This is a genomic window from Bacteroidota bacterium, from assembly GCA_016713925.1.
Lineage (GTDB): Bacteria > Bacteroidota > Bacteroidia > AKYH767-A > OLB10 > JAJTFW01.
Genome location: JADJOH010000002.1, coordinates 173015 through 288357, shown reverse-complemented (window position 1 = coordinate 288357; position 115343 = coordinate 173015). Strand labels below are relative to the sequence as shown.

Below are 115343 nucleotides of genomic sequence, written 5' to 3'. Positions count from 1 at the left end.
TCGGTTTCGAGAGCAGAAATTTCAGTGTTATAATGGAAAGTGGCGCCTTTTTCTTTCAGGAGCTTTACTATAGCTTCTGTTATCTTATACATCCCACCTTCAACATTCCAATAGCCATCATGCTTTAATTCTGTATAATTAAGTAAGCTATAAACTGCAGGTGTCTGAAAAGGCGTTGAACCCAGGAAGAAAGAAACTAGAGAAAATATCACTTTAACTTCCTGTGAGTCAAAATTACTTTCAAGTTCTGACCACATTGACTTGAACATCTTCGGTCCATGTTTGATGGGAACTTTAGTAAGCTGTAAAAGGTAGTCGAGTTTTGAATTGAAGTTCCTTCTGATTACAATATCCTCTGTATCATGAAAAAGTTTTCCTGCATTCGACAAATATTTTTCAGTTTTTTCTACTAAATTGTCTTCTATTCCATTAAATTCGGTTGCAAGCTTTTGGAGGTCTTTGTAAATGAGAAAGGGGTTTGCTCTATTTTCAAAATAGACTGCATAAAGAGGATTCAATTCTTGTAAAACAAGAGGATTCGGAACCCCACAATATTCAAAGAACTCTTTAAATTCATAACTCATACTAAAAAAGGATGGACCTATATCGAAACTAAATCCATCTTTTTCAAGAATATTTAAACGTCCGCCGGGTAAGTGGTACTTTTCGACGAACTCCACCTGAAAGCCTTTGGAAGCCAAACGAAGACCAGTGGCAAGTCCACCGAGCCCGGTTCCGATAATAAGTGCTTTTTTGGCAGATTTCATTTTTACGAAACAGTTAAGTTCAAGATTTGTTTTACAATTATTTGGATTTCGGTGTAAAGTTGTATTTTTACATCGAGTTTAGATAACTTTGTTTGTAAATCTAAAGATTACTTTAATTATGAATACTAGTTGAAGATAGTAATAGAATGTCTTGGCACACATATTTAATCGTGCTAGATTTTAATTCTTTCAGTTTTGAAAGAACAAATTTGTTAAAAACACTTTAATACATAATTTACTATGCCTAGAAAAATATTTAACTTTCAACCCGGAGGGATCTTTCACATATCGAACATTGGAAATAACGGTGAAGAGATCTTTAGCAGTCGGGAGAATTACGAGTTTTTTCTTCAAAAATTTTCGGATTCTACGTGCAATATATTCGAGATCATCGGGTATTGCCTCATTCCAAACCAATACCACTTGTTGGTAGCAGTGAAGTCGATTGAGAGTATTTATACTGCGTATTCACTGCGAAAGCGGATTCCCATTAAAATGGTTGCTTTGGATGAAGATGAGATTTCAATTTTTCTTTCACAAGAAGTAGCGAATGTTCTCAATTCATATGCAAAAGCCTATAATAGGTGCTATGGAAGGAAAGGAAGTTTATTTCGGGAAAATTTTCGTAAGCAGCCCATCCGGGAAGAGGAGTTGGAGTGTATCATAGCTCAATTTGAGTATATGCCTGTTAATCAAGGAATTGTTGATATAGGGGAGGATTGGGACTATGTTTCGGCTAAGGAGAAGATCGATCGGAAAATGGGGGTTATTGATTGGGTGAAATATGGAAGGTTTTATGCTGATTTTAAGAGTGTTGAGTCGAAAGATGATATAAAAACAAATTCCGTTAAGATTGCTATAAACTAAGTTCGCGAAGTTTAAATCCTCGCGTGTGTTAGACCTCGCGTGTGTTAGACCTCGCGTGTGTTAGACCTCGCGTGTGTTAGACCTCGCGTGTGTTAGACCTCGCGTGTAGGTTTTATAATATTGAATATCAATTATATAATTTTATCCCCAATGAACTTTCTTCATCTTTCTCGAATTTTGCTCAATTTTCCCCGTGATTGATGTCAATACATTTCATTCCGGTATTAATAATCAAAAGACTAATTTTGCAGCGTTCTTGACTTCAAAACAATATCTAAATTCGTTTGTTTAGGCAATATGTTGAAAATGATTATATTAAGTACACCTTCCGATTACCTTCCAATTGCCATGATGTTTGTCGTAGCAATAGGCTTTGTTCTGTTTACTATGGTTGTGACGCATTTATTGGGGCCCAGACGTATTTCAAAAGTAAAACTGGAAGCTTTTGAGTGTGGAATCGAATCTCAAGGGAATTCTCGGCTTCCCTTTTCTATAAAATATTTCCTCATCGCCATTCTTTTTGTCTTATTCGATGTAGAGGTCATTTTCATGTATCCATGGGCAGTGAATTTTGCCGAATGGAGTAAAGTGAGTACAGCTGCTTTCTTTGAAATGTTTATCTTTCTTGGAGTGCTTATCCTCGGATTGGTGTATATTATTCGTAAAGGTGCCCTTAAATGGGAATAAATTAATCATTACAAACTTGTATTAAATAGCTATTAAATTAATATTCTCATAAAACAATGTCACAGGAAATCCAGAAATTAGAAGGGTATGAAGGACCGGGATTTCTCGCGACTTCCCTCGATAAGGCAGTAGGGATGGCACGAAAGAATTCCATTTGGCCATTGCCTTTTGCTACCTCTTGCTGTGGCATCGAGTTCATGGCAACCATGGCCTCCACTTACGACCTGGGTCGGTTTGGCGCAGAACGCCTAAGCTTCTCGCCTCGCCAGGCCGATCTGCTTATGGTGATGGGTACTATAGCTAAAAAAATGGGCCCCGTCCTTCGTCAGGTGTATGAGCAAATGGCAGAGCCAAGATGGGTAATCGCGGTGGGTGCATGTGCCTCAACCGGTGGGATTTTCGATACCTATAGCGTCCTTCAGGGAATTGATCGCATTATCCCAGTCGACGTGTATGTGCCCGGATGTCCGCCGCGTCCCGAGCAAATTCTTGACGGCGTACTCAAAATTCAGGAACTAGTAGCCAATGAATCTCTACGTCGTAGAAACTCTCAGGAATATAAAGATCTTCTCGCTTCTTACGGTATCGAATGATGATGATGCAACAATTAACACTAGATCAGGTTCAATCCCGCCTCGGCGAATTCCTCGGTGATGCGCTGGTGGAGATGGAAATGCTTTACGATATGCTCACTGTAACTGTCGATAAGGAAAAAGTCTTTGATACCATCCGCTTTTTGAAGGAAGACGTTGATTTGAATTTTCATTTCCTGACTACCCTCTGTGGATTGCATTATCCGGACGCTGAAAAACCGTTCGGCTTGATGATCCAGTTGCATAATATGCCCTCCAACATCCGTATCCGGATAAAAACTTTTACCTCCGACACGGAGCCCGTATTCAAATCACTCACCTCCCTTTGGCCCGCAGCCAATTGGATGGAACGTGAAGCCTACGACTTCTTCGGATTTCGCTTTTCCGGTCACCCCGATATGAGACGAATTCTGAATATGGATTCTTTGGAAGGCTGGCCATTGAGAAAAGAGTATCCCCTCGAAGATCCCTTCAGGAAGGATAAAGACGATAAAATGTTTGGAAGATGATAACGGTAATGACACTACGAAACATGTTTAGAACTTACGATATCTGATATGGCCGCTGATCAGCTTCTCCCCAAAAAGAACTTCATTGCGAGCGTGCAACCGAAGGAATATAGTATCCTTAATCTCGGTCCAACTCATCCCGCTACTCATGGCATCTTTCAAAATGTGATGAAAATGGATGGTGAAATGATTGTCTCCGCTGAACCAACTATCGGATATATCCATCGTGCTTTTGAGAAATTGGCCGAACGCCGTCCTTTCTATCAGGTTACACCCATAACCGATCGCCTGAATTATTGCTCCTCTCCTATAAATAATATGGGGTGGCATATGACAGTCGAAAAACTGGCCGGTATTGAAATTCCTAAGCGGGTGCAGTATCTCCGTGTTATTATCATGGAGCTTGCACGTATCGCTGATCATATTATATGTAATTCCGTCATTGGTGTGGATAGTGGTGCCATGACGGGCTTCCTCTATGTTTTCCAGTGGAGAGAGTTTATATATGAGATTTATGAGGAACTCTGCGGAGCCCGTCTGACTACCAATATTGGTCGCATTGGCGGACTAGAAAGAGATTTTTCGCCGCTGGCCTGGGAAAAAATTCATCGTTTTTTAAAGGACTTCCCAGATGGACTAAGAGAGTTTGAAAACCTTCTCGTCCGTAATCGGATTTTTATGGATCGTACTATTGCCTGTGGTCCTATCGCCGCTGATCGTGCGTTGCAGTATGGCTTTACCGGACCTAATCTCCGTGCAGCCGGTGTCGATTATGATGTACGGGTGATGAATCCGTATTCTTCCTATGAAGAATTCGATTTTGTAATTCCACTCGGAACAAACGGCGATACCTATGACCGCTTCATGGTGCGTCAGAAGGAAATGTGGGAGAGTCTTGGCATTATTAAGCAGGCGATTGATAAATTGGATAAGTTGTCAGATAAAACTTCTATTCATGCCAATGTTCCTGAATTTTATCTCCCTCCAAAGGAAGAAGTGTATTCCAGTATGGAAGCATTGATCTGGCATTTTAAAATTGTAATGGGCGAGACATCAATTCCGAAAGGGGAAGTGTATCATTGCGTGGAAGGTGGAAATGGGGAATTGGGATTTTTCCTGATCAGTGATGGCGGACGTACTCCTTATAGATTACACTTCCGTCGACCTTGTTATATTTATTATCAAGCCTATCCCGAAATGGTGAAAGGCTCGATGTTGAGTGATGCGATATTGACGATGAGTTCGATGAATGTTATTGCAGGAGAACTGGATGCCTGATGTACTTTAATTATTAAACTGACCGAAAGAGAACCTGATGAGTGTGAATAAAGAAATAAAATTTAGCGATGAAGCGCTCGCCCTGATTGAAAGGATGAAGCAACGTTATCCGGCAGGAAAACAAAAATCTGCGCTCTTACCTGTGCTCCATCTCGCTCAGGCGGAGTTTGGTGGATGGCTGAGTTCTCCCGTGATGGATTATGTGGCTTCTATACTTAGTATTCAACCTGTTGAAGTGTATGAGGTAGCTTCGTTCTATACGATGTTTAACCTGAAACCGGTTGGTAAATGTGTTGTGGAAGTATGTCGTACAGGCCCTTGCTGGTTGATGGGTGCGGAGGATGTGGTGAAGTATATTGAAAAGAAATTGAATATCAGAGAAGGGGAAACTACCGCTGATGGAATGTTTACATTGAAGACAGTGGAATGCCTTGCCTCTTGCGGTACAGCACCAATGATGCAAATCGGTGAAAAATACCATGAGCATCTTACATTGAGTAAAGTAGATGAAATTCTGGACAACTATCGCTCTAATACTGTTGACCCCATCTCTCACTGGTCAAAAGATAAAATTTAATCGGGAGTAACTAATCATAGGAGAAATATAGATATTATGGGAAGAAAACTTCTCACACAGCATATAAACGTACCGGGTATACGCAATCTGGAAACTTACCGTCAGCATGGAGGGTACGATACATTGCGCAAAGCTTTTGGCATGAAGCAGGAGGATATCGTGGAGGAAGTAAAGAAATCCGGTCTGCGTGGTCGTGGTGGTGCAGGATTTCCAACAGGTTTGAAATGGAGTTTCCTGGCTAAACCTGAAGGTGTAGCGCGTTATCTCGTTTGTAATGCCGACGAAAGTGAGCCGGGTACCTTTAAGGATCGCTATATGATGGAGCATCTTCCGCATCTGCTGATCGAAGGAATGGCCATTGGTAGTTTTGCACTCGGTTGCCGGACATCCTATATTTATATTCGGGGTGAACTGATGTATGTGTATCATATTCTCCAGAAAGCTATCGATGAAGCGTATGCTGCAGGTTTCCTGGGTAAGAATGTAATGGGTACCGGATGGGATTTTGATCTCTTTTTGCAATGTGGTGGCGGTGCTTATATATGTGGTGAGGAAACCGCATTGATTGAATCGCTCGAAGGAAAACGTGGTAACCCGCGTATTAAACCTCCTTTTCCCGCGATCAAGGGGGTTTGGGATTGTCCAACCGTGGTGAATAATGTGGAAAGTATTATGGCGGTTGTGCCTATCGTTAGAGATGGTGGCGATGCCTATGCTCAAATTGGAATTGGAAAAAGTACCGGTACTAAACTGATCTCCGCTTGCGGTCACCTGAAGAAGCCCGGTGTTTATGAAATAGAATTAGGAGTACCCGTAGAAGAATTTATTTATTCGGATGAATACTGCGGTGGCATTCGTAATGATAAAAAATTGAAGGCCGTTGTGGCCGGGGGCTCTTCAGTGCCTGTTCTTCCGGCAGAATTGATTTTGAAAACGGCAAATGGTGAACCTCGACTGATGTCTTACGAATCATTGGCTGATGGAGGTTTTGCCACCGGTACCATGTTAGGTTCCGGTGGATTTATCGTGATGGATGAAGATACCAGCATCGTTAAAAATCTCTGGACCTTCACGCGCTTTTATCATCATGAAAGTTGTGGTCAGTGTAGCCCCTGTCGTGAAGGTACCGGCTGGATGGAGAAGTTATTGCATAAAATTCTGGATGGTCACGGCACACTCGCCGATGTGGATCTCCTCTGGGAAATACAATCTAAAATAGAAGGAAAAACGATCTGCCCTCTCGGTGATGCTGCCGCCTGGCCCGTTGCCAGTGCTATCCGTCATTTCCGCAGTGAATTCGAAGAATATGTGCGGAACCCGTCTGCCATTCGAAAAGATCATCATTATTACCGGGTGAATAACCTTAACCCGGAACTAGTTTAAGAAAAGCGCTATGCCGAAAGTCACAATCGACGGACATACAATAGAAGTACCTGATGGTACTACAATTCTGCAGGCTGCACGCATGATCGGCGGGGATGTAACTCCTCCGGCTATGTGCTATTATTCAAAACTGAAGACCAGCGGAGGATATTGCAGAACCTGTATTGTTAAAGTTACCAAAGGTTCCGAAAAGGATCCGCGACCAATGCCGAAACCGGTTGCTTCCTGTCGTACCACTGTAATGGACGGTATGGAAGTGCAGAATAAAACAGCACCGGATCTCATCGATGCCAGAAATGGTGTGGTGGAGTTCCTGCTGATTAATCACCCGCTCGATTGTCCTATTTGTGATCAGGCCGGTGAATGTCACTTGCAGGATCTGAGCTATGAAAACGGTTTATCAAAGTCCCGCTATGAATTTAAACGCAGGGAGTTTGAAAAAATAGATATCGGTGATAAGATTAAACTGCACATGACACGTTGTATTCTCTGTTACCGTCGTGTGAAAGTGGCGGAGCAGGTTTGTGATACGCGTGTGCATGGGGTGATGAACAGAGGCGATGTGGCGGAGATAAGTACCTATATCGAGAAAGCAATCGACAATGATTTTAGCGGGAATATGATTGATGTTTGTCCCGTAGGTGCGCTCACTGATCGTACTTTCAGATTTAAAAGCAGAGTCTGGTTTACGAAACCCATGGATGCTCACCGTGATTGTTCGAAGTGCTGTGGAAAAGCAGTGCTCTATATGAGTGGTAACGAAGTGTTGCGCGTTTCGGCCCGCAAGGATATGTGGGGTGAAGTGGAAGATGCGGCTGAAGGTAAGCCGGGCTGGATCTGTAACGAATGCCGGTTTGAGAAGAAGGAAGTGAAGGACTGGACGATTGAAGGTCCTCGTGCTATTGACAGGCATTCTGTGATCGCTCAAAATAAATACCTCGATAAGAAAAATCTGAAAATTGATGTTTCCAACCAGAAACAAATTCAGGAAAAAGCGCATAATTAATTAGAGATAGTTGAATCAGATAATACCGCTCAGAGAAAATGGAGTTTATCATAGTTAAGTTTGTACTTGTTGTTATTGTATTCCTCGTTTCACTGGGGGTAGCAGCCTATAGTACGTATGCTGAACGGAAAATTGCAGCATTCCTGCAGGACAGAGTTGGTCCGGATCGCGCCGGTCCCTTCGGACTCTTGCAACCGATCGCTGATGGTGTAAAGATGTTTATGAAGGAGGAAATTATTCCGACAAATGCCGATAAAGGGCTGTTTATATTAGGTCCCTCAATCATGATGATGACCGCTACTATGACAGGTGTGGTGATCCCATGGGGCAATAGTCTTTTTATAAATGGCACTGAATATCCCGTTCAAATTACCGACGTAAATATCGGCATACTGTACATTTTTGGTGTAGTAAGTATTGGCGTTTATGGAATTATGATTGGCGGTTGGGCATCAAATAATAAATACTCGCTGATGGGGGCCATTCGTGCTTCCTCTCAAATGATCAGTTATGAGTTAGCCATGGGGATGTCCATCATTGCACTGGTGATGACGACAGGTACATTAAGCATTCGGGAAATTGTAGAACAACAGCAGGGTTTTCATTGGAATGTCTTCGCACAGCCACTGGGATTTCTTCTCTTTATCGTTTGTGCATTTGCTGAATGTAATCGAACACCCTTCGATTTGCCGGAATGTGAAACAGAGCTGGTAGGTGGTTACCATACCGAATACAGCTCGATGAAACTCGGATTTTATCTCTTCGCGGAGTATATTAATATGTTTATCTCTGCAGCCATTATTTCTTCATTGTATTTCGGGGGTTATAATTTCCCTTTTATCGATCAACTTGGTCTTTCACATAATATGTTGACGTTGTTGGGTACGTTGATCTTCTTTGGGAAAATATTCTTCTTTATATTCTTTTTCATGTGGATACGCTGGACCATTCCCCGTTTCCGGTATGATCAGTTAATGCACCTCGGCTGGAGAATTATGATTCCGCTGGCCATCTTTAATATTTTCCTTACCGCAGGAATTGTATTATGGAAAAACGGGCAGTTGTTTTGATGGAAATACTAAGAGTAGATTTAAAGTAGAAGTGAAGATGGATAAAAGTTAAAGTGAAATGAAAAAGTGAAGCAAAGTGTAGAGAAGAGAAAAATATAAAGGGAATAGAAAAGGAGTAGAGTACACACATCAAATGTTTACGGTTTCTAATGAAAGGGTTTACTCCGGTTCATGGAAAAAAAAGTAGTTTATGCAACTTACGAATAGATCAGAAATAGTAGTTAATAAGAAGATGACTTTCATGGAGAGATTATATCTCCCTGCAATTCTTAGCGGATTAATGATAACAGTCAAACATCTTTTTAAGAAAAGAGCAACAATAAAGTATCCGGAGGAAACACGTCCCGTCGCAGCGGTTTACCGGGGTTGGCATGTGTTGAAAAGAGACGAACAAGGTCGTGAAAATTGCACGGCTTGTGGACTTTGTGCTGTGGCTTGCCCGGCAGAAGCAATAACCATGACTGCCGCCGAACGAAAAAAAGGGGAGGAGCATCTTTACAGAGAAGAAAAATATGCGGAAGTTTATGAGATAAATATGCTGAGATGTATTTTTTGCGGACTATGTGAAGAGGCTTGTCCAAAGGAAGCCATCTTCCTGACAGACAGGATGGTGCCCTCCAACTATGACCGTGGAGGATTTATATTCGGCAAAGATAAGTTGGTCGAAGGAACCAGTCCTGACACCAGAATTGATATTAGTAAACGTACGAATGCACATCGTAAACCCTGACTTTATTTTGTATAGCCTCAGAATGTATTAATTTCGCAACCCATTCAACCACCAAAACAAATTGAATCCCGCCTTACCCTTTATGATTCTTGCAACACTTTCAGTGTTTAGTGCACTGATGGTGGTCTTGTCGCGTAAGCCGGTTCATAGCGTTTTGTACCTGATCTTCTGCTTTTTTACCATTGGGGGACATTATTTATTGCTCAATGCTCAGTTTTTGTTCGCAGTACATATCATTGTGTATGCTGGAGCAATAATGGTGTTGTTTCTCTTTACCCTGATGTTCATCAATATGAATCAGGATGCGGAGCCGGTGAAGAGTAATTTGCTGAAAGGCGTGGTGACCATTGTCGCAGGATGTTTATTGTTAGTATTGACGACAACAGTTATTGATACGAGGGATAGTTTGCCTGCTCCTTCAACCGATTACCAAATCGGTACAGTTGCAAATTTGGGAAAGTCATTGTATGGTGATTATGTTCTCCCCTTCGAAATAACATCCATCCTTCTCCTTGCCGCAATGGTGGGTGCAGTCATGTTGGGTAAAAAAGTGAAAGAATAATTGAGTAGCATGGAAACGAATCTGAATTACGTACCCATAGAGCATTACCTCGGTCTCGCAGCGATCTTGTTTACGATCGGTGTGCTGGGTGTGTTGATTCGCCGCAATGCAATTATTGTGTTTATGTGTATTGAATTAATGTTGAATGCTGTTAACCTCTTGTTGACGGCTTTTTCAACCATGCATGGAGAAGCCGGTGGTCAGGTGATGGTCTTTTTTATAATGGCGGTAGCCGCTGCTGAAGTGGCTGTAGGATTGGCAATTCTGGTGATGATTTATAATAATATCAGATCCGTTGACATAAACGAGTTAAATAAGTTGAAGTGGTAGTCACTACCTCATTAAGAAAATAATTATGCATCAGTTTGCCTGGCTCATTCCCGCTCTCCCGCTGTTAGGATTTATCCTGATCGGGATTTTGAATAAGCGTCTGCCTGTGCTCATTAGCGGTGGTATTGCCAGTGCAATGGTGTTTCTTTCATTCGTGGTTTCTGTTGCTTTCTTCTTTGAAGTAAAGGATCCTTCTTTTGTTCCTGAAAGAATAGTACTGTTTGACTGGATAACTGTGGGTGATCTGAAGATTGATTTTTCGTTTCTCATTGATCGGCTCTCGGTGATTATGCTGTTGGTGATTACCGGTGTTGGTACGCTCATTCATATCTATTCAATCGGATACATGCATCATGAACCGGATCATTCCCGTTTCTTTTCCTATTTGAATTTGTTTGTGTTTTTTATGTTACTGCTGGTACTGGGATCTAATTATATTGTGATGTTCGCAGGATGGGAAGGCGTTGGATTATGCTCATATCTACTCATAGGCTTTTGGTTTAAGAATATCGATTATAGTAATGCCGCCAAAAAGGCTTTTATAATGAATCGTATTGGTGATCTTGGATTTTTACTGGGCGTCTTTTTAATATTTACAACATTTGGATCAGTGAGTTTTAAAGAAGTGTTTGAAGGGGCTAAAGGATTTGGGCTGAATAACCCATCTATTACGGCCATTTGTCTGCTTCTGTTTGTGGGTGCTATTGGTAAGAGCGCCCAGATCCCCTTGTTTACCTGGCTGCCGGATGCGATGGCCGGACCAACTCCGGTTTCAGCATTGATCCATGCTGCAACGATGGTAACTGCCGGTATCTATATGGTGGTGCGCTCAAATGTATTGTTCGCATTGTCGCCATATGCTTCTCAGATTGTTGCAATCATTGGACTGGCAACTGCATTCTTTGCTGCAACCATCGGATTAAAACAAAACGATATTAAAAAGGTGTTGGCTTATTCAACAGTGAGTCAACTGGGATATATGTTCGTTGCACTGGGCATTGGCGCCTATGATACCGCTTTGTTCCATGTGGTTACACATGCCTTCTTTAAAGCTTTGTTGTTCCTCGGTGCCGGCTCTGTAATTCATGCAATGAGTGGAGAGCAGGATATTCGCCGGATGGGTGGATTGAAAGGGAAGTTGCCTGTTACGCATATGACTTTCCTTATTGGCACACTCGCTATTGCAGGAATACCGCCCTTTGCAGGATTTTTCTCCAAAGATGAAATTCTGGCCGCATCATTTGGGTATTCTATGCCGATGTTTATGCTTTTGTCGTTGACCTCTGTACTAACGGCAGTGTATATGTTCCGGCTTTACTGGCTGGTATTTTATGGTGATTTTCGTGGAACAACGCATCAAAAAACTCACCTGCATGAGTCTCCGGTAAGCATGACATTTCCATTGATTGTGCTCGCGATATTGTCAGCAGTAGGTGGATTCATGGGTATGCCTGAAATTTTTCATGCTCCTCATTTATTCAGTGAATTTCTAGCTCCTGTGATCTGGAGAGATGGAACGGAACATGCCTCACACCTTTTCGAATATATCCTGATCGGAGTTTCTGTCCTTCTGTTGATAATCATCTTCATAGCAACACGAAAGGTGTATGTAGATAGAAAAACTTTACCCGAAGAAGATAATGTATTACCTGCAGGTATTCCCAAACTTCTGAGTAATAAATATTATATCGATGAAATTTATGAAGCAGTGATTACTAAACCACTTGATAGCATTTCCACATTCTCGTATAAGTTTATTGAGATTGGAGTAATTTCCGCAATCATAAACGGGATATCAAAGGCTCTTACCGGCTTTAGCAGTTTGTTACGATTCTCACAATCAGGTCAGATTGGTGGATATATATTAAGTATGGTGGTTGGAATAATTCTGTTAATTGTATTAACCCTTATCGTATAGTTGCCGGTATGCTGATCCTACTCCTGATTTTACTTCCGCTTCTGGCTTCGATAGGAGCAATGGCATTTCGAAATGATGCAGTGAAAGTGTACGCACTTATTGTTTCTCTTGTGCAATTGGGAATTACCTGCTTTGCCTTTACGCAGTTCTCCTCTGATATGGCTGATCAGTTTTTGATTCATTACGATTGGATCCCGGCCTTGGGTATTAATTTTAAGCTGGGAATGGACGGTATCAGTATTCTGCTGGTTGCTCTGACCAATGTGCTGACTCCACTTATTATTTTATCCTCTTATAGAAATAATCATGCGAAACCTGCTGCTTTCTATGGATTGATTTTATTCATGCAATTTGCATTGATTGGTGTGTTTACTGCTTTAGACGGATTTTTATTTTATGTGTTCTGGGAGTTAGCATTGATACCGATATGGTTGATTTGTCTGATGTGGGGTGGTGCTGAAAAAGTTAAAATAACATTGCGGTTTTTTATCTATACCCTCTTCGGTTCACTCCTGATGTTGATCGGATTGATATATTTATATTTAAATACTCCCGCTCCGCATTCTTTTGATATTGCTGCTCTCTATAATGCATCGGTGGATCCCTCTACTCAGGGATGGCTCTTCTGGTGTTTCTTTTTAGCATTTGCCATTAAAATACCAATTTTCCCTCTGCACTCCTGGCAGCCGGATACCTATACCGATGCTCCGGCACAAGGATCAATGTTACTATCAGGTATCATGTTGAAAATGGGTATTTATGGTATAATCCGTTGGATGCTTCCGGTCATTCCTGATGGTATTGCGCAGTGGGGTGAAACCGCCCTCGTACTTTGTACGATCAGTATAGTATATGCATCGGTGTTAGCATTAGTGCAAAAGGATTTTAAACGTCTGATAGCCTATTCTTCAATTGCGCACGTCGGATTGATTAGCGCGGGAGTGTTTTCTTTGAATATTCAGGGATTGCAGGGTAGTATGGTGCAAATGCTGGCACATGGTGTCAATGCAGTGGGCCTCTTCTTTATAGCAGATATTATTCAACGAAGACTGAAGACCAGGAATATGGATGAGCTTGGTGGACTTGCAAATAATTCACCATTGTTTACCATTCTTTTTATGATTGTAATGCTGGGTTCAGTGGCATTGCCTATGACCAATGGATTTGTTGGGGAATTTCTGCTGTTGAGCGGGGTCTACCAGTATAGTGCAACGATGGCGCTTGTATGCGGGTTGACGGTAATATTTGGTGCAGTTTATATGTTGAGGGCCTATCAAAAAGTAATGCTCGGTGAACAACATGCCAGAAGTGTTGAATTTACCGGACTGGCCTCAAGTGAAAAAATTGTATTGATTTCAGTGGCAGCGTTGATCATAATTACCGGCATTTATCCGAAACCTATATTGACAATAGCGCAGCCTGCTCTGGAAGAAGTGCTGTTACAAATTAATAATATCTATTAAAATGAAAGCCCTGATCATTATATCAATTCTTGGAGTTGTGGCTATGATGGCGGAGGTTTTTCGCTTTAAAAAATTATTGCTGCCTGTTGTCGTGATTGGATTATCCGCAGCACTTACCACCTTGGTGATGGGCTGGGGGACGGATATCAGGTATTTTAATGATATGGTGTATTTTGATAATTATGCCATCGCTTTTTCCGGATTAATCATTCTGATCACATTGCTTTGGCTGGTAATGGGAGGAGAGTATTTTACCGGCGACAATAAATTCTCTGAAAATGCGGCGCTTATTTTATTTACGCTTACCGGTGCTATTGCCATGGTCAGTTTCTCCGACCTGACAATGTTTTTCATCGGTCTGGAGATATTATCCATCAGCCTGTATGTCCTTGCCTCTTCCGATAAACAAAACCTGCTTTCCAATGAAGCCGGATTGAAGTATTTCCTGATGGGTGCTTTTGCAACAGGATTCCTTTTGTTTGGAATCGCGCTGATATATGGGGCTTGCGGAAGTTTCAATTTGCAGGTAATTGGTGAAACATTGGCAAAAGGATCAGCAAGTCCGTTGTTTATTCAAGTGGGTGTGTTGATGATCCTCATTGGTTTTCTTTTTAAGATTACTGCTGTACCCTTTCATTTCTGGGCACCCGATGTGTACGAAGGTGCGCCGACCTTAGTAACGACATTTATGGCAACAGTGGTAAAAACTGCAGCATTTGCCGCTTTTTATAGGCTATTTAGTACCTGTTTCATGCCTTTCTTCGAAGTTTGGGGTCCTGCAGTAGCGGTTCTCTCTGCATTAACCATGCTGGCCGGGAATATTCTTGCCGTTTATCAAAAGAGCTTTAAGCGCATGCTTGCTTATTCCTCCATTGCTCATGCCGGCTATATGCTGATGGCCATTGCAACCATGAGTGAAGTTTCCGCCGGTTCAATTCTGTTATATACAGCGGCCTATAGTTTGGGTAGCTTGGGGGCATTCTCCTGTTTGCATGCCATGGGCAAGAAGGACGGTGAGGAAGGAATTGATGCATTTAATGGCCTTGGGAAAAGACAGCCTTTGGTTGCTATCTTCTTGATAATGACTATGTTTTCTTTGGCTGGAATACCCCCGGTAGCCGGTTTCTTTGCGAAATATTATCTCTTTTATGGTGCACTTACCGGTGGATACACCTGGCTCGTTCTTGTCGCTATACTTTCTTCTCTTATCGGAGTTTTCTATTATTTCAGAGTGATTTATGCTGTTTTGAAAGATGATACCGTAGAATCAGAAGGCTTTAAATTGGATGCGGGGCATGTGTTTTTGTTATTGATTGCTGCAGTGATGTCGCTCGTGATCGGAATATTTCCATCATGGATTCAATCTCTCCTTCTTTAGAGTATAATCCACTTAATTTTCTTAATTTTGAAGGATTGTTTTCTCTCAACGAAAAGAAGGAGGAACTATTTCAAAAATGCATAAGAAATTGAATTTAGCTGTTTGGAGGAAAATTGTATTTCTCCTTTTCCTAATTAGCTCTGCGACCAGTTCGAATGCTTTCAGCATTTTATCCTCCGGGAACGAAGCCAGGAAGGCTAATAGTTCTTTTATCATTACACTTACTTTTACCTTGTCAGATTATAATGGGGTTAATGTTTCCTGTAATTCAAGTAGTGATGGTGCAATTGATCTTACTCCCACGGATGGTACTGCTCCTTACACATTTTTATGGTCAACCGGAGCCACAAGTGAAGACCTGAGTGGAATTCCTGCCGGGACATATACTGTAACTGTTACTGATTTTTTAGGTGAAGTAAAAACCGGATCAGTAACTTTAGTGGCACCGGCGCTAATGACAGTAGTTCAGGATAGTGTGAATTCGGCAAGCTGTAACGGTGGGGCAGACGGTGCTGCTTATATTTCTGTTACCGGCGGAGTTCCCGGCTATTCCTATTTATGGTCTGATGCCAGTTCGAATGAAGATATAACGAACGTTATCGCCGGGGCATACAATGTCACCGTAACAGATGTTAATTCGTGCACCAGTCAGTTAAACGTTGATATTTTTGAAGATCCGTTCCTGACCTTGCAGTTGGTTGATACGGATGTCTCTTGTAATGGTGCATCTACAGGGGCTATTAATCTTACCGTAAACGGAGGTACTCCTAATTTTACATTTAATTGGAGTAATGGGAGTACTTCCGAAGACCTGAATGGACTTCCTGCTGCAACTTATACAGTAACTGTTACAGATGCCAACGGCTGTTCAGAATCTTCATTCATTGTAATTTCGCAACCTTCCGCGATTAATCTTTCTGCTGTTGTTGCAGATGTTGATTGTAATGGTGCTGCGACCGGTGCTATCGATCTTACAGTTAGCGGCGGTTTGCCGAATTATACTTTTATCTGGAGTAACGGTAGCATAAGTGAGGATCCTTCCGGACTTCTATCAGCTACCTATACAGTGACAGTAACTGATGCCAATGGTTGTACTGCTACAACAAATGAATTTGTCCCTCAGCCTCCCGTATTAAGTCTGTCAACAATAAGTACCAATGTTGCTTGTAATGGAACATTTACCGGAGCTATTGATCTGACAGTTACCGGAGGAACTTCAGGCTATACTTACAATTGGAGCAATGGAAGTTCTTTTGAAGATCCTAACACACTCTCTGCCGGTACTTATACCGTGACGGTAACGGATGCCAATAATTGTACAGCAACTACCAGCGCAGTAGTCAATGAACCGGCCCTGCTTACCCTTGCGAGAACAGTAACTAATGTTTCCTGTAATGGTGCAGCAACCGGATCAATTAATCTTACCGCTAGCGGAGGAACTCCGGGTTACAATTACAATTGGAGCAATGGCAGTAGCAATGAAGATATTTCAGGACTTATCGCCGGAACCTATACAGTAACTGTGACGGATGCGAACAACTGTACGGCATCCACCAGTGCTATAGTGACTCAATCTTCTGCGATTAATCTTTCAACAATAGTTACCAATGTTGGTTGTAATGGTGCTTCCACCGGAGCGGTTAACCTTTCTGTTAGTGGAGGAACTCCCGGTTATACTTACAACTGGAGCAATGGCAGTAGCAATGAAGATATTTCCGGACTCATTGCCGGAACATTTACCGTAACTGTTACGGATGCGAACAATTGTACGGCAACCACCAGTACTACAGTTACTCAGACTAGTGCTATTAATCTTTCAAGAATAGCTACGAATTTTGCCTGTAATGGTTCTTCCACAAGTGCGATTAACCTTACCGTTAGCGGAGGGGCTCCCGGTTATACTTACAACTGGAGCAATGGCAGTAGTAATGAGGATATCTCCGGACTCATTGCCGGAACATATACCGTAACTGTTACGGATGCGAACAATTGTACGGCAACAACTAGTACTACTGTTACTCAGACCACTGCTATTAGTCTTTCAACAATAGTTACAAATGTTGCTTGCAATGGTGCTTCCACGGGAGCGGTTAACCTTGCCGTTAGTGGAGGAACTCCGGGTTATACTTACAATTGGAGCAACGGAAGTAGCAATGAAGATATCTCCGGACTCATTGCCGGAACATATACTGTAACCATTACAGATGCGAACAGTTGTACGGCAACAACAAGTGTCCTGGTTTCTCAACCATCTCCGATTAACCTTTCAACAGTAGTGACTAATATTGCTTGTAATGGTGGTGCTTCAGGTGCTATTAATCTTACTGTGAGTGGAGGAACCCCCGGTTTTACTTACAACTGGAGCAACGGCAGTAGCAATGAAGATATTTCAGGACTAACTGCTGCAACATACACCGTTACGGTTACGGATGCAAATAACTGTATTGCCTCTGTCAACGCGGTGGTTTCACAAACTTCAGGACTTAATTTATCAACGGTAGTTACGAACGTTGCCTGTAGTGGAGCAGCAACCGGTGCCATCAATCTAACGGTGAGCGGAGGTGTTCCCGGTTATACGTTTAACTGGAGTAATGGTAGTGCTACTGAAGATCTTTCCGGAATTATTGCAGGTACATATACGGTTACAGTTACTGATGTGAATAGTTGTACAGGTACTACAAGTGTAGTAGTTTCTCAACCTGCCGCTCTCAATCTTTCTACAGTTGTCACGAACGTCGTTTGCAATGGAGGAGCAACCGGAGCCATCAATCTAACAGTGAGCGGTGGCACTCCGGGCTATACTTACAATTGGAGCAATGGCAGCAGCAATCAAGATATTACCGGACTTATTGCCGGTACCTATACTGTAACCGTTACGGATGCTAACAACTGTACCGGAACCACCAGTGCGTTGGTCACTCAGTCTGCCGCGATAATCCTTTCTACATTTGTTACAAATGTGGCTTGCAATGGTGCGTCTACAGGTGCCGTTAATCTTACCGTTAGCGGAGGTACACCCGGTTATACTTACAACTGGAGCAGTGGCAGTAGCAATGAAGATCTTATCGCACTTCCTGCAGGTACGTATACAGTAACCGTTACAGATGTAAATAACTGTACAGCTATTACAAATGCAACTGTAACGCAAAGTGCTCCAATTCTTTTAAATTTCATTCCTGTAAATGGAACCTGCAACGCATCTAACGGGTCAATTACAGTTATTCCTTCCGGTGGAACCCCTAATTACACTTTTCAATGGAATACCGGACAAACATCACAGGTAATTACAGGACTTGCGGCTGGTACCTACACCGTAACTGTCACAGATGCCGCCGGGTGTACTGTTTCTTCAAGTACTGCGGTTGGTAATACAGGTAGTCCTCTGGCTACATTGATAACTACTGTAAATGTTTCCTGTAATGGAGGTGCTAATGGAAGTTTGGATATTTCTGTAGCCGGTGGAACTCCTGCATACAACTATCTCTGGAGCACAGGAGCTATTACTCAGGATGTTTCCGGTCTATCCGCTACTACTTATACCGTAACAATAACTGATCAGAATTTCTGTGTGGGTATTTTTAGCTTTCCGATTTCACAGCCACAAACAATAACAGCTTCCGCTAATCTTACTACTATTGCTTGTAATGGTGGAAGTACAGGTGCCATTGACGTCACTGTAAATGGAGGAACACCTTCCTATACTTTTCTCTGGAGCAACGGAGCACTTGTAGAAGATATTTCTGCTTTATCAGCCGGCACGTACACGGTTACAATTACAGATGCGAATGCCTGTACCCATGTACAGTCCTTCTCACTTACACAACCTTCCGCACTTAGTGTAGGTACTTCAGCAACTCAATCCGGCTGTGGTGTTGGAACCGGTACTGCTACTGCGACTCCTGCCGGTGGTACACCCGGTTATTCTTATCTCTGGAGTAACGGCGGTATAACTGCAAACATTTCAGGTCTGGTTCCTGCAACGTATACAGTGACCGTTAGTGATGCTAATAATTGTACCGCTGTTTCAAGTGTTGTGGTCTCCGCGGCTAATGCACCGGTAATCAGCAATACTTCTATAACAGATGTTACCTGCAATGGAGGTAATGATGGCGCAATAGATATTACAGTGAGTGGAGGAACTCCTACGTATACGTATTTATGGAGCAACGGCGCAGTAACAGAAGATCTTTCCGGGCTTCTCGCCGGAACGTATACCGTCACTGTTCAGGATGTAAATAACTGTAGTACTTCTCAATCCTTTTTAGTTGGTCAACCTAATGCGGTAACTTCAACCGGTGTGGTCACTAATGTGAATTGTAATGGTGGTGCGACGGGAAGTATTAATATAACGCCTTCAGGTGGTAATGGTCTTTTTACTTATTTGTGGAGTACCGCTGCTACAACAGAGGATGTGAGCGGTTTAATTGCAGGAGTATATACTGTAACTATTACAGATGGAAATGGATGTACCGGCATATCACCATATACAGTTAGCCAAACCAATCTCATTACTTTCGGACCTGTTGTTACTAACATTTTATGTAACGGCGCCAGTACCGGAAGTATCAATTTGACTATGGCTGGTGGTACCCCTCCTTTTACTTATCAATGGAGTAATGGATTTACCGGAGAAGATCCTGTCAATTTAGCAGTCGGAGCGTATACGGTGACCGTAACTGATTTTAATTCTTGTACGCGATCCAGAGTTTTTAATTTATCCCAACCTTCGGCTATAAATGCTGTTGTAAATACTACTAATGCTTCCTGCGGGGTATCCAATGGAACTGCCACGGTTATTGCAAGTGGAGGAACCGGTGTCCTGACCTATTTATGGAATACAGGTGCAACCGTTTCATCAATTAGTAGTCTTGCGGCGGGAACGTATACAGTAACAGTAACCGATGCTGCATTGTGTACTGCAACAGCAAGCGGACAGGTTGTGACAGCTTCCGGACCTGTAATAAGTTCTGTAGTTATAGATAGTGTTTCTTGTTATGGTGACAGTGACGGAGCAATAAATATTACAACTGCAGGGGGTGCAATTCCTTTAACATTTATCTGGAGTAATGGAGCTTTGACAGAAGATGTGACAGGATTGATTGCAGGAGTCTATACTGTAACAGTAACGGATCAGAATAGTTGTACCACCACCGGAACGTATACTGTTGCTGAACCTGATTCAATTCAGTCCACTTTTTCATCAACACCTGCAAGTTGCGGTTTAGCGAATGGCGCATTGTCAGTCGTGATTACAGGTGGAACATCTCCTTATCTCTACCTTTGGTCAACAGGGGGTACAGGTACCGGTATTTCCGGTGTGATTGCCGGTACATATACAGTAACAGTTACAGATGCGAATAATTGCAGCTCACAATTTTCATCCAGTGTAAATGGAACAGGCGGACCGGTCATTGATAGTAGTACAGTTCAAAATTTATTATGTAATAATGATACCAGTGGTGCGATCACCATTTATTTAAGCGGGGGTGCGTCGCCGTTATCTATCCTCTGGTCGAATGGTGCAACTACTCAGAATATTTCTGATTTGACGGCAGGAAATTATACGGTAACGGTTACTGATTTTGCAGGATGTACAGTTCGGCAGAATTTTTCTGTCACTCAGCCTACCGCATTGTTATCTCCCATGACCTCGCAACCTTCTTTCTGCGGGCAGGCGACCGGACAGGCTCAGTCGAATCCATCGGGCGGCACTCCTCCCTATACCTATCTCTGGAATAACGGACAAACTACCCAGAGTATTACAGCGCTCACTGCAGGAACTTACAATGTGACGGTAACCGATGCGAACGGATGTACAAGACGTCGTAATGTTGCAGTTACGCTCTCAAACGGACCGGTTATTTCGCTGGTTGCTCAACAGGATGTCATTTGTCCCGGAGCGACAACAGGGAGTATTGACATCAATGTGATTGGAGGTATTACTCCTTACGTTTACTCATGGTCACAAGGTGGAACCCAACAAGATGTTTCCGGTCTTGCTGCGGGTACTTATACAGTTATGGTGACAGATAGCGTTGCCTGCTCCGATTCTGCTGTTTTTGTTATCCTTGAGCCGGATACATTTAATGTAGTGCCGGTTATTCAAAACGCCTCTTGTGGATTTTCCAATGGTTCAATCAGCCTTACGGTAAATGGTGCAACGTCGCCCTATACTTTTTTATGGTCAGGTGGTCAAACGACTGCAGCAATTTCGGGTCTTACTGCAGGAACATATACCGTGACAGTATCTGATTTCAATAGTTGCGATACGACACTCAGTTTTCTGGTATCCGCGCAATCGGGTCCTTTAGCTGTATTGGATTCAGTGAGAAATGTCCGTTGCTTTGGTGCAAACTCAGGCAGAATATATATTTCTGTGACTGGCGGTACAGTTCCTTTCACCTATCTGTGGAATGATGGAAATACCAATCAGGATCGGTTCAGTGTTTTTGCCGGAACGTATACCCTTACCGTTAGTGATGGTGGCGGTTGTACAGATACACTGAGTGTAACCATTACTCAAAATGCGCAGATAACAACATCCTTTACTTCAATTCAGGCCACATGTAACCAATCCAATGGAAGCGCTACTGTAACCCCCCGTGGTGGAGTAGGACCATATACCTATCTCTGGGAAACAGGCAGTAGTGCTCAAACGTTAACAGGAATTCCTGCCGGAACCTATTCGGTAACGATAACAGATAATCTGGGTTGTACTTTCCTCGATTCTGTAGCAGTTTCTAATTCAGGTGCACCTGCACTACAATTGCAAAATCAGATTCAACCTTCCTGTTTTGGTGGAACCAACGGGTCATTGACAGTGAGTATTTCAGGTGGCACAACTCCTTATGTGGTTATTTGGTCTAATGGAGACACCGGCAATACAGCGGACTCATTAGCAGCCGGAACATATACCGTAACTGTGACGGATGGTACAGGCTGTACCTCTTCACAACAATTTTCACTTGGTCAGCCTCCAGCAATTGTATTGCAACTTCAGTCTGTTGGGGCAAGTTGTGGTCAGTTAAATGGATTGGCTACAGTAACCGCGACAGTGGGGACCAGGTACTTTTACCTATCTCTGGTCGAACGGTGTTGCGAATGATAGTATTAAAAATGTGGCTGCGGGCTTATTTACCGTGACTGTAACGGATCAGAATTTATGCGTCAGGCAGGATACCATTCGGGTACAAAATCTGAATGGTCCACAGTTGAATGTGAATCAACTGACAAATGTTTCCTGTTTTGGCTTGTCAAATGGTGCGATCAATATTTCCGTTTCCGGAGGCTCAAACCCATTTCAATATATCTGGTCATCCGGCCAGACAACACAGGACTTGAATGCTATTCCTGCTGGAAATTATTCCTTGATTGTTACTGATAATACAGGCTGCAAGGATACTGCATTCGTGACGGTTACCCAACCTACTGATATTATCATTCAGTCAGCAGTAGTAGATGCCAGTTGTGGTAGTGCAAACGGAGCGGCCTTTGTCACTGTGAATGGAGGTGTACCCGGATATACCTACTTATGGTCGAATGGTGGAACAGTTGATTCAATAAATAATGTTGTAGCCGGTTCTTATACCGTAACAGTTACAGACGCGAACGGATGTACTAAAGTAGAGAATGTCGTTATTGGCAATCTGAATGGTCCTGCTGTTACATTAGTGAGCATGACTGCTGTAACTTGTCCGGGCGACAGTACCGGGCAACTTGCGATAGATGTGCTTTTCGGAACTGCACCCTTTAGTTATTTATGGAGCAATGGCAGTGTTAGTCAAAATCTCTCGAATGTTCCTGCAGGTATTTATACTTTAACTGTCACAGATGACAATGGTTGTACGAATTTGTTTGTAGATACTATAGCAGAACCATCAGCACTGCAAGTAAACGCTACTCTTACAGAGCCAAGTTGTAATCTCAGTAATGGAATTATTGTCGCTCAAACAACCGGGGGGACTTCCGGCTATACTTATTTGTGGAACACCGGTAATGCATCGTCAACAATTTCAGGATTGAATTCCGGTACTTATACCGTGACAGTTACTGATGCTGCTTTTTGTAGATTTGATACAAGTTTTACGATTTCAAATACTGGAATACCGGTAATTTCAAGTGTAACTGTAGATAGTGTCAGTTGTTTTGGAACTGCTGACGGCAGTATTGATATTGATATCAATGGAGGAGTGACCCCTTATCTGTATACCTGGGTGAACACAAGTCAGACTACTCAGGATGTTAATAATCTTGCAGCAGGAAATTATTCTGTCATAGTTACAGATAACAGAGGATGTACCGGTTCTCAGGCTTTTAACATAAGTCAGCCGCAGGAGTTGTTGATTTCATTTTCAGGGTTGCAAAATGCTGCTTGTGGCCTCACTAACGGTCAGGTAGTGGTGAACGCAAGTGGAGGAATTCCCGGATATAGTTTTCTATGGTCGAATGGAAGCGTGAATGATTCTCTTGCAAATCTCGCAGCCGGTAGTTACACTGTAACCGTTACTGATTTTAATGGATGTTCAGTTTCAAATATTGCGAATATCAGTAACCTCTCCGGCCCCGTTATTTTGGCTGTTGATTCTTCTAATATTACCTGTAATGGAGGATTAGACGGATTTATCGCTATAACTGCAACCGGTGTATCATTGCCATTGACTTATTCCTGGGCCGGACTTTCGAATACGGATTCAGCCTTAACAAATCTCTCTCAGGGGCTTTATACTGTAACTATTACGGACGCACTCGGATGTGTCGCTATCCGGACAATTACTTTAACAGAACCACAGCCCTATACTATTAACTCCGTTTCCCCTCAAAATAATCCTCCCTATAATATTAGCTGCTTTGGATTGGCGGATGGTGAATTATTCCTGAGTGTAACCGGGGGTACTGCACCCTATAATTTCGTTTGGAGTAATGGTGCTATCACTCAAAATTTGCAAAACCTTACGTCAGATCTTTATACCGTCTTTATTACAGATGATAATAATTGTGGTACTTATCCGACTTTCCTTTTAACGCAACCTCAACAACTGGTTGCCAATGCCGGAACGGATTTAATATTTGCGGTGAGAATAATGTTACACTCTTCGCGGATACACCTGCCCTCGGCATTGGTTACTGTCAGGTGATAAGTTCTTTAAATACAATTTCGTTTTCGGATTCTACTTCTCCTTCAAGTACGATCTCTAACCTTGCCAATGGTGATAACGTGTTGTTATGGACGATCTCAGATGGGATTTGTTCCGATGATGATCAATTAACCATTACGGTAACGTCAGAAATTGAAGCCATTGGAGGAACAGATAGAAGTGTTTGTAATAGTGAGGTGAATCTCAATGCCACTAGACCTGAATTTGGCTATGGGTATTGGACCTCTTTAACGGGCGATGTACAGATTGATGATACTTCTCGCGCCTTCACCAGGGTGATAGGACTGAATTTTGGAAATAATACTTTCTTATGGACAGTCGTTAATGGTACCTGCAGAGATTCTGCTGTAGTGAATATTTTCAGACGAGATAGCCTGGAATGCCTTCCTAAAATTCAATTGCCTACAGCATTCTCTCCCAATTTTGATGGCAGTAATGATTATCTTGTAATTAAGGGTCTCGAGGAGTATCCCGATAATGAGATTGTCGTTTATAATCGATGGGGTCAGAATGTCTACACGCAAAAGAGTTATAGGAATGACTGGTACGGAACCGATAATGAAGGGTATCCTTTAGCGGATGGAACCTATTTCGTTATTGTGAAAGTGAATTTTATTAATAAAGTGTATAATACTTATATTGATTTAAGACGATGAGGAGGATCTACCTGATTTTAGTATTCGCGATGAGTTGTTCATCTGCTTTCGCTCAGCAAAGTCCGTTGATGAGTCATTATATGTTTAATGGCTTGTTGCTGAATCCTGCTTATGCGGGAAGTAAAGAGTATGTAAGTACCACCATGATGTACAGAAAGCAATGGGCCGGAATGGAAGGTGCACCGGTAACGTATTCCGGTACTATTCATGGTCTGCTCAAGAAGAAAAAACTGGGATTGGGAATGCTCCTGCAACAGGATAAAATTGGTGTGACTAAACAAACGGACGTGTATGGTATGCTCGCTTATCATCTACCGCTGGGTGTTGGAAAACTCTCTGTCGGTCTGCAAGCAGGCGTAAGTAATTTTAGCTCTGAAGTAGTGAAATTGACGTATTGGGATCCGGGTGATAAGGTGTTTGATTATAATACCTTCAGTAACTTATTACCGAATGCAGGATTGGGTGCTTATTATTACAGGGATTTATTTTATGCGGGCGTGTCTGCACCATTTCTTCTGAGCTACGACCCCAATGACAATTCTTCCATTGAACCCGGAGAGCCGGTACATAAACAAGTAAGACGTTATTATGTAACGGCTGGAGGTGTGATAGAAACAGAACGTGAGTTGAAGTTTAAACCATCCTTCCTCTTGCGTTATGAAGCCGGTGCAAAAATGCAATATGATTTGAATCTGAATATGCTGATCAATGAAATTTTCTGGCTGGGAACTTCCTATCGTTCCGATGAAGCAATTATAGTCTTATTCGAATACCAGATTAGCCGTAAAATGAGAGTTGGATATTCGTATGATTATACACTCGGTGAATTGGGAAATTATAATTCCGGTTCTCATGAATTTATGATTGGTTACGATTTTGGTTTCCCTGTTACAAAAATGAAATCCCCACGCTACTTCTGATGAGACATTCGCGAATTTTTATTGGATTATTGCTGATTTCGATCGCGGGGATGACCGGAGGATGTCTCAATGTCCATTTGCGTTCAGCTAACGAATATTATCAGCAATTTGCCTACGCCAGTGCCGCAAATGAGTATGAGTACGTGCTGAGTAGAAAAATTATTCCTGAAGCTACAGCGAATATTGCCGATTGTTATTTGCAGATGGGGAATTCGGTGAAGACAGAATATTGGTACCGCAGAGCAATTAAATTACCCGATGCTCGTCCTGAATGGAATTTGTTTCTTGCACAAGCCATGATGAGAAATGGCAATTATAAAGAAGCAAAAGTGCATATTGAAAAGTACCTGGAGTTTAATAAAAGTGATTTTAAAGCGCAAAGAATGTTAAACGCCTGTGATAGTATCGCAGTTTTTTACCGGGACACGACGCTCTATTCGATTTCCTTATTGAAGTTTAATACACCTCATGATAATTTCTTTAGCCCGGCTTTTTTCAGAAGCGGTATTGTCTTTCTTTCGGATCGGAGTGTGAAGGGGCTTTCAAAAGCTGTTTCAGATGGAACGGGTAACAGGTTCCTTGATTTGTTTTACGCGAAGAAAACCGATCGCGGTAACTGGATGGATATCGAACCCTTCGCGGTGATGTGAATGGTAAATTTAATGAGGGGCCTGTCGTCTTTTCCAATGGATACAATACCATGTATTTTACCAGGAATAATTATGTCAGCAACAGAGCAGAGAAAAATAATAAAAATGTTAATGTCCTGAAGATATTCAAAGCCGATAATGAATTGGGCGAATGGAAAATCAAAGGTCCCATGTATTTTAACAGCAATGAGTATTCTGTCGGTCATCCGGCCCTGAATGCAAGCGGAGCGATGATGATATTTTCTTCGGATATGCCCTGGGGTTATGGTGGATCGGATTTGTATATGGTCCGATGGGAAGGAGGAGAACGTTGGAGTAATCCGGTGAATTTGGGAGCCGGAGTGAATACCGAAGGGAATGAGCTTTTTCCTTTTATGGCGAATGATTCCTTGCTCTATTTTGCCTCCGATGGACGTACCGGTATGGGTGGTCTTGATATCTATGAGTCAAAGTTTGTCCAGGGAGAATGGAGTACTGCAGAAAATCTGGGTTATCCCATAAATTCTTCACAGGATGATTTCAGCTTTATTATGGATTCAACAGGAATGGAAGGATATTTTTCCTCTTCCAGAAATGGCAATGTCGATAAAATCTACGGATTCGAGAAACATCCGCCTCAACTGAATATGTTTTTAGCTATCACTGAAGTGCAGGCGGGTACGCCTATCCCAGGTGTCAGAGTGAAGATGATGGTGGATAATGCCAATGAGAAAATTTTTACAACCAATGGACTTGGTGAGTTGAAACTGGATGTTCAACCCGGACATGTGTATAAATTCAGATGTGATCATCCCGAGTATTTTTTAGTCACGACAGAAGAGAGTACGGTTGGATTAAAATTTTCTGATACCCTGAAAGTAAAAGTGGAGTTGAGGAAAGTGCAGTTAAATAAACCCTTCGTTTGGCAAGGTGTTGCATTTAAGAAAAAGGATTATCAGCTTAAGGTGACCTCCGGCGAGACGCTGCAATTTCTTTCTACTTTACTTCTGGATAATTCCAGATTGCAAGTGGAGATTGGTTCCTACACCGATTCCAGAAATAGTGATGCCGATAATATCATCTTAACCCAAAAACGTGCGGAGTTAGTGTTAAGTTATTTGGTTACACAGGGCATTGCTGAATCACGTCTCTCCGCCAAAGGGTATGGTGAAGCGAAGTTGTTGAATAAATGCGTGAATGGTATTCTTTGCATTGAGGAAGAACATGAACGAAACAACCGGATTGAAATAACGGTGAAGGCGATTTCTAAAGACGCCGGCATGCCATGATGAATTCCGGCATCCCTTTAGCGGAAAGGATGCGCCCACATAAACTCGAAGAGGTGGTGGGTCAATCTCATCTCGCCGGACCAAATGGTGTTTTAAGAAATTTATTGCATAGCGGACATTTACCCTCTATCATTTTTTGGGGACCTCCCGGTACAGGTAAAACTACACTGGCTACTATACTGGCTTCCGAAGCAAATTTGCCGATGTTCTCCCTGAGTGCGATCAGTGCCGGGGTGAAGGATGTCAGAGAAGTGATTGCGAAAGCGAAAGAGAGCGGAAGAGCAGTGTTGTTTATCGATGAGATCCATCGCTTTAATAAATCGCAACAGGATTCACTCCTCGCTGCAGTAGAACAGGGCACCTTGTTGCTCATTGGCGCCACGACAGAGAACCCTTCTTTTGAAGTCATTCGTCCCTTGCTCTCCCGTTGTCAGGTGTATATCCTTGAAACGTTGAAAGAGGAGGAATTGGATCTTCTCGTGAAAACGGCTTTGGAGAAAGATGAACAATTGAAGAAACGTGCGGTGGAAGTCCTTGAGAAGAGTGCGCTTTATGGTCTATCGGGTGGGGATGCCCGCAAATTGCTGAATCTACTCGAACTGGTAATTAATTCTACAGAGACTGATCCGGTAAAGATTACCGATGCCGGTGTGATGAAAATTGCGCAACAACGCATTGCTGTCTATGACAAGGGTGGTGAACAACATTACGATATTATTTCTGCCTTTATCAAATCCATCCGTGGCAGTGATCCCAATGCCGCATTGTATTGGCTGGCCAGAATGGTAGAGGGTGGAGAGGATCCTAAATTCATTGCACGTCGTTTGGTAATCCTGGCTTCTGAAGATATCGGCAACGCCAACCCCAATGCGTTATTACTTGCAACAGCTTGCTTCAATGCCGTGGAATTAATCGGCTATCCCGAATGTGCCATCGTGCTTTCACAGGCAGTGACTTATCTGGCTTCCTCAGCGAAGAGCAATGCCAGCTATATCGGACTCAAGAGTGCACAGAAGGCTGTACGAGATTATGGAGATGCACCGGTCCCCTTACATCTCCGCAACGCCCCCACAGGATTAATGAAAGACCTGGATTACGGTAAGGGATACCGTTATGCCCACGATTTCGAAAACAACTTCGCCCAACAGGAATATCTTCCCGACCGCCTCAAAGCCATGAAATTCTACGAACCCGGCGACAACGCCCGCGAAAAAGAACTCCGCAAATTCCTCAAGGAGCGCTGGAAAGACAAATATAATTACTAATCAAATGGGAGTTTTCTTACTGCTCTTAGTGTCCTAAGTGGCCTTAGTGACTTAGTGGTTACTGAGAAAATATTTTGTCTACTGAAATTGCTTCATTTAATTAACTAAATTCGTACTATAAAGATTAAATTATATCATACTGATGCCTGTCGAGAAGAACATATCTCTAAAACCCTACAACACTTTTGGCATTGACGTCAAAGCAAAATATTTATTAAGCATTGACAGCACAGAAAACTTACGCGAAGCACTCACCGACGATCATCTGAAACACCAGGACCGCCTCATCCTTGGCGGAGGAAGCAATATCCTCTTCACCCGCGATGTAGATGGACTGGTATTGCTCAACCGGATTTCCGGAATTGAAATAATACGCCAGGACGATCAACGGGTTTGGGTACGAGCCGGAGCAGGAGAGACCTGGCATGATTTGGTGATGTGGTCTATAGAACAAGGACTGGGAGGAATGGAGAACCTCAGTCTGATTCCCGGTAGTGTAGGAGCGGGGCCCATGCAAAACATCGGCGCGTACGGAGTAGAACTGAAAGATTCTTTTTATGAACTGGATGCCTTGCAACTGGACACGATGGAAATCCGTAAGTTCTCTGCTGCCGATTGTAAATTCGGATACAGGGAGAGTGTTTTTAAGCATGAACTGAAGAATCGCTTTTTTATCACCCATGTCACTTTTTGCCTGAGCAGGAATCCGCAATTAAATACTTCCTATGGAGCCATCGCACAGGAGTTACAGCATATGGGTATAACGGTGCCGGGGGTACGCGATGTCAGCAATGCCGTCATCAACATCAGGCGCAGCAAACTCCCGGATCCAAAAGTATTAGGTAATGCCGGCAGTTTCTTCAAAAATCCGGAAGTAGATCAGCAGGTATTTGATCAACTCAAAGCAGCCCATCCTAACGTTGTTGGCTATCCGACCCTTCCCGGAAAAGTAAAATTAGCAGCAGGCTGGCTCATCGAGCAATGCGGCTGGAAGGGCAAGGTAGTCGGACATACCGGCTCACACAAAGACCAGGCCCTGGTGCTGGTCAACTACGGAGAAGCCACCGGCAAGGAAATCTACGAACTCGCCCTGAAAATCCGCGACAGCGTCATCGAAAAATTCGGCGTCAGAATTGATCCGGAGGTGAATGTGTATTGATTTGACATATTCCATTCGTTATGTAGTGACAGGTCGCGACCTGTCACCAGCGATGTCCCGGGTTGTATATTCTGTATGTAGTGACAGGTCGCGATGTGTCACCCCTTCCGTAATGACAGGTCGCGACCTGTCATTACGGAAAGGGTGACACCGGAAATAGATTCAAATACCACGAAAAATTTTCATTAAGTATAATTTAAAATCGAACTAAACATTTTCTAAGAAGTGTTGAAATTCTCTATTGAAATCAATTATTATTGATTAATCATTTGAAAATCAAATTGTAATATTCTATTTCTCTAAAAGCATTGGATTTGGTTTAGTTATTCTTAACTTTGCACCCCGCTTAAGGATTTTTAGGTTTTTAACATAGCACAGAAAACATACAGTGCGGGGTGGAGCAGAGGTAGCTCGTTGGGCTCATAACCCAAAGGTCATAGGTTCGAGTCCTATCCCCGCTACCAATAATCCCTGGAATTTTCCGGGGATTTTAATTTTATAGGAACCTTCAATAACTCATTATACTCATACCTGCCACCGTGGACATAGGTTCGATCCCGATAGCCATCGGGACTATCCCCGCTACCAATAATCCCTGGAATTTTCCGGGGATTTTAATTTTATAAGAACCTTCAAAAACTCGTTAGTGTTAGAACCTTCAAAACTCGTTACGCTCATACATGCCACCTTGGACATAGGTTCGATCCCGATAGCCATCGGGACTATCCCCGCTACCAATAATCCCTGGAATTTTCCGGGGATTTTAATTTTATAAGAACCTTCAATAACTCATTATACTCATACATGCCACCTTGGACATAGGTTCGATCCCGATAGCCATCGGGACTATCCCCGCTACCAATAATCCCTGGAATTTTCCGGGGATTTTAATTTTATAGGAACATTCAAACCCTAAACCTTAAACCATGAAGCAGAATCGCTAAAAAGCGATACGCTTCATGGTAAACTTTAAACCTTGAACTTTAAACCTTAAACCATGAAGCAGAATCGCTAAAAAGCGATACGCTTCATGGTATACTTTAAACATTAAACTACTACATTTGCACCTCGGTTTTCAACCCCTTGAGCTCCCATACCTCACATCAGAAAATTACGGCCGCCGGATTATTGGTGACTTTGGGTATTATTTATGGTGATATCGGTACTTCGCCGCTTTATGTGATGAAGGCGATAGTGGGGAAAGGACCCATTGAAACTTCAGTGATTTTAGGGGGACTTTCCTGTATTTTCTGGACAATTACCCTGCAAACTACCCTGAAGTATGTCATCCTGACCCTTCGTGCTGATAATAAAGGAGAAGGTGGTATTTTTTCTTTATACGCCCTTGTGCGTCGACGAAAAATTGCCTGGCTTGTTTTTCCGGCGCTGATTGGAGGTAGTATGATGGTATAATCACGCCGCCCATTTCCGTGGCATCAGCAGTGGAAGGGTTGCAGGCGATTCGTCCGGATATTCCAACCATACCCATCGTGATCAGTATTATCACGGCTTTGTTTGTGATCCAGCGCTTCGGGACGAACTTCATAGGGAAGTTCTTTGGTCCGGTGATGTTACTTTGGTTTGGGATGCTGGGGGTGCTGGGTATTTTAAGTATTGGAAAAGATTTTACAGTTTTTAAGGCGATCAATCCCATGTATGCGGCCGATTTGCTGTTCGATCATCCCGGGGGATTTTGGTTGCTGGGGGCGGTCTTCCTTTGTACAACGGGTGCCGAAGCCTTATATAGCGACCTCGGACATTGTGGTAAGAAGAATGTGCGATTGACATGGGGTTTTGTGAAAGCCATGTTGCTGTTGAATTATTTCGGACAAGGTGTCTATTTAATGGAGCATAATGGACAAACACTGGATGGTGGTAATCCTTTTTATCTGATTATGGCGGATTGGTTTTTGCCTATCGGTATTGGCATCGCTACTGCCTCCGCAATTATAGCTTCTCAGGCGATGATCAGCGGTTCCTTTACGTTGATCAACGAAGCCATCCGTTTAAATTTCTGGCCGAAGGTGAAGGTGGTTTACCCTTCTGATTTGCGCGGACAATTGTATATCCCTTCCCTCAACTGGTTGCTTTATGCAGGTTGTATCGCAGTGGTGCTTTATTTTGAAGAGTCTTCGAAGATGGAAGCGGCCTATGGTTTAGCTATAGTCACCACTTTTTTAATGACTACCATCTTATTGACGAATTATCTTATTCTCTACAAGTATCCCAAAATTCTGGCCTATGTATTATTGCCTGTTTATCTCACCATTGATTTTAGCTTTCTGGCAGCGAATCTGGCGAAATTTTCTCATGGCGGATGGGTGACATTTTTGATTGCCAGTGTCTTGATTACGGTAATGATTGTGCTTTATTATTCAAGGAAGATCAGGAACAAACTGGTAGAGTTTGTGAAAGTGGATGAGTTCCTTCCCTTGCTGGAGAAGCTGAGCAGCGACACCACTATTCCAAAGTACGCCACGCATCTTGTCTACCTGACCAGCGCCAATTATGTGAATGAAATCGAGGAGAAAGTAGTTCATTCCATTTTATATAAGCAACCCAAGCGTGCTGATATGTATTGGTTTGTGCATGTGGATGTGTTGGATGAACCCTATACCCTCGAATACAAAGTGACCGAGGTGATGAAGGATAAGCTGATGCGTGTTGATTTTAAAATTGGTTTCCGTATTGATCCAAGGATTAACCTGATGTTCCGTCATGTGGTGGAAGACCTGGTGAAAAATAAGGAAGTAAATATCGTTAGTCGTTACCCTTCTCTGGAGAAACGTCACCTGACCGGCGATTTCAGATTCGTGGTGATGGAGAAGTTCCTGAGCGTAGACAATGATCTCCCCTGGCGCCAGAAAATTATTATGGATCTGTATTTCCTCATCAAGCGCGTCGCCCTCCCTGAAGAAAAAGCTTTCGGACTCGATACAAGTACAGTAGCCGTAGAGAAAGTTCCGCTTATCGTGAGACCCATTATCGGTCTCAAACTCAAAAGAATTGAGCGATAAATCTGCTCACTCTCCAACCACATTTTTCAATCCTTATGTAAGATTAATCATCTTTTGCCCTTTTTCACAGGCCGATCCTTCTTTATATTGATCCTCTCAAATTCTTTGTTTATCGCATTGAGGTAAAGCAGGACACGCTATCACTACACATCTCCCCGCCCTCGCCCTTAATCCCCTAAAATTTTCCAAAAAAGCCAGATCACCCCAAAAAATCCTGACCATTTCCATAAAAAACCTCTTTTTATTAACCATCCCCCCTAAAACAACAGGGGTATGTTGAAAAAAAACACCTTTTTCTTGACACCACCCCCCAAAATCTCATACATTTGCCCCGGATTAATACTAAACTCCCAATCCAACCTCCCCATCTCCCCACAAAGCCATCTCCCCACAAAGGCATTTCGCCTCAAAGGCATCTCCCCAAATAGCAATCTCTAAACAAGCCTTCGCTCAATAAAACACTCAATCAATATAGCATTCATTAAATCATAACATCTTCAAATCTTCAAATTAACCCATCTTCAAACCTGTCTCCCGACAGGGAGATTAACCCATCTCCCCACAGCCATCTCCCATCATAACAATCATTCAACATAGCAATCCCAAATTATAGCATTCATCCAAGCATACATTCATTCACAAAGCATTCACCCTCGCATCTCATTATCAAATCTTCAAATTAACCCATCTTCAAATCTTTAGCGAGGCGTTGCTCGCGATCTCGAGCTAAAGCTCTCGACAAATCATAACATCTTCAAATCTTCAAATTAAAAAATCTTCAAATTAAAAAATGGCTATCCTCCGCTTCCGCGCACTAGAAAAATGTATCAACCGCACTCCCGTTGTGGTGGTTCCTCCTGCAGGAAAAGTTTCTGATTATTACGCAGTAAATGTCTTCGACAAAGAGAAGATGCATAAATATCTCAGCAAAGAGGTGTTTAAGCAGGTGATGGAAGCGACTACCACCGGTCAGCGTATCGATCGCAAAGTAGCAGAACTCGTGGCAGCAGCGATGAAGAACTGGGCCGTGAGCATGGGCGCGACACATTATACACACTGGTTCCAGCCTCTAACGGGTACCACAGCCGAAAAACACGATTCTTTCTTTGAACTCAGTGATGAAGGTCGTGCGATCGAAGCATTCAGCTCCAGCGCGCTTGTGCAGCAGGAACCGGATGCCTCTTCCTTCCCCAGTGGTGGTATTCGCAATACGTTTGAGGCGCGTGGTTATACGGCCTGGGATCCCAGTTCCCCGGCGTTCATCATGGACAGTCCCTCCGGAAAGACGCTCTGCATCCCTACTATTTTCGTTTCCTATACCGGCGAAACCCTTGATTATAAGGCGCCATTATTAAAAGCACTGCATGCCCTTAATCAGGCTGCGGTTCCCGTTTGTCAGTTCTTCGATAAGAATGTCACCAATGTTTGGTCGACGCTTGGTATTGAACAGGAATATTTTCTTGTTGACATCGATATCTACAACGCTCGTCCCGATTTGGAAATGACAGGTCGTACTTTGTTTGGTGCAGAGGCAGCGAAGGGACAACAACTCGAAGACCATTACTTCGGATCTATTCCCGACAGAGTGAATTCGTTCATGGTGGATTTCGAAGTGGAATCATTGAAGCTGGGTATTCCGCTCAAGACACGTCACAATGAAGTAGCCCCATCACAATTCGAGTGTGCGCCGGTGTTTGAAGATATCAATCTCGCCGTGGATCATAATCAGTTATTGATGGATCTGATGGATAAGGTAGCGCGTCGTCATAATTTCAAAGTGTTGTTGCATGAGAAGCCTTATGCGGGCATCAACGGTTCCGGTAAACACAATAACTGGAGCATGACCACCAATACCGGCAAAAATCTGCTCTCACCGGGTAATTCACCGAAAAGCAATCTTTGGTTCCTGACGTTTTTCATCAACACCATCAAAGCGGTACATGAACATGCGGACCTCCTGCGTGCTTCTATAGCTACAGCCAGTAATGATCATCGCCTCGGTGCCAATGAAGCTCCTCCGGCTATCATGTCCATCTTCCTCGGACGACAGCTCTCCTCCGTTTTGGATGAAATTGAGAAATCAGTCAACGAGAAGAAGATGACACCGGAGCAGAAGACTGCGTTAAAATTAAACATCGGTAAAATTCCGGAAATTCTCCTCGATAATACAGATCGTAACCGTACATCACCGTTTGCTTTTACAGGAAATAAATTCGAGTTTCGCGCGGTAGGTTCTTCTGCGAATTCAGCACATCCGATGACGATTTTGAATACCATCGTAGCCGATCAGTTGAAGAAGTTCCACGCGGAAGTAGAGGCCATCGCGAAGAAAGGAATTAAAACCGACGAGGCAGTTCTGAAAGTATTGCGTAAATATATTGTGGATACAAAGGCGATACGTTTTGAAGGCAATGGTTACGGTGAAGAATGGAAGAAGGAAGCGAAGAAGCGTGGCTTGAGCAATGTGACCACAACACCTCCTGCTCTCGATGCTTTTGTGACGAAAAAATCAATGGATCTCTTTGAGCGAAATGGCATCTTCAGTCATCGTGAGAACGAAGCAAGACACGAGATCATGCTCGAGACGTATATCAAGAAAATACAGATCGAATCCCGTGTGATGGGACATCTGGCCAGTAATCATATCATCCCTGCTGCAATTAAGTACCAGCATCTCCTCGTGCAGAATGTGGAAGGTATGAAAGATATCGGTTTACCGAAGGATACTTATACCACCCAATTGGAATTGATTCGTGAGATATCTGCTCATCTCACCATCATTAAAAAGAACGTCGACGAAATGGTAGAGGCCAGAAAGAAAGCGAATGCGATCGAGAATGTGCGTTCAAGAGCCATTGCTTATTGTGATAAGGTCAAAGCCTATTTCGATACGATCCGTTACCATGTCGATAAACTGGAATTGATTGTTGATGACGAATGTTGGCCACTTCCAAAAATTCGTGAGATGGTGACGATACGATAAGATCGTTTAAATTATTGAAAAAGAGTCTCTGTAAAAAGAGGCTCTTTTTTTTACACCAATTTTCTGCAAAAGTAATGTATGCTTATAGTGTAGAGGACTGATGTGATCAGGAGAATCCAAAAGCAGTGTATTGAATTTCCACTCGAAAAAGCGATAACACTACCGGCAATTTGAAGTGGAAGAAGTAATCCATTCATCAGGTCAATGTTTCTACCTTCCCGATACTTTATGAGTAAGTATTCTTTTGGAATATTGTAAAAGGAGAATAGACTAATAAGAAATACAGGTATCATTAATTCCGGTTGCCGATAGAGGTCAGCGTTAGTTGCTGCAAGCAGGAAGTATCCACCACAAGTCCAAATGAAACTAACCAGACTTCCATAGATGGTGAATTTCAAGCTATGACGATTTATTTCGCCATTGTTTAAGAATTGAAATGAATTGATTTTATTTTTCATGAACGGGTAGGAGATTTGAATGCCGGCCATCACCCATAGAAATATCATATAGAATTTTCCAAGTGCAAGCCCCGGTAGCATAAGAATTGCCGGCAAAAGAATGATTTTGTTTTTCAGAAAGGAAACCAGACTGCTGATAAAGTAGGAGGTGTTCTGTTGAATCACTGTGAAATTGACACGGGGTAATAGAGGAAATTTGAAATTTACTCCGGTAATCGTAGAATGAATTAGAAATTTTAATAGTTCTAAACCTGCCAGAATATTGAAAAATATTTCCGCTGTGAATATGCCGGGATATACGATGAGAATTGCCAGTCCGATGAGATGTAGTATCCATTCTATTATTATCCGATGTGGCAAATGAGCATCCCCGCCCGGCATGAAAAAATAACTTAAGTTGTAAAATCTGAAGAGCGACCATAGGAATCCACTTAGCAGAATGATGATCGGGATTTGGAGGAGAAATAAGGTGGAAACGCTGAGGAAGGCAATGGTTGTGCGGGCTCGAATAGCGTTTTCCCATTCTGTAAATAGATCATCATGCTGTCCCGGAGTTGCCGTATTCATGCTGTATGAAAAGTTGAAATGAATCAAATACTGAAGGAAGTAAAATAACATGTAAACCGGTAGTATTTGTCCAAGATACAGCAGTCCGAATCTGTTCGCTATGATGGCGGGTATGCATAAAGTAATCAGCAACACAGCTCCATGAGACAGAAGAGCTGTTCGAAGTGCATCTGAAATAAAGTTGCGGTATTGAGCTGACGAAGACATGCTTTGTAGTGGAAAACATGTTTACGAAAAATAAATCTGAATGTTTCCTGATTAATCTACTGCTTAATCCGATACAGTTCCCATCCATTCGGATAAGAGTTTAAAAACATCAATCTTCCCTGATTTCTAAGCGTAACATAGTTCTTGTAGGGAACAAAATTTTTATCCTGGCTGTTGAATCGGGTTTTGTTAAAGAGCAGTAAATCGCCATTCATGTAAAGCATATCAGGCGTGCTCCACATGTTCACGATTTCTTGAGGAATTTCGTAAGTTCTCAGCGCCGGGTCAATGGCATAGGTGTTTAATGTGGTTACCGGCTTTAATTTTAGCGAAGTAGCGATAACATATTCTTCTTGCTGATATTTAATGACGGGTGTAATGACTTTAATAGCAAGCAGGATTTGGATAGCTACAGCAATTACATAAACAGCTACGCGTTGATTTCTTGTGCGAAATTTGAAAATGATGAGCTCATAAGCAGGGTAAAATGCCAGCAAGGCTATAGGAAATGCGGGAAGCAGATAGCGTAAATTCTGAGCAGGTAGTCCGGCAATGAAAAGTAGAAAAAGAAAATGGCTGATGACCCAACTCAGTGGTAAACGGAATTTAAGTCGTAAACTGACGATGATGAAGAGTAAACCTATGAGGCAATAGCCCGGATGCAATAAGGTACTAATGACAAATGCAATGTTGGGTAGCGTATATTTTTCAGGATTTCCATTTAATTCAAATGTGCTGCTGAAGAGATTAAGCGCCGACCATTCTTTAAGCCAGGGATGTAACAGAAGGTTGAGCCCTTCTTGTCCTTTGAAAAAGATACTGGGTGTATAAGTGATAATGATAGCAAATATGCAAATTAACAAAATCGAGAATCTCTTCGAGACCGCTGTCCATATCATGGGTAAAACAGGAAGCAGCAGGAGAAAAGTAGCATACCGTGTTTGTACAGCCAGAACAGCTGCACATGTGGCGAATAACATCGACTGACTGCTGCGGGAATTTCTCCATTTATAACTTTCCAGAAGTGCAATCATGAGAAAAGCCATACTCAACATATCAGCGAGTCCAACCAGGGCAGCTTTTAAATAAAAGGGTGATAAAAATAAAATCAGAAAAGCATACCGTTGTCGCTGTGTTCCTTCGGGATAAATTTGATTGAGCAGACGACAAAAGGAAATATAGCAGACACCCGCCGATACAATACTGACAAACTGCAAGGCAAATAATTTGGGGATGATGAGCGATACAATAGCTCCGGCCAATGGAAAAAGAATTGGACTATGATAACTGGGCTGTGCTGCTCCTCCCGAGAGAAATGTGAAAAGCCCCTGCATGATGCGGTAGTTCTCATGCGATTCAGAGCCGTAGAGCCCGTTGAATTGCTTCCAATAACTGACAATAAACAAGACAGGTAACAGCAGAAATACCACCACCCAGTTGAACTGGAGATTGTCCTTGCTCTTATGACCTGAAGCTGCTTTCATGAATCGATAAAATTAATGAAAGCGTTTTGATTTCAAAATGTCATGTTCACGCCGAAGGAGGGAAGGAAGGGCAATTGGTTGACACGTTGATACCTGACTCTGTCAAAATAGAAAATATTTTCGCGATCATAGATGTTTATCGCACTGGCCGTTATTTCCATATTGGAGTTTTTACCGAGCACAATGGATTTTTTCAGACTAAAATCAAGGCGATGATAGGAGGGGAGGCGTTTTTCATTGAGCGGACCATAAACGATTCCCAAATCACCATTCTCGGCCAATGGGTCCGTGTACAAGCCGTCTTCAAAATTCTGATACTCGTAAAATCCTCCGGTACCACTGAACGGAAATCCGGATCCATAGTTCCATCTTACATTAAATTCCCAATCCAGCTTTTTCCCAAATGTATAGGAACCCACGAGATTGATATTATGCCGACGGTCGAAGTGAGGTCGATAGGTTCGAATTCCATCATAGCGCTCTACAAAGGTGAGCGAATATACTGCCCATAAATAGATGCGTTTTAATTCATATTTAGCTACGAAATCGGCACCATAAGATTTCCCTTCTTCCACGATGAAATCTTTCTTGAGATAATCCGGTTTGTCCGAGTAAAAACCATTGTCGGGATATACTTTATCGCGATTGATATTTGACAATTGCACAAATTGCTTGTAGAATCCTTCGATGTTTATATCAAGATGTTTAGTGACATCCATTTCCACCCCAAAGATGATGTCTCTGGCTTTTTGCAAACGGGTGGGGACTTCTTTTCCGTTAAATTGATCAGGGAGACTTTCGGGACCACTTAGAAATCCGTAAAATAAATTCACCACATCTCTGTCGGAAACGGCACTGATTAAATTTTGTGCATACATCCCTCCCGCCAGTTTAAATCGTACTTTTTCAAACGCATTGTACTTGATTCCTATGCGAGGCTCGGGCGAAAACTCCGATAGCGAAGCAAAATATTGAAAGCGTATGCTGGGTTCAATTACAATTTTCTCTCTTGAAATCCAGTAGCGTAAAAAGGACCCGAACTCTGTTGTATTTTCTATCTGCTCGTAGCTAAGTCCGGTAACGGTATTGGTAGTGAATTCTGTTCGGAATCCCAATACTTCTAATCCGATTTTCAACTCATCCTTATTGATGAAACTCGTATAATTGAAACCGAAATTGAATCCATTTACAGCACTGCTACGGGGAGCTTCATTCGCTTCCTGTTGTTTGATTTGATATTTTGAATAAGCAAATACTCCGTCAATAAGTGTATTGGAACCTTTCGGTACAAGAATGAAATTAGAACCAAAACCATTCGATTTCCAGTTGATGTCCGTCACATCTTTGAAAACGGCATTATCGGTGAAATCAAATCCAAAGAAATTTAACTTAGACCCATTTTCACCATTCATCGATACTTTCCCGTAAAAATCCTGGAAGTTAAAAGGCAATCCTTCATCGTCAATATAGTCATAAAGAATTTTCGAACTCTGATCGAGATAGGAGTTCTTGTAAGAAAGCAGGAAAGAACTACTTCCTCCGCCCTCATCTTTTTGTTTTTTGATAGGGCCTTCGAAGAGAAGCTTACTGGCAAAGGTTGTAGCGCTGATTTTGCCGCCAAACCGACGCTTGTTACCATCCCTGGTGGTAATATCCATCACAGATGAAATCCGGTCGCCGTAATCTGCCGGAAATCCTCCGGTATATACATCAGCATTACGCAGAATATCCGTATCAAAAACGGAGAATAAACCGATGGAGTGAAAGGGATTATAAACGATCATTCCATCCAATAACACTTTATTCATAACGGCGGTGCCGCCCCGAATATAGAGCTGTCCTCCCTGATCACCACTGAACACAACACCGGGAAGTACCTGCAGGTATTGCGCCAGGTCAGGCTCTCCTCCGATGGCAGGGACAGATTTTATTTCTTTCGGGGTAATCTTGGTCACCGATGCCCGCACTTCTGTTTTCTGCGCTTCTTTTTCGGCAGAGACCTCCACCGACTTAAGGTTGATGATGCCTTTTGTCACATAAATCTGTTTGGACAAGACCTGGTCGGGTGCAATTTGAATAGGAATGTTAATCGTATCGTAGCCAAAAGTACTTACGGTAAGCGTGTAACTCCCGGGAAGAACTTTTGTTATACTGTAAAAACCATTGACATCGGTAATTGAGCCGTAATCTGTCCCCTTCAGAAAAACGGGAGTAAAGAGTACGGGCTCGCCATTTTCTTTATCATAAAGAAATCCGCGCACTGAACCTGTTTGCTGTGCAACAATGGTAAAGGGCAATAGAAGCAACAGGAGAAATGACGGAATATAGAGTAGCGTTCGTTTCAAGGTGCAATGTTTAACAGGTTAAGTAATGTTTAAATGTTAAATTTTTTAGAAAGAAGATACGGTGATTCAGTAATGATTATTTTTTTTCGCTCATGGCGAGTAAGAGATCAAATTCTTCCGGCCGTAGCGATACTACTGACAATCTGTTTAGTTTTAACATTTGGATTTCTTTCAGTTTGGGTTCTGCTTTAATCGCTGAGAGTGGTACGGGGTGTTTTAATTTTTTATAAGGCTTTAAATCTACTGCAACCCAGTTTTCATCTTCTGTAGTAGGATCCTGGTAGGCAGTTTTGGTCACCTTTGCAATTCCCATTACCGCCAGATCTTCATTGCTATGATAGAATAAAACCAGATCGCCTTTCTGCATACTTCGCAGGTGATTACGCGCCTGGTAATTCCGGACACCATCCCACATGGCAGTACCATCCTTCTCGAATTGCTGCCAGGAATATTTAAAGGGTTCTGACTTCACCAGCCAGTAGTTCATAGTCGTGTTTAAGGGTGTCCGAAAATAGGAAAACTGAAGCTATGATTGAGGTTATTGAAACGGTATTCGCTATTTTTACAATCAAAATACTATTCATTATGCGCTATCCTCTGTTTATCATACTGTTGAGTTTGATTTCTTTCCAAATTACTAATGCCCAAACCACTTGCTGCTCTAATAAAGAAACTGCGAGTTTGTCATTTAAAGCTTTTGCCGGAGATGAAAAATTTATAGCAGGTCATATGCCTCCTTTACCTCTTGATTTTCAGCCTAAGGTCGGTAAAATGGTGAGTCTGAAGACGGAAGATGGTAAGGAAGCAGCGGTTTTTGAGGTGAAATCCGGTAAGTCGGAGGGAAAGGTGATCCTGGTTTTCCATGAATGGTGGGGCCTGAATGACTATATCAAGAGGGAAGCAGAGCAGTTGCATTTCGAGACCGGTGCTACTGTACTGGCATTGGATTTATACGATAAACAAGTAACCTCGGACCCCGATCTGGCGGGAAAACTAATGCAATCGCTGAAAGAAGATAGGGCAAGAAGCATCATCAAGGCTGCATTGGATTATGGCGGGAAATTTTCAAAATATCAAATGATCGGCTGGTGTATGGGAGGTGGATGGAGTCTGCAAGCCGCGTTGATGGCTGGTAGTAGAAATTATGGTGCTGTTGTGTATTACGGAATGCCTGAAAAGGATACCGCAAAACTGGCCACATTGGAAGCACCTGTGCTGGGAATTTATGCAAAAAGAGATGCCTGGATAAGTCCTGCTGTCGTTAGCCAATTTCAGGCGGATATGAAATCAGCCGGTAAATCATTGACCGTTTATAATTACGATGCGGACCATGCGTTTGCAAATCCAAGTAATCCTAAATTCGACAAAGTGGCTGCAGGAGATGCACATAAAAAAGCAGTGGATTTTATTAAAAAGAATTTTGAAGAGAAGTTAAGACCTGCTCCTGCTCCTGAAAAGGGACAAGAGGAAATGAAGTGATAGAATTTATGGCAATTTTATTAATCTAAACAGGTCCGTTTCTGATTTTTCGGTGGTTAGTATTTAATCACTTTAATATATTATTTAGGATGATTTTATCATGTTTTAAAGAAGAAGTATAGTAATATACGCTTTTTCACGTATTGATCTATGCCGTCTTGCGTTTTGATATTTGTCAGATCAAAAGCAGTGGTCAGTTAAAGTAATAAGATGTTAGGAATGTATACTTTACGTGTACAATAAGTGGCAGGAGAATCATGCCCGGGTAAATATTTACTGTGCAAACACTTTCTGATTTACGGATAGCTGTAGCGGATAGCATAAAGGTAAGTGTAACTTGAGTTCCCGAAAGTCGTTGAAATCAAACAGTGTATAAAAACAATAGCTGATATAGATTGGTGTCACCATTTACAAATTCAAACAAGCCACTTACAAAAAAGCCCTTGCCATTCCTAAAAGTACACGCTAAATTGTAGTCATGTAGAAGTATTCTTAAATAAATAATAGTAGCCTAAAGTAAAATTCTAAAAATTTAAAATGAAAACAATTATGAAATTTCAGCTTCTGCTTTTTACAGCAATGATTGTAATAAATCTACCGCAAGTGCGCGCTCAAAATGTGGGTATCAATAACGCCACTCCTGCGGCATCGGCCTTGCTTGATCTAACTTCAACCAACAAAGGGTTGCTCGTTCCCAGAATGACTTCCGCACAACGGATTGCCATTGTCACTCCAGCAGAAGGATTGATGGTGTATGAAACATCGACTGATCAGTTTTTCTTCTTTGATGGTGTTGTTTGGAAGACGTTGTTGGGTACCACTAATGGTTGGTCGGTGACCGGTAATACCGGGAACTTAGCTACAACTAATTTTATTGGGAATATCGATTCCGTTGACTTCATAGTGAGAACAAAAAATGTGGAACGTCTGCGCGTGAAAGGAAAGGGCAATGTGAGCATGGGAGTTGTAAATCCATTCGCACAATTTGACATTTTCGTGAATACCACGGGAGATACTATTATTTACAGAGGAAGAAACAATTCCTCATTGGGTACAATTACCCAGATCGGGAGTATTGAAAGATTGAAAGACTTCTCCAATACCATTGATTTGAACAATAGTGTAAACTCGGCGGGTGTTTCCATCAATCTGAATAACAATTCAACCCATGACTTCCAGTTAGCTTTTGATGATGCAGCTAAACCGGGGACCAGTACATGGACGGTAGTTTCGGATGAACGTTTGAAAAAGGATATTAGTCCGTTTAAAGAAGGGCTTGAAACGATCGGGAAAATTAATCCGGTTTACTATAGCTATAACGGCAAAGCAGCTACGCCAACGGATGCGTATTATGTAGGTGTTCTGGCTCAGGAATTACAGAAGGCAGCCCCTTATATGGTGGGATCTTTTGAATATACTCCCATTGCCCGTGAGGTGAATAAACGGGAGACCTATCTGAATGTGAATAATGGAGCTTTGACCTATATTCTTGTCAATGCAGTGAAGGAGTTAGATGAAAAATCGAATAAATTGACTCGTGCGATGAAGAATATTTCAGATTTTGGTGTAACAGAGATTGTTTCCGGAACGGAAGTAACAGTGCTGTTTGATGAAGAATTTTCAAACGCATTGCAGGGCAACACTCTGCCGGTTGTTTCTGTTACCCCTCTGAACAATGCTATTCATTTATGTGTGAAGAATATTCATCGCAAGGGGTTTACTATTTCTTCCGCTACCAAGGTTCAAAATTTATCGGTGAACTGGATGGCTATTGCAAAAATAAATCAGAAAGAATTGCAAGTGAGCAAGGAGTATTCGGAACAAGAGCAAAAGCAACTGTTGGAGAAGGTGAAGATGAAGAAGTCGGTGATTCGTACTGCTGAAGAAGATCTGGAAACTATCCGACGAAATAATGAAGTAGGAAATTAATCCGGAAAACCTGACTCTTTTAAACTTAGTTCAATAGTAATACGCAATGAAAAAAACGCAAGTCCTTCCAAGACCTTTACTGATTGGTGTATTGCTGCTGATTTCTCCACTCGCCTTTAGTCAGCTGATGACAAATAGCAATGTTGGAATTACGATCAATGCCTCAACACAGCTCACCGTAAAAGGAGATGTGCTAAATGTGGGGACATCCACCATTACTAATTCGGGCACGATTGATCTGAGTGGAAACTGGATCAATAATTCATCGAATAACTGCTTCGGAATTTCACAGGGAACTGTTATTTTCAACGGAGTGAATCAATCCATTGGCGGGAGTACTTCAACCGTGTTTAATCATCTGACACTTGCAGGAACAGGCATTAAGACCTTGTTGGTGAACACCACGGCCGGCGGAGGGAATGTGGCACCGACAGGTGTTTTATCCTTGGGCGCATTGCCCTTGCAGTTGAATTCTAAAAGGATCATTATCACCAATCCTTCTCCGCTTGCAATAACCCGAACAACAGGTCTGATAGAATCGGAGACAGCTCCTGCGTTGGGCTATGGGATCGTGCAATGGAACATCGGCACAACTGCTGCCGGAAATAATTATGTTGTTCCTTTTGGAATAATTTCACCTGCAGCATATATTCCCCTGGATTTAAATATAACAACAGCGGGTGCAGGTGCTTCCGGATTTATTAGTGCAGCAACTTATCCTACTAACGTTACCGCGGTTCCGAATAATCGCCCTTTGCCAACAGGAGTACCCTCGCTCAATGATATTTCCGGAACGGAGAACGCAAGTAAAGTAATTGATCGCTATTGGATAATGGATGCTCAGAATTTCACGACTCTTCCTGTTTCCACCCTTCAGTTCAGGTATCGTGAGTCGGAATGGGACGCTACGGGGGGAAGTACCAATCTTATCACTGAAACCGAATTGCGTGCTCAAAAGTACGATGGGTTTATCTGGAGTAATCCTACTTTGGGAACTGTCAGTACAGCGCTAAATACAGTAACCGTTACCAATGTAAATGCCTATAATAATTTATGGACCTTGGTGGCCAACAGTTCACCACTGCCCATTGAGTTACTCTCTTTTACTGCCAGGCTCTCCGAATCAAAGCAAGTACTTTGTCAATGGGTAACTGCCAGTGAACAAAATAATGATTTCTTTACTGTCGAACGAAGTGTTGATGGTCAGAATTTCGAAAAAGTGGGGATCGTGGATGGAGCCGGCAATTCAAATGGGTATTTGAATTATACACTCCCGGATCAGTATCCCTATAAGGGCGTATCTTACTACAGATTGATGCAAACCGATTTTGATGGGCGTTTTTCCTATTCAGAAATTGTTGCTGTGAATTTCAATGCCGGTAATTTCAGTATTTTTCCCAATCCATCTGCCGAATATGCCTACCTCAATTTTTATTCTGTTTCAACCGAAGAAATTAATATAAATATTTTTGACCTTGGTGGTCGAAGCGTCTTACAGCTATATAAGGACGTAACAGAAGGTGACAACTTGTTTCAATTACCCACACACACTTTTGCGAAAGGAATTTACCATGTTGTCATTTCCCGGAAGGATATTCGGGCAGTTCAGAAGCTGATCGTTCGATAGTTATTAGAGGGTGAACCGTTATGTGTTTTCATTTGTCTGATGCAATCAGATTGCCGCAATTTATCATTGTCTTTTTTGTAAAGTTAAGTTTAGAAAGTAAGGGTTTTGAGGCATCAGGTTTCAGTGCACGGAAAATAATAGACAGGAAAAGCTTTATTTACCTGGTTTTCTAAGCAATTCTCTGATGAGGTTATTGGTACGTTTGGATCAGATTTTTCTCTGTTTTTTCCTATCTTTGCAAGGTAAGAGATCATCTTTTACCGGTATATATCAATAAGTAAATACATTATATATCAAACTGTTATCCCTAAACTTGAATTCTCTGGCCTTTGGCCCTAAATTATCAAATCCCCAAAATCAAATCCCAATTGTCAAATCCCTATTTTCAATTCTGAATTCTGCATTCTGAATTCTGAATTAAAATTTAAAATACTCCATAACAAATGATATTCGACCTCGACATGATCCGGAAGGTATACGCATCCTTCCCTGCAAAAGTAGAAGCCGCCCGCAAATTGACCGGCAAACCGCTCACGCTTTCAGAGAAAATCCTCTATACGCATCTTTCAGAGCAATTACCGGCTAAGCCTTTCGAACGCGGTACCCATTATGTGGATTTTAATCCGGATCGTGTGGCGATGCAGGATGCTACTGCTCAAATGGCGCTGCTACAGTTTATGCAGGCCGGTCGTCCGAAAGTGGCTGTTCCTTCTACCGTGCATTGTGATCACCTCATTCAGGCGGAAACGGGTGCTGTAGCAGATCTGAATAAGGCGCTGGATAAGAATAAAGAAGTTTTTAATTTCCTTTCTTCTGTCTCTAATAAATACGGAATCGGTTTCTGGAAGCCGGGTGCAGGAATTATTCATCAGGTGATTCTGGAGAATTATGCTTTTCCCGGTGGAATGATGATTGGTACAGATAGTCATACCGTGAATGCAGGCGGACTTGGAATGATCGCCATTGGAGTAGGTGGAGCGGATGCCTGTGATGTGATGGCCGGGTTGCCCTGGGAACTTAAATTTCCAAAACTCATCGGCGTGAAATTGACCGGCAAAATGAGTGGATGGACTTCTGCGAAAGATGTCATCCTGAAAGTAGCCGGAATTCTTACCGTGAAAGGTGGAACAGATGCCATTGTAGAATATTTTGGTCCGGGTGCTGATAGTATCTCCTGCACCGGAAAAGGTACTATTTGTAACATGGGTGCTGAAATAGGTGCTACTACTTCTATTTTCTCCTATGATGAAAAGATGGCTTCTTACTTGCGTGGGACCAGCCGTAAAGATGTAGCAGATCTGGCGGATACCGTTCGTGAACATCTGCGTGGTGATGAGGAAGTCTATTCCAATCCTGAAAAATATTTCGATCAGGTAATCGAGATTAACCTCAGCGAACTTGAACCACATATCAACGGACCTTTTACTCCTGATCTGGCCTGGCCTCTCAGTAAATTGGCTGCTGCTGTGAAAGAGAACGGATGGCCGGCAACCCTTGAAGTGGGCTTGATTGGTTCTTGTACCAATTCATCCTATGAGGATATTACCCGTGCCGCTTCTCTTGCTAAACAAGCCGTGGATAGCGGACTGAAGGCAAAGAGTGAATTTACGATTACACCCGGCTCTGAATTGGTGCGTTTTACGATTGAGAGAGACGGCTTTCTCAACACCTTTGATAAGATGGGAGGAGTTGTACTCGCCAATGCCTGCGGACCTTGTATCGGTCAATGGGCGCGTCATACTACGGATCCTACCCGTAAAAATTCGATCATCACTTCTTTCAACAGAAATTTTGCAAAGAGAAACGATGGTAACCCAAATACACATGCCTTCGTTGCATCTCCCGAGATAGTGACTGCCCTCGCTATTGCCGGTGATCTCACTTTTAATCCGATGACGGATACGCTGACCAATGACAAGGGTGAAAAAGTAAAGTTGAAAGAACCCCAAGGTCCCGAATTACCACCGAATGGTTTTGCGGTAGAGGATGCCGGATTTCAGGCACCCGCAGCTGATGGAAGTATGGTGAAGATTGATGTGAGTCCGACGAGCGATCGTCTGCAATTACTGGATCCGTTTCCGGCATGGGAAGGTATCGATTTGAAAGGGTTGAAGCTGCTCATTAAAGCAAAAGGTAAATGTACAACCGATCATATATCGATGGCAGGTCCCTGGTTGAAATATCGCGGACATCTCGATAATATCAGCAACAATATGCTGATCGGCGCCCTCAACTTTTTCAATGAGAAAACGGATAATGTAAAGAATCAGCTTACGGGAACTTATGATGCCGTACCTGCGGTTCAGCGACAGTATAAAGCGAAAGGTATTGGTTCCATCGTTGTGGGTGATGAAAATTATGGTGAAGGTTCTTCCCGCGAGCATGCTGCTATGGAGCCGCGTCATCTCGGTGTTCGCGCCATCCTCGTGAAATCATTTGCACGTATTCACGAAACCAATTTGAAGAAACAGGGAATGTTAGCACTCACCTTCGCGAATAAGGAAGACTATGCAAAAGTGCTGGAAGATGATGTGATCGATATTCTCGGCTTAACCACATTTACACCCGGTCAGCAACTCACCGTTCGTTTAAATCATAACAATGGTACAAGCGATGATATCAAAGTGAATCATACTTACAATGAGAACCAAATCGAATGGTTCAAAGCAGGTGGCGCATTGAATATTATCCGTTCGCAGGTAGGAGCTTAATTTGCTTCCGGCTACCGGCTACCGGCATTTTTAGTTGATTGTTAGCTTTTTTATGGTTAGAGATTTAGGTATTAGAGTTAGAAAAATTCTTTTGTTCTCCCTATTGTAGCCGCGTTACATGTAACGCGGCTACAATAGGGAGAACTTTATAAGGCGGCTACTGTGGCGAGTATAAAATTTTCCAGAGGATGTTATTTGAACAATTAAACTAAATGGTATCTTTCACGTCCAACAGACCTAAAAATTAAAACTCTTGAAAAAAATTTACGCGTTACTGGTAATATGCATTCTAACCATTGACTCCAATGCACAGACAATTCCAACCTGGTCGGAGAATATTGCATGTATCCTATACACCCGATGTACTTCTTGTCATAATCCTTCGGGTATTGCGCCTTTTTCACTGGTAGATTATGCCAATGCTTCGGGAGCCGCTGCCGGTATTTACGATGCTGTTATCAATAACCGAATGCCACCCTGGCCACCGGATCCCACTTACAGGTCATTCGCACATGAAAAGAATCTGACCCCGCAGGAGAAACAATTAATCATTGACTGGGTGAGTAACGGTACTCCATTGGGGAATCCCGGTAATGCTCCGGTACCTCCGGTATATACGAATGCGGAAGTGATTCAAAACCCCGACCTGACGTTGCGAATGCCTGTCTATACTATTCCTCCCATTACTGCTGATTTATACCGGTGTTTTGCAATACCTTCCAATACGACCATTGATCAGTTTATCACGGGAGTAGAAGTGGTGCCGGGCAATCGACAGGTGGTACACCATGTGTTGGTTTTTCAAGATACCGCAAATACCACTTTGCTTCTCGATAGTCTTGATCCGGCACCCGGTTACAATGGTTTTGGTGGTGTAGGAAGTAACTCCGCTAAATTGGTCGGAATTTGGGTGCCCGGAGCTGAGCCGGTCTTTCAGCCCTTAGGTATGGGACTTTCTATTCCTGCAGGCAGCACTATTATTTTCCAGGTACATTATCCTGTGGGTTCATCTTTTCAGCAGGATTCAACGAAAGTTAATTTTGAAATGACACCCGTCCCTACGACGAGAGAGGTAACGGTAGCGCCTATACTTAATCATGGGGCACAACTGACCAATGGTCCCCTTTTCATACCAGCGGATTCTACACGGACTTTTTATTCACAACTCACCACACCTTTTAATTTGACGTTACTTTCCGTCGCACCCCATATGCACTTGATTGGTCGAAGTATAAAATCGTGGGCGGTAACTTTGCTTAATGATACCATTCCTTTTATAGATATCCCCGCATGGAATTTTATGTGGCAGGGAAATTATCAATTCCGCCAGCCATTGAGGATTCCGGCGCTTTCATCCTTTCATGGCGAAGCATTTTATGATAATACTGTCAACAATCCATTGAACCCGAGTATACCTCCGCAGGATGTCAGTCAGGGAGAAGCCACCACCGATGAAATGATGCTCATTTATTTTTATTTCCTCACTTATCAACCGGGAGATGAAAATATTATCATTGATACTTCAACAGTGATCAATACGTACAATAACTGCAATTTTGTAACTGATGTAGCAGAAGTTCGTAAGGAATTATCTGTAAACTTTTATCCGAATCCGGCTTCCGGAAAGGTGATTGTGGATTTACCACCAGGGGGCGTTGATGACATTCGCATGGTTGATATGTCCGGCAGATTGGTTTGGAGAAAGGACAAAATTACCGAGGACTTTGAGCTCACTCTGGAGGGCTATAAGAATGGACTGTATGAATTGCTGTTTCTGAAAGAAGGTGTTCTTAGCAGAAAGTCCTTGCTTATAGCACAATGAATGACAATGTATTGACACTTGCTTTGTCATTGAAGTTCAACTTTCAGGCGACTTTTCTACTTTTACATATATGAAAAATCAATTGTTAGCGATCTGCATAGGACTCAGTATTGTTATTTCCTGCAAGAAAGAAGATGAGGAGGCCACTCCGCCAAGTATAAATATTACGCATACCAGCGGCTATACGATTAATCTTCCGAAATCCATTGTATTTACAGCGAGTTCATCAGGAGCAGAAAGTGTTTCATGGGATTTTGGAGATGGGACCACCGGTCAGGGATTTACTGCGCAACATTCGTATTCTGCTTATGGGAATTATCAGGTGAAGGCGACGGCAACAAAAGGGGGATTGTCTTCCAGTCAGACAAGGGATGTGCCTGTAACTTTTCATCGTCGGGTGGTAATAAAAACTGTGGAAGTGATGCAGGTCCCTGCCTTTAAAGCAGCCGGTGTGGACTGGGATCCGGGAACTCTTCCTGACCTTACTTTTAAAATTACGTTTCCGGGAGATACTGTTTATGAAACAACAACAGTTCTGAACAATGTCGAGTCGGGGGTGTTTAATATTATTCCACCCAAAGGCACGTCTAATTTCAGTGACAATATTTCAATCGATGTGTACGATGTAGATGCAGGGAATGTACCTGATCGTGAATTGATGGCCAATGCGAAGTTTAAGTTTTGTAATGTGCTACCGGTGAGTTCAACCTATGTAGATAGTGTGCAAATCAACAGCGGCGCCTTGCGATTGAAATTGAAGTTTGAGTTTCAGTTGTGAAAGGACGGAGATTTTTTGCACTACTTCTTTTTCCTTATTCATCTGCATTTATTCTTTTTCATGCGCGTTAACTTCTTAGGATAATAAAAAAAGGCCGCCCTTGTAGGAGCGACCTTCTCTCATTTACCCAATTCATTAATGTTTAACAGTAATACGCAGACTTTCGTTAATCGACGTTCCCTTCAATCTGATATAGTACAATCCTTCTGCAAGACTACTAACATCTAAACGGATGTTGTTGTTACCCTTTATTAAAGATTGTAAAGAAGTTTGAAGACTTTTTCCGGTGATGTCGATTAAATCCATGTTGACATCTTCTGTAACTACTGAATTAACAGCAATAGTTACATCGTCATTCGCAGGGTTAGGATAAACCATGCTTACTGAAGATGTGTTTTCAGAAATTCTGGCGAATGGTGTGCAGGCATTGATATCTGTAAATATTCCATTGCTGACACGATTGAAACTTGTACCACAAGCATTCGACACATTGATTTTTATGGTTTGACCGCTGAAGTAAGTCGGCCCAAAGTCCACTGTAATATTTTTGGTGCCCTGACCTGAAGTGATCATAGTTCCTGTTGGACTTACCCAGTTATAGGAAGCAGCCCCATATACGGTTTGAACATCATAAGCTACACCTGTTGCGCCCGGACAAATCACAAATGATCCGTTAATAACAACGGGACGTTCGGGTTTCGCAATAATACTTAATTCGCGATGTATGCTTGCACCGCAGCTATTGATAGCTTCTACGATGATACTTCCTCCTACAAAAGTATTATCAAAATCAACATTGATCGATGTGCTTCCCTGACCGGAGTTTATCGATACACCTGCAGGCGTAATCCAGTTATATGAAGTTGCATTGATGGATCCGGGAGTGCTGTAGATGACACCTGTTTGGTTACAAACACCTGAAGCAGGTCCGTTGATAATTCCCGGACGAGTTGGCGTATTTAAATTGAGAATCCTTGTGCGTAACGGACTGTTGCCACAACTATTGGAAGCGCCTACACTTATGGAGCCACCGTTAAATCCTGCACCAACTGCAACCTGTATCACATTAGAATTGGCATTGCCAACAATAGTGAATGTAGCAGGTAAAGTCCAGTTATACGAAGCAGCGCGGTTTACAGAAGCAACTGAATACGTTACAATGTCGCCGGGGCAAACCTTGTTAGGACCTGAAATTGATCCCGGTGTTACAGGTATTGCTGAGTAATACCCGATATTCATTGATGATGGAGCACCGCTTAAGCCACATGAATCAAGAGGAGTAACTGTAAGTACACCAGTGATACCATTTTGAATGACGCCCGAAGCCCAACTTAAATTGATGACATTCGTACCATTCCCTAATGAGATGGTAACACCGGAAGTGCCTGACCATGTCCAGTTGTAACTATCCGCATTCGGTACAGCTGCTATGTAAAATAATTTCGCACCGGGACCACCACTCACACAATCGAAAGCAGTTCCTGTGATCGCACCGGCATTCCCCGGTCCAGCGGCAGGTAATACATCAATGGAAGTTGTAGCACTGTTTCCATAGAAATCGGTCACACTAATAGAATAAGAACCTGCGGCTAATCCGTTGATCGTATAAGGACTACTTGCAGGTGAAGGACTACCTCCGTTCAAGGCAACAGAATAAGGTCCGCTACCTCCTGCAAAAGTCAGTGTAATGGAACCATCATTGAAGCAGGAACCATCCGTACTTGTAGCAGCAATAATATTTAGCGGGAGGATATCATCCTGACGTGTCTGTAAATTTTCAATACGGCTATCCAATGCAATCATTGTTTCTGCAATTGCATAAGGAGAGGAAGTGAAATTCGCTTTCATGTATTCAGCAAACGCATCTTGCTCAGAGCCGGGAATAGTAAATCCTGCTAAACCTGGACCTGCAGGAGGAAGAGCAGGAAGGTCGATACGCGCAGTTCCTAAGGTGTTGAACGGATAACTATCTCCACCGGAAGCAAGGAAGTTTAAGGTTACGACACGGAAGATACGAGTGGTATCACCGTAGGTAATTCCGTTTGATACCAAGGTATCGATGTTGTTGCCGATTGAGTCCACTATGACTGCACTTCGTATTCTGGCCATCTGTGGTAAAGAAGGATCATAGCTAAAACGCACACCGGCTACCTGTGGGAATTGACCCGGAGTAGCACCGGCTGTAGTAGCACGTACCCCATGTTCAAGAATGGTACGTAAACCGGAAGCTGTTAATGAAAGAACGGAAAGCTGATTGTTGAAGCGAAGTGAATTTTCAATATCCAATTGTGAAATATCACCCTGAAGTTTTCCTGCTGTAGGATTTGCCTGAGGCGGTTCGTAAGCCACTATACTTCCAACAGCATTTACATATCCAATAGAAGAACGGATTCCTCCTCCATTTTTTATAGATACAGTTGTACCTGCATCATAGAATTTTGCCATCCATAGGTTCGCTTCAGAAGAAAGATTTCCAAGATTGGTTTCTTCAGTTCTAACTAATGTGCGACGTCCTTCTAAATATACAGCAGTTTTGCCGAAGATATTACCATCTTTTGCAGCAATTACATTGCCCGTTGCATCACAAAGGGTCTTTACAAGGTCACCCTTAGAACCCGGAGTGAATGCACTCGCATAATTTCCTGCTCCCCAGGTTTCCTCCACACCCAAACTATCAGCCGGGTAAGCTCCTGAAATAGCTGAATTTACTGAAGATGGAATTATATTTCCTGTAATATCAAAGTCAATAACAAGTCGGCCAACATACTTGTAGTTAGCTTCAGTATTTATAATGGCAATGGGTTTACTATCAGCACCGGTAGTGAAAAAAGGATAGGTTTCTACAGCTACATCTCCTGCGCGTAAACGATCCGTTGCATCAGCCATTAATGTATGAGAACCTCCGCTAACAATAATGTCAACTCCATGTAAGAAGGTCGCCAATTGCTTTTCTAAAATTAATTGCTGCATATGCGCCAATATAATTATCTTATCACAACCTTCTGCGAAGCGCAGAGAATCAATCACCGGTTGCAAAATTGTAGCCAGCAATGACATGTCATTAGTGCCAGCACCGGGGGTTTTAATGCTAGTTGCACCGGGAGAAGAAATGGATGCGAGAATTGGAGTGGTGGCTCCTACGATACCGTACTTCTGTCCATTCTTGGTGATGATACAGGATGGTGCAAGTTTAGGAGTTGTAGCGATTTGCGCGGCAGTCATGCTTGGGTTAGAACGGAAGGCAGTATTTTGCAAACGTGCATTGGTGCTGATATTTGATAGATTTACATCTCCACTGAAATTCAGGTTAGCACTCAGATAAGGGAATTGGGTACCGAACCAACGTATATTGGATCCTGAGTTAGCACCTGCAATCATGTTGCGCAGTTCACTGGTTCCTAAATCGAATTCATGATTTCCCAATGCTGCTGCTTCAATACCCATAAAATTCATGATGGACATATCCACACGTCCGATACCCGCTCTCAGATCATTAAAACTGAAAGGTCCGCCGTAATAGGAGCTGTAAGTATTTTTTAGTGGGATTACCAGAGATGGATCTTCACCTGAATTAGAGAAAGGACTTGGAAGAATATTATCACCTGAAGAGAGAATCAATGTGTTCGGATAAGTATGTTCAAGAGTATCTACTATGGCAGCAAAGCGAGGTGCATCTTGCACAGCATCTACGGAAGCTTCAAAGTCAGAAGCATGTAAGATTTGTAAAGTCATCCTGCGTCCTACCTGATAGATAGAAATAGTACCGCTGATTTCATTGGAAAGCACTAACAGATCTTTACCATTAGGACTTTCGTTTTTTGGAATGAAAATAATACCTTCAGGTCCCAGATCTCCACCATTGTTTAAAGAAGGCGTTTGTGCAAAATTTCTGGTGTTGATGTACGAAGAAAAAGTTGGAGCATTTGGATTAGTGATATTATAAATCATTACACCGCCAATACGCTCTAAACCAACAAACGCAAATAAGCTATCGCCTATTTGAGCAACAGTTACTGCTTCAGGCTCCGGTCCTTTATCATCACTTCTGTTTTTCTTAGTGTTGTTGGTATTACTGCAATTAAAATTAGCAGGAGAAGTAGTATTCATCAATTGTTCAATCTGATCACCGCTATCCCACACCAATGCTCCTGCTGCATTCCAAATCGAAAATGAACGTGCACCAAAAGAGTGAATGACATCAAAGTCCCCATCGTTATCTATGTCTCCTGTTTTAGTAGTTACATTTAAACGGCCCAGATTGCTGTTGTTTTTTAAAGTGGCCGCATTCGGGAACACGGTTGGATCTAAGAGATAAGATCCGGAACCCAATCGAGAGGCTTCATTTAATGCAGTATATTCACGCACATCACCTTCATTTGCGCTGATGATGTAATTCTGTCCACCTACCGTAAATGCAGTAATGGCATCCGGCTGATACATTCCTTTTATAGGCCAGGTGGTAATATTGACTACACCACCATTTTGGTCAGAAGCATCCAAACCATTGCCCGGAATACTATGGTCTTTGAATCCCATACCAACTAGTGAAGTCACGGTAGCAGTGGGTATATCAATAATTGCCCAGGCGTTATTTTCCTGACAGGTCACCCATGCCGTTAGAGAATTATCAGAGATTGCGATGTACTCCGGTTCAAGATCTTGCGCGAGCGTTGATCCCGGACCAAACTTACGTATGGAAGGGTCGAGCGTCGCTGAATTAAAGGCTGCGAAAGAGGCGATCTGCAATGTTGCTGAAGCTACACCACCACTAATATTTATGATGCCCACTGAACCTTCCGGATCATTGGTATAGGTGGTATTTGGCTCTCCTTCACAAGCTACAAGAATGTATTGACCATTAGGAGTAAATGTGATCATGTCAGGTAAAGCACCAACAGTAAAACTGTTCAGGAAAGTTCCATTCGCATCAATAAGAACAACTTTTCCTGAATCTTGCTTTACTACAGCTTCCACTCCAATAGCAATAATTCCATTCTTTGCAGCCACACTATTCGCGGAAAGTCCATAGGGAGTTAAATCGAATGAAGTAATGAGAGTAGGGGATGCAGGGTTAGCAAAATTTATAATGTCAACTTTTCCTGTTGAACCGTTCACGCTGAACAACCGTTTGGTAGTGGCATCAAATGCTGTAATTTCGGTTCCGCCTGCATCGTATGTATTTGTGACATATCGACCGAGGAACTGAAGTTCAAGCGGTGATTGCCCTTGTGCGAGCCAGGTGGAAGCCGCAAGTAAGAGGCTTAACGTCACCTTTTTAAATTTTGATAGTGGGTTATACATAATAGTCTTATTTCTTTGGCGTGAAGGTCCTTTGAATAGATTAATTTATTCCTATGGCTATATTATGGCTATAATAATCAAAGGTTAAGCGGATGCTAAGTAATGGTCTGCCGTTTGCCGAAGATTCAAAAGCATTCATTATTTTCGAACGCAGATAGATCTTATGGAACCATTTGAAAAGGATAATGAAAAAGTAATTAAAGCCTGGACTTTTTACGACTGGGCGAATTCGGCGTATTCGCTGGTCATAAGCTCAGCCTTGTTTCCCATTTACTTTAGTGCAATCGCGAGCAGCAATGGCGCAACTTCTGTTAAATTTCTGGGTCGTACATTTAATAGCGAGTCACTACAGTCATATGCGATTTCTGCAGCATTTTTATTCATCGCGGCCTTATCGCCTATGCTCTCTTCTATTGCCGATTACAGCGGTCAAAAAAAGAAGTTTATGTTTTTCTTCAGTACCCTGGGGGCAATAGCCTGTTCACTGCTTTGGTTTTTTGAAGGGATAGATACGCTTTGGATCGGAGTGCTTTGTTCGATGGTGGCAGCAATAGGTTATTCAGGAAGTATCGTTTTCTACAATGCCTATCTTCCGGAAATATCAACAGAAGAATTTCAGGACCATGTCAGCGCGCGTGGATTCTCAATGGGCTATATAGGTTCATCAATGTTACTCATTTTTAATCTTACCATGATCCTCTTTCCCGAATGGTACGGAGGTATCTCCAACGGGAAAGCAATGCGTTTTTCTTTTTTACTCGTTGGTGTCTGGTGGTTTTTGTTTGCTCAGTATTCCTTTGCAAATCTTCCCCGTGATCCGCAAAAACGTCCGATTGAAAAAGATATTTTGGCGAAAGGGTACAGAGAACTCCGTAAGGTATGGACGCAACTGAAAAGTTATCCGGCATTGAAGTGGTTTCTCGTCGCATTTTTTTTCTATAATATGGCAGTTCAAACAGTGATGTATCTTGCTACTTTATTCGGAGTGAAGGAAATTTCCTGGCCCGATGAACAAAGCCGGCAAAGTGGTTTGATTGTTTGTATTTTATTGATTCAGTTTGTCGCGATCGGTGGTGCTTATCTCTTCTCTTCCTTATCAGCACGGTTTGGAAATATCAAAGCACTTATCATTTCGATTTTTGTATGGATGATAATCTGTGTAAGTGTATATGGGTTGGTGTATGTACCGTTTGATTTTTATATCACCGCTGCCTTTGTAGGACTGGTGATGGGCGGAATTCAATCCTTGTCCCGGTCAACCTATTCAAAATTACTACCGCAAACTCAAGATCATGCTTCTTATTTCAGTTTTTATGATGTTTGTGATAAAACCGGAACGGTACTCGGAACATTGATTTTCGGAATAGTAAATGAGATCACCGGAAGTATGCGGGATTCCATTCTTGCATTGATCTTGTTCTTTATTATTGGTATTATCTTATTGCTGAATGTGCAGCGAAAGGACCGGATAATTAAATTAAATCTTTAATATTGCAGGGTGATTGTTGATTTATTTATTCCATGTTATCTCGATCAGTTTCAGCCGGAAACTGCTCGCAACACCTTAAAGTTACTGGAGCGGGTAGGCTGTGGGGTGAACTATAATATTGATCAAACCTGCTGTGGTCAGCCTGCTTATGAAGACGGTTACCGTGATCAATGCAAGGAGGTGGGAGAAAAGCTGATTCGCGAGTTCCAGGAGGAACGTTATGTAGTTTGTCCGGGACCGGGTTGTGTAGCTACGGTAAGGAATCATTATCCTTCCATGTTTCATAATTCATCTTTGCATAATGAGTATAAGCTGGTCCAGAAGCATTTTTATGAGTTGAGCGATTTTCTCGTAAATATCATGCATGTATCGGATATTGGAGCAGCCTATGAAGCAAAAGCGGTTTTACTGGACTCTTGTGCCTGTAAAGCTGAATTGAAAGGGGAAACAGCGATGCAATCTCTCCTAAGTAAAGTCAGGAATCTAACCGTAATCCCATTCGATTCAGGTATTCCTTGTTGTGGTGCCGGCGGCGGACTTGATCGAAAGAATGAAGCATTGACCGTCAAAATGGGCATGGAATTAATCACCGCTGCCCAAAAAGCAGGTGCAGACACCCTCATTTCGAACGACCCGCTTTGTCTCATGCATCTCAATGGGATCATCCTTAAAAACAAACTTTCCCTTCGCACCATTCACATTGCAGATGTTTTAACCACTAGCTGGACATAGAAATACCGGATTTTCTTTTTTCACATGAAGTAATAAAGCTTCTATTCACATTAAATCTCGTCAGATTCATTACATCGAAAGTGAAATGAGAAATGATGAGAAAGCAATTCTCCCCCCAGCGAAGCGTTCCTCCCAATCTCGTCAGAATCATCTCGTCGCAGACGAGGTGAGCATGACGAGACGATCCCCCCAAGAGCGAGATTAAAAATCTTTCACTACACCCGTATAATTAAACGGAGTAATCTTTCTTAATTCTTCCTTTATACTTTCACTGACATCAAGTCCCGAAATAAAACGAGCAATAGTGTCCGGATTAATTTTTTCTCCTGTTCGCGTGAGCGTTTTTAATGCTTCATAAGGATTCGGATAAGCCTCCCGACGCAAAATGGTTTGAATAGCTTCTGCAACCACGGCCCAATTACCGGAAAGATCTTCTTCAATAACTGCAGTATTCACATTGACTTTACTGAATCCTTTCAGCAATGACTTACAAGCGATTAAAGTATGTGCAAAGGGCACACCGATGTTTCTCAGCACTGTCGAATCTGTAAGATCCCTTTGTAAACGGGAGACCGGCAGTTTTGCAGAGAGATGTTCAAATAACGCATTCGCCATACCGAAATTGCCTTCCGCATTTTCAAAATCAATTGGATTTACCTTGTGTGGCATTGCAGATGAACCTACCTCATTTGCTACCACGCGTTGTGTAAAGTAATTCATCGAAATGTAGGACCACATATCTCTGGAGAGGTCAATCAAAATGGTATTGATGCGCTTCATGGTATCGAAAAGTGCTGCCATGTTATCGTAATGTTCGATTTGGGTCGTGTAGGGAGTCCGGCTTAATCCGAGTCGCTCAATAAACCGGTCACTGAATTGGATCCAGTCAATATTCGGATAGGCGATAGCGTGAGCATTGAAGTTACCGGTAGCCCCACCAAATTTAGCGGAACAGGCAATTGTATTTAACAATTCCAGTTGTGTTTGCAAACGGTGATGAAAGATGTATATCTCTTTTCCAAGTCGGGTAGGGGAGGCGGGTTGTCCATGCGTTCGGGCCAACATGGGAATATCTTTCCACTCTCGTGATACCAATAGAATCTTTTCGCTAATCGCTTTAATGATCGGCAAATAAATGAGTTGATTCGCCTCTCTCAAACTCAAGGGGATGGCTGTATTATTAATGTCTTGTGAAGTGAGTCCGAAATGAATGAATTCCTTATGCGCTCCAAGACCAATCTCATCAAATTTTTCTTTCAAAAAGTACTCCACTGCTTTCACATCGTGATTGGTGGTTTTTTCAATGGATTTGATATGAAGTGCATCTTCGTGTTTAAAATTGTTGTAAATATTTCTCAACTTCTTATTGTTGCTGCTTTCGAATCCCTTCAATTGCGGTAAAGGCAATTCACATAATTCGATGAAATATTCAATTTCAACCATCACCCGGTAGCGCATTAAAGCTTCTTCTGAAAAATAAAGCGCCAGTTCTTCGCAGGAGTTTCTGTACCGTCCGTCGATAGGGGAAATAGCATTAAGTGGATGGAGATCCATGTTTTTTTCGCTGTATTGTTTTGTCTTACGTACTATTTTTCGTCACGATAATATTAAATTCAGAACCTGCCTGCCGGCAGGCAGGTTCTGAATTAAGCTATTACGGCTTCTTTGTGAATCTTCTTCACCAATCCCTGCAATACTTTCCCCGGACCAATTTCAGTAAACATCGTCGCTCCATCCGCCACCATATGCTCCACAGTTTGTGTCCAGAGAACAGGGGCTGTAATCTGAGCACTGAGGTTATTTCTGATTTCAGTAGTATCACGGTGCGGGCTAGCCGTAAAATTCTGATAAATAGGGCAGGAAGGAGTATTAAATTTCGTGGAATCAATAGCCGCGGCTAATGCTGCACGGGCAGGCTCCATCAGCGGACTATGAAACGCGCCTCCCACATTCAAGAGAAGAGCACGTTTTGCTCCGGCAGCTTTCATGTTTTCACAAGCCCGTTGAACGGCATCGATTTCACCTGAAATAACCAATTGGCCGGGACAGTTATAATTTGCGGCTACTACGATACCCGGGGTCTCTGCACAAACCTCTTCCACTTTAGCGTCGTCAAGGGCGAGAATGGCAGCCATGGTTCCCGGTCTGGTTTCGCAGGCGGATTGCATAGCATTGGCACGAACAATAACCAATCGTAAACCATCTTCAAAACTTAATGTGCCGTTTGCCACCAGTGCTGAAAGTTCACCCACCGAATGTCCTGCAACCATATCCGGCTGAAAATCGGCACCCATGACTCTGGCTTGTATCACCGAGTGCAGGAAGATGGCAGGTTGTGTCACTTTTGTCTGACGTAAATCTTCGTCAGTACCGGTGAACATTAAATCCGTAATTCTGAATCCGATGATATCATTCGCCTGTTCAAACATGGCTTTCGCGAGATCAGAACTTTCATATAAGTCCTTTCCCATTCCAACAAATTGTGATCCCTGTCCCGGGAAGATGTATGCTTTCATAGTATTATTTTTTCGTATCAATAGTATTTTGCTTCCGGCTACCAGCTACCGGCTGCCGGCTTGATTTTATTTGAGTACCTGTTTTCACTTTTTAATATGATTAATTTTCTCCGATAGTAGACATCGTATTCACTACGTTTCATCCTTTGCCATCATCCTTGAAATTCCCAAAGCCCAAAGCCGGAAGCCGGTAGCCGGTAGCTTAGTGCAATCTGCTTCTTATCAAAGAAATAAACTCACTGCGCGTTTTGTCATTCTCAAACTCTCCGGTAAAGGCGGAAGTTGTCGTCACCGAATTTTGTTTCTGCACTCCTCTCATCTGCATGCATAAATGTTGCGCTTCAATGACTACTGCAACTCCCAATGGTTTTAGTGTTTCTTCAATGCAATCCCTGATTTCAGTGGTCAATCGTTCCTGCACCTGCAAGCGGCGGGAAAAGGCATCAACCACTCTTGGAATTTTACTGAGCCCAACAATATAATTATTGGGAATATAGGCCACATGCGCTTTACCAAAGAAAGGAAGCATATGGTGCTCGCATAAACTATACAATTCGATGTCCTTAACGATGACCATTTGCTTGTAATCCTCCTTGAACTTAGCAGAATTGAGAATAGCCACCGGATCCAGATCATATCCATGAGTCAGGAATTGCATGGCTTTCGCTACACGTTCGGGAGTTTTGAGGAGCCCTTCCCGATCTGATTTTTCTCCTACTTCCTCGATGATATTTTTATACCAGCCCGCGAGCTTATCGACCTTTGCAGGATTGTACATATCGATTTTCGCGTATCCGTCCATCTCTTCATCGGGAGGCATATGTTTATGTTCAGTCACTTTCTCTTAATTTTCAGATCCGAAATATTCAACGTAATTATTTTCTGTTTCAAAAAGCTTTATACAGTGCAATGCACATCCTTGCCCTTTGATAGCACTATCGAGTTGTTCCCAGATGGCTTCCGCAAGGACTTCAGTGGAGGCCATCCTGTCTTTCATAAAGTCCACATCGAGATTAATATTCTTATGATCTATTTTATCGATCACCCTTTCCTTGATCAGCGTACTTAAAAATTTTAAATCAATAACAAACCCGGTTTCCGGATTTATCCTTCCTTTAACAGTTACAAATAAATCGTAGTTATGTCCATGCCAATTTGGATTGGAACATTTGCCAAATACCTCCAAATTTTTTTCGTTCGTCCAGTCTTCTTTGAAAAGTATATGGGCAGCGTTAAATCGTTCTTTGCGGGTGATAAATATCATTGTTGCTGTAAGTTCAGTAGTTAGGTTTTATCGTCTGCAAAATTAGGTGATTTTCCTGATCTTTCATAGCGACAATTCGCACGAAGACAATACTTTGCAATATCTTTGCAGCGTGAATCATCAGAGGCGGATACTTTTAGTGGCAGCTACGGCAGTGGAGATGGAATGTTTTGGCCTGAATGCTCAATGGACTGCCGGTTTTAAAGAAAAGGTAAAAGGGTCTGGTGTAGATGCTCTGATAACCGGTGTTGGGATTCCTGCTACAGCCTTTCATTTAGGCTGTACCCTTTCCCTGTATTCTTATGATCTTGTGATAAATATCGGTCTGGCTGGTAGTTTTTCTATGGACTTGGTGCTGGGCAGTTTGGTAGAAGTCATTTCGGATGAATTTGGGGATTTGGGTGCAGAGGATCATGAAAATTATTTGGATGTTTTCAGCCTGGGTTTTGCGGATAAGGATGAACCACCTTTCAAAAATGGACATTTGGTCCCCTTTCCTGCTGAAATAGAGCCTTTGAAAATCAGTAAGGTAAGAGGAACTACAGTGAATACTGTGCATGGCAACCTTCATAATATTGCCCTTTTTAAGAAACGATCTACTGCTGAAATAGAGACGATGGAAGGGGCTGCAGTTTTTTATGCCAGTAATGCGATGCAAATTCCATCTTTGCAAATCAGGGCCATTTCTAATTATGTGGAAGCCCGCAACCGAAGTGCCTGGAAGGTTGCAGAAGCACTTCAGGCGTTGACCGGATTTTTTGAGCTACATTGGAAGGAAATCACATCTGCCTATTCATAACTTTTTAGTTGACTTTATTCGAAGTCAATAGCAAATGGTGAACTTTGTATTTAGCGATGCTTGTCAGAAGTATAAATATGAAGGGAAAAAGAGTTTGTTGTTATTTAAGCATGGTGATTTTTATTTTATTGTGCAGAAATGTCCGGGGAGAAGGTGGAGGACCGTCCAACAAGAATAATGATACTCAGCGTCCGTTGGATATTGTGTTTTGTGTCGATCTGAGTGGTAGCACCAACGGACTCATTAACGACTTACGTGATAATTTATGGATGATTATCAATCTTGCGGAGAACATGGAACCCAGGCCTTCTCTGCGAATTGGAGTGGTCGGGTTCTCTCGTCCAAGTTTCGGTAAGGAAAATGCATATGTGAAAATACTTGCACCCCTCACAAAGAATTTTGACTTCATAGTTTCAGAATTGTATAAACTGCGACCGTCCATTGAGAAAGGCGATCAGATTGTAAGTGCAGCGATTCATACCTGTTTGAATGACATGAAATGGTCAGAACGCAACGATGCAGTGAAGATGGTATACCTGGTAGGTAATGGAATGGTTACTGCTAACGGTCATGAATATGTGCGTTATTGTGAACAGGCACGTGCAAAGAATATTGCTTTTCATGCCATCTATGTGATGAAGTCAGCGAACTGGTTCAATGAACTACCCGGTTATCGCCGAATAGCCGGACTTACCAATGGTATGCAAACGGAAATTACGATCAATAAGCAGGATAATGTCCCGGTATGGCCCTCAGTTACCTCTGATCTTATCAAATTAAATCTTAGCTATAATTCCACCTTTCTCTGGTCGGGGCCTGATAGTGGAAATTGTCGACGCGCAATGGTCGCATCAGATTCCGGTGCTTATTATGCCACCAATGATGCTTTTCTGAACCGTTTGTATTGTAAGTCCCGGGAGCACTACCGGAATAATTTCAGCTATTGCGATATTGTATCCAACACGGCATTGGTTTATGCAGATGTAGGTCCGGAAGTAAGCAGCGAATACCAAAATCGTATCAAAGAGCTTTTAACCATACGTGAGCAATTACGGAGTCAGCTAAATGCATATTTTCCACAGGAGGATTTAACCAAAATCCAACAAGCCTATATCAAAGGTGAAATGCCTGATAACAATATTCTACACCGCTGTGTCATGAATATCCTTTACCGTTCCTGGGGAATGAGATGAAAAGAGCGTTTAAGGTTTAAAGTTTAAAGTTTCACTCGCTCTGCGAACGCAGGCGATGTGATCTCGGCATCCCTTGTGATGACGAGACACTCGCCACGTGACCATGGGTCTCGTGATATACGAGATGATCCCGTCTCCCGATAGCTATCGGGATTGTGCTGACGGGAAAGGTTTACCATGAAGCGTATCGCTTTTCGCGATTCTGCTTCATGGTTTGTGTTTGCACAGAAGAGCCGGTCAGAGCCGTTCTCAACAGATACTTCTAAAACTCTGCAATAACAGTAACACCACCGACGGTTTTTTCTCCGATGTTCACTTTGATTTTTGAATCTAAAGGCAAGTAGAGGTCAACACGTGATCCGAATTTTATAAAACCCAACTCAGATCCTTGTTTGACCATATCGTTTTCGTGTGGGTAATAAACGATACGTTTTGCGAGCGCTCCGGCTATCTGGCGCAAAAGAACGGAGAACCCGCCTTTATCAATAACCATCGTAGTCCTTTCGTTTTCTGTGCTGGCTTTTGGATGCCAGGCGACGAGGTATTTCCCCTCGTGATAACGCAGGTATTTTACTATACCGGATAGCGGATACCAGTTGATATGAACATTCACCGGTGACATGAATATGGAAACCTGTAATCGTGTTTCTTTATAATATTCTGTTTCGATCGTTTGTTCAATCACCACAACTTTTCCGTCACAAGGGGCAATAATTAATCGCTCTCCAATAGTTTGATCTCTTTTTGGAGATCTGAAAAATTGAAGGATAAGTAAAAAGAAAATTAAACTGAGAAAAGTTACCGCGCCGATAACCACGAGCTGATCATGAAAGAAATAGTAGGTCACCCCGTTAATTGCTGCCAGCAATAATGTAGTAATGGTCAAAATAGTATACCCCTCTTTATGTATTGTCATTTTTAGAAGTGATTTTTTGTAAATGAATGGGTCAGTTAAAAATTTAAGTATCTGTGAAAACACTCACGCAGAGAAATGTTTCGATTGAATAACATCTTCTCTGCGTGATAGTGCTTGTCCTTTTTTAATAACTTCCTCTGGCCCGGGTAGCAGTTGCAACTTTTCCGAGAGCGAAGATATAAGCGGCAATGCGCATGGATACTTTATGCTTCTGGGAAACATTCCATACATTGGCAAAAGCCTGCTTCATCCAGCGGTCAGCGCGTTTGTTGATTTCCTCTTCACTATAATAGTATCCTGTGCGATTCTGCACCCACTCGAAATAAGAAACGGTAACACCGCCACCGTTAGCCAGAATGTCCGGGATGATGATGATGCCTTTCTCATTCAAAATGGAATCAGCTCCTGCAGTAGAGGGACCATTCGCTCCTTCAACAATTAATTTTGCTTTAATCTTGTTTGCATTTTGTGCCGTGATCTGATTTTCGGTGGCGCAGGGAGCCAGTATATCTACATTCAATTCCAGCAACTCTTCATTCGTGATGAGTTTTCCACCATCTTTAAAACCTTTCAAGACACCTTTGTTTCCGTCTCTGTAAGCCATCGCTTTGGCAATGTCAATACCTTTGGGATTATAAAAGGCAGCGGTGTGATCACTTATAGCCACTACTTTTATTCCGTTTAATTCGAAATGTTTTGCAGAGATGGATCCTACATTGCCAAAGCCCTGTACGGCAGCACTGCATTTCTTTGGATTCATCTTTAGGTGACGCATAGCTTCCAGTGCAGAAGTACATACGCCGCGACCGGTAGCTTCAACACGTCCCAATGATCCGCCCAGGAATAAAGGCTTTCCTGTGACTATTCCAGGTGTAAAACCACCTTTCACTTTGCTGAACTCATCAACAATCCAGGCCATCTCACGGGGACCTGTATTCATATCCGGTGCAGGGATGTCTTTATCTACACCAAAAACATCCGACATCGCCACAGTGTATGCCCTTGTCAATCGCTCTAATTCTCCAATTGACATTTTAGAAGGTTCACAATTGATTCCTCCTTTCGCTCCACCGTAAGGAATATCTGCGATAGCACATTTCCACGTCATCCATGCAGCAAGCGCTTTTACTTCATCCGCTTCTACAGCAGGTGAATATCGAATACCTCCTTTAGAGGGCCCAAGTGCAGTAGAGTGTATCACGCGATAACCGTCAAAAACTTTAATGGACCCATCATCCATCTTTATCGGAAGACTTACCTCAATCAACTTTGAAGGTGTTTTTAAAATTTCATAAACATCCGATTCCAGTTTCAGGATTTTTGCAGCTTGATCAAAACGTTGTATCATCGCCTGAAAAGGATTGGTGGTATCCTGCACAGTAGCTGCAGCAAGTTTTAAAGAACTTACATCTTTCTTAATAAATTTAAAAGGTGTTTTACTTAAAGTTTTATCAATAAGCTCCACACGATTAACATCGGAAATCATAATAATTTCTGTCTTCGGAGAGAGCTTTTTCAATTTTTTGCCGAAATCAACGCCGTTCATCGCTTTTCTGACTTTTGAATTCAGATTGAAATCAACGAAGGCCAATACCGGTTTTTGTGATCCGATTTTCGCCAGACAATCTTCGCCTGTTTCGTATGTTTTGATATCACAATTACTTGTTGTACTCTCCAGATGATCTTTTAAAATTTCGAGTTGTAATGCATCGTCTTCCACAATAAAAATGAGCGATTTGGTTTGAGCTGCCTTAGATGCTTTAGACTTCTTTGAGATGTTCGTTATAGCCATGCTAATAGTGAGTGTTTTTTTGAGAGGTCACGAAATTAGGGAATATTTTAAAGTCCCTGACGTTTTGAGTCCTTAAATCAAAATTGAGCAGCTCTTTTTTTCGATAAACTTAATCGTTTTCACGCTGCAAGTTTAAAAGCCAGTTCTTTAGGTCGCCGTTGTATTTCATGAGTTGCACTTTGAATTCCTCTTGCTGCTTCCTGTATCGCCGATAGGACATGAAAAGGCAGTTATTGGGTAATTTCCCTTCGGTGTCAGTAAGTCGAAAGCGGTCCGGATTCTTAAGTTTTAAATCATTGATATTAAATACGATGGAGTTTATTTTACGATATTTTGCCGTCACTTTTTCCTGGTGACTCATACCTGTATCCAGGCTTTTGTAAAAAACCTCCAATTCCTTTGCGGCGGTGACCATATACTTCCCGAAAACTTCCTCATCGTATTGTAAATCAGCGTATGCCTTTAACTCCTTTGATTCACTACCAAAGCGATAGGCTAAAAATTGCAATGCGCCCTGCTCTCCGGTGAAGGTGGCGAAATTCTCGTTATAATCTACACTTCCGGGGAGGTAAAGCGTAGCATGGGTGAGCTCGTGGATGATCAGTTCGGCCAATTGTCCTTCTGAGCGCCGAAGCATATTGCTCAAAATGGGGTCCTTGAACCAACCTAAAGTACTCCATCCGCCGGTAGGAGAATAATCGGTATCATACCCTCCTTGTTTCAATGCTTCCAGTTCAGGAATGCCTTTTTCTTTTTCAAAAAAGCCTTTGTAGGATACTGCACCTAATAATGGAAATTTCCATTCATAGGCCCTCATAGCAAATGGCTCGCAGGCGGTTAACACCCATAAAGCCGGCTTTCCTTTCTGATCATAGACGGTGGTGTAATTTTTAGAATTTTTGAGTCCAAGTGAATCAATGGCAAATCGACGGATGTCATCCACTAATTGTAGTTTCTTCTTTAAGCTATCCGGAAAATTCCTGTCGTTCAGTAGTTCCTCTGCCGGTCGGGCGTTGAGAACGATGTGGAGTTGACCGCGCAATTGTGAAAGACCATAGTTCACCAATTGAAAGTTGAATAGCACGTAAAAAACTATTCCTGCCAGAAGGACGAGGAAAAAATAACGGAGAGCTCGAAAGATCTTATGCTTCATGCCGGACGAAATAGAAATTTCATTTTTTTCTTCATTTGATTTTGCATGCGCTTTATTTCCCGATATTTTCCTTCGGCCTTCTCTGCTCTCGGAAGGTCATTGAGTTGTTGCCAATATCTGCGCTGAAAATCGAGTGCCGCTTCCAGATCCACTAATTTATCAGAGGCAGACGGATCCATTTTTACATGTTTATTGTTTAACCATTGGTGTTCCAGTTTCAGAAATTCATCATTCCCGATTCCGGGCCGGTCAGAAACATAACTTCCGCTAATATGTGCAACAGGAAATACGCCTTGTTGAGAGAGAAATACATAGGCCTTCGGATCAGCGATGAATGGAACATTCTTGTTTTTGCAATAATTCTGCAGGGAGCGGATGAGATCCAGATAAGACGCAATCAGATCGGGTTGATCGAGCGTGCATCCGGTATTGTAGATTTCTTCCGGATGGTATTGTCCGAGTAATGTTATATAACGGTCATAACTTACCGAAATTTCCTTGTAGATTTCCGGATAGTTTCTCCTGAATAAATCATGATGTGTGAATTTTAAATCATAGTTCAGCACACAAAGGTCTTCACGGAATCCATCGTGAATGCGTGCGTAATTGTAATTGATAATATTGGTCCAGTCGGCAATTAAAACAACACTGCCTTTTTGGGCAGATTGATCGAGGTCGCGCAGCAATGCAGTGCTGAGATCAAAATCGCGGAGATCGGTTTTGTCGAAGTGAACGAAAAACTGAGCCAGTACAAACAGCGGAAGTGCAAAATAGATATGTTTATACCAGGTGCAAAGGCGGGCCATGCCGAATGGAAGTAGGGTGCTGAGCAGGAAAAACGGGGTGCAGAGATAGGCGTCAGTATCGGCGGTTTGGTCGATACGAAGTTGGTAGATAAATAGAAATATAAAGTAAAATACCATGGCCACCCAGAGGCGATGACGCTTCGAAGCGATGAGGTAGATGACTCCCAATACTAGGAAAACGATGCAAAGGAAAAATTGTTCAAAGCTGATGCGCAGGAAATAGGGCAATCGCATTCCGACAATGCCTTTTACTGCAGCCTGCGTGTTTTTTATCCATGCACCGCCGCTGAGATGATACAGGAGCCGATCTAACGTATCCGGACTACCGAAAGCATAAGGCAACACCGAACCTGCTCTGAAGTACATCCATCCGTAAAAGAGGAGGAGAACTGCACCAACGATAATTCCAAAATGTTTTGCCTCCTTCCCGATAAGCTCCTTCCAATTGACTTTTGAAGAAACAGGTTTTTTTTTCGAGACTATTTTTTTCACGAGCCATCCTTCCGGCCAAAGTAGAAGTAGAAATGGCGCGAACATCAGCATCGTCAAATGATGATTGGCCAATCCCAGTCCAAAACCGATCGCTGCCCATTGCAATCCTTGATTTCTTTTCCCGTCTTCCCGAAGGCAAAGACCATAAAACACCATACTCATCAACAACACCTGCAAACTATACACTTCCACGGAATGCGACCAGTGCCAGAGTGTAGTTCCGGTTAAAGGAACAATAGCAGTACATGCAGCTATCATCACTTTTTGTAACTCACCCAACTCATTGAAAGAATGTTTAAGTAAAAGAAGGGCAGAATGGTAGAGCAGAAGGGAAGCGAAGCCCATGCAAACAGCACTGAAAATAACAAGGGTGGCAATATGTTCAATTCCAGAGAGAGATAGAAGCATTGAAAAAAGTTTCGAGAGAAGAATATACGCCGGAAATCCGGGAGCATGAGCAATGCCTGCCAGGTCACTCAATAGTGCAAATTCTGCAGCATCAGCAAATCCAAGTACCTTAAAGTTCGCATTGCTCAAGGAGATCGCGATGCTAAATATTAAAGCCAATAATGCACCTGTTATTTTTAAGCCTTTTGAGGACATAAGTTAATAAATAGTGTTACGAAATTAGTATAAAAATGATCATTTGGAGGAAAATATTTTTGAGGTAAATTTGTTTCGGAAAATAAGTAATTTGATTGTTTCTGATAAAGAAGATGATTTTAAACCTACTGATTGAACCTTCAGGTAAGTATAGAGTCACAAAGTTCACTTTTACCAGGTTTCACTGAGATGTTCCAGAGGATTGATGATATTTAGCATGAAATTAAGGCTTTCAAGATTTCTCATAACGCTAAACAACACTTCAACTCATTCCAAAACATTTATAAACTCCTAAACTCATTAATTCATCAATTGAATTCGCCCTCATACAGCTCTACTGGCAACTGGTCCGGATCCTGAAAAAAGGTGAAACGTTTTCCGGTGAAGTCATCTGTTCGAATGGGTTCGGTGGGGATTTGCAAATTATTCAAACGCGCTATCATCTCATCCAGATTCTCTACTTCAAAACTCAGGTGTCTCAATCCACATGCTTCCGGTCTGCTTAAGCGAGGTGGCGGATCGGGAAATGAGAAGAGTTCAATGATGTATTCACCATTTAATGCCAGATCGAGTTTATGGGAATTACGTGCTGTACGATAAAGCTCGCGAATGATTTCCAGGCCGAGTACTTCAGTATAGAATTTCTTCGACCGCTCATAATCGGAACAGATGATAGCGATATGATGTATTTTACGAATTCCTTTCATCATTTGATTTTCGTTCGCCGTATACCATCATGTTGGAACCATTGATTTTTGGGAAGAATTGCACGGCCAATCCTGCGGATTCCAGCTCTTCCCGAATGACAGCCAGCTTATTTTCATCTTCAAAAGCATTAAAAATAATTTTCCCTTTCTCAGCCGTTTTTCCGGCAATGGCTTTCCAGAATTCTCTCGATAAAAATTTTCCCGGCACTTTATCATCAATAAATAAATCGATTAAAATTAAATCGAACTTTCTTGTTTTTCTCATCACGTATTCCGCGGCATCCACACATTCAATTTGCAAATCTCTTCCCGGACGAATTCCAAATTCGGTATCGGCTATTTCAATAATGACAGGATCCAGTTCTATGGCCACAATTTTTCCGGTATGCCTGTATTTGTCTCTTAGTAAAGCAATGGAAGATCCACCGCCCATACCCAGAATTAATGTTCGCTCTGCACCGGTCATCTTAATTTTCTGCAATACCTTATCCCATACTTTTTGCAAATTGCCATAAGAATAACTGGTGTTTTTACTGTCCAGTACCTTCTTCCCATTCACATAATTTATCTCCAACACCCCACTATACTTCGATCTTATTTTCTGTGCCATCTTCAAATCATTGGAATAATATCAGCGAAAATCATAAAAATCCGCGTCATTCGCGTTCAAATCAGGTTTTATTCTAAAGAAAAAATTAGATTTGTGAAAAGAATTTTAGTATGTCCACCGATATCCGCCATCTCGAGCCCCAGCCCATCTGGAAGAATTTCTCGGACCTCAACGCCGTCCCCCGTCCCTCTAAAAAAGAAGAACGGGTCATCCAATTTATAAAGGATTTCGGTACCCGGCTCGGTCTCGAAACTTTTGAAGATGATATCCGCAATGTCATCATCCGTAAACCGGCAACTCCCGGTATGGAAAACCGCAAGACCATCGTACTGCAATCCCATCTTGACATGGTTCACCAGAAGAACAATGATACCATTTTTGATTTCGATAAGGAGGGCATCAGGATGTTCATTGACGGTGACTGGGTGCGGGCAAAGGGTACAACGCTAGGCGCGGATAATGGTATCGGTGTGGCAACGATTATGGCGATTCTTGAAAGTAAGGATATCCCTCATCCTGCAATCGACGCATTATTCACCATTGATGAAGAAACCGGGATGACGGGGGCACTTGGTTTGAAGGGAGGGATTCTTAGAGGAGAAATTCTCCTCAATCTTGATACCGAGAACGATCATGAAATTGATATCGGCTGTGCAGGAGGAATAGACGTGACTGCTTCCGGGAAGTATCGCGAGGATACTGTTCCTGCCGGGTCAATAGGGTATACCCTTAGCGTTAGAGGGTTAAACGGAGGGCATTCGGGGATGGACATACACAAAGGTTTGGGAAATGCCAATAAAATAATGAATCGCTTGCTATATGCTTGCGGACAGAAGTATGGCCTCAGAATAGGAGACTTAAGCGGTGGTAGTCTGCGGAATGCTATTCCCAGAGAAAGTGTAGCCCGGGTTATCGTTGGGAATGGACTGGATACTGCTTTTGAGAAACATATTCAGGAACAGGCAAAGTTTATTAAGTCGGAATTAAAAACGATGGAACCGGGGATGGAAATTGAATTAAAAAAGTCTGAACTACCTGCGCAGGTAATGGAATTTGAAGCACAGGAAAAAATCATTCGTTCAATATATACCGCTCACAACGGCGTTTATAGAATGAGTGCAGATATCAAAGATCTGGTTGAGACTTCCAATAATGTCGCAAAAGTCGCTGTAGGCAAGGGGGAAATAATGATTGCTTGTTTGACACGCTCTTCGGTGGAAAGTTCCAAGATGGATCTTGCAGATGCCTTACGTTCTGCTTTTGAATTGGGAGGATGTGCTGTCAATTATTCGGGCTCCTACCCGGGTGGACACCGAATGTGGATTCGCCGATACTGAAAGTGCTTGTTGATATCTATGAGCGGCTGCATCAGCAAAAACCTGAAGTAGTTGCTTGTCATGCCGGATTGGAATGCGGTATTCTGGGCGCAAATTATCCGGGCATGGATATGATATCATTTGGTCCGACTATCTTGGGAGCTCATTCTCCTGACGAAAGGGTGTCCGTTTCTTCTGTTCAGAAATATTGGAAATATGTTTTAGAAATTTTGAATAATATTCCGGTGAAATGAACAGAAATAAAAATTAGCATTCTTAGTTATCAAAATAACCTTGAGACATCCATAGTTTTATGGAATCTATGTCAGCTTCGCTTACATGAGGAGGGTTCGGAGGCATTATCGGCCATTCCACACCTCTTAAGCGTTGAATTAATAGGGAATTCTCGGGATCAATATTGTCGACATAGGGAGCATTTTCACCGTTATAAACTAATTCGCTGTAGGAAACGGACGCGTGCAAGTTCAGAAATGGGTGTGCTGCGTTATGACAACCAACACAATTTTCATTAAATAACGGTTGTATATATCCGCTGTAGCTGATCATGTATACCGTTGAGTCATATGGAATTTCCGGTCGGATAATAATCGGCCCCTTATCCTTTTCGCAAGATGTTAAAATGAGTATGGTTATTAGTGCGATATAGGTTACTGTTTTTCCGTAGAATTTCATGTATAATTAACTGTTGATTATAGTTATTTTATGCGGGTGTGTTCAATATTTTTCTTGTTTTTCAAACGGAATGTTCTTCTTAAGTTGAACCCAAGCAGGAAATTTCCTTTTGTATATGCTGTTGGCGTTGAGGTGTACAATTCGGGTTCTGTTAAAGCCTGACTTGTGGTTGCTATTACCTGAAAAACGTGGCCCGCAGTTCCAAATTCCATAGCAATAGAAAGTGGATGTAAATTATTTTCAGTGGTGTAATTTACTAAATAGGCATATTCAATGATGATCGATGAATAGAATCCGGTTTTAACAGCACAACTGACGGGTAGTGCATAGCTGTAGTTATCTTGATTATATTCAGCCAGATTCTGATAGATGAAAGCCGGTGAAAGTTGCAGTGAGATTAAATTTTGAATTTTTTTTGAAAATATTAATTGTGTAAAATAGCTGATCCGATGATTGAATTTATTCTTAAATGGAGTAACACCATCCGAAAAGTATGCGTTAGAAGATATTTTAGCGAAGCTGTTGGTTTTGATATCGAAATTAGTGTATAAGGCGACGGTGAAAGGTATTTTATTGTCTTCTGTTTGTGAAAGAAGTACTCTTTTGAAATTCAAATTATACGTTTTGTCGTTCCTGGTCCGGCCAACACCTATCATCGTTTTATTTCCCAATGGGAAAGCGAAGCTGAATTGTATATTCGAAGTACCGTCCATGCCAAGAAAGTTCGTAATAACTGTTCTGTCCGGTTCGATGAGTCCAAATCGATGCCTGATATGAAATTCAAAACTTTTGCGTGGTACAATTGTCGTTGATGCAGAATTAATTAATATCGTGTTTCTGAAAGTTCCTGCGAGGGGTCGTTGGGGAGGATCCGGTTGTGCATATGAAGATTGCGCTAAAAAAAGTACGACAAGAATTGTAAGTATACTGATATTAATTTTCATTTTCAGATGGAATTAGTTGTTGGTTCCCGAATTGTCTGATATAGCATACCAGCAACCAGCGTTGTTTGGATGAAAGCAATTCACCGTAGGCGGACATGTCAGATCTGCCATTGGTTATTTTCCAAAAAATAGCCCCATCTGTTTGTTTTTGAACTTTCGTCGATGTCAGATCCGCTGGCTTCGTTTTTATATCTACCGCTGACGGACCATTACCTTTACCATCAGTTCCATGGCAATTCCAGCAAACTTTTTCAAAGATTTTTTTACCGGCTTTTATGTCTTCAAGCGTCGCCTGATGTGGATTAATGATTGAAGCGGCACTTTCAGGGGCAAACCAGGTGCTGGTGTCCGGGTTTTGCGACAATGCGGTGTTTGTAATTAGTAAAATCCAAAGGGAAATTGACAAAAACTTTAAATTTCGCGAATAGAAGCTGTCTAAATAATTATGTTTTGATTTATAGATGCTCATTGTCAGAGATTGTATATTGCTTTTTCTTAATAAATTCCAAAGCTTCTTGCGCATTTTTATGTTCCGGGTAATTCCTGATTAATTGCTTTAATTCCAACACCGCTTCATTCAGTTCTCCCGATGATAGTTTGAGCATAGCCAGGTTATAAGTAGCCTGAGGGTTTCCCGGTTGCAATGCCAATAATTTTTCGAGATGATATCTGGCTTTGTCATTGGACTTTTCCTGCATATAAATCAACGCAAGGTTATTTTCTATGAGTGGAGATGCGGGATAATACATTGAAGCTTTTAACAAATACATTTCTCCTTCTTTCCGTTGTCCGGCTTTAGTAAGCAATACCCCTCCGGCCAGCCATGCTTCTTTATTGTCTTTATGGTATTCAATGGCTTTCTTGTAATGTAACAATGCTTCAGCAGGGAATCCACTGTTTTCTTCCAGATGACCAAGAACAACCAGCGCTTCACTTTTTATTATTTTGTCATGATTCGTATGTACGTCTTCGTTAGCTAACGAACGAAGTAGAGGAAAGGCTTCCTCCGCATTATTTTGTTTTACGTAAATCTTTGCCAGCCGGATCCGGGCTTCGAGATCTTGCGGCACCAGTTTAGTCATTTTTTCAAGATAGACCACGGCTTGTTTGTAATCATTTTGGTAAATGGCAAGAGCCGAAAGTTGACGCAATAATGGTGCAGGCCGGTAGCAGCCCCATTGGTAAATGAAGCTGAGGTGATGCAGGGCAGTGTTGACCTGGTCCTGCGTTTCCTGTTTACCAAGCTCAGGGGATGAATTGCTTTCAATGTTAGCAACCTGATGATAAAAGTGCTCACCTGTCAGTTGATGATAACGAATGGTTACACTGTGACACGTGAATAGCAACAGCATTACGAATATGGCTAAAAAGTATTTACCATAGATTGTGATTTTATCATCTTTTTTCAGGATAATTTTTCCTGTTCGAATAAAACTTAATGAAGTCATCCGATAGGCAAGAATCGTTAAAAACGATAAGATTACGGATACGGTTGCGGCCAGAAGAAATGCAACCGAATCGTAAAGGCCAAAATAGATGGGCACGTAAAGTAAAAACAGCAATACCAGCGCTATATCTTCTTTTAAAGTGAAGTCAAACTGTTTTTTTTCTGAAGGGATGGCATTCAGAGAGCTAAAACCTGTTGGTTTCGTAAAGCCAAAATGAATTGCATCATTTGGACATACCTGCACACAATCAAGATCTTTTAAGCAGTTGTGATCTACAACTTTTCCAAAATGTAGTATTTCTTTGTGAACTTTAATATGCGAACTGCAAACAGCCGTGCATTTACCACATTGATTGCAATCACCTGTAAGTTTTATTTTACCCGGAGCGATTCTATCCGTCATCGCGAAAAGTGCGCCATAAGGACATACATACTGGCAAAAGCTTCTTGAACCAAGGAAATAAATGATCCCAAAACCACACGTAAAAAAGGTGAGCATCGTAATTCCAAAACCTGGAAGATTTCTCCAGAAATCATTTGTAATGAAAGAAGCCCATCCTTCACTATCGCTTTGAATTCGCCATATTGCAAGCGGTTGATGAAAGTATATTCGTTGAATCTGAGGTAAAAGAAAGAGGTAGCCGAAGCAGATAAATGGGATCAGGTATAGATATCTTGAACGAATATGTTTGGGTTTAATTTTTAATTTCTTTAGTATCCATTCACTCAGATCTTGTAAAGCCAATATATGGCACATCCACGAACAAAAGAATCTGCCTGCAATCACTATAGAAAGTAAAGCAACACCCATGAAGATAAATCCTGCTGTAATGATACCAAGATGTAAGGTATAAAGAACTTCGTTGAGTTCTAAAGGAGCAAGGGTTCTTCCGGCAATTTTCCAATGAGCAATATGAATCCCCATTAACAAATACACTAGACTCAAACAAATTACCCTCCAATGGCTGTAATCCGGTTTCTTTAGTGCTTCAACTCTTAATTGTGGATCCATCCGATCACTTTTTAAAGCGATTCATCGCTTCATAATTCCACATGAAAAATGACGTTTATTTCACAATAACAATTCTTCTGTAAAATAAGTTGTCGCCTATTTTTATTTTAATAAGGAAGGTGCCATTTTTCAAGTCACGTGTATTTATCACTTTCATTGATCGTTGTCCGTAATTGAGTATAAGTTCTGATGAAAAGATTTCTCTTCCGGTCATATCATAAATCAGGACTCTTGCATCTTGATCATTTTCAGTTGGAGTCAACTCAATGGTAAAATTGTTTTTAGCGGGATTTGGATAGACATGAATAAGATTGTTCGCATTGGTATAGGCTATTCCGGTGCAAACCTCAACTTGTGCTGTGGCCATGGATTTCGGACTCTTGCATTCGCTATGACCTACTTCAACTTCCCAATCGTAAAAATAGTAGTATAAATTGGACCCGGCGGTCGAACCGGTAATCGAAAGGGTGTCAGTAATTACATAGGGGTACACTACACCATTATTATTTCTCCACAAATTCGGGGTACCATTTATTGTAATTCTGAAATCGGCTCCAACAGGTATTTAGAAATTTAATGGAATTCTGTATTCACCTACCGGGATTTGAAACGAACCGGATTGCACAAGTTGCCCTGTGCTAGTATAAACAGCTACATTTCTGGCACCTGCAGTGTTGGAATATACTTTTACAGATTTTATCAGGATGGGTTGATAGGTTGAAAAGATCAGTGATTGCGAGCCGGTGTAAAAGCCTCCACTCCCTGAACTGTCTGTTTTGCCGCCGAAAATGATATTTCCGGAGGTTATCATTATATCCTGCGCAAAATAATTTGTACTGACACCTAAAGGTGGCGTTGAAAATGTATTTCCGGTACCAACTAGACTGTCATTTGTATCATACCAGCTGATATTGGTCCCGCTTGAAGTTAAGTGGGCACTGTCTCCCAGACAAATGGTATCCCCGTTAACGAGAGGTGCAACAGGTGCCGGTGCTGCCGCAATCGTATAAGGTACAGAAGTTGCAGTGCCACAGTAATTGGTGACTGTTACCGTATAAATCCCCGCCGGTACTTTAATAGATTGAGTTGTGGCCCCGGTAGACCAAAGAAAATCATAACCTGCATTCGCAGTTAAGGTGATGGAATCATTCCCGCAAAGTAAAGGAACTTGCGTGCTTTGAATGGTGGCCGCAGGATTTCCCGGTGCACTTTGTAAAGCGAGTGTAAAAGGAATCAAAGTGAAGTTGTTATTTTCGTTACTTTCTTCGAAATAATTATGAGGATCGACTTCATAATAAATCCAATAATTCCCGTTACAGGTATTTGGAGGGATCGTTATCCACATGCCATCCAGATTTTCACTGTAGATATCTGTATAGCCGGAAGATATCCCTTGCTCGGTTGGTCCGCAATTATAGCCATTCCCAAGTCCCCAGTTAGGAAAATTGGAATTAACCAGTGCGTTACCTCCCTGATAAATAGTATTTGTGTCGCGGCAATGGTCATTATAGGTACTACATGATCCATAATCCATCAGGCAAAATGCTCTCTTTTTTCCGGAACCAACGATAGGCCAGTTGCGGGGATTCGGGTCGTTAGGAAGCGCCATTCGCAGCGAAAATATACCCCAGTCATCCACATACATACTGCTGTTCGAATAGGTCATCGGAGGCGTAAAATGCTCCCGATAGCTCATAGTGTTACCGTTTTTTTGATAAATTAACTGCCTTAGAATTTGTTTTGGAGTTTCACCATTCGGGCAGTTAAAAACAGTTCCTCCCGGTACCGTAAATGTATCTGTTCCGCAAATAATAGTTTTATTACCAATAGAATCTTCTGATCTGACTGTCAATGGCCCATATCCAATGTTTGGTGTTGAACTTGTGATACGGAGTTTGCCATTGTTTGCACCATTACCTGTCTGTGAATATTCCGTTGGACCATTTTGATATGTTTCCAGCGCATACCATGAAATGGTGATATCAGGTAATAAATCACAGGTTGTACTTCCGTTCTCACAGGAACACCCTGTTGCATTTGTCAGGTTGCATTGGGAATATCCGAATTGCTGAAAAATGAAAAGTGAGAGTAGAATGAGTTTGGCAGATGTTTTAAAATTATTCATTGTTTTTACTTAATCTATGTAATTTGTGTTCTACCAAAGGTAAAGCAAGATGGAAAAAATAAAATGACCGGGATCATTAATTGAAAATGATGGAAATTGATTTATACTGTTAATTGGTGGTAAAAGGGTGGCATCCGAATCCTGCTTTTTCCATTCATGAATAGCAGAAAATAAAATAGCATGATGTCGGTTTCTAATCAGACAGGTGAAGTTGTTTTGGTTGAAAGATGGCCTTTTAATTGGGTCTAATTCAAGTAAATATTTATTAGACAGTTTGTTAAAGATGATTTTGGCAGGGTGATTTTTTGTGTGTCATGGAAGTGTTTTTCACTTTCTTTCTTAATTGTGCTCATAAGTTTTGCAAATAGTGCTACCTTTGCCTATACCAAATTATTTGTGAAAATCTTCATCTCCTTCTTCCTTCTATTGCTGTTCTCAGTGAATTTGTCAACGCCAATACTTGATGAAAATCAGGGTGTTGCTGCCATTGAAATGAATGAAGCCGGCGAAAACACGGATGAGACTGCTAAAGAAGGAAGTGAAAAGGAAAAGGAAGAAAAGTCATTTAAGCATATTCGCACCTTTTATGATGAAGGATCTTCCGTCTTTTATAAATCAATTCGTTTTTTTCATCTTGCCTTTTTTATTTCTGAGTTGCATCGGACGATGCTGGAAGTGCCTCCCGAAGCTTAATACTGTTGCTTTGCAGTTTTTTAGACTGTAATGAGTAAACAACTCCGAAAGTTCCGGATGGTTTACCAATTTCAGAGTTGCCTTCAACAATCCTGTAATCTTTAGTCTGAATCACCTTTTACTTTAACAAGTAAATTCAGTACGTGTTCCGATCTGATGTCTAACGCTGATGATTACGATGTTAATTCATAGTATTCAACTCTAATCCAATTAAAATCAAAGTACAAGTAAAAAAAATTATGAAGTCTTATTCCTCTTACATTAAAACTGACATTCAGGCCGGATTAGTGGTCTTTCTCGTAGCACTTCCATTATGTCTGGGAATTGCCTTGGCTAGTGGCGCACCTTTATTTGCCGGGATCATTTCCGGTGTAATCGGAGGTATTATAGTCGGGGTCATGAGTGGGTCTCAACTGAGTGTTTCAGGTCCTGCTGCCGGACTAACAGCCATCGTTCTTGCTGCAATTATGAGTTTGGGATCGTATGAAACATTCTTGCTTGCGGTGGTTTTAGCAGGTGGAATCCAGATTCTACTCGGTTTGGCGAAAGCAGGAACGATATCGAATTATTTTCCCTCGAATGTAATTGAAGGAATGCTGACCGCAATTGGCGTAATCATCATATTGAAACAACTGCCTCATGCCATCGGTTATGATGTGGATAACGAGGGGGATTTCTTTTTTATTGAAACAGGAACAGGACACAATACCTTTTCTGCAATTGTTGATGCTATCAATTATTCTCATCCCGGGGCTATCATTATAACGTTGGTATCCCTGGCGATATTGATTGCATTTAATAAACTTGATTTTTTGAAAAAGATCAAGGTTGTTCCCGGGGCTTTAGTGGCAGTCGTAGTAGGTGTTATACTGAACGAGTTGTTTAAGTCATCCGGTTCAACTCTGGCTATTTCTCAGGAGCATTTGGTGAATTTACCGGTGGCCGATTCATTTGATAGTTTTCTTGGTCAATTTACTTTTCCGGACTACACGGCCTTTGCAAATATTAATGTATGGATTGTTGCAATTACCATTGCTGTTGTCGCAAGTATTGAGACGTTATTATGTATTGAGGCCTCCGATAAAATGGATCCTTTAAAAAGGTATACCAATACGAATAAAGAGTTAGTGGCACAAGGTACGGGAAATATTCTGAGTGGTCTTATAGGTGGCTTACCGATGACATCAGTGATCGTCAGAACATCCGCCAATATTAATTCGGGAGGAAGAACTAAAATAGCAACTATCACACATGGCGTGTTTTTACTACTTGCTGTGATTACAATACCGTTTATACTTAATAAGATTCCACTTGCCTGTCTTGCAGCAATTCTGTTGATGATCGGTTATAAATTGGCAAGTCCAGCTGTTTTTAAACATATGTGGACTACAGGAAAGTATCAGTTTATTCCTTTCATTATAACTGTGGTTGCCGTGGTACTCACCGACCTTCTAAAAGGTGTTGCCATCGGACTGGTGGTCTCCGTCTTTTTCATCTTGCGCGCCAATTTGAAGCTGGCCTATTTCTTCAAGAAGGAAGATTATCAGGAGGGGGAGTTAATTGTTATTCATCTCGCACAGGAAGTTTCTTTTTTGAATAAAGCAGCGATAAAGCAGACTTTAAGTCATTTGCCGGAAAATAGTAAGTTGCTTCTTGATGCAACAGATACGTTTTACATTGATCATGATGTTGTGCAATTAATTCGTGATTTCATTATGGTCACCTCGAAGGAAAAAAATATAACTGTAACGCTGAAAGGATTTAAAGAAGAGTACCGGATGGAAAATGCCATTCAACATGTAACGTCAAAATAAATGTAAATTGAACATAAATAAAATGAAAGCACATTCGTTGGCATCTCAGTCAACTATCACTCCCGAAAAAGCTCTTGAATACCTGAAAGAAGGTAATGAACGATTTATTAATAATTTAAAAGTAAATAGAAACTTACTCCAGCAGGCCAATGATACCCGTGAAGGTCAATGGCCATTTGCTGCGATATTAAGTTGCATTGATAGCCGCACCTCTGCAGAATTGATCTTCGATCAGGGATTGGGTGATATATTCTCCATCCGGATTGCAGGAAATGTTGTGAATACAGATATTATCGGAAGCCTGGAGTTCGCTTGTAAGGTAGCCGGGTCAAAGCTGATTGTAGTATTGGGTCATTCAAATTGCGGAGCGATAAAAGGCGCTTGTGATCATTTGGAAATGGGCAACCTGACAGAACTTTTATCGAAGATCCAACCTGCCGTCTATCAGGAAACACTCACCACTCAACCCGATAAAAGAAATTCATCGAACGCTGTCTTTGTACGAAATGTGACTGGTCTGAATGTGAAAAGGTCAGTGCAATCCATCGTGAATCGAAGTTATATACTGGAACAGTTAATTGAAAAGGGTGAAATAGCCATCATCGGTGCTGTTCACAATCTGGAGACCGGACAAGTGGACTTTCTGGAAGATACCTGGATCGCTAATTTCAATACGATTCAGGAAAATGTGAGTACATAGTTTTATTTAATCTGAAATATTCATGAGCGAATTTAATCATAGCAGGGAAGACAGAGAGGAGGTAATGCCATCCATAGCAGCGGATGGAACTATTTCCATTGTTGAATCTACCCCAAAACGCTTTGTAAGAAAGTTTGATGAGCATAAAATTCTTCATGATCTGAAGCATTATCTCCCTGCGCAATCTGCTTTAAAGGATTTTATTCATCACAATTCGTTACATGCATTTCAGCACCTTAAGTTCTTTCCTGCACTATTTAAAGCGGGATCTATCTTTGGCTATCAGGTAACTCTGCAATTGGAAGAGTTTCGTCAGTTATATAAAAACGGACGAATCAAAGAAATTGTACTTGATGATATCATCTCCACTTCAAAAGGCAGGGAGCATCTCAAAGCATGGAAATTAAGAATGTTGTCCGGTCATTTTGAGACTTCCTATACACCAAGGATTGGTCGCTTGCGATCGAATTGGAAAAGTAAGTTTAATATAGATCTCGATGGTCATGTTCAACCCATTCTATTTCGGGTACTATGCAGTTATCTCGATCAGGGAATTTCAACCTGGAAGTTTCCAATAGATGAAAGAGGATTTTTTGCTGCGTTAAAAAAGCTGGAGCAGGAGGGAGGAGTTAGTTTTTTTAAGACGAAGTTCGTCCGTAATTTATTGCTGAAAGGAGAAAGTGATATCAAAGGTTTGCTAACGCTGGTGGTGGGAGAAGAATCCTATTTTGATCAGTATTTATTCGATCAGCAGTTCAGTCATCAGGGTTGGTCAGGAATAATTGCGGCTATTGAAAGTAACCCATCTGCATTGTTGGATAAAAGGGTGATTTCCTTGCATGACCTGATTCTGTTTGAATTGTTGCTGGAATTGGATGTATTGCATTATCATCTTGGTCAACGTTTTCAGCCACTCACAAATCGAGTAGAAGAAAAACCATTATCGCTTTTTGAAGACATCCCTTCAAATGATTTGAATGAAGTACTCACCTTATGGCAACAGGCTTTTGAGTGGAGTTATTATGATGAGGTGCTGGCCGGAATGAAGGGGGCTTCTCCTCCAACTACAAATAAGATCACTGAAAAAAGTTTCCAGGCTATTTTTTGTATTGACGAACGGGAGTGTTCGTTGAGAAGACATATTGAAAATGTTGTTCCCGATTGTGAAACTTTAGGTGCTCCCGGTTTTTTTGGAGTGGAGTTCTTTTTTCAACCGGAGAATGGAAAATTCTACGAAAAACTTTGTCCGGCTCCCGTAACTCCAAAATATTTGATAAAAGAATTTGGTGCAGCTAAGGATCGAAAACATGAGTTATTGTATTCCGATAAGGCCCATCATCCCGTTTATGGTTTTCTGTCGAGTTTAACATTGGGCTTTATGGCAGGTGGAAGATTAATACAACATCTTTTCCGACCCGGGATGAGTCCCGCCATTTCAAATGCTTTTGCGCATATGAATAGTAAAGCATCGTTGACAATAGAAAACAAAGACATTTCGCATAAGGAAAATAATTTGCAGATTGGTTTCACTGTTGATGAGATGACCACGCGTGTGGAAGCACAGCTCCGTGGCATGGGTCTGGTGAAGAATTTTGCTCCTCTTGTATATGTTGTTGCACATGGATCCAGTAGCGCAAACAATCCTCATCACGGAGCTCATGACTGTGGTGCATGCAGTGGCCGCCCCGGTTCCGTAAATGCCCGCGTTTTCGCTGCAATGGCCAATCATCCTAAAGTTCGCACTCAATTGGAAGAAAAAGGGATTTCAATTCCTTCCACTACGATGTTTATAGGGGCGATGCACGATACGGCTGCTGATAGAATGGAGTACTATGATGAGCAGTTGTTGAACGACGAGAATGCATCATTCCATCTCCAATTTAAGGAAGCTTTTGAACAAGCTCTCGATCTGAATGCCAAAGAGCGCTCCCGTCGGTTTGCTTCTATCGATTCCGGGATGAGTATTCAAAAAATTCGAAAGGCCATTCACGAGAGATCCGTATCACTTTTTGAACCCCGGCCGGAACTGGGTCATGGTACCAATACACTTTGTATCGTTGGTCCCCGATCGCTGACAAGTGGTCTCTTTCTCGACAGACGTGCCTTTTTGAATTCTTATGATTATCGTACGGACCCTGAAGGAAAAATTCTTCCAAATGTCATGCGTCCTCTCGGCCTTGTATGTGGTGGTATTAACCTGGAGTATTATTTTTCAAGAGTCGACAACTATAAGATTGGTGCCGGAACCAAATTGCCTCATAATGTGATGGGACTCTTCGGTGTGGCCAACAGCAGTGATGGTGACTTGCGTCCAGGCTTACCGTTGCAGATGATAGAAGTGCACGATCCGGTGCGTTTGATGATAATTGTGGAGCATTATCCCGAGGTGGTCTTGAAAGCAAGTCAGATTGCACCGGAAATATATGAATGGTATATCAATGAGTGGGTGCATTTGGTAGCCATTCATCCCGATACGAGGGAATTTTATTATTTCCGTGATGGAAGTTTTAGTTTGCATACTCCTTTAACCCAAAAGGTTCAACAAGTATCCGGTATGGATACGATTATGGAACATGCCATTGAAATGGAAACTAACCATATCGCACATGCTACGAAGGAAAATTTACCGGTGTTTATTCTAAAATCATGACCATGTCTCAAATGCTTACCGGTTTTATTCTGATTCCACTGTTAGGCTATCTGATGAGTTTGCTTATTCCTAAAAATAAGGAAGCCGTACTCTCCGGTTGGGTCTTGACCGTGATAGGTCTTCAGTTGCTGGCTATGATTGTTTTTATAGTAAAGTGGTTAACAGAAGGGAGTCCCACACTTGAAATAAAAACTTTGGTTCTGTACCACAGTAACGATTTCGAGTTTTTTATTGATTATTATTTTGACCGTATCACTGCTGTTTTCGCTTTGACCGGAGCTTTTTTAACATTTATTGTTGCGCTGTTCAGCAAGTACTATATGCATCGTGATGCAGGATTCAAAAGATTTTTTTCGACGATGTTACTCTTCTACACCGGATATAATTTTATCGTGTTTTCAGGAAATTTTGAAACGCTTTTTGTGGGATGGGAGATGATTGGGATTACTTCTTTTCTTCTCATTTCATTTTATCGTGACCGTTATTTGCCGGCGAAGAATGGTTTTAAGGTGCTCTCATTTTATCGGTTAGGAGATATCTGTTTAATTCTGGCAATGTGGCTGAGTCATCATCTATGGCATAAGAATATCACTTTTTCACTTTGGAACCAATCAGAAATGGTGATGTCTCAATTTAATGATCACTATGCCCAATCCTTTTTACTGGTTGTGCTTATTTTTCTTGCTGCTGCTATTAAGTCTGCTCAGTTTCCATTTTCTACCTGGTTACCCAGAGCAATGGAAGGACCTACTACTTCCAGTGCAATATTTTATGGTTCCTTGTCGGTGCATATTGGTGTGTTTTTATTGTTGCGCACGTTTCCCTTTTGGGGGCATGAAGCCATCTTAAAAGGTATTGTAATTTCCATAGGTGTTTTGACCAGTCTTGTTGCCGGAAGTATAGCTATGGTGCAATCATCGGTGAAAACAAAGATTGCCTATGCTTCCATTTCTCAAATAGGATTGATGTTTGTGGAGATTGCCTTAGGATGGCATTTGCTGGCGCTGTTTCATTTTGCCGGTAATGCTTTGTTGAGGACGTATCAGTTGCTGGTATCGCCTTCCGTTTTAAGTTATCTGGTGCACAATATGTTTTTTACATTTACGCCTGCGGTTGATCGTTCTGAGCATGCCCTGATTCGACAATGGAAGAATAGAATTTTTGTATTGTCGGTTAAAGAATGGAACCTTGATTTCATGTTGTTTCGTTATCTATGGCGTCCCTTTAAATGGATCGGAAATCATTTTAATGCATTGCATTCGAAGTGGAGTATCATTTTATATATTGTGTTAAGTCTGTTAAGTTTGATTGCTTATTCCTTCCGGTTTGATATTGCGGCGCATTGGTCGGAGATTGCTCCGGTTTTCATGGCTGTTGTAGCGCTGGTATTGTTAGTCTCCGGTTTTGCAGGCAGAGGAGATGCGCGGCAAGTATGGATCATGGTATTTGTCAGTCAGCTATTTATTGCTTTGGCCTTGATCTGGAACAGTCATATAGAAATGCATCGTGTTGCTTTGTACCTGAGCGGAACGATAGCCGGTGCAGGACTTGGCTTTTGGTGTTTAACTAAATTAGTGGAAAAGGAAGGCGATATTAATTTGCATGAATATCATGGACATTCGTATGAACACCCTGTTTATACGGGAATGTTTTTGATTGCTTGTCTGGCAGTAGTGGGGTTTCCGCTTTCACCTACCTTTGTTGGCGTAGATTTAATGTTCATGAGCATTGCATCCGATCAGTTCGTGATGATCGGACTTCTCGCATTAAACTTCCTGCTCCTGGAGTTGACATTGTTGAGGATTTATGTCAGAGTTTTCCTGGGACAACATAAGAAGAATTACCATCCGATTGCTTTTAAGTCATCGTAAACTCCTGTTGCGAGTATTTTGCGGTACAGGATTAAAAGAAAGGGTCATCCGAAAATGTGGAAGTACTAACTTTCGTTTTTATCTTGATTGAAAAAGAGAGGCCGTTTATTGTTGTTTTGATAATATTATTTTACCTGTGCTTATGGAAAAATTTTCATGAAGTATTTTGTATATGTATAGACCATTGTGAATATTTTCAATACTCAAATCAAATTCATCACCGGAAAGACGGTTGGTTTTATATTCATACCCATCGGTTCCCATCAATGTTATTTCTATCGCGCTGACGGAGGATTGAAGTTTAAAATATCCGGACGAGGGGTTGGGAAAGAGAATGGTTTCTTTTCTTTCCGTTGCAGGAGACAGGCCGGTTACAGCTAAACAAAATACCGCTTGCGCCCAGGTAGAAGGTGTATTGATATTTGCACCGGCAGGCCAGTAATTCCATGCATTAACGGTATTGGTGACATCAAAAGCAATTCCGATGGTATCGTGCACAGTGAGGTCAATTCCGGCCTTAAAAAAGGGTATTTTTATTTCAATGGTATCTGTATTCGGTAATCCGCTTACCATGTTGGGGACAGCTTCCCAATTTTGCTGGACCACCAGACAATTGCTATAATTAGCGGGCATTCCATTCGATTCACAATCCGTTGCAGATACATGAAACCACCAGTCGTCATTCTGCCATGTATTGCTTTTATCATTGTTAATGTCGAGTAGGATTTCAGGAAACCGCATGGAGGATTCAAGATGATTCAAATAGGCAAAATAGAGCGCGGTGCTGTCATGCTTGATCAATACAGTGACCTTTTTGAAATTGTTGATCATAATTTGAACTGAATCCGCTCCCGTCCATTCACCACTGCTGATGACTCCATCAATTACTGCAGGAGTGCTATATGGAATACAGAGTGTAGTGGATTGAGAAAATAGCAGTCCACTAAAAGTTACCAGCATTGCGGTTAGCGTAGAAGAGAAAGAGTTCATTGCTTTCATGGATTGTAGTTTTAAATTTGAGCAAAGGGCCGTATTCCAACCCGGTATTTCTATAGCAAAAGTAAACTACTGAAAAAGTCTGTTGTCAGCGATATGTCAGCTTTCGGAATGGGAATTCAATTTAACGAATGTTTAACTTTTTGAAAACCGTGACCTCAAAAATTTACTTCGCTATAAGATCGAAATGGCAATGGCTAAAATCGGTTGTTGTTGATACGGCTTCTGAAGTGTCAGCTCTGTAAAACCGGCTATACCCTATAGTATAAAGCAATTTAATGAGTTCTTCTGCTGTACTATTGTTCTCCCGAAGATTATTATCATCCAGTTCAATGAATAAAACCGGTTTATTTTTTAATGTGTTTACACCTCCCTTTAAAACGGAGTATTCAAAACCTTCCACATCTATTTTAATAAAATCGACAGGAGGAATGCTCTTCTCCTCCATTATTTTATCCAGTAAGTCTACTTGAATTATTTTATAGGGCAGATTTGTTTCTTCAGCCAAGATCCTGTTCATGCCCGGATTGTTTTCATTTACTTCGTAGAGTTTCAGCTCTGCTTTCTGTTCTCCAAGACCAATATTCAGGAGTTCGATATTACGAAATGAATTCAGTTTAATATTCTCTTCGGCTCTTTTAAAGGTATCCGGATGGGGTTCGAAGGAAATGATTTTCGCCTTCGCATTAAGACTTGCAAAGTACAAGGATGTGGTGCCAATGTTCGCGCCAATATCAAGTATGGTTTTCGCATTTTGAATAGTCTCTAAAACGGAGGTATATACCGGATCTTCTAAACCAAAGTATAAGTAATGATCCACCACATTGCTGATATCAAGTTTGTATTTGATATTTTCTCTGGTGATGGTGCGAAAGCTCTCTTTTTTATACAAATAGTTCGGTGGAACAAATTTTCGGAGCAATGGTGATCTACTCTTACTGGTCAGCGCAACTAAAGCATCTTCAAAGAGGGGTAACGTGAACACGGTTCTGAAAAGATTAATAAATTTTGTCTTTGGCGTTTTCTTTATCTGGTAGCTGGACATGCGGGGTGAATTGATCGGTTTTTATGTTTAAGCATTGCCGGGCAGTATCGCCTTGGAAATCTTTGTAAAATTAGTTGGTCCGGACCATCCTGACAAATATATATGAATACATGCCTTGTCATTGCTTATTAATCGCTTATGAAAGAAGTCCTGGCGCGATTTTATAACTGGTCTGCACCTGTTTAAGAGAGATAATTCATCGGCAATGGCCCATCCGGCCCGTATGAGGGACCATCCCTGTTAAAATTCCATTCTGATAGCGTATCTTTACCAATTGCCATTTCTACCAATGATATCCGAAAGCAGCACGACAACGCAAGAACAATCCATCGGTAAGCAGCTCTATGCTTATCAACATAAGGCCATCGAGGAGATTTTATCCAGACTTAAGGATCATCCTGCACGATACAATCTCCTCTATCAGCTTCCCACAGGTGGGGGTAAAACTGTTATCTTTTCCGAAATTGCCAGACGCTATATTGCCAATACGGGTAAAAAAGTACTGATTTTAACGCACCGATTGGAACTTTGTGCACAGACTGCCGCCATGCTTCAGGAATTTGGAGTGAACAATATGGTCATCAATAGCGCGGTGAAGGAGTTGCCGGTTCCCAATGACTTCATGTGTTACGTGGCCATGGTAGAGACGCTGAATAACCGTTTACGGGATAAGATATTGAATCTGGACACCATCGGCTTAATGATTGTAGACGAAGCCCACTACAATTCATTTGGTAAACTGTTTCGTTTTTATGAGAAGGGGGTGGTGCTCGGCGTTACGGCTACGCCATTAAGTTCGAATATTAATATTAGAATGAAGGATACCTACGACGAGTTGATTGTAGGGGAATCTATTTCTTCACTGATAGATTCCGGCTTTCTGGCAAAAGCAGTGACTTACCATCATCACGTAGGACTTACCTCTTTGAAAGTAGGGCGCAGTGGTGATTATACCGTGAGTTCTTCCGAGCGATTGTACAACAATCATGCGATGCAGGATAAGTTGCTGGCTGCTTACAAGGAGAAATGTGTCGGACAAAAGACCCTCATTTTTAACAATGGTATCGCTACTTCGCAATATGTTTATGCTACATTCCAGGAGGCGGGGTTCGATATAAAGCATTTGGATCATACTCACACTACTAAAGAGCGTAAAGATATTCTCCAATGGTTTCGCGAGAAGAAGGATGCTATACTAACGTCGGTGAGTATCCTAACAACGGGATTCGATGAACCGACGGTGGAGTGTATTATTCTCAACCGTGCTACTAAATCATTGACCCTGTATTTTCAGATGATTGGTCGCGGATCACGTGTTTTGCCGGAGAAGAAGGAGTTTAAGGTGATCGATCTCGGAAATAATTTGCATCGTTTTGGTTTATGGGATGAGCCCGTAAACTGGCCTTCCATTTTTGAAACGCCCGAACTCTATCTGGATGGTATTCCAAGTGATGAGTTTATCGAAATCAATTACCGTTATGAAATGCCGGAAGAGCTTTGCCGGTTTTTCGCAAAGTCTGATCCCATTCATATGGATATCCCCGAGACCCATCGACAGGTCATGAGTAGCGGCCAACGTCCAAAAGTAGTGATCGACCTCTCATTGGCGCAGCATGTACGCATGTGCATGGAGAATAGTTCCTCGGTAGAAGAAGCACTCCATCTCGCCGATCTCCTCAAAGACGAATTTGAGTACCGTATCCGAATGTATGCCCGCTGCCTGAGTAAAACCTCAGAGAGCTATGTGAAATGGCTGCAGGATGAGTATAAACGTACGTTGAAGGTTACTATCATACGTGATTCGCATCACGCTTTCGGGAATGGCAATACAGAAGAGTCGGTATAATTTTTTATAAATTGAATTGCAACATATGTTACACAGTCGTTCAGATAACCATTTGTTTTTAGTTTATACTTTTTCATTAGAGGAGTTTGTTTTTTACAGGGAATAATCAGGTTAAGAAAGTAATTGTGAATATTTAGAATTACGACTTTAAGAGCTGTTTATGAAACAATGCTTATGAGTCAATACTTTACAGTGTGAAAGCTGTGTTCAATATACAGAATGTGTGAATGATGTAAATTTAAAAATAAATTTTGTAAGTGTTTTAAAGAAGACCATGATGATCTTTGCACCTAACGATTAATAAAAATTACTTATGAAAAATTACTTATTGAATATGAAGTCCCTGGTAGCTGGAGCAGCTATATTACTATCGGTATCTACTACAAGTAAAGCACAGGAATCAGATAGCAATAATGATGATAGCAGGAATTGGAAAAAAGGTGAATTCGGAATGCGGTTTATGCCAACATTTTCAGGATTAACATTAAATACAGGTGATGGAGGAACCACTAAAGGAACTGCAAATCTTGGATTTGGAGTGGGTGCCTTTTTTGCCTATAACTTCACTACTCACATGGGAGTGCAATTGGAAGGAATTTACTCATCGTTTTCTCAAAAATATTCTGAAAAGGATGTTGAGAGAGAGATTACGTTGAAGTATTTTAATATCCCACTTTTATTCTCCTTAAATACCGGTATTGATAAATTAGTAAATCTGAATTTAGTTGTTGGGCCCCAAATGGGAATCAGTGTGGGTTCAAGAATTCAATCACAAGGCACCGGCGACTCTACGCTGATTGATCCGGTTCTCGAAGTGAAAAAGGGTGATGTGGGCTTTGCCTATGGTGCCGGAATTGATTTCGGTTTAAATGAAGCAAGAACTATACGTTTAAGCCTTGGATATAGAGGTGTTTTTGGTCTGTTCGACATCAGTGATAACAGCAGAACCAAAAGCACCGACAACTATTATGTGCTTGACAAAACTAAAATCAAAACAAACGCAGCCTACGCAGGTGTTTCTATAAGATTCTAAATAAAAGTAAACTTTTTATAATAAGCCAAAACCGAAAGCCCGTCTTCACAAGAGACGGGTTTTTCATTTACAACCGAATCTCCATCAGCGATTCGGTTTAAGGTATACCATGAAGCGTATCGCTTTTCGCGATTCTGCTTCATGGTTTAAGGTTTAAAGTTTAAAGTTTAAGGTTTAGGATTAAGGTTTAAGGTTTAAGGTGCAAAGATTAGTAGATGCACTGGCTCTTCGAACGCAAGCCCTTATCGGAGCTTTGAACATTAAATTGTGAACTTTTAACATTTAACCTTGCGCTTTAAACCTTGAACATTGAACATTGAACTTTGAACATTGAACTTTGAACCTTAAACTTTAAACTTCCAAAAGTGTGAATTATGCAATTAATTTTCATTATAATATAATCAATTATGCAAACTACCTTTTTACCTTCGCCATTGTATTTAACCATTGCGATGGTTATTACCCGTGTCGCCGGATGCGATAGATAAAAAAATATTACACCATGAACACTACAGAAATTAAAGGAAATTGGAATGAGCAAAAAGGGAAGTTAAAGCAAAAGTTTGCAAATTTAACGGATGATGATTTGCTCTTTGTAGAAGGGAAAAAGGATGAGATGATGGGAAAGCTACAAATTAAATTGGGTAAAACGAAGGAAGAGTGGGATTCGATTATGAAGGATCTGGAAAGAGACTAAGCTGTTTAATTTTTCCTTAGGAAATCAAACTATTTGCGATTTATATTTATTTAAAAGAACCAATATCATAAACAATGAACACATTAAAATTTATAGGCTCTGTTGCGGTGCTACTCGCCGGAACCATGTTTTACAGTTGCAGTTCTTCTTCTGAAAAAGTGGATCAGGCACAGGAAGAAGTTAAAGAAGCTAACCAGGAATTGGATCAGGCAAAAGAAGATTATGCGACAGATCTCGAGACCTATCGTAAGGAAACTGCTGACCGGATTTCGGCCAACGAAGTGCGCATCGCTGAACTCAAGGCCAAAGCAGATGCTAAGAATGAAAAGTTAGACAAGGATTATCAGAAAAAAGTGGCTGACCTGGAAGATAGAAACAGCAAATTGAAGCAACGTCTCGCTGAATTTAAAGCCGATTCTAAAGATGGCTGGGTTTCTTTTAAAGCAGAGTTCAACCATGATATGGAAGAACTGGGAAATGCAATGAAAGACCTTACCACTGATAACAAGAAGTAGTTAAGTTCAACTTTTTTGAACTTTTAGTTCAACACCATTTCGTTTATCGGGGCAAGAATTTATTTTATTCATTTCAAGAATCTATGGGTGATTTCAGCGATTGAATATTTTGAATTTTTGCCTCATGAGCGAAGGTTAGTTGTTATCATTAGATTTACAATTTGAAGATGTGTTTTTATTATGAATAATATATTTTAGGGAGGAAGTTATATTTCATATCGGAAGACAAGCTAGTTTTAAGAAGTATTTCAGGATAAAAGGGGTAATTCCTCCTTCTTCAAAAGCGATTTCCACCTCATTCATCACTTCTTCGTTTAGTAGTTGTAATTCATCCACATTATTAACTAAACTATTATTAAATCCGGTATCGGCAAGGATAGCATTGTCTTTTTCTTTTGATATACTGACGTTACCATAAGCATATTTTGAGAGAACAAGAAGTAGCAGTATTTTAATGAATGACCTCACGTTTTGATTATTAATTTTTTACAACTCCTGCAACTTTGACTTCTATCTCACAATCACCAACTTTTTGACCACCCTTTCAAACCCACTCCTGATCGTTGCTGTATAAATTCCCTCACTCAATGCTGGGAGGTTTAAGAATTGCAAGGAACTCCAGGGTGGTAAATTCATTTCATAAACGAGTTTACCTGTTATATCATACACTTCAAAAAACCCTGAATGATTTTGTGGGAGCAAATAAACAATTTTTATTAGTCCATTCTCTATAGGATTAGGAGAAATCCCAAAATGAAAATCATGCACGACCTCCTCAATTCCTACCAAACTATCACATATACTACCAACCACCCGACCAAGGTTGTAGTTGGGGTGGTTAGGAACAGCTCTGAAATGCCATACACCCAAACTAACCGCATGCTGCTGTACATCACAGGCTAAACCTGCACTGTCGGGATAATTGATTTCATGTAAGTGCTGTACGCCATTGCCGGAAGTGAGGTAGATTTTGCCGTTGGCAGCAGGGTATTCATTCAAAAATGTAGTAGCAGCTTGAGGTATTGGAAAAGAGAATCCATCATAAATTGCAACTGTATCTACCTGTGAGGTTGTTGTATTGACCTGGAAGATATAGGCGGATGTATTGGTGTATAAATACTGACCATTTGGAGAAAACGACAAACCCCAGATATATGCACCCGAAGAAACGGGGATTACTCTTGTGTTTGTAAAATTACCTGTACACCTGTCAAAATCACAAAGAATCACAAAGCTATTACGGTCAACTGGGTTGTCGTAGATATTATATGCAAACAAATTACCTTCTTTATTAAAGCAGATTTGAGAAACATTTTTATAGGGATGAGGATAGAAATTCAAAGATTGTGTATCTATCGACACAACACCTTGGTCTGTATAAAGCAATTTGTAAATTTTATCACTACTATCTTTCGCAATAATTATCCACCAATCCCGTCCATTTGCATGTTTGCAAGCAGTTATTCCCCAATTTAATGAATCATCAATAAGTAAATTGTTTTTACTAATAACGCCGCCTAAACCAGCATCCAGATTCATATCTATTGTTGAAAAATATACTCCACATCTTGAAGAATTAGGATCAAGTTCCGTCTGATGAAAAAGAGTGTACCCGGCAGTATCACCAGGTGTAGGAATAAAAAAGTTTCCATTCGGAATTAATAAACCATTCGGAGATCCATTTACAAAATACCCAGGATTCAACCCACTTCCATTGAGCATAGTATCGTTAATGGCATTGGCGATCCAGACTCCATTACTACTCATTAAAAAATTCCCTTGTGCATCGCAAATGTTGCCTTGGGTGCCTCTAAAAGGCATTTTTCTGAACTCTGTTTGATATTGAAAAGAAGTACTATCAAAAAACATTCGTCCTTTTGGCACCGTCTGTTGCGACTGATTTCCAATTAACCATTCATGATTGTATCCCTGGCCAAAAGAATTTTGGAAAATAACAAGAAAGATAAAGATATTAAAGAACGTTTTCATCTGATTATTATTAGTTTCTCCCGACAAAGGTGGCTTTTATTCTTTCTTGCAATCACATAATAAACACCTTGCGTAAAATATTTAGTTTGCAAATAAACTGTTTCATTGAACGATAAGTTGTTTTTGACAAAAAGTTCACGACCATGTATGTCCGTTATCGTCAATGAAAATTGTTCATCGCCAAAGCCTTTCATTTTTATTTCCGTCTGGCTGGAGGCAGGATTTGGCTTAATCAACATATGGGGTATTATGCCGTTTACTAATCGCTTTGTTTTTAATATTCCCTGTGCCAAACATACCGCAGCATCATTGTACTCTATGCTATCGTTAAAAAATGAGAAAAAGTACCGTGCCCGGAATACCCCTTGTCCACCCTGAAACGGACATTGGCTGGCAATTCCAAAAATTTGTTCGCGGTAGGGTAAAATACCTTCAAGGCCTCCTTCTTCAAAAGCGATTTCTACTTCATTCATAACTTCTTCGTTTAGTAATGGCAATTCATCCAAATTATCTACCAAACTATTATAAAATCCTGCATCCGCTAAAATAGCGTTGTTAGCATTGCGCAGTTGCTGTATCACGGTTGCATAGATGTTTTGGGAAATATTCAATGATGCCCTAAATCCTGCAATGATCGAGTCATAACTCAACTGCGTTTCCATTTGCATATTGAGATAATAACGAATGGAATCACCAAAACTCTTTATGGTGCTGTCCATTGATAACAATACCGCAGCCAACGAATCTTCAACCTCACCATACTCCTGAAGGTTCAATTTTGTCTGATACAAATTGAATAAAACCGATTCATTATTAAGGAAATTTTGAAAAACAATATCGCTACCTGTTAATCCAGTATCCCGCATCAGTCTCTCATAAAGCATCAACTGAGCAATGCTCTGGGTTTCTTCAATGTAATCTACGCTGAGCAAACTGTCTAAGGCAATCATGGCCAGAAGTGAAGGAGATCCTTCATCGCCTACGTATTCTGACTGGTAGCAAGTTGTAGAATCAGGACACGAATATGTGGGCATATTTAAGTCCGGTTCAAACCAACCTGAATTATCCACATAAGGAGGTGGAAACGGAGGTGGTCCTAAGTTGATAGGGAATGTCGGATTATAGGTGCTACCAAGGCTTGGGTCAACAAGAAAAAGTGATTTTAATACGTCAGACTGAAAAATCGCATTCATATTCACTGCTCCGTACCATGGTGAATAATTCCCAAGCCACTGGTTTCCGGCATGCGTCTGCGTGTCGATCACTGCTGTACTGTTCAAGTGCAATCCTTCCAAATGGCTTTTCATTTTATTGCCCCTGAAATTGGTAAAAAAGGTTGGAGCTTCCAAAATGAAAACCGTAACCGGTACTATCCACTGAATTACAACCAATCTGGCAGGAAGTACTCACCTGACAGGAAAGACCCACTCTTGAGGTATTTGATCTGGTATATCCTGTTACACTATTTTGAGTAATGTTGGCAAAGCTACAGCCCAATACTGAAATACCGGTACTGCTGATAGCCTGTTCATCACCCTCATCCAGTTTAATTACATTACACCTCACTTGGGGAGAGGCTACATTTAACAGCTCAATCCCTGCTGTCCCATCTACCACACGAATTTCATGGTTCCAGGCTACTTCATAATTTCCGCTCACACTGTTCTTTGACTCACGTACGGCAATACCCACACCCGAACTCAACCCATCCACTTTGATGAAATTTCCGGCAATAATGTTGTAATCTGAACCGGCATTATTATAAAACAACGCTCCGTAGAGTGTAGCGTTGATGGTATTATCAGTAACCAGGGCATACTGTCTGTATTTGTTGCCGGAGCATTCTACGCCAGTCCGCACATTGTCCATGATGCAATACTGCAAAATTAAATCACTGTAATTATTATACACACCACGATGACAATTTAAAATGGTTGTGTCAGGATAATTAGCAGGAATGAGCTGTAAGTAGGAAGGGTTGTAGTTTAGATCTCCTTCACTAACAACAGCCGAACCGTCAGAAGCAGTATGATAAAAGTTATCAAATTTAATTTCGTTGAACTTACAGTTTTGAATTTCCATCTGTGTGCGTAAGCCAACAATTCCTTTGTTCATCCTGTAAAAAAACGAAGGAGTGCCTGCACCATCTCCCAAAACCATCACTGCATCGTTCATGTCTATTCCGGCATAAGGGAGAACACCATGCGCAGGTTGTCCGATGTAATTTGGTTTAAAACTGGATCGAAACATTCCAAAGGTAGCCTCACGGATAGTCAAATATCCGGGAAAATGCCTCCTGTCGGGCCTACAACTTTTATACCTCTAACAGAGTTAGTGATTTCTGATTGTTCAATCAATACCTGGCTTGCATCCAACATCTCTGCTCCAATAACAGCATCCTGAATACTGCTGTGATTTCTGGCTTTAAGTTTTGAATCTTCGGTCAATGTAATACCTTGCCACATGGTATCACAGGAAATAATTATGGTACTATCTAAATCTAATAAGGCATCACGCGTTGCAATAATATGCGCACCGGCAGCCGTGAACACTTTGCAATTGACTAAAGTTAAATCACTATTGATCACAAACGACCCTTCCACATAAATAGAGGTATCTGTATAAACTCCGGCATAATTTCCCGACGAATCACCCGCCAGAAACAATACTGCATTTGAATCTATACAAGCGACCCCAACAGTCACACAGGTACTATCTATCAAACTATCTATACCTGCATAAGTATTAAGGCTATCATAGTCGGAAAATAAAATCTTAACTACATTGTAATTATCAACACAAGCACTAGGAATGCTAAAAAAACCGGTAACCACCACCGTATCATAACCCTGAGCAGGAGTAATAATATAAGGTGGGATTGAGCCGATCAGATTAAAATTCGCAGGCAGTATTTCATCAATGTACACAAAACCGGAATCTGCATTGTTAGCCCAAATTTCGATGTAAAAACTCATGGTGTCTCCGGCTTGAATAGAGGATTGACTAGCAGTTTTGTCTAGTTCAAAGCAATCAAAGCAATTACTTCCCTCAATTAAAATTGATCCTTGATAAGTTGCAGAGGATTCAAATACAGTTGAGCAATAATCAATAGCACTAAATATAATTTTTGGAAGAGAATCACTGGTGTATAAACAAGATGGTATTAGTAATGCTTTTACCTTTATTTCTTGCCCTTCAAAAAAAGCATCATTAGAGAATCCCAAAGAATCCATCACTCCGGCATTAATAGGATAATTACCTGTCGTGGAATTATAAGTTAAAAAATCACTTTCAGTATTCGTTTCACTGTTTACCAGGTAAAGAGCCAGTACTCCCATTCCCTGGGGAATACTATCAAGTTTAACAAATGTCGGATATAAGTATCCGCTACCGGTGGAAACAAAATCAGCATCAACAATAATGGTATCACATAAAGAATAGGTACTATATTGATTAGGACTTTTTCCTGAATTGCTCAAATTGGCATTACTTTTTATCAGGGTAATTGTTTGAGAGGTGTCATTACAAACGGAATCTTCATCAAAGGGGCTATTTGGAAATCCATTGCAATTCCATCCCACATGAAAAGTAAAGTAAGAGGTATCAGATAATGTACTATCGCAATTCCTAAAACTGGCACATAGAAGCCCCGTATCTACCTGATTGATGGCGAATAAACTATCAATTGGTAATATTTGCCCGAGAGGATATATTGTGTCAGGGGTGTAATATACCCAATTATGTAAGAAGGGTATACTTGCGGAATCAGGTATGGCAAGGTAAACATAACTTGCTGTAGAGGAATTTATATCATCTTTGATTTTAGTAGATAAATTTTTAATAAATATTTGTGTACAAACCACATTTCCTGTCACATTAATTGTTGTTGGATCGGTTTGTAATTTTAAATTAGGAAGAATCGTGAATATTTGATTCGTTGCGGTAGCTTCTCTTGATATTTCATTTATTGAACAATAGGCAGTATCTACACAGGAAATACTGTTGTTTCCAAATTTAATAATAGCCATTGAATCTTTCGAAACAAGAAAATTAGAATTGCTATCACAGCCTAACGGACTTAAAGTAAATTGAAGTATTCTACGGGTTAAGTTTGATTTCACATACATATTTGTATCTAAAAGTGCAATAGGATACAAAGTATCAGAAATACAAACCGGAGGAGATAAAGTGGAATCATAAATTGTAAAATTACCTATACTATCTATCACATCAAATGCAACCCAATTTGTAAATTTAGCATAAGGGTCATTCATAAACTTAAATTCATGCCTCATTTTTGAACCACTTATATAATAACCGGGAGGTACTTCAATTTCATAACTTTTAGGCCAGAGCATTGGAGGGCGATATTCAAAAGGATACATATTGATTACATCCGGAAAGTTTGCGGAAACCGTATGGGATACTACTGTCAGAAATTTATCACATCCGATTGCCGTATCAAGGACAGAATAATTTCTAGCTTCCTGAGAAAAGAAATAATGAATACCTCCAAAAGTTTCGCAAAAAAACAAGCGATTGTTTGTGTGCGATGTATCCATCAATTGAAATGAAGTATCATTGGGGTTAATAGTAATATTAAGTGAATCTCGGAGTTCTGATACCGTATTAACCATTTGCGGAATGTCGTGATCTTGTTTTTTTCCGCAAAGCCACATTTTATTTGTTATCTCAGATTTAATCATTGAATTCGACAATGATGGTGAATCATTATTACCACCAATAAAATTGCCACAATTAGCATATCTCACTTTTAATCTGAAACGTTGTCCCTCATAAAATCCTTTAAATGGGTATACTGAATCAAGATAGGGGGTATTGGACCCTAAATTTCCTATAAGTTGATTAAAAGAATCAATACTTCCATCAAAGGTAAATAACATTCGATTTTCACTTTGGAAAATGTCCAAATATTGGGATAAATTTGCTCCACTTACGTTCAATTTATACAGTGTACGTGTACTGGATGTATCTAGTGAGAACCCTTCACAATCAATGCAATTTGCAGGGGTCATAATGCTATCAATAAAAAAAGTGAACTCCAGAGGAAAGGCCTTCATGGTATCGAGTCCGGCAGGCATAATTCTGGATAATTGCAAATAAGGTAATGTAAGACCAATATCTTTTAGTTGGAGATAGCTATACCCATCAGAGGTGGTATCGCCTTCCTGGAAAAATGAGGTCAATTTATCTTCAAGCTGATCACCATAAGAAGAGAAATGTCGGATTAAATCATTTTCATGAGCGGTAAACCAAGGGCTTGGGTTCATGATTTGGACTAAGGAATCATCAGCCAATCCATCGTTGTTTGAATCTTGTAAACCATAGCTAATGCGTTTCATTTTATAGTCCTTGACAATAATGCCTGGTGCTAAACATCCCGGACAATGAGTGAAAATTCTACTACCTGAAGAGGAGAGAGGAATCCAGGCATGGCATGAAATACCGGTGCAATTTGGAGGTTGCAAATGTGAAGTATCAGTATACGATAAATTCAAACAGTTATCAGGATTAGGGATAAGATGGAATTTTACTTCAAAATCAGTTGCAGCCGGATTACTATTGCAACAAGCCTGCAGATTAAAAATGAACTTACCACCATTAATTGCTCGAAGCATGAGCGTGTCTTCCAAATTAAAATAGAAAAAATAATTTCCTGTGTCGCAAGTAAAAACCGGAATAGAAGTATGATAAAATTCAGGGGTAATAATTATATTTTTCCCACTATCCACATCAAAATACTGAAAAAACACTTCACTCTCTCTATCTTTTACCACTAAACCCCTCTCACAATGAATGGTAGCTCTCAACCACCCTGATAATTTAGGTACTCCTGTATATCCAAATAGTTGGTAATCCACTTGCCTTGCGACGATATTTTTACTTTCAATTTCAAATCTTGCAGAGTCTCCAAAAGTTACCCCTGAAGGAACGCTTAAATCAGTTATAGATGGAATGAACTGTAATTTCAAATCCAAATTAAAAGTAGTAGATGCAGTTGCAGGATTAATATTATATAAGTAACCTCCAGGTACAACCAATGAAGCTTGATCTCCACAAACAGTGATTCCTTCCACATTCACCCGCCATTGATTAAAAAACTTAGGTTTATTGAGCAATTCTAAATCGTTTTCTTCTCCACATCTAAAAGTGCTAAAGCTCAACCAAACTGTGTCGCCGGGTAAAAAATATTTAATTGAACTCAAAGCCTTTTTCAATGGATAAGGAACAAAATTGGTACACAAAACTGAATCATCCCTTATCATTGTATCTGTAGATATGATACAATTAGAGCAATTAGAAATTATAGAGAAGGTCGAGTATGGGATTAATGTTAAATTAGTAACACTCTCAATATTTAAATATTTTAAATCTATCTTCAATGAATCAATTGCACTCACTCAGGATTGGTGATAATATATTCCCAATGTAAAAAGGCAGTATCGTTAAGACAGCTTTCATCATTGGTAGGATTGGTTAAAGATGCAGGAGCTAACTCTACTTTTACTTGATGCAGTTCGGAGTTGATGACGCTGTATGATTTAATGTAATTATTTTGACAATCGCTACAAAAGATATTATCTATGGCAGGGGGAACGTTACACCTCCAGTTGAAATTGACATTTCTGGTGCACGTATTATTTGTACAAATCGTATCACAATAAATACATAAACTATCAATAGCTAATTCTTCAAATATCAAGGTATCATTTGACAATAATGTAATTGGGATTTCGGTTCCTGAAGTATATGCAATGGGAAAACCATTTATTCCGACTCTAAAATTAAGAGCAATGGGAGGTAAACTAGCACAATAATGGGAACTATCGTGAAAGAAGCGAACAAGAATATTAGCGGTGCCTGAATTTGTATTTTTATACATAAAAGTCATTTGTATTGTATCCAAATAATTTGCAAAAAAACCGGAAGTGCCAATATTCACTATATGTGGCTTAAAAACTACGATCGATGCGGAGGTATCAGCATTCCCACCAAATGAATAAATATGACTTAAAGAATCTGTCCAAACTTGAGATAAGGTTAGCGTGCTAGTGTTATTTGATGTAGGAATGACCGAACAATCAATATAAATATGATAATATAAAGTACATATATCAGTACTATTAATGGTTGCTGTCCACCTCCCGGTATTCGTATCCAAAACCTGATCACTGACGGGTAACGATGAACTATCTAAAGAAAAAAGTAACTGAGAATGGTTAATGGAATCAAGGCAACTATTTACAGTTGTCCCATCAAAATTTAAAAGAGGCTCAATACTTAACCTATGTAAACTATTTGTTTGAAAAATAGCAACAAATTGATTCTCTAAACATGCGCCAATGGTCCCATTTGCGGATAAATTTACCGGTATAGAATCTGCTCGAACAAAATACTGAAAAAAGAGGAATAAAATAAGTAATAGAACTTTTTTCATAGCGAAGCACTATTAAAGAGTTAACTTTAAACTAAAGAGTTGAATATACAAATATATGATTTTAATTGAATTTAAAACAATCAATCATTAATTTTATACTTTAGTTAAATCCACTGCTCCTATTGTTGTCGCTGCGGAATTCGGAATTCGTCACTTTTGAACACTAAAAAACGTATTATTTATAGAACGCCCATTCAAATCCTTTAGAACAATAATTTTTTGATGGCTTCTTACAGATTCATTTTCACCTGGTTCAACTTTAGACTATGTTTTTATTGCCAAGAAGCAAAATCTATTTTGTATTTGAATGGATTATTGATCGTAGTTGAAATATTCGGTATTCATGAAATAGTCCACTTCAATGTTCAATCATCATTTAATATGGGATAGATTCAATCTCATCGGTTTGAATCGTCTGATAAATGAATGGTCAAATTACAGTCGACCAAAATACAGCTTTGGGTTAGAATGTGATTTAAAAACCCTACCCTCCTCTCAAAAACAATATTTATTTTCCTCTATCAGTTTTTTCGCGATCCTTCTTCTGGCTTCAATGGTATTGACCGGTGTCATTTTACTGAATCGTTTTAATCCCATTTGAAGCATGCGTTGCTCATCTCCTTCACTCATGGCATTGATGGCATTTTTCCCGCTCACATTTAACCGGTCCAGCGCATCAAAAAGATATACACGGGCCATATCTATTTCCAGCGCACTCCCTGCTTCTCCGCGGATACCCACCAGCTTTTGAACACGAAGTAAAATAGATTCAGCCATATAGGTGTCAATGGCCATATCGGCGATGCGCATGAGAATTTCCTGTTCTTTGGCAAGGGTCATCATGTACTTTTGTACTGCTGTGCCGGCTACCATCAAAATGCACTTTTTCATATTGGCGATGGCCTTGTTTTCGTCGTCAAAAAGTTTGCTTTCGCCGTTGCTGAAATCAGGAATAGCCATCAGTTCTTTTTGGACAGCCATAGCAGGTCCCATCAAATCGAGTTCGCCCTTCATCTCACGCTTGAGGATCATATCTACAGCCAGCAAGCGATTGATTTCGTTGGTGCCTTCAAAGATGCGGTTGATGCGGGAATCTCTATAGGCGCGGTCCATCGGAAAATCAGCGGAGTAGCCATAGCCACCATAAATTTGTACACCTTCATCCACTACAAAATCGAGCACTTCGGATCCGGCTACTTTCAAAATGGCACATTCTACAGCATATTCTTCTGCAGCACCCAGCAAGGCTTTTTCAAAGCTCATGCCCGTGGCCATCAACTCCTGTTCTTTGTTTTCAATGAGGTTGCTCACTCTGTAAATCGCCGACTCAATCGCATAAATACGAATCGCCTGTTCAGCAAGCTTATGTTTTATCGCTCCGAATTTCGCGATCGGTAATTTAAATTGTTCCCTGGTATTGGCATATTCCACCGACTGTGTAGCGACTTGTTTTGATCCGCCCAATGCAGCAGCAGCCAACTTGGCACGTCCGATGTTGAGGATATTGAACGCGATCAAATGTCCCTTTCCGATTTCGCCGAGTACATTCTCCACGGGAACTTTGCAATCCATGAAGAATACTTGTCGGGTAGAGGAACCCTTGATGCCCATTTTATGTTCTTCTTCACCCAAACTCAGTCCGTCATAGCCCTTCTCTACAATGAAACCGGTGAACTTATCTCCATCAACCTGTGCAAATACAGTAAAGATATCTGCAAATCCGGCATTGGTGATCCACATCTTTTGTCCATTCAGCACATAATGTTTTCCATCGGCAGATAATACAGCTTTTGTCTTCGCTGCCAATGCGTCGGAACCGCTTCCGGGCTCAGTCAGGCAATACGACCCTTTCCACTCTCCGGTAGAAAGTTTAGGCAGGTATTTCGCTTTTTGTTCCTTGTTTCCGAAGTAGAGGATGGGCAATGTCCCGATACCGGTATGCGCTGCCATCGCTACAGAGAAAGAATGTCCGGCGCCCAGAATTTCAGTCATCAGCATCCCTGTCAGAAAATCTTTTCCAAAGCCGCCATATTCTTCGGGAATTGAAACTCCGAGAAGACCTAACTCCCCGGCTTTATCCAGCAAGGAGGGCATTAAGCCGGGCTCCAGTGCATCGATACGGTCGAGATGAGGGTAGACGTGCTGTACCAAAAAATCATGCGCCATATCCGCCATCATGCGATGTTCTTCACTGAATTCTTCGGGGATGAAAACGGAAGAGGGATCGGTGGATTTTATTACAAATTCTCCTCCTTTGAGGGCTTTGGTGGAAGTAGTATTTTGGGTGGTAGACATATTCAATGTGCTTGAAGTAAATTTTACGTAAAGGTAGATACAAATGTTACGCAGTTAAATCAAAGCAAGGGTGTTTTTTTTAACAGTGATTTAGCAGGCTGTTTTGTGGATGGGGCTTCGGGAGGAACAGAGCTTGGAGTGGAGGTATTTGGTAATTTCCGATCGGTTGTCGCGTTTTAAATTTTACTTTTGCAGTGGAGTTATGACAGAAACAGGTGTAGATATTTTAGAGGCGGCGAAATTACTTTCTGCCGGACAACTGGTGGCCATCCCTACAGAAACGGTATATGGTTTGGCTGCCAATGCCCTCGATGCCGATGCGGTAGTGCAGATTTTTGCAGTGAAGGAACGTCCGGCTTTTGATCCGCTGATAGTGCACCTGAAGTCTTTGGAAAGTATGTATGATTATGCGTCCGAAATTCCTGCCACGGCCATAGCCTTGGCCTCCGCTTTCTGGCCGGGACCTCTTACTCTGGTACTTCCCAAAAAATCTATCATTCCGGATCTGGTGAGTTCAGGTCTCTCCACCGTCGGACTTCGTGTACCTTCGCATCCCTTAACATTGGCTTTATTGCAGCAACTTCCCTTTCCACTGGCTGCTCCCAGCGCGAATCCTTTTGGTTATATCAGTCCAACCACGCCTCAACATGTCCATGATCAACTGCAGGGAAAAATTCCCTATATCCTTGATGGTGGTCCCTGCTCAGTGGGTGTGGAATCCACGATAGTCGGTTTTGAGGGAGAGCACGTGCTGGTTTACCGGCTCGGCGGTCTAACGCTGGAGGATATCCGTAAAATAGTACCCCATGCTCAATTGCAACTTTCTTCCTCTTCTGATCCGAAAGCACCCGGAATGCTGCTCAGTCATTATGCTCCCCGCAAGAAATTGCTGTACGGGGATCTGGAACATCTGCTGAATCACTATTCGGGTAAACGCGTTGCCGTTATTTCATTCAGCAAGGATTATAGCGGATATTCCGGTGTGGTCAGCAATGAAATTTTGTCTCCGGAAGGAAATCTCACAGAAGCCGCAGCCCATCTCTTCACCGCCATGCGCAAGCTGGATAAATTGGAGGTGGAGATGATCCTGGCGGAACCTGTACCGGATGTAGGCCTTGGTCGGGCGATAAATGATCGGCTCCGAAGAGCATCGGCGTGATAGTTGCCAAAAAATACAATGAAATGAAAACATTTTAAAACTGTTTCCCGAAGGCAGAAGAATTAAATATCCGCAAGTGACAAAATTAAATTTTTGGTAAATAAAGATTTCGTCTTCATAGAAATTGTCAATCTTACCACTAAGGCACTAAGGACACGAAGAATCACGGAGGACTTTTCTTAAAGCAATAACACAATATTCATTCAAAACATTCATCAAAGGAGACTTCGGGACATTAATTCATTATGAATAAATTTCCCCTCAACTAAACATTCATCATCCCGAGGCTTCGGGACATCAATTCATCAACTCATTAATTCATTAATTCACTTTTTGTGAAGACAATTATTTTGCCTACCAACGATAAGCTTGACAAAAAAAAGCCGAAAGCACTACGTACCTCCGGCTTATATTGGTTGGTTAGGGTTATTGTTTTACGATGCGGAAGTAATTCACTTCGCCTTCATTTTTACGGATACCCAGCAGGTAGGCACCGGTTTCCAGATTATTGACAGGGATGCTGATGATTTTTCCGAATCGGATAGCATCGGTTAACATGTTTCTTCCTGTCAGATCATAAATGGCAGCCGTGTATTCGCCTTGTACATTCATAGTGATGGTCACTTCATCTCTTGCAGGAACAGGGAAAATACGTATATCCGATGCCGTTATATCGTCCAGGCCGATGGTGGTAATGGTATAACAAGCGGAAGTATCGTTGCAACCGTTTTTAGTCACAGATAAAGCATACGTTCCGGGAACAAGCGGAATAAATTGTTTGGCAGTAGCTCCGGGAATAGGTGCAAATCCATTGTTGCAATCCAGCCATTGATAGGTAGCGGCATTTGCAGCAGCAACCATGATATGCTGATTCACATTCACTGTAGTATCCACCGCTCCCACAAAGAGAATACCAACGCCACTGGTCAAATCCAATCCGCAAGACTCACTGGCAATGCAACGGTAGAAGAGATTGTTAAAGGCAGTGGATAATCCGGTCAATGTAAGTGATGGGGTAGTGGCGCCACTGTATTCGTTGCCATCCACAATATCGGTCCATACGGTTCCTCCGTTGGTTCCTTCCTGCCATTGATAAGTCAAATTGGTGCCGGTGAAGCTAACAGTATATCCGGCATTTCCCCCGGGACAAGTACCTGTACTTACCGGCTGAGAAGTAACCACGGGATAACTGCATTCACTGTATCTGGCAATAAAAATATCATTCGCGCCGGAACTGGTTAAAGGCGGAATGAGATTCATGGGATCTACATTTAAGGGTGCATTACCATAATAACCGGTTACCCAAATACCATTGGATGAATTGTCAATAGCAATACTTCTGGTGTAGTCGGTGAGGGCAGATCCGTTTCTCAGTGCCCATTTATAATTTCCACCATCATCATATTTCGCCAGGAAGCCATCGCGACCGGAAACTGCTTTTAATGTAGCTGTAGCAGCACTTACATCAAAATCGGCTGAATCAAGGAACGAACCGGCAACAAAAACATCTCCTGCTGCATTTACACGGATACTGTTAGAATTATCAGAACCCGTTCCTCCAATGCCACCGGCCCATTGCAACTGTCCTGCATTATTGAATTTGTTGATGAAGGCATCAGTGCTCCCCTTACTTTGAATGTATAAAGTATCGGTACCCGGATTAAAGTCTACGATGCTGTTAAAGGTACCCGTGGAATACACATCCGTACCACGTGTGGTTACAGAAAATATATTGTCAGCCAGCGAACCTCCAAAGGATACAGACCAGTTATAGGCACCTGCAGAAGAATAGCTCGCGATGAAACAATCTGAAGAACCCACCACAGTGACAGAAGTACCTCCGATAGGATCAACATTCATTGAAGTGAAAAAGTAACCGCCAATGATAACATTTCCGACGGCATCCACCGTAACCGATTTAGAGTAATCACTGGAGGTGCCCTGTAATCCAAAACCCCAGATGTAATTTCCGGAAGTATCGTATTTAGCAAGATAAGGATCATAACTTGTAGCGGGATTGGCATTGATAATAGTAGCAAAACCTGCGTTGGGATCGAGGTCAAGGGAGTCACTGCTGTATTCACCCGTAAGGTAGAAAAATCCGTTCCCGTCAAGAGCTATGGCCTCTGCATATTCTGTATTCACTTGTCCGAACGCTTTTGACCAGACAAAATTTCCGCTGGAATCAAACTTGGCCACGAACATATCCGTGCCTCCTGCCGAGATATGCGTAGATGTTCCGGGACCCGGATCAAGATCAACTGTTCCGGCAAAAGTTCCGGCGAGATAAATATTTCCGGTTGCATCTACATCCAGACAATACCCGCGATCCAGTCCGGTGCCTCCGGTGCTGATCACCCAAATAAGATTTCCGGAAGGAGTATATTTGGCAATGTAAATATCCGAGCTTCCTGCAGAAGTCTTGTTTGCCGTTCCTGCTCCCGGATCAAAATCGCAAGTACCATCGAAGCGGCCGGTAACATAAATATTTCCGGATCCGTCAGAAGTCATATAGTCACCATATTCATTACCGGTGCCTCCGGCCTTGCCGGCCCAGCTGTAAATGGGTACAATCTGCGCTTGTAAAGTGAAAACACTTACAGAAAGTGTCAATAATAGTATCAGTTTTTTCATGTCAACGTGTATTGGTGTTTTGATCTACAAGTATAAATATTTTTTTTCAATCACCAACCAAAAAACGGGTCTGATTATCAATTTGATCAGAATATTACAAATTTAAACGTGGAGCGGCACGGGATTTTAATCCTTTAATGCCGGATAAAGTAAGAAGAGTGCTAATATAGGAGCTGTTGATGCATTTTGAATCTGACGACCATTTTCTTTTCTTAAAATGAAATTTCATCAATATATTGTTATCGGGAAAAGCTAACAATTTAATTATTTTAAAGTGGTTAAAATCATAATACATTTTAACAATTAATTTCGGATGATGACCAATATAATGCAATTAATTATTTAGAAAATGCGATCAATGCCAGTAATCCAACAATCGTGATGACATTGCTTAACAGGTTTACCATATCATTCGTCATCCAGATTATTCCTTTCATTGCTGATGCTTTGCCTGTGTAAATTACATTTTTATCTGACCATACTGCATTTTTTTCATTGAAAAATTTTACCTGCACCAATGATCCCAGAATACTATCCACCAGCATTCCGGTAAAGCCTACACCGGTGATCAGGAGGAAAGATGATATATTGGTACTTTCAACTACCAAAAGATAAAGTCCGGCAACAGACAAGGCGCCTGCTAAGCCGGCCAAAGAACCTGCAAAACTTATTCCGCCGGACAAACCGGAGGGTACCTTTTTCCGGCGAATGATGTCAATGGTCTTCCCGCGCAAACCCATCCCAATTTCTGACGACCAGGTGTCGGCGGTGGAAATGGCGATGCTGGCAAATGCGGCGAGATAATAAGTGCTTTCATCCAGAAAATTGGAGAGAATAATGAGCAGAATAAATATACCTCCATTGGCAAAAACCTGGAATTCATCTCTTGCAGCACCACTTTTACTATCCGTGTTTTCATTGGTGTTCCTGTAAATTCGTCCGATGAAGGCACTGCTCAAGAAGAAAAGCAATAAAGGGAGAAGTGCTTTTATTCCACCAAAATAGATTACGGTAAGTCCGGATAAAGCGGCAGCATAAGCGCCGTTGCGACTAAGTAAATTCTTTTTTATACTGAAGTAAATAAATACTACAGCAATGGCCGGTAAAAGGAAGTAGCTGCCTGTAGTATGTAATTCGTTCAGACGATTGGTGCAAGTGATCAGCAATGCCGATGCAAGGGGTAGCCAGAAATTATCCCAGCCCCGGCGACCTAAATGTTCTACTAACATTAAAAGGAACAGGAGATAGAAAAATTCCGAAAAATGCATCAGGAAATTACCATTGAATGAAAATGCATGAAGCATTATTTTATAGTTCACCAGATATAATCCAAGTCCACTGAGCAGGAAGAAGGTGTTTCCCGCGACGGTTTTTTCTACTTTTTGTAGAGAAGGATTAGATTTTTTGTAGAGGTTTCCGGCAACAGCAGCAGAAGCATCACAAACGGCGAGTATCGCCATCGAAAAACCAATGATCCAAACCTCGTTCCTGAATAGCATCAATAGTATCAAATACGCGGGAGGGAATAGGGCAATTCCCCAACTTCTTCGTCCGTCTTCTTCTTTAAAAAGTATACCTTGTGCGACCAGTACCAGCAAAATAATTTCACAAATGCAAACAATTCCGATGAGTAAATTCAAGTTCGAAACGAGCAAGGGTACTACAGCACAAAGGGATATTACAGTAAAGTGAAGAATTTTCCTGCTGAGCCAATAGGGAATAATATTTTTTCGGGAAAACCATTCAGATCCTATAGTAATGAGGAAGGTGAAAAAGAGTAATGCGAGAAGTAATCCGGAATCCGTGTACATTTACAGCGAATGTAGTGAAAGATGATAAAATGGATTGAATTGGCAGACCAGCCCTGGTTCCCATCGTATTTCAGAACGATGCAAACTGATTTTATCGGATGGCTGGTGCATCTTGTCGGTTTGTATCAACCGGTTGCAATAATCGTGGAAAATGCTTTGGGGAAATTGAAAGTAAAAAGTATTGTTGATTTATGTTCAGGGAATGGCCTTGCCATCGTTTCAGCAATAAAAGATGTACCGGAAGATAAACTGACTGTTGTGTACCTGAGTGATAAGTATCCTTCCTTTACAGTCCCGGAAAATGTCCGTGTGAAGCGGATGGCCGGACCGGTAGATGTGTTGAAGCCGGAAACTTTACCTGCCGGACTTCGCACCATTTTCAATGCCTATCACCATTTTAGTGAAGAGCAAGCACGGGTGTTGTTAGATGAAAATGCGAAGGAAGGCCTGCTCATTTGCGAAATTCTGGAACCCACCTTTTTAATCTGATCAAGATATTTTTTACAACTACGATTGTCCAGTTTCTAACCTGCTTTTTTGTAAAACCATTTCGAGTAGATCGTATATTTTTCACTTGTATTCTTCCCGTTAATCTTATCACAGTAACATGGGATGGAATAGTGAGTGTGTTGAAAAGCCGGAGGGCAATAGACATTGAAAAAAGTTTGATCGATCATCTCGGCAAAGGGTATAACGTAACTTGCGGTAGCTATAGAAAAATGCTGACAAAAGTAAACTGGTTCCTCATCTCACCTGTTCCTATACGATGAAACAGCTCCTTCTACTTTGGAAATTCAGCAGGCCCCATACATTAATCGGGTCCTTTGTAAGTGTGACGTCACTCTTGTTTGTTGCATTAGCCGGTGAGCATCCCGGTCTGGAATTACTGGCTCCGTATCTCATTGGATTGATTGCAGCCCTTTGTTGTAATATTTATATTACCGGACTCAATCAATGGTCGGATGTGGAAGTGGACCGGATCAACAAACCCTGGTTACCCATTCCTTCCGGACAGCTTTCTTCCAAAGGAGCGATGCGGATCATTCTGGTTTGTCTGGTGTTGGCGCTATTGCTAGCCATGATGCTTTCCTTCTTTTTTCTTGCTTTGATTGGCAGCATCGCTGTATTAGGAACTGTCTATTCGCTACCGCCATTTAAACTCAAGCGGAATCATTTTTTTGCTGCTGCAACAATTACGCTGGTGAGAGGTGTGCTGGTGAACATTGGGTTTTATGTCCACTATAAAATGATTTTGAATGAATCGGTAATACCCGATACGACTATAATACTGCTCACCTTATTTGTAGTGTTATTCAGTATTGGTATTGCGTGGTTTAAAGATATTCCCGATACCGATGGAGATAAAAAATTCGCTTTTGGCACGCTGCCACTCTTAATTGGTCGTCGCGCCACCTTTCGATTGGGGGTTGCTCTGCTCACTATGGCTTATCTCATTATGATGTATGCCGGTTTCATGCAGCTTTTACCCAATGGCAATTACTACCTCGTGACTCATGTTATTTTATTGCTATTTTTTATAGTCGCAGCTCTTTCTGTAAAGTTATCAGACAGCAAGAGCATTAAAAAATTCTATCTTTTCTTCTGGGTGTTATTTTTTCTGGAATATATTTTATATCCCCTTGGACTGTATGTATGACCTGGAAATGCAGAATCAAACACGTAATGTCAGCACTCAAAGGAAATATCTTCCTGCACTTGCCCTGTAGGCCGTATCTCTATAACCTACGACCTACAGGTCTTCACTATATCAACTAAAAATTTATCTGCGCCTGCAATCTCAACAGACTTCCGTCTTGTAAATTATCCTGCTTTTTGAAATCTTCAAAACGACGCGAAGAGATCGTATACATGGCCACGAATTCGAATTGTTTGATAGGTTGCCATTCCACGCCAATTTCATATTCTTCTACCTCATAGCTTCGTGCATCCAATTCATGCTTCTTGCCTCCTTTGTAAAATTGATATCTTCCAAATGGAATAAGAATATGATGGCCGATGTTTGTTTTGTAAGATACGGTGACGTAACCTCCTTTTAAATCCCGCACTTCAATGGAGTCTGTTGCTTTGTTAAACTCAGGACCTTTTCCAACATTGTATTCTGCTTGTATTCCGAAAGGCTTTGGATAGAGGACAAAGGAACCCGCAAAGCGTTCGTCGAGATATTCTTTTTTCTCATTGGTTTTAACACCTGCACTTAACTGATCTGTGGGCATTACAAATTTTCCTGTATACCCCTGGACTCCGGGTTCAATAATCTGGTTCCCGATTTGAAAAGGATAGGTGAGACGTCCAACAATATGCTGGTTGTTGTTTAACTCCGGTTTATTAGCGGTTTGTCCGTTGTACAAACCAAAACCAAAAATTCCATAATCGCCCGAGCCCTTTAGTCCATCCGCTACCAGACTTGCATATAATTTCCTGATTTTTTCCGGCGCATAATAGAACATTCCACCCAGATCGCGTTCATTACTCAAAGCGCTGTTAAGTGCATCATTCCGGTCGAGCGGTAAGCGATTCTGACTACTCTGCAAATTCTCAAACCCGAAGGGGATTTTACTCTGACCAAATCGGAATCTGAACTCATTCTTTTGATCGACACCTAAATCAATATAAGCATCTCTTAGCTGTGCAAACTGCAGGCTGGTAGAGCTCGCTGAACTTGCGAAATCAGGTTGAATGTAAAAATAGACTTGTTTGGAGATCTGCCCCGACCAGATAATCCGAACCCGGCGTAAGAAGAAACCACCGTTATCGCCCCAGCTTTTATCACATTGTTCACATTTCAAATCAGGATTCGTTTCCAGTAAGCGGTTATACCTAACCTGAACATAACCACGGATAGCCATGGTTTCGAACCATTTTTTAGGTGTTTCTTTTTTTAAGGTATCCTTGGCTTCTTGCGCCAAAACAGAGTTGGTGGGAGAAAACAGAAGACCAAGTACGAAAGAAAACAGGAGTAGGATTTGTTTCAGCCTAATTTGCAGGGGTTGATTTTTCAGGAACATTTGCTGGTGTTATCTTAATGTTATAGGTGTATAATTATTGTATTGGTAATGATTCGATAATATGAGCAAATCCAGTTGGAGGTTTATGTATCTAATTCCTAATTAAATAGACCGGGAATTTTGCTATCCTTCCAATTTGACGCACGCAAAGTACTTAACAATAAATTAAACATTAAATAACAAAGAGGATTGGTAATGATTTTTTAAAGATGTCCTTAAAAAATTAAAGTTAATTTAACATTGGTGGGTTGAAATTTTGAAATTAATGCTATGGTTTGAAACTCATGATCCACTGGGCAGCTGTTCCGGAAATGAGGTTTTTCACTCGTGAAATCTGATGAGATGATTCAGGATGGAAAGGGGAGGAATGCATAATAGCAGATCTGTACTATAGCAAAAGAAGGCAGTTTGTTTTTCTATCACAGGAAAAGAGTGTGATAGAGATCATCTAAACCTCAGGACCGGGGCTAAAGTCTTTCAAAAATCCCAGCAGCTCCCTGCCCGGTTCCTACGCACATCGTCACCATGCCATACTTCTTCTTGCGGGCTTCGAGTTCATTCATGATTTGTACCGTTAACTTCCCTCCGGTACATCCTAAAGGGTGACCTAACGCTATCGCACCTCCGTTAACATTTACTTTTTCTTCGTTTAAGCCCAGCTCTCTGATGATAGCCAGACTTTGGGAAGCGAAGGCTTCGTTCAGTTCAATGAGGTCAATATCATCTTGCTTCATTCCGGTTTGTTTCAAAACGGCAGGTATCGCTTTCACGGGACCAATACCCATAATCCTGGGTTCTACTCCTGCTACGGCATAACCAACAAAAACGCAGACGGGGCTGTATGTTGAGCTGCTTGAGCATCTTTTCCGAAACTACCAATACAAAGGCGGCTCCATCACTGGTTTGAGAACTATTACCTGCTGTCACGGATCCTTTGGCATCAAAAACAGGTTTCAGTTGTGCCAATCGTTCAATGGAAGTATCGGCACGTGCACCTTCGTCCGTATCGGCGATGGTTTCTCGTGTTTGCTTTTTTTCATTCTCGTCAAGATACGTTTCGCGAACAGTAAATGGAACGATCTGATTTTTGAAATTTCCATCATTAATGGCTTTCACTGCTTTTTGATGAGAACGGAACGAGAAGGCATCCTGATCCTCACGGCTAATTTTAAAATCATTGGCAACAGCTTCCGCAGTCAAGCCCATTCCCCAATAATAATCAGGATGTACTTTGGCCAATTCGTAATTCGGAACGATTCTCCATCCCCCAAAAGGAATCGGACTCATGCACTCCGCTCCTCCGGCAATGATACAATCAGCAAGTCCGGCTTTAATTTTAGCAGCAGCGATGGCAATGGTCTCAAGTCCGGAAGCGCAGTAACGATTGACAGTCATCCCCGGGACTTTATCGGTGTTGAGTCCCATCAATGAAATCATACGACCCATATTGAGTCCCTGTTCCGCCTCGGGTGTTGCATTGCCTACAATGACATCGTCAATTAATTCTTTGTCAAGTTGAGGAACTTCTTGTAAAATTTTTTGAATGACGGCTACTGAAAGATCGTCAGGTCTGGTAAAACGAAACATTCCTCGTGGCGCCTT

Annotated in this window: 80 protein-coding genes, 1 tRNA gene and 3 pseudogenes (2 of these 84 running past the window's edge); 49 read left to right on the top strand and 35 right to left on the bottom strand. The window is 41.5% G+C overall.

All coding sequences use genetic code 11. From position 1 onward, the window contains the following. Positions 1–767 carry the 5' portion of a phytoene desaturase gene (crtI, locus tag IPJ86_01225; protein MBK7885956.1) on the bottom strand. Its footprint begins 721 nt before the window's first position, so 767 of the gene's 1488 nt are visible here — the first part of the coding sequence; it begins with the start codon at positions 765–767; the stop codon falls past the left edge of the window. Positions 768–1262: 495 nt separating this feature from the next. Between crtI and IPJ86_01220 the strand changes: the two genes are divergently transcribed. The 26 genes and pseudogenes from IPJ86_01220 (at position 1263) to IPJ86_01095 (ending at position 36191) form a co-directional block, all read left to right on the top strand. Then, positions 1263–1634 carry a hypothetical protein gene (locus IPJ86_01220; GenBank protein MBK7885955.1) on the top strand — a complete coding sequence of 124 codons (372 nt, stop codon included), beginning with the start codon at positions 1263–1265 and terminating at the stop codon, positions 1632–1634. A gap of 306 nt (positions 1635–1940) precedes the next feature. Next, complete coding sequence (locus IPJ86_01215; GenBank protein MBK7885954.1) at positions 1941–2321, top strand: NADH-quinone oxidoreductase subunit A; 381 nt, start codon at positions 1941–1943, stop codon at positions 2319–2321. 56 nt (positions 2322–2377) lie between these two features. After that, positions 2378–2914, top strand: a complete 537-nt coding sequence (locus IPJ86_01210; GenBank protein MBK7885953.1) for an NADH-quinone oxidoreductase subunit B — start codon at positions 2378–2380, stop codon at positions 2912–2914. A 2-nt stretch (positions 2915–2916) separates the two neighbouring features. Next, on the top strand, positions 2917–3423 hold the full coding sequence (locus tag IPJ86_01205) for an NADH-quinone oxidoreductase subunit C (protein ID MBK7885952.1): 507 nt from the start codon (positions 2917–2919) through the stop codon (positions 3421–3423). Positions 3424–3471: 48 nt separating this feature from the next. After that, positions 3472–4701, top strand: coding sequence for an NADH-quinone oxidoreductase subunit D (locus IPJ86_01200; protein MBK7885951.1), 1230 nt, complete (start codon positions 3472–3474; stop codon positions 4699–4701). 37 nt (positions 4702–4738) lie between these two features. Continuing rightward, entirely contained in the window at positions 4739–5278 is a 540-nt protein-coding gene (nuoE, locus tag IPJ86_01195; GenBank protein MBK7885950.1) for an NADH-quinone oxidoreductase subunit NuoE, read from the top strand. Between the two features lie 36 nt (positions 5279–5314). Continuing rightward, on the top strand, positions 5315–6661 hold the full coding sequence (gene nuoF / locus IPJ86_01190) for an NADH-quinone oxidoreductase subunit NuoF (GenBank protein MBK7885949.1): 1347 nt from the start codon (positions 5315–5317) through the stop codon (positions 6659–6661). A 10-nt stretch (positions 6662–6671) separates the two neighbouring features. Continuing rightward, entirely contained in the window at positions 6672–7667 is a 996-nt protein-coding gene (locus IPJ86_01185) for a (2Fe-2S)-binding protein (GenBank protein ID MBK7885948.1), read from the top strand. Between the two features lie 38 nt (positions 7668–7705). Beyond that, positions 7706–8737 carry an NADH-quinone oxidoreductase subunit NuoH gene (gene nuoH / locus IPJ86_01180; protein MBK7885947.1) on the top strand — a complete coding sequence of 344 codons (1032 nt, stop codon included), beginning with the start codon at positions 7706–7708 and terminating at the stop codon, positions 8735–8737. 190 nt (positions 8738–8927) lie between these two features. Then, positions 8928–9467 carry an NADH-quinone oxidoreductase subunit I gene (locus IPJ86_01175; protein ID MBK7885946.1) on the top strand — a complete coding sequence of 180 codons (540 nt, stop codon included), beginning with the start codon at positions 8928–8930 and terminating at the stop codon, positions 9465–9467. A gap of 82 nt (positions 9468–9549) precedes the next feature. Continuing rightward, positions 9550–10029, top strand: a complete 480-nt coding sequence (locus IPJ86_01170; protein ID MBK7885945.1) for an NADH-quinone oxidoreductase subunit J — start codon at positions 9550–9552, stop codon at positions 10027–10029. 9 nt (positions 10030–10038) lie between these two features. Then, positions 10039–10359, top strand: a complete 321-nt coding sequence (gene nuoK, locus IPJ86_01165) for an NADH-quinone oxidoreductase subunit NuoK (protein ID MBK7885944.1) — start codon at positions 10039–10041, stop codon at positions 10357–10359. A 25-nt stretch (positions 10360–10384) separates the two neighbouring features. Beyond that, a complete protein-coding gene (gene nuoL, locus IPJ86_01160) occupies positions 10385–12277 on the top strand; it encodes an NADH-quinone oxidoreductase subunit L (GenBank protein ID MBK7885943.1) in 1893 nt (630 codons plus the stop codon). A gap of 8 nt (positions 12278–12285) precedes the next feature. Next, complete coding sequence (locus tag IPJ86_01155) at positions 12286–13740, top strand: NADH-quinone oxidoreductase subunit M (protein ID MBK7885942.1); 1455 nt, start codon at positions 12286–12288, stop codon at positions 13738–13740. Position 13741: 1 nt separating this feature from the next. Continuing rightward, complete coding sequence (locus tag IPJ86_01150; GenBank protein ID MBK7885941.1) at positions 13742–15118, top strand: NADH-quinone oxidoreductase subunit N; 1377 nt, start codon at positions 13742–13744, stop codon at positions 15116–15118. 76 nt (positions 15119–15194) lie between these two features. Further along, positions 15195–22223, top strand: a complete 7029-nt coding sequence (locus IPJ86_01145) for a SprB repeat-containing protein (GenBank protein MBK7885940.1) — start codon at positions 15195–15197, stop codon at positions 22221–22223. A 13-nt stretch (positions 22224–22236) separates the two neighbouring features. Then, positions 22237–24252 carry a SprB repeat-containing protein gene (locus IPJ86_01140; GenBank protein ID MBK7885939.1) on the top strand — a complete coding sequence of 672 codons (2016 nt, stop codon included), beginning with the start codon at positions 22237–22239 and terminating at the stop codon, positions 24250–24252. Next, positions 24249–24929, top strand: coding sequence for a gliding motility-associated C-terminal domain-containing protein (locus IPJ86_01135; protein MBK7885938.1), 681 nt, complete (start codon positions 24249–24251; stop codon positions 24927–24929). The genes IPJ86_01140 and IPJ86_01135 overlap by 4 nt, the downstream gene beginning before the upstream one ends. Further along, positions 24926–25849, top strand: coding sequence for a type IX secretion system membrane protein PorP/SprF (locus IPJ86_01130; protein ID MBK7885937.1), 924 nt, complete (start codon positions 24926–24928; stop codon positions 25847–25849). The genes IPJ86_01135 and IPJ86_01130 overlap by 4 nt, the downstream gene beginning before the upstream one ends. After that, entirely contained in the window at positions 25849–26499 is a 651-nt protein-coding gene (locus IPJ86_01125) for a hypothetical protein (protein ID MBK7885936.1), read from the top strand. Before IPJ86_01130 ends, IPJ86_01125 begins: the two co-directional genes overlap by 1 nt. Further along, positions 26496–27767 (top strand): OmpA family protein, encoded by a 1272-nt coding sequence (locus IPJ86_01120; protein ID MBK7885935.1) that lies wholly within the window; start codon positions 26496–26498, stop codon positions 27765–27767. Before IPJ86_01125 ends, IPJ86_01120 begins: the two co-directional genes overlap by 4 nt. Continuing rightward, a complete protein-coding gene (locus tag IPJ86_01115; protein ID MBK7885934.1) occupies positions 27767–29032 on the top strand; it encodes a replication-associated recombination protein A in 1266 nt (421 codons plus the stop codon). The genes IPJ86_01120 and IPJ86_01115 overlap by 1 nt, the downstream gene beginning before the upstream one ends. A 142-nt stretch (positions 29033–29174) precedes the next feature. Beyond that, positions 29175–30191 carry a UDP-N-acetylmuramate dehydrogenase gene (gene murB / locus IPJ86_01110; GenBank protein ID MBK7885933.1) on the top strand — a complete coding sequence of 339 codons (1017 nt, stop codon included), beginning with the start codon at positions 29175–29177 and terminating at the stop codon, positions 30189–30191. 389 nt (positions 30192–30580) lie between these two features. After that, positions 30581–30655: transfer RNA gene (locus tag IPJ86_01105), tRNA-Met, on the top strand. Between the two features lie 619 nt (positions 30656–31274). Beyond that, positions 31275–33208 (top strand): annotated as a pseudogene (locus tag IPJ86_01100) (KUP/HAK/KT family potassium transporter). A 790-nt stretch (positions 33209–33998) separates the two neighbouring features. Beyond that, entirely contained in the window at positions 33999–36191 is a 2193-nt protein-coding gene (locus IPJ86_01095) for a glutamine synthetase III (protein MBK7885932.1), read from the top strand. Positions 36192–36241: 50 nt separating this feature from the next. Here the strand turns inward: IPJ86_01095 and IPJ86_01090 are convergent, their stop codons facing one another. The 4 genes from IPJ86_01090 to IPJ86_01075 all read right to left on the bottom strand — a co-directional run bounded on the left by IPJ86_01090 (position 36242) and on the right by IPJ86_01075 (position 41739). Continuing rightward, positions 36242–37423, bottom strand: a complete 1182-nt coding sequence (locus tag IPJ86_01090; GenBank protein MBK7885931.1) for a hypothetical protein — start codon at positions 37421–37423, stop codon at positions 36242–36244. 56 nt (positions 37424–37479) lie between these two features. Continuing rightward, positions 37480–38907 carry a hypothetical protein gene (locus tag IPJ86_01085; GenBank protein ID MBK7885930.1) on the bottom strand — a complete coding sequence of 476 codons (1428 nt, stop codon included), beginning with the start codon at positions 38905–38907 and terminating at the stop codon, positions 37480–37482. A gap of 32 nt (positions 38908–38939) precedes the next feature. Next, entirely contained in the window at positions 38940–41252 is a 2313-nt protein-coding gene (locus IPJ86_01080; GenBank protein ID MBK7885929.1) for a TonB-dependent receptor, read from the bottom strand. A gap of 76 nt (positions 41253–41328) precedes the next feature. Beyond that, positions 41329–41739, bottom strand: coding sequence for an EVE domain-containing protein (locus IPJ86_01075; protein ID MBK7885928.1), 411 nt, complete (start codon positions 41737–41739; stop codon positions 41329–41331). A 98-nt stretch (positions 41740–41837) separates the two neighbouring features. On the opposite strand from IPJ86_01075, the gene IPJ86_01070 reads away from it, so the two are divergent. From IPJ86_01070 to IPJ86_01045, 6 genes are all read left to right on the top strand, one after another. Then, the gene (locus tag IPJ86_01070) at positions 41838–42731 is read left to right on the top strand and encodes a dienelactone hydrolase family protein (protein MBK7885927.1); all 894 of its coding nucleotides are present in this window, start codon (positions 41838–41840) and stop codon (positions 42729–42731) included. A 549-nt stretch (positions 42732–43280) separates the two neighbouring features. Then, complete coding sequence (locus IPJ86_01065) at positions 43281–44660, top strand: tail fiber domain-containing protein (protein MBK7885926.1); 1380 nt, start codon at positions 43281–43283, stop codon at positions 44658–44660. 46 nt (positions 44661–44706) lie between these two features. After that, complete coding sequence (locus IPJ86_01060; GenBank protein ID MBK7885925.1) at positions 44707–46287, top strand: T9SS type A sorting domain-containing protein; 1581 nt, start codon at positions 44707–44709, stop codon at positions 46285–46287. Between the two features lie 443 nt (positions 46288–46730). Next, positions 46731–48998, top strand: a complete 2268-nt coding sequence (locus tag IPJ86_01055; GenBank protein ID MBK7885924.1) for an aconitate hydratase — start codon at positions 46731–46733, stop codon at positions 48996–48998. A gap of 253 nt (positions 48999–49251) precedes the next feature. Further along, positions 49252–50820: a hypothetical protein gene (locus IPJ86_01050; GenBank protein MBK7885923.1), complete on the top strand. Its 1569-nt coding sequence runs from the start codon at positions 49252–49254 to the stop codon at positions 50818–50820. Between the two features lie 70 nt (positions 50821–50890). Continuing rightward, entirely contained in the window at positions 50891–51598 is a 708-nt protein-coding gene (locus tag IPJ86_01045; protein MBK7885922.1) for a PKD domain-containing protein, read from the top strand. 135 nt (positions 51599–51733) lie between these two features. On the opposite strand, the gene IPJ86_01040 is transcribed toward IPJ86_01045, so the two are convergent. Then, the gene (locus IPJ86_01040; GenBank protein MBK7885921.1) at positions 51734–56899 is read right to left on the bottom strand and encodes a choice-of-anchor I family protein; all 5166 of its coding nucleotides are present in this window, start codon (positions 56897–56899) and stop codon (positions 51734–51736) included. 163 nt (positions 56900–57062) lie between these two features. Here IPJ86_01040 and IPJ86_01035 point away from each other — a divergent pair, with 163 nt between their 5' ends. Both IPJ86_01035 and IPJ86_01030 read left to right on the top strand, forming a co-directional pair. Then, the gene (locus tag IPJ86_01035; protein ID MBK7885920.1) at positions 57063–58388 is read left to right on the top strand and encodes an MFS transporter; all 1326 of its coding nucleotides are present in this window, start codon (positions 57063–57065) and stop codon (positions 58386–58388) included. Positions 58389–58397: 9 nt separating this feature from the next. Further along, the gene (locus tag IPJ86_01030; protein MBK7885919.1) at positions 58398–59120 is read left to right on the top strand and encodes a (Fe-S)-binding protein; all 723 of its coding nucleotides are present in this window, start codon (positions 58398–58400) and stop codon (positions 59118–59120) included. 201 nt (positions 59121–59321) lie between these two features. Here the strand turns inward: IPJ86_01030 and purB are convergent, their stop codons facing one another. From purB to IPJ86_01010, 4 genes are all read right to left on the bottom strand, one after another. Next, positions 59322–60674 carry an adenylosuccinate lyase gene (purB, locus tag IPJ86_01025; GenBank protein ID MBK7885918.1) on the bottom strand — a complete coding sequence of 451 codons (1353 nt, stop codon included), beginning with the start codon at positions 60672–60674 and terminating at the stop codon, positions 59322–59324. Positions 60675–60766: 92 nt separating this feature from the next. Next, entirely contained in the window at positions 60767–61636 is an 870-nt protein-coding gene (gene fabD, locus IPJ86_01020) for an ACP S-malonyltransferase (protein MBK7885917.1), read from the bottom strand. Positions 61637–61838: 202 nt separating this feature from the next. Then, a complete protein-coding gene (folE, locus tag IPJ86_01015; protein ID MBK7885916.1) occupies positions 61839–62456 on the bottom strand; it encodes a GTP cyclohydrolase I FolE in 618 nt (205 codons plus the stop codon). A gap of 24 nt (positions 62457–62480) precedes the next feature. After that, positions 62481–62900 carry a 6-carboxytetrahydropterin synthase gene (locus IPJ86_01010; GenBank protein MBK7885915.1) on the bottom strand — a complete coding sequence of 140 codons (420 nt, stop codon included), beginning with the start codon at positions 62898–62900 and terminating at the stop codon, positions 62481–62483. A gap of 112 nt (positions 62901–63012) precedes the next feature. On the opposite strand from IPJ86_01010, the gene mqnB reads away from it, so the two are divergent. Both mqnB and IPJ86_01000 read left to right on the top strand, forming a co-directional pair. After that, on the top strand, positions 63013–63699 hold the full coding sequence (gene mqnB, locus IPJ86_01005; GenBank protein MBK7885914.1) for a futalosine hydrolase: 687 nt from the start codon (positions 63013–63015) through the stop codon (positions 63697–63699). 77 nt (positions 63700–63776) lie between these two features. Next, positions 63777–64892 carry a VWA domain-containing protein gene (locus IPJ86_01000; protein MBK7885913.1) on the top strand — a complete coding sequence of 372 codons (1116 nt, stop codon included), beginning with the start codon at positions 63777–63779 and terminating at the stop codon, positions 64890–64892. 262 nt (positions 64893–65154) lie between these two features. On the opposite strand, the gene IPJ86_00995 is transcribed toward IPJ86_01000, so the two are convergent. The 6 genes from IPJ86_00995 to IPJ86_00970 form a co-directional block, all read right to left on the bottom strand. Further along, positions 65155–65808 carry a phosphatidylserine decarboxylase family protein gene (locus IPJ86_00995; GenBank protein MBK7885912.1) on the bottom strand — a complete coding sequence of 218 codons (654 nt, stop codon included), beginning with the start codon at positions 65806–65808 and terminating at the stop codon, positions 65155–65157. A gap of 124 nt (positions 65809–65932) precedes the next feature. Continuing rightward, entirely contained in the window at positions 65933–67294 is a 1362-nt protein-coding gene (locus tag IPJ86_00990; protein ID MBK7885911.1) for a Glu/Leu/Phe/Val dehydrogenase, read from the bottom strand. A gap of 415 nt (positions 67295–67709) precedes the next feature. Continuing rightward, the gene (locus IPJ86_00985; protein ID MBK7885910.1) at positions 67710–68684 is read right to left on the bottom strand and encodes an aminopeptidase; all 975 of its coding nucleotides are present in this window, start codon (positions 68682–68684) and stop codon (positions 67710–67712) included. A 65-nt stretch (positions 68685–68749) separates the two neighbouring features. Next, a complete protein-coding gene (locus IPJ86_00980) occupies positions 68750–70654 on the bottom strand; it encodes a DUF2723 domain-containing protein (protein MBK7885909.1) in 1905 nt (634 codons plus the stop codon). Between the two features lie 308 nt (positions 70655–70962). Beyond that, positions 70963–71361 carry a VOC family protein gene (locus tag IPJ86_00975; GenBank protein ID MBK7885908.1) on the bottom strand — a complete coding sequence of 133 codons (399 nt, stop codon included), beginning with the start codon at positions 71359–71361 and terminating at the stop codon, positions 70963–70965. Beyond that, complete coding sequence (locus IPJ86_00970; GenBank protein ID MBK7885907.1) at positions 71345–71971, bottom strand: fused MFS/spermidine synthase; 627 nt, start codon at positions 71969–71971, stop codon at positions 71345–71347. Before IPJ86_00970 ends, IPJ86_00975 begins: the two co-directional genes overlap by 17 nt. A gap of 110 nt (positions 71972–72081) precedes the next feature. Between IPJ86_00970 and IPJ86_00965 the strand changes: the two are divergent. Next, positions 72082–73541 (top strand): annotated as a pseudogene (locus tag IPJ86_00965) (aminoacyl-histidine dipeptidase). A gap of 22 nt (positions 73542–73563) precedes the next feature. Here IPJ86_00965 and IPJ86_00960 read toward each other — a convergent pair. The 6 genes from IPJ86_00960 to IPJ86_00935 are packed head-to-tail and all read right to left on the bottom strand — an operon-like array spanning position 73564 to position 79508. Continuing rightward, positions 73564–73980, bottom strand: a complete 417-nt coding sequence (locus IPJ86_00960; protein MBK7885906.1) for a hypothetical protein — start codon at positions 73978–73980, stop codon at positions 73564–73566. Between the two features lie 23 nt (positions 73981–74003). Then, positions 74004–74924 carry a hypothetical protein gene (locus IPJ86_00955; protein ID MBK7885905.1) on the bottom strand — a complete coding sequence of 307 codons (921 nt, stop codon included), beginning with the start codon at positions 74922–74924 and terminating at the stop codon, positions 74004–74006. Beyond that, a complete protein-coding gene (locus IPJ86_00950) occupies positions 74914–75330 on the bottom strand; it encodes a cytochrome c (GenBank protein MBK7885904.1) in 417 nt (138 codons plus the stop codon). Before IPJ86_00950 ends, IPJ86_00955 begins: the two co-directional genes overlap by 11 nt. A 49-nt stretch (positions 75331–75379) precedes the next feature. Next, positions 75380–77383: a tetratricopeptide repeat protein gene (locus IPJ86_00945; GenBank protein MBK7885903.1), complete on the bottom strand. Its 2004-nt coding sequence runs from the start codon at positions 77381–77383 to the stop codon at positions 75380–75382. Between the two features lie 55 nt (positions 77384–77438). Next, on the bottom strand, positions 77439–77900 hold the full coding sequence (locus tag IPJ86_00940; GenBank protein MBK7885902.1) for a T9SS type A sorting domain-containing protein: 462 nt from the start codon (positions 77898–77900) through the stop codon (positions 77439–77441). 48 nt (positions 77901–77948) lie between these two features. Then, a complete protein-coding gene (locus IPJ86_00935; protein ID MBK7885901.1) occupies positions 77949–79508 on the bottom strand; it encodes a hypothetical protein in 1560 nt (519 codons plus the stop codon). 345 nt (positions 79509–79853) lie between these two features. Here IPJ86_00935 and IPJ86_00930 point away from each other — a divergent pair, with 345 nt between their 5' ends. From IPJ86_00930 to IPJ86_00910, 5 genes are all read left to right on the top strand, one after another. Next, positions 79854–80201 carry a hypothetical protein gene (locus IPJ86_00930; GenBank protein ID MBK7885900.1) on the top strand — a complete coding sequence of 116 codons (348 nt, stop codon included), beginning with the start codon at positions 79854–79856 and terminating at the stop codon, positions 80199–80201. A gap of 239 nt (positions 80202–80440) precedes the next feature. Then, a complete protein-coding gene (locus IPJ86_00925) occupies positions 80441–82015 on the top strand; it encodes a SulP family inorganic anion transporter (protein ID MBK7885899.1) in 1575 nt (524 codons plus the stop codon). Positions 82016–82037: 22 nt separating this feature from the next. Then, the gene (locus IPJ86_00920) at positions 82038–82715 is read left to right on the top strand and encodes a carbonic anhydrase (GenBank protein MBK7885898.1); all 678 of its coding nucleotides are present in this window, start codon (positions 82038–82040) and stop codon (positions 82713–82715) included. A gap of 64 nt (positions 82716–82779) precedes the next feature. Further along, the gene (locus tag IPJ86_00915; GenBank protein MBK7885897.1) at positions 82780–85365 is read left to right on the top strand and encodes a DUF2309 domain-containing protein; all 2586 of its coding nucleotides are present in this window, start codon (positions 82780–82782) and stop codon (positions 85363–85365) included. A gap of 2 nt (positions 85366–85367) precedes the next feature. After that, on the top strand, positions 85368–87236 hold the full coding sequence (locus tag IPJ86_00910; GenBank protein ID MBK7885896.1) for a hypothetical protein: 1869 nt from the start codon (positions 85368–85370) through the stop codon (positions 87234–87236). A 105-nt stretch (positions 87237–87341) separates the two neighbouring features. Here IPJ86_00910 and IPJ86_00905 read toward each other — a convergent pair whose 3' ends face one another. Further along, positions 87342–88235 (bottom strand): hypothetical protein, encoded by an 894-nt coding sequence (locus tag IPJ86_00905; protein ID MBK7885895.1) that lies wholly within the window; start codon positions 88233–88235, stop codon positions 87342–87344. A gap of 163 nt (positions 88236–88398) precedes the next feature. Next, positions 88399–89277 (bottom strand): FkbM family methyltransferase, encoded by an 879-nt coding sequence (locus IPJ86_00900; GenBank protein MBK7885894.1) that lies wholly within the window; start codon positions 89275–89277, stop codon positions 88399–88401. A 289-nt stretch (positions 89278–89566) separates the two neighbouring features. Here IPJ86_00900 and IPJ86_00895 point away from each other — a divergent pair, with 289 nt between their 5' ends. The 4 genes from IPJ86_00895 to IPJ86_00880 all read left to right on the top strand — a co-directional run bounded on the left by IPJ86_00895 (position 89567) and on the right by IPJ86_00880 (position 93368). Then, positions 89567–91123: a DEAD/DEAH box helicase gene (locus IPJ86_00895; protein ID MBK7885893.1), complete on the top strand. Its 1557-nt coding sequence runs from the start codon at positions 89567–89569 to the stop codon at positions 91121–91123. 313 nt (positions 91124–91436) lie between these two features. Then, positions 91437–92156 carry a PorT family protein gene (locus IPJ86_00890; protein MBK7885892.1) on the top strand — a complete coding sequence of 240 codons (720 nt, stop codon included), beginning with the start codon at positions 91437–91439 and terminating at the stop codon, positions 92154–92156. Between the two features lie 502 nt (positions 92157–92658). Then, positions 92659–92853, top strand: a complete 195-nt coding sequence (locus IPJ86_00885) for a CsbD family protein (GenBank protein ID MBK7885891.1) — start codon at positions 92659–92661, stop codon at positions 92851–92853. Between the two features lie 74 nt (positions 92854–92927). Beyond that, positions 92928–93368: a peptidase M23 gene (locus tag IPJ86_00880; GenBank protein ID MBK7885890.1), complete on the top strand. Its 441-nt coding sequence runs from the start codon at positions 92928–92930 to the stop codon at positions 93366–93368. Between the two features lie 213 nt (positions 93369–93581). Here the strand turns inward: IPJ86_00880 and IPJ86_00875 are convergent, their stop codons facing one another. The 7 genes from IPJ86_00875 to IPJ86_00845 all read right to left on the bottom strand — a co-directional run bounded on the left by IPJ86_00875 (position 93582) and on the right by IPJ86_00845 (position 105111). Next, positions 93582–93836, bottom strand: a complete 255-nt coding sequence (locus tag IPJ86_00875) for a hypothetical protein (protein MBK7885889.1) — start codon at positions 93834–93836, stop codon at positions 93582–93584. Positions 93837–93878: 42 nt separating this feature from the next. Continuing rightward, complete coding sequence (locus tag IPJ86_00870) at positions 93879–95357, bottom strand: T9SS type A sorting domain-containing protein (protein MBK7885888.1); 1479 nt, start codon at positions 95355–95357, stop codon at positions 93879–93881. Further along, a complete protein-coding gene (locus tag IPJ86_00865) occupies positions 95354–96664 on the bottom strand; it encodes a hypothetical protein (protein MBK7885887.1) in 1311 nt (436 codons plus the stop codon). The genes IPJ86_00870 and IPJ86_00865 overlap by 4 nt, the downstream gene beginning before the upstream one ends. 1 nt (position 96665) lies before the next feature. Next, a complete protein-coding gene (locus IPJ86_00860; protein MBK7885886.1) occupies positions 96666–97607 on the bottom strand; it encodes a hypothetical protein in 942 nt (313 codons plus the stop codon). A gap of 23 nt (positions 97608–97630) precedes the next feature. Further along, positions 97631–101584 carry a hypothetical protein gene (locus IPJ86_00855; GenBank protein MBK7885885.1) on the bottom strand — a complete coding sequence of 1318 codons (3954 nt, stop codon included), beginning with the start codon at positions 101582–101584 and terminating at the stop codon, positions 97631–97633. 191 nt (positions 101585–101775) lie between these two features. Then, positions 101776–102816, bottom strand: a complete 1041-nt coding sequence (locus IPJ86_00850) for a hypothetical protein (protein MBK7885884.1) — start codon at positions 102814–102816, stop codon at positions 101776–101778. 495 nt (positions 102817–103311) lie between these two features. Beyond that, positions 103312–105111, bottom strand: coding sequence for an acyl-CoA dehydrogenase family protein (locus tag IPJ86_00845; protein MBK7885883.1), 1800 nt, complete (start codon positions 105109–105111; stop codon positions 103312–103314). 202 nt (positions 105112–105313) lie between these two features. Here IPJ86_00845 and IPJ86_00840 point away from each other — a divergent pair, with 202 nt between their 5' ends. Continuing rightward, positions 105314–106270 carry a threonylcarbamoyl-AMP synthase gene (locus IPJ86_00840; GenBank protein ID MBK7885882.1) on the top strand — a complete coding sequence of 319 codons (957 nt, stop codon included), beginning with the start codon at positions 105314–105316 and terminating at the stop codon, positions 106268–106270. Between the two features lie 426 nt (positions 106271–106696). Here IPJ86_00840 and IPJ86_00835 read toward each other — a convergent pair whose 3' ends face one another. Beyond that, positions 106697–108904, bottom strand: coding sequence for a T9SS type A sorting domain-containing protein (locus IPJ86_00835; GenBank protein MBK7885881.1), 2208 nt, complete (start codon positions 108902–108904; stop codon positions 106697–106699). A 338-nt stretch (positions 108905–109242) separates the two neighbouring features. After that, on the bottom strand, positions 109243–110715 hold the full coding sequence (locus IPJ86_00830; protein MBK7885880.1) for a DUF92 domain-containing protein: 1473 nt from the start codon (positions 110713–110715) through the stop codon (positions 109243–109245). A gap of 21 nt (positions 110716–110736) precedes the next feature. Here IPJ86_00830 and IPJ86_00825 point away from each other — a divergent pair, with 21 nt between their 5' ends. Together IPJ86_00825 and IPJ86_00820 are read left to right on the top strand one after the other, a co-directional pair. Continuing rightward, a complete protein-coding gene (locus IPJ86_00825; GenBank protein MBK7885879.1) occupies positions 110737–111204 on the top strand; it encodes a hypothetical protein in 468 nt (155 codons plus the stop codon). Positions 111205–111481: 277 nt separating this feature from the next. After that, entirely contained in the window at positions 111482–112372 is an 891-nt protein-coding gene (locus IPJ86_00820) for a homogentisate phytyltransferase (GenBank protein ID MBK7885878.1), read from the top strand. 115 nt (positions 112373–112487) lie between these two features. Here IPJ86_00820 and IPJ86_00815 read toward each other — a convergent pair whose 3' ends face one another. Continuing rightward, positions 112488–113741 carry a porin gene (locus tag IPJ86_00815; protein ID MBK7885877.1) on the bottom strand — a complete coding sequence of 418 codons (1254 nt, stop codon included), beginning with the start codon at positions 113739–113741 and terminating at the stop codon, positions 112488–112490. A gap of 467 nt (positions 113742–114208) precedes the next feature. Next, positions 114209–115343: pseudogene (locus IPJ86_00810) on the bottom strand (acetyl-CoA C-acyltransferase) (it continues 45 nt past the right edge of the window).

What these genes read in the sequence shown, in the direction of transcription:
- IPJ86_01040 (MBK7885921.1), bottom strand. Translation starts at nt 56,899, where the DNA reads ATGTATAACCCACTATCAAAATTTAAAAAGGTGACGTTAAGCCTCTTA.
- IPJ86_01155 (MBK7885942.1), top strand. Translation starts at nt 12,286, where the DNA reads ATGCTGATCCTACTCCTGATTTTACTTCCGCTTCTGGCTTCGATAGGA.
- IPJ86_00990 (MBK7885911.1), bottom strand. Translation starts at nt 67,294, where the DNA reads ATGATTTCCGATGTTAATCGTGTGGAGCTTATTGATAAAACTTTAAGT.
- IPJ86_00870 (MBK7885888.1), bottom strand. Translation starts at nt 95,357, where the DNA reads ATGAAAACGTTCTTTAATATCTTTATCTTTCTTGTTATTTTCCAAAAT.
- IPJ86_01085 (MBK7885930.1), bottom strand. Translation starts at nt 38,907, where the DNA reads ATGAAAGCAGCTTCAGGTCATAAGAGCAAGGACAATCTCCAGTTCAAC.
- IPJ86_00960 (MBK7885906.1), bottom strand. Translation starts at nt 73,980, where the DNA reads ATGAAATTCTACGGAAAAACAGTAACCTATATCGCACTAATAACCATA.
- IPJ86_00830 (MBK7885880.1), bottom strand. Translation starts at nt 110,715, where the DNA reads ATGTACACGGATTCCGGATTACTTCTCGCATTACTCTTTTTCACCTTC.
- IPJ86_00980 (MBK7885909.1), bottom strand. Translation starts at nt 70,654, where the DNA reads ATGTCCTCAAAAGGCTTAAAAATAACAGGTGCATTATTGGCTTTAATA.
- nuoE (MBK7885950.1), top strand. Translation starts at nt 4,739, where the DNA reads ATGAGTGTGAATAAAGAAATAAAATTTAGCGATGAAGCGCTCGCCCTG.
- IPJ86_00825 (MBK7885879.1), top strand. Translation starts at nt 110,737, where the DNA reads ATGATAAAATGGATTGAATTGGCAGACCAGCCCTGGTTCCCATCGTAT.
- IPJ86_00915 (MBK7885897.1), top strand. Translation starts at nt 82,780, where the DNA reads ATGCCATCCATAGCAGCGGATGGAACTATTTCCATTGTTGAATCTACC.
- IPJ86_01010 (MBK7885915.1), bottom strand. Translation starts at nt 62,900, where the DNA reads ATGATATTTATCACCCGCAAAGAACGATTTAACGCTGCCCATATACTT.
- IPJ86_00895 (MBK7885893.1), top strand. Translation starts at nt 89,567, where the DNA reads ATGATATCCGAAAGCAGCACGACAACGCAAGAACAATCCATCGGTAAG.
- IPJ86_00955 (MBK7885905.1), bottom strand. Translation starts at nt 74,924, where the DNA reads ATGAAAATTAATATCAGTATACTTACAATTCTTGTCGTACTTTTTTTA.
- IPJ86_01090 (MBK7885931.1), bottom strand. Translation starts at nt 37,423, where the DNA reads ATGTCTTCGTCAGCTCAATACCGCAACTTTATTTCAGATGCACTTCGA.
- IPJ86_01065 (MBK7885926.1), top strand. Translation starts at nt 43,281, where the DNA reads ATGAAATTTCAGCTTCTGCTTTTTACAGCAATGATTGTAATAAATCTA.
- IPJ86_01210 (MBK7885953.1), top strand. Translation starts at nt 2,378, where the DNA reads ATGTCACAGGAAATCCAGAAATTAGAAGGGTATGAAGGACCGGGATTT.
- IPJ86_00890 (MBK7885892.1), top strand. Translation starts at nt 91,437, where the DNA reads ATGAAAAATTACTTATTGAATATGAAGTCCCTGGTAGCTGGAGCAGCT.
- IPJ86_01130 (MBK7885937.1), top strand. Translation starts at nt 24,926, where the DNA reads ATGAGGAGGATCTACCTGATTTTAGTATTCGCGATGAGTTGTTCATCT.
- IPJ86_01185 (MBK7885948.1), top strand. Translation starts at nt 6,672, where the DNA reads ATGCCGAAAGTCACAATCGACGGACATACAATAGAAGTACCTGATGGT.
- nuoF (MBK7885949.1), top strand. Translation starts at nt 5,315, where the DNA reads ATGGGAAGAAAACTTCTCACACAGCATATAAACGTACCGGGTATACGC.
- IPJ86_01145 (MBK7885940.1), top strand. Translation starts at nt 15,195, where the DNA reads ATGCATAAGAAATTGAATTTAGCTGTTTGGAGGAAAATTGTATTTCTC.
- IPJ86_00820 (MBK7885878.1), top strand. Translation starts at nt 111,482, where the DNA reads ATGAAACAGCTCCTTCTACTTTGGAAATTCAGCAGGCCCCATACATTA.
- IPJ86_01175 (MBK7885946.1), top strand. Translation starts at nt 8,928, where the DNA reads ATGCAACTTACGAATAGATCAGAAATAGTAGTTAATAAGAAGATGACT.
- IPJ86_00835 (MBK7885881.1), bottom strand. Translation starts at nt 108,904, where the DNA reads ATGAAAAAACTGATACTATTATTGACACTTTCTGTAAGTGTTTTCACT.
- IPJ86_00815 (MBK7885877.1), bottom strand. Translation starts at nt 113,741, where the DNA reads ATGTTCCTGAAAAATCAACCCCTGCAAATTAGGCTGAAACAAATCCTA.
- IPJ86_01045 (MBK7885922.1), top strand. Translation starts at nt 50,891, where the DNA reads ATGAAAAATCAATTGTTAGCGATCTGCATAGGACTCAGTATTGTTATT.
- IPJ86_00905 (MBK7885895.1), bottom strand. Translation starts at nt 88,235, where the DNA reads ATGAAAGCAATGAACTCTTTCTCTTCTACGCTAACCGCAATGCTGGTA.
- nuoL (MBK7885943.1), top strand. Translation starts at nt 10,385, where the DNA reads ATGCATCAGTTTGCCTGGCTCATTCCCGCTCTCCCGCTGTTAGGATTT.
- nuoH (MBK7885947.1), top strand. Translation starts at nt 7,706, where the DNA reads ATGGAGTTTATCATAGTTAAGTTTGTACTTGTTGTTATTGTATTCCTC.
- IPJ86_00885 (MBK7885891.1), top strand. Translation starts at nt 92,659, where the DNA reads ATGAACACTACAGAAATTAAAGGAAATTGGAATGAGCAAAAAGGGAAG.
- IPJ86_01215 (MBK7885954.1), top strand. Translation starts at nt 1,941, where the DNA reads ATGATTATATTAAGTACACCTTCCGATTACCTTCCAATTGCCATGATG.
- IPJ86_01220 (MBK7885955.1), top strand. Translation starts at nt 1,263, where the DNA reads ATGGTTGCTTTGGATGAAGATGAGATTTCAATTTTTCTTTCACAAGAA.
- IPJ86_00880 (MBK7885890.1), top strand. Translation starts at nt 92,928, where the DNA reads ATGAACACATTAAAATTTATAGGCTCTGTTGCGGTGCTACTCGCCGGA.
- IPJ86_00865 (MBK7885887.1), bottom strand. Translation starts at nt 96,664, where the DNA reads ATGAAAAGCCATTTGGAAGGATTGCACTTGAACAGTACAGCAGTGATC.
- IPJ86_01115 (MBK7885934.1), top strand. Translation starts at nt 27,767, where the DNA reads ATGAATTCCGGCATCCCTTTAGCGGAAAGGATGCGCCCACATAAACTC.
- IPJ86_01125 (MBK7885936.1), top strand. Translation starts at nt 25,849, where the DNA reads ATGAGACATTCGCGAATTTTTATTGGATTATTGCTGATTTCGATCGCG.
- IPJ86_00845 (MBK7885883.1), bottom strand. Translation starts at nt 105,111, where the DNA reads ATGTCTACCACCCAAAATACTACTTCCACCAAAGCCCTCAAAGGAGGA.
- IPJ86_01075 (MBK7885928.1), bottom strand. Translation starts at nt 41,739, where the DNA reads ATGAACTACTGGCTGGTGAAGTCAGAACCCTTTAAATATTCCTGGCAG.
- IPJ86_01060 (MBK7885925.1), top strand. Translation starts at nt 44,707, where the DNA reads ATGAAAAAAACGCAAGTCCTTCCAAGACCTTTACTGATTGGTGTATTG.
- IPJ86_01070 (MBK7885927.1), top strand. Translation starts at nt 41,838, where the DNA reads ATGCGCTATCCTCTGTTTATCATACTGTTGAGTTTGATTTCTTTCCAA.
- murB (MBK7885933.1), top strand. Translation starts at nt 29,175, where the DNA reads ATGCCTGTCGAGAAGAACATATCTCTAAAACCCTACAACACTTTTGGC.
- IPJ86_01035 (MBK7885920.1), top strand. Translation starts at nt 57,063, where the DNA reads ATGGAACCATTTGAAAAGGATAATGAAAAAGTAATTAAAGCCTGGACT.
- IPJ86_00975 (MBK7885908.1), bottom strand. Translation starts at nt 71,361, where the DNA reads ATGAAAGGAATTCGTAAAATACATCATATCGCTATCATCTGTTCCGAT.
- IPJ86_00995 (MBK7885912.1), bottom strand. Translation starts at nt 65,808, where the DNA reads ATGACAATACATAAAGAGGGGTATACTATTTTGACCATTACTACATTA.
- IPJ86_00910 (MBK7885896.1), top strand. Translation starts at nt 85,368, where the DNA reads ATGTCTCAAATGCTTACCGGTTTTATTCTGATTCCACTGTTAGGCTAT.
- IPJ86_01000 (MBK7885913.1), top strand. Translation starts at nt 63,777, where the DNA reads ATGAAGGGAAAAAGAGTTTGTTGTTATTTAAGCATGGTGATTTTTATT.
- IPJ86_00920 (MBK7885898.1), top strand. Translation starts at nt 82,038, where the DNA reads ATGAAAGCACATTCGTTGGCATCTCAGTCAACTATCACTCCCGAAAAA.
- IPJ86_00900 (MBK7885894.1), bottom strand. Translation starts at nt 89,277, where the DNA reads ATGTCCAGCTACCAGATAAAGAAAACGCCAAAGACAAAATTTATTAAT.
- IPJ86_00945 (MBK7885903.1), bottom strand. Translation starts at nt 77,383, where the DNA reads ATGGATCCACAATTAAGAGTTGAAGCACTAAAGAAACCGGATTACAGC.
- IPJ86_01095 (MBK7885932.1), top strand. Translation starts at nt 33,999, where the DNA reads ATGGCTATCCTCCGCTTCCGCGCACTAGAAAAATGTATCAACCGCACT.
- nuoK (MBK7885944.1), top strand. Translation starts at nt 10,039, where the DNA reads ATGGAAACGAATCTGAATTACGTACCCATAGAGCATTACCTCGGTCTC.
- folE (MBK7885916.1), bottom strand. Translation starts at nt 62,456, where the DNA reads ATGCCTCCCGATGAAGAGATGGACGGATACGCGAAAATCGATATGTAC.
- IPJ86_01055 (MBK7885924.1), top strand. Translation starts at nt 46,731, where the DNA reads ATGATATTCGACCTCGACATGATCCGGAAGGTATACGCATCCTTCCCT.
- IPJ86_00935 (MBK7885901.1), bottom strand. Translation starts at nt 79,508, where the DNA reads ATGAATAATTTTAAAACATCTGCCAAACTCATTCTACTCTCACTTTTC.
- IPJ86_01205 (MBK7885952.1), top strand. Translation starts at nt 2,917, where the DNA reads ATGATGCAACAATTAACACTAGATCAGGTTCAATCCCGCCTCGGCGAA.
- IPJ86_00970 (MBK7885907.1), bottom strand. Translation starts at nt 71,971, where the DNA reads ATGGCACAGAAAATAAGATCGAAGTATAGTGGGGTGTTGGAGATAAAT.
- IPJ86_01150 (MBK7885941.1), top strand. Translation starts at nt 13,742, where the DNA reads ATGAAAGCCCTGATCATTATATCAATTCTTGGAGTTGTGGCTATGATG.
- fabD (MBK7885917.1), bottom strand. Translation starts at nt 61,636, where the DNA reads ATGAAAGCATACATCTTCCCGGGACAGGGATCACAATTTGTTGGAATG.
- IPJ86_01200 (MBK7885951.1), top strand. Translation starts at nt 3,472, where the DNA reads ATGGCCGCTGATCAGCTTCTCCCCAAAAAGAACTTCATTGCGAGCGTG.
- IPJ86_00840 (MBK7885882.1), top strand. Translation starts at nt 105,314, where the DNA reads ATGACAGAAACAGGTGTAGATATTTTAGAGGCGGCGAAATTACTTTCT.
- IPJ86_00860 (MBK7885886.1), bottom strand. Translation starts at nt 97,607, where the DNA reads ATGTTTCGATCCAGTTTTAAACCAAATTACATCGGACAACCTGCGCAT.
- IPJ86_00925 (MBK7885899.1), top strand. Translation starts at nt 80,441, where the DNA reads ATGAAGTCTTATTCCTCTTACATTAAAACTGACATTCAGGCCGGATTA.
- purB (MBK7885918.1), bottom strand. Translation starts at nt 60,674, where the DNA reads ATGGATCTCCATCCACTTAATGCTATTTCCCCTATCGACGGACGGTAC.
- IPJ86_01170 (MBK7885945.1), top strand. Translation starts at nt 9,550, where the DNA reads ATGATTCTTGCAACACTTTCAGTGTTTAGTGCACTGATGGTGGTCTTG.
- IPJ86_00850 (MBK7885884.1), bottom strand. Translation starts at nt 102,816, where the DNA reads ATGAAAAAAGTTCTATTACTTATTTTATTCCTCTTTTTTCAGTATTTT.